This window comes from Natronomonas salinimetallica (genome assembly GCF_013839515.1).
Classification (GTDB): domain Archaea; phylum Halobacteriota; class Halobacteria; order Halobacteriales; family Haloarculaceae; genus Natronomonas.
Window position 1 is genome coordinate 56,417 of sequence record NZ_JACDNQ010000006.1, and the last position, 111,693, is coordinate 168,109.

General features: G+C 66.0%; 113 protein-coding genes, 2 tRNA genes and 2 pseudogenes (2 of these 117 only partly in view). 41 read left to right on the plus strand and 76 right to left on the minus strand.

The features are described from left to right. On the plus strand, positions 1–4 hold the 3' end of the coding sequence (locus HZR14_RS06400; RefSeq protein WP_181692039.1) for a DNA-methyltransferase. Its footprint begins 1,091 nt before the window's first position; 4 of the gene's 1,095 nt are visible here — the last part of the coding sequence; the start codon falls outside the window, past its left edge; its stop codon occupies positions 2–4. A gap of 74 nt (positions 5–78) precedes the next feature. Here HZR14_RS06400 and HZR14_RS06405 read toward each other — a convergent pair whose 3' ends face one another. After that, a complete protein-coding gene (locus tag HZR14_RS06405) occupies positions 79–321 on the minus strand; it encodes a DUF7123 family protein (RefSeq protein ID WP_181692040.1) in 243 nt (80 codons plus the stop codon). Positions 322–507: 186 nt separating this feature from the next. Beyond that, positions 508–981 (minus strand): hypothetical protein, encoded by a 474-nt coding sequence (locus HZR14_RS06410; RefSeq protein ID WP_181692041.1) that lies wholly within the window; start codon positions 979–981, stop codon positions 508–510. A gap of 241 nt (positions 982–1,222) precedes the next feature. Here HZR14_RS06410 and HZR14_RS06415 point away from each other — a divergent pair, with 241 nt between their 5' ends. Then, entirely contained in the window at positions 1,223–2,314 is a 1,092-nt protein-coding gene (locus HZR14_RS06415; protein ID WP_220132462.1) for a helix-turn-helix transcriptional regulator, read from the plus strand. 64 nt (positions 2,315–2,378) lie between these two features. Here HZR14_RS06415 and HZR14_RS14560 read toward each other — a convergent pair. The 4 genes and pseudogenes from HZR14_RS14560 to HZR14_RS06435 form a co-directional block, all read right to left on the minus strand. Next, positions 2,379–2,444: pseudogene (locus HZR14_RS14560) on the minus strand (hypothetical protein); the annotation flags it as partial. Positions 2,445–2,653: 209 nt separating this feature from the next. After that, on the minus strand, positions 2,654–3,379 hold the full coding sequence (locus HZR14_RS06425; RefSeq protein WP_181692042.1) for a hypothetical protein: 726 nt from the start codon (positions 3,377–3,379) through the stop codon (positions 2,654–2,656). A gap of 226 nt (positions 3,380–3,605) precedes the next feature. Next, positions 3,606–3,995 carry a TRAM domain-containing protein gene (locus tag HZR14_RS06430; RefSeq protein WP_181692043.1) on the minus strand — a complete coding sequence of 130 codons (390 nt, stop codon included), beginning with the start codon at positions 3,993–3,995 and terminating at the stop codon, positions 3,606–3,608. A gap of 39 nt (positions 3,996–4,034) precedes the next feature. Then, positions 4,035–4,787, minus strand: coding sequence for a YkgJ family cysteine cluster protein (locus tag HZR14_RS06435; RefSeq protein ID WP_181692044.1), 753 nt, complete (start codon positions 4,785–4,787; stop codon positions 4,035–4,037). A 98-nt stretch (positions 4,788–4,885) separates the two neighbouring features. Here HZR14_RS06435 and HZR14_RS06440 point away from each other — a divergent pair, with 98 nt between their 5' ends. The 4 genes from HZR14_RS06440 to HZR14_RS06455 all read left to right on the plus strand — a co-directional run bounded on the left by HZR14_RS06440 (position 4,886) and on the right by HZR14_RS06455 (position 8,948). Continuing rightward, a complete protein-coding gene (locus tag HZR14_RS06440) occupies positions 4,886–5,506 on the plus strand; it encodes a helix-hairpin-helix domain-containing protein (protein ID WP_220132463.1) in 621 nt (206 codons plus the stop codon). Positions 5,507–5,984: 478 nt separating this feature from the next. Beyond that, positions 5,985–7,496: an anthranilate synthase component I family protein gene (locus HZR14_RS06445; protein ID WP_181692046.1), complete on the plus strand. Its 1,512-nt coding sequence runs from the start codon at positions 5,985–5,987 to the stop codon at positions 7,494–7,496. Further along, a complete protein-coding gene (locus HZR14_RS06450) occupies positions 7,493–8,077 on the plus strand; it encodes an anthranilate synthase component II (protein WP_181692047.1) in 585 nt (194 codons plus the stop codon). Before HZR14_RS06445 ends, HZR14_RS06450 begins: the two co-directional genes overlap by 4 nt. A gap of 1 nt (position 8,078) precedes the next feature. Further along, entirely contained in the window at positions 8,079–8,948 is an 870-nt protein-coding gene (locus tag HZR14_RS06455) for an aminotransferase class IV (RefSeq protein ID WP_181692048.1), read from the plus strand. A gap of 93 nt (positions 8,949–9,041) precedes the next feature. Here HZR14_RS06455 and HZR14_RS06460 read toward each other — a convergent pair whose 3' ends face one another. Both HZR14_RS06460 and HZR14_RS06465 read right to left on the minus strand, forming a co-directional pair. Next, positions 9,042–9,461 (minus strand): Rieske (2Fe-2S) protein, encoded by a 420-nt coding sequence (locus tag HZR14_RS06460; protein ID WP_181692049.1) that lies wholly within the window; start codon positions 9,459–9,461, stop codon positions 9,042–9,044. Between the two features lie 61 nt (positions 9,462–9,522). Further along, positions 9,523–11,115, minus strand: a complete 1,593-nt coding sequence (locus tag HZR14_RS06465) for a PAS domain-containing protein (RefSeq protein WP_181692050.1) — start codon at positions 11,113–11,115, stop codon at positions 9,523–9,525. A gap of 367 nt (positions 11,116–11,482) precedes the next feature. Between HZR14_RS06465 and HZR14_RS06470 the strand changes: the two genes are divergently transcribed. After that, positions 11,483–12,181: an acyl-CoA synthetase family protein gene (locus HZR14_RS06470; RefSeq protein ID WP_181692051.1), complete on the plus strand. Its 699-nt coding sequence runs from the start codon at positions 11,483–11,485 to the stop codon at positions 12,179–12,181. A 133-nt stretch (positions 12,182–12,314) separates the two neighbouring features. Next, complete coding sequence (locus HZR14_RS06475; RefSeq protein ID WP_181692052.1) at positions 12,315–12,941, plus strand: HAD family hydrolase; 627 nt, start codon at positions 12,315–12,317, stop codon at positions 12,939–12,941. Here the strand turns inward: HZR14_RS06475 and HZR14_RS06480 are convergent. Next, positions 12,938–13,156, minus strand: coding sequence for a hypothetical protein (locus HZR14_RS06480; RefSeq protein WP_181692053.1), 219 nt, complete (start codon positions 13,154–13,156; stop codon positions 12,938–12,940). The two genes, HZR14_RS06475 and HZR14_RS06480, sit on opposite strands and share 4 nt — an antisense overlap. 221 nt (positions 13,157–13,377) lie before the next feature. Between HZR14_RS06480 and HZR14_RS06485 the strand changes: the two genes are divergently transcribed. The 5 genes from HZR14_RS06485 to HZR14_RS06505 all read left to right on the plus strand — a co-directional run bounded on the left by HZR14_RS06485 (position 13,378) and on the right by HZR14_RS06505 (position 20,587). Further along, positions 13,378–14,640, plus strand: a complete 1,263-nt coding sequence (locus tag HZR14_RS06485) for an alpha-1 4-glucan-protein synthase (protein ID WP_181692054.1) — start codon at positions 13,378–13,380, stop codon at positions 14,638–14,640. Between the two features lie 39 nt (positions 14,641–14,679). Further along, positions 14,680–15,822: an extracellular solute-binding protein gene (locus tag HZR14_RS06490; protein WP_181692055.1), complete on the plus strand. Its 1,143-nt coding sequence runs from the start codon at positions 14,680–14,682 to the stop codon at positions 15,820–15,822. Positions 15,823–15,918: 96 nt separating this feature from the next. Next, on the plus strand, positions 15,919–18,000 hold the full coding sequence (locus tag HZR14_RS06495) for a DUF7846 domain-containing protein (RefSeq protein WP_370464964.1): 2,082 nt from the start codon (positions 15,919–15,921) through the stop codon (positions 17,998–18,000). A gap of 333 nt (positions 18,001–18,333) precedes the next feature. Continuing rightward, on the plus strand, positions 18,334–20,010 hold the full coding sequence (gene thsB, locus HZR14_RS06500; RefSeq protein WP_181692057.1) for a thermosome subunit beta: 1,677 nt from the start codon (positions 18,334–18,336) through the stop codon (positions 20,008–20,010). Positions 20,011–20,086: 76 nt separating this feature from the next. Next, a complete protein-coding gene (locus tag HZR14_RS06505) occupies positions 20,087–20,587 on the plus strand; it encodes a DUF5797 family protein (protein ID WP_181692058.1) in 501 nt (166 codons plus the stop codon). A gap of 84 nt (positions 20,588–20,671) precedes the next feature. Here HZR14_RS06505 and HZR14_RS06510 read toward each other — a convergent pair whose 3' ends face one another. The 22 genes from HZR14_RS06510 to HZR14_RS06615 all read right to left on the minus strand — a co-directional run bounded on the left by HZR14_RS06510 (position 20,672) and on the right by HZR14_RS06615 (position 40,221). Next, a complete protein-coding gene (locus HZR14_RS06510) occupies positions 20,672–21,706 on the minus strand; it encodes a DUF5787 family protein (protein ID WP_181692059.1) in 1,035 nt (344 codons plus the stop codon). 329 nt (positions 21,707–22,035) lie between these two features. Continuing rightward, positions 22,036–22,842 (minus strand): nitrilase-related carbon-nitrogen hydrolase, encoded by an 807-nt coding sequence (locus tag HZR14_RS06515; RefSeq protein ID WP_181692060.1) that lies wholly within the window; start codon positions 22,840–22,842, stop codon positions 22,036–22,038. Further along, the gene (locus tag HZR14_RS06520) at positions 22,839–23,261 is read right to left on the minus strand and encodes an SRPBCC family protein (RefSeq protein ID WP_181692061.1); all 423 of its coding nucleotides are present in this window, start codon (positions 23,259–23,261) and stop codon (positions 22,839–22,841) included. Before HZR14_RS06520 ends, HZR14_RS06515 begins: the two co-directional genes overlap by 4 nt. 65 nt (positions 23,262–23,326) lie before the next feature. Further along, a complete protein-coding gene (locus HZR14_RS06525; protein ID WP_181692062.1) occupies positions 23,327–23,551 on the minus strand; it encodes a DUF7123 family protein in 225 nt (74 codons plus the stop codon). 56 nt (positions 23,552–23,607) lie between these two features. Continuing rightward, the gene (locus HZR14_RS06530; RefSeq protein WP_181692063.1) at positions 23,608–23,796 is read right to left on the minus strand and encodes a DUF7525 family protein; all 189 of its coding nucleotides are present in this window, start codon (positions 23,794–23,796) and stop codon (positions 23,608–23,610) included. 48 nt (positions 23,797–23,844) lie between these two features. Next, positions 23,845–24,234, minus strand: a complete 390-nt coding sequence (locus HZR14_RS06535) for a DUF6276 family protein (RefSeq protein WP_181692064.1) — start codon at positions 24,232–24,234, stop codon at positions 23,845–23,847. Positions 24,235–24,487: 253 nt separating this feature from the next. Beyond that, on the minus strand, positions 24,488–25,180 hold the full coding sequence (locus HZR14_RS06540; protein WP_181692065.1) for a V-type ATP synthase subunit D: 693 nt from the start codon (positions 25,178–25,180) through the stop codon (positions 24,488–24,490). A 123-nt stretch (positions 25,181–25,303) separates the two neighbouring features. After that, entirely contained in the window at positions 25,304–26,938 is a 1,635-nt protein-coding gene (locus HZR14_RS06545; protein WP_181692066.1) for a potassium channel family protein, read from the minus strand. An 89-nt stretch (positions 26,939–27,027) separates the two neighbouring features. After that, on the minus strand, positions 27,028–28,446 hold the full coding sequence (locus HZR14_RS06550; protein ID WP_181692067.1) for an ATP synthase subunit B: 1,419 nt from the start codon (positions 28,444–28,446) through the stop codon (positions 27,028–27,030). Between the two features lie 2 nt (positions 28,447–28,448). Next, positions 28,449–30,206 carry an ATP synthase subunit A gene (locus tag HZR14_RS06555; RefSeq protein WP_181692068.1) on the minus strand — a complete coding sequence of 586 codons (1,758 nt, stop codon included), beginning with the start codon at positions 30,204–30,206 and terminating at the stop codon, positions 28,449–28,451. A 2-nt stretch (positions 30,207–30,208) separates the two neighbouring features. Next, positions 30,209–30,529: a V-type ATP synthase subunit F gene (locus HZR14_RS06560; RefSeq protein WP_181692069.1), complete on the minus strand. Its 321-nt coding sequence runs from the start codon at positions 30,527–30,529 to the stop codon at positions 30,209–30,211. After that, the gene (locus HZR14_RS06565; RefSeq protein ID WP_181692070.1) at positions 30,526–31,584 is read right to left on the minus strand and encodes a V-type ATP synthase subunit C; all 1,059 of its coding nucleotides are present in this window, start codon (positions 31,582–31,584) and stop codon (positions 30,526–30,528) included. The genes HZR14_RS06560 and HZR14_RS06565 overlap by 4 nt, the downstream gene beginning before the upstream one ends. Continuing rightward, positions 31,581–32,159, minus strand: a complete 579-nt coding sequence (locus HZR14_RS06570) for a V-type ATP synthase subunit E (protein WP_181692071.1) — start codon at positions 32,157–32,159, stop codon at positions 31,581–31,583. Before HZR14_RS06570 ends, HZR14_RS06565 begins: the two co-directional genes overlap by 4 nt. Before the next feature lie 23 nt (positions 32,160–32,182). After that, positions 32,183–32,452, minus strand: a complete 270-nt coding sequence (locus HZR14_RS06575) for a F0F1 ATP synthase subunit C (RefSeq protein ID WP_181692072.1) — start codon at positions 32,450–32,452, stop codon at positions 32,183–32,185. 160 nt (positions 32,453–32,612) lie between these two features. Then, a complete protein-coding gene (locus tag HZR14_RS06580; RefSeq protein ID WP_181692073.1) occupies positions 32,613–34,769 on the minus strand; it encodes a V-type ATP synthase subunit I in 2,157 nt (718 codons plus the stop codon). Between the two features lie 40 nt (positions 34,770–34,809). After that, on the minus strand, positions 34,810–35,148 hold the full coding sequence (gene ahaH / locus HZR14_RS06585) for an ATP synthase archaeal subunit H (protein WP_181692074.1): 339 nt from the start codon (positions 35,146–35,148) through the stop codon (positions 34,810–34,812). Positions 35,149–35,266: 118 nt separating this feature from the next. After that, complete coding sequence (locus HZR14_RS06590) at positions 35,267–35,932, minus strand: translation initiation factor IF-6 (protein WP_181692075.1); 666 nt, start codon at positions 35,930–35,932, stop codon at positions 35,267–35,269. Between the two features lies 1 nt (position 35,933). Further along, the gene (locus HZR14_RS06595) at positions 35,934–36,206 is read right to left on the minus strand and encodes a 50S ribosomal protein L31e (RefSeq protein WP_181692076.1); all 273 of its coding nucleotides are present in this window, start codon (positions 36,204–36,206) and stop codon (positions 35,934–35,936) included. After that, positions 36,203–36,355 carry a 50S ribosomal protein L39e gene (locus HZR14_RS06600; RefSeq protein WP_181692077.1) on the minus strand — a complete coding sequence of 51 codons (153 nt, stop codon included), beginning with the start codon at positions 36,353–36,355 and terminating at the stop codon, positions 36,203–36,205. Before HZR14_RS06600 ends, HZR14_RS06595 begins: the two co-directional genes overlap by 4 nt. 377 nt (positions 36,356–36,732) lie before the next feature. Further along, entirely contained in the window at positions 36,733–37,143 is a 411-nt protein-coding gene (locus HZR14_RS06605; protein WP_181692078.1) for a helix-turn-helix domain-containing protein, read from the minus strand. Between the two features lie 75 nt (positions 37,144–37,218). Continuing rightward, complete coding sequence (locus tag HZR14_RS06610) at positions 37,219–37,809, minus strand: NAD(P)/FAD-dependent oxidoreductase (RefSeq protein WP_181692079.1); 591 nt, start codon at positions 37,807–37,809, stop codon at positions 37,219–37,221. 171 nt (positions 37,810–37,980) lie between these two features. Beyond that, on the minus strand, positions 37,981–40,221 hold the full coding sequence (locus HZR14_RS06615) for a twin-arginine translocase subunit TatC (protein WP_181692080.1): 2,241 nt from the start codon (positions 40,219–40,221) through the stop codon (positions 37,981–37,983). A 135-nt stretch (positions 40,222–40,356) separates the two neighbouring features. On the opposite strand from HZR14_RS06615, the gene tatC reads away from it, so the two are divergent. Further along, positions 40,357–41,130: a twin-arginine translocase subunit TatC gene (gene tatC / locus HZR14_RS06620; protein ID WP_181692081.1), complete on the plus strand. Its 774-nt coding sequence runs from the start codon at positions 40,357–40,359 to the stop codon at positions 41,128–41,130. Between the two features lie 21 nt (positions 41,131–41,151). Here the strand turns inward: tatC and HZR14_RS06625 are convergent, their stop codons facing one another. From HZR14_RS06625 to HZR14_RS06645, 5 genes are all read right to left on the minus strand, one after another. After that, entirely contained in the window at positions 41,152–42,105 is a 954-nt protein-coding gene (locus HZR14_RS06625) for a hypothetical protein (protein ID WP_181692082.1), read from the minus strand. Beyond that, on the minus strand, positions 42,102–43,169 hold the full coding sequence (locus HZR14_RS06630) for a glycosyltransferase family 4 protein (RefSeq protein WP_181692083.1): 1,068 nt from the start codon (positions 43,167–43,169) through the stop codon (positions 42,102–42,104). Before HZR14_RS06630 ends, HZR14_RS06625 begins: the two co-directional genes overlap by 4 nt. Then, positions 43,166–43,543, minus strand: a complete 378-nt coding sequence (locus HZR14_RS06635) for a 6-pyruvoyl trahydropterin synthase family protein (protein WP_181692084.1) — start codon at positions 43,541–43,543, stop codon at positions 43,166–43,168. Before HZR14_RS06635 ends, HZR14_RS06630 begins: the two co-directional genes overlap by 4 nt. A 92-nt stretch (positions 43,544–43,635) precedes the next feature. Continuing rightward, positions 43,636–44,631, minus strand: a complete 996-nt coding sequence (locus HZR14_RS06640; RefSeq protein ID WP_181692085.1) for a zinc-binding dehydrogenase — start codon at positions 44,629–44,631, stop codon at positions 43,636–43,638. A 184-nt stretch (positions 44,632–44,815) separates the two neighbouring features. Beyond that, complete coding sequence (locus HZR14_RS06645) at positions 44,816–45,685, minus strand: alkaline phosphatase family protein (protein ID WP_181692170.1); 870 nt, start codon at positions 45,683–45,685, stop codon at positions 44,816–44,818. 234 nt (positions 45,686–45,919) lie between these two features. On the opposite strand from HZR14_RS06645, the gene HZR14_RS06650 reads away from it, so the two are divergent. From HZR14_RS06650 to HZR14_RS06665, 4 genes are all read left to right on the plus strand, one after another. After that, positions 45,920–47,971, plus strand: a complete 2,052-nt coding sequence (locus HZR14_RS06650) for an aldo/keto reductase (protein ID WP_181692086.1) — start codon at positions 45,920–45,922, stop codon at positions 47,969–47,971. 48 nt (positions 47,972–48,019) lie between these two features. Next, positions 48,020–48,418, plus strand: coding sequence for a DUF7475 family protein (locus tag HZR14_RS06655; RefSeq protein WP_181692087.1), 399 nt, complete (start codon positions 48,020–48,022; stop codon positions 48,416–48,418). A 230-nt stretch (positions 48,419–48,648) separates the two neighbouring features. Further along, positions 48,649–49,419 (plus strand): CDP-alcohol phosphatidyltransferase family protein, encoded by a 771-nt coding sequence (locus HZR14_RS06660; protein ID WP_181692088.1) that lies wholly within the window; start codon positions 48,649–48,651, stop codon positions 49,417–49,419. Positions 49,420–49,557: 138 nt separating this feature from the next. Further along, complete coding sequence (locus HZR14_RS06665; protein ID WP_181692089.1) at positions 49,558–50,001, plus strand: metal-dependent hydrolase; 444 nt, start codon at positions 49,558–49,560, stop codon at positions 49,999–50,001. 160 nt (positions 50,002–50,161) lie between these two features. On the opposite strand, the gene HZR14_RS06670 is transcribed toward HZR14_RS06665, so the two are convergent. Continuing rightward, positions 50,162–51,079: an NAD-dependent epimerase/dehydratase family protein gene (locus HZR14_RS06670; RefSeq protein WP_181692171.1), complete on the minus strand. Its 918-nt coding sequence runs from the start codon at positions 51,077–51,079 to the stop codon at positions 50,162–50,164. 198 nt (positions 51,080–51,277) lie between these two features. Here HZR14_RS06670 and HZR14_RS06675 point away from each other — a divergent pair, with 198 nt between their 5' ends. Together HZR14_RS06675 and HZR14_RS06680 are read left to right on the plus strand one after the other, a co-directional pair. Continuing rightward, positions 51,278–52,297, plus strand: a complete 1,020-nt coding sequence (locus HZR14_RS06675; RefSeq protein ID WP_181692090.1) for a phosphoribosylaminoimidazolesuccinocarboxamide synthase — start codon at positions 51,278–51,280, stop codon at positions 52,295–52,297. Between the two features lie 73 nt (positions 52,298–52,370). Beyond that, the gene (locus HZR14_RS06680; protein WP_181692091.1) at positions 52,371–52,529 is read left to right on the plus strand and encodes a hypothetical protein; all 159 of its coding nucleotides are present in this window, start codon (positions 52,371–52,373) and stop codon (positions 52,527–52,529) included. A 58-nt stretch (positions 52,530–52,587) separates the two neighbouring features. Here HZR14_RS06680 and aglF read toward each other — a convergent pair whose 3' ends face one another. Both aglF and HZR14_RS06690 read right to left on the minus strand, forming a co-directional pair. Beyond that, a complete protein-coding gene (gene aglF / locus HZR14_RS06685; RefSeq protein ID WP_181692092.1) occupies positions 52,588–53,337 on the minus strand; it encodes a UTP--glucose-1-phosphate uridylyltransferase AglF in 750 nt (249 codons plus the stop codon). Positions 53,338–53,389: 52 nt separating this feature from the next. After that, positions 53,390–54,994: an ABC transporter permease gene (locus HZR14_RS06690; protein WP_181692093.1), complete on the minus strand. Its 1,605-nt coding sequence runs from the start codon at positions 54,992–54,994 to the stop codon at positions 53,390–53,392. 96 nt (positions 54,995–55,090) lie between these two features. On the opposite strand from HZR14_RS06690, the gene HZR14_RS06695 reads away from it, so the two are divergent. From HZR14_RS06695 to HZR14_RS06705, 3 genes are read left to right on the plus strand one after another with little or no spacing between them, the layout of a single operon-like run. Next, positions 55,091–55,639, plus strand: a complete 549-nt coding sequence (locus HZR14_RS06695) for a gluconate 2-dehydrogenase subunit 3 family protein (protein ID WP_181692094.1) — start codon at positions 55,091–55,093, stop codon at positions 55,637–55,639. Next, positions 55,636–57,234: a GMC family oxidoreductase gene (locus HZR14_RS06700; RefSeq protein WP_181692095.1), complete on the plus strand. Its 1,599-nt coding sequence runs from the start codon at positions 55,636–55,638 to the stop codon at positions 57,232–57,234. Before HZR14_RS06695 ends, HZR14_RS06700 begins: the two co-directional genes overlap by 4 nt. A gap of 55 nt (positions 57,235–57,289) precedes the next feature. Beyond that, positions 57,290–58,051, plus strand: a complete 762-nt coding sequence (locus tag HZR14_RS06705) for a dolichyl-phosphate hexose transferase (protein ID WP_181692096.1) — start codon at positions 57,290–57,292, stop codon at positions 58,049–58,051. 270 nt (positions 58,052–58,321) lie between these two features. On the opposite strand, the gene HZR14_RS06710 is transcribed toward HZR14_RS06705, so the two are convergent. The 5 genes from HZR14_RS06710 to HZR14_RS06730 all read right to left on the minus strand — a co-directional run bounded on the left by HZR14_RS06710 (position 58,322) and on the right by HZR14_RS06730 (position 62,257). Beyond that, positions 58,322–58,402, minus strand: a tRNA-Ser gene (locus HZR14_RS06710). A gap of 56 nt (positions 58,403–58,458) precedes the next feature. Continuing rightward, positions 58,459–58,686, minus strand: coding sequence for a DUF7981 family protein (locus tag HZR14_RS06715; RefSeq protein ID WP_181692097.1), 228 nt, complete (start codon positions 58,684–58,686; stop codon positions 58,459–58,461). A 25-nt stretch (positions 58,687–58,711) separates the two neighbouring features. Continuing rightward, on the minus strand, positions 58,712–59,095 hold the full coding sequence (locus HZR14_RS06720) for a Rid family detoxifying hydrolase (protein ID WP_181692098.1): 384 nt from the start codon (positions 59,093–59,095) through the stop codon (positions 58,712–58,714). A 310-nt stretch (positions 59,096–59,405) separates the two neighbouring features. Continuing rightward, entirely contained in the window at positions 59,406–61,790 is a 2,385-nt protein-coding gene (locus tag HZR14_RS06725) for a DEAD/DEAH box helicase (RefSeq protein ID WP_181692099.1), read from the minus strand. 59 nt (positions 61,791–61,849) lie between these two features. After that, entirely contained in the window at positions 61,850–62,257 is a 408-nt protein-coding gene (locus HZR14_RS06730; RefSeq protein WP_181692100.1) for a hypothetical protein, read from the minus strand. A 180-nt stretch (positions 62,258–62,437) separates the two neighbouring features. On the opposite strand from HZR14_RS06730, the gene HZR14_RS06735 reads away from it, so the two are divergent. The 4 genes from HZR14_RS06735 to HZR14_RS06750 all read left to right on the plus strand — a co-directional run bounded on the left by HZR14_RS06735 (position 62,438) and on the right by HZR14_RS06750 (position 67,662). Beyond that, positions 62,438–63,622 (plus strand): aspartate kinase, encoded by a 1,185-nt coding sequence (locus HZR14_RS06735; protein ID WP_181692101.1) that lies wholly within the window; start codon positions 62,438–62,440, stop codon positions 63,620–63,622. Positions 63,623–63,660: 38 nt separating this feature from the next. After that, the gene (locus HZR14_RS06740) at positions 63,661–64,119 is read left to right on the plus strand and encodes an SLOG cluster 4 domain-containing protein (RefSeq protein ID WP_181692102.1); all 459 of its coding nucleotides are present in this window, start codon (positions 63,661–63,663) and stop codon (positions 64,117–64,119) included. 174 nt (positions 64,120–64,293) lie between these two features. Further along, positions 64,294–66,207, plus strand: coding sequence for an ABC transporter ATP-binding protein (locus HZR14_RS06745; protein ID WP_181692103.1), 1,914 nt, complete (start codon positions 64,294–64,296; stop codon positions 66,205–66,207). Between the two features lie 180 nt (positions 66,208–66,387). Beyond that, positions 66,388–67,662 (plus strand): adenine nucleotide alpha hydrolase family protein, encoded by a 1,275-nt coding sequence (locus tag HZR14_RS06750; RefSeq protein WP_181692104.1) that lies wholly within the window; start codon positions 66,388–66,390, stop codon positions 67,660–67,662. Between the two features lie 388 nt (positions 67,663–68,050). On the opposite strand, the gene HZR14_RS06755 is transcribed toward HZR14_RS06750, so the two are convergent. The 7 genes and pseudogenes from HZR14_RS06755 to HZR14_RS06780 all read right to left on the minus strand — a co-directional run bounded on the left by HZR14_RS06755 (position 68,051) and on the right by HZR14_RS06780 (position 77,716). After that, the gene (locus tag HZR14_RS06755; RefSeq protein WP_220132483.1) at positions 68,051–71,062 is read right to left on the minus strand and encodes a BGTF surface domain-containing protein; all 3,012 of its coding nucleotides are present in this window, start codon (positions 71,060–71,062) and stop codon (positions 68,051–68,053) included. Positions 71,063–71,671: 609 nt separating this feature from the next. Next, positions 71,672–71,770: pseudogene (locus tag HZR14_RS14565) on the minus strand (surface glycoprotein); the annotation flags it as partial. A 376-nt stretch (positions 71,771–72,146) separates the two neighbouring features. Continuing rightward, the gene (locus HZR14_RS06760; RefSeq protein ID WP_181692106.1) at positions 72,147–72,890 is read right to left on the minus strand and encodes a DNA polymerase sliding clamp; all 744 of its coding nucleotides are present in this window, start codon (positions 72,888–72,890) and stop codon (positions 72,147–72,149) included. Positions 72,891–73,225: 335 nt separating this feature from the next. Next, positions 73,226–74,905 (minus strand): 2-oxo acid dehydrogenase subunit E2, encoded by a 1,680-nt coding sequence (locus tag HZR14_RS06765; RefSeq protein ID WP_181692107.1) that lies wholly within the window; start codon positions 74,903–74,905, stop codon positions 73,226–73,228. Position 74,906: 1 nt separating this feature from the next. Next, positions 74,907–75,905 carry an alpha-ketoacid dehydrogenase subunit beta gene (locus HZR14_RS06770; RefSeq protein WP_181692108.1) on the minus strand — a complete coding sequence of 333 codons (999 nt, stop codon included), beginning with the start codon at positions 75,903–75,905 and terminating at the stop codon, positions 74,907–74,909. Continuing rightward, a complete protein-coding gene (gene pdhA, locus HZR14_RS06775; protein ID WP_181692109.1) occupies positions 75,902–77,023 on the minus strand; it encodes a pyruvate dehydrogenase (acetyl-transferring) E1 component subunit alpha in 1,122 nt (373 codons plus the stop codon). The genes HZR14_RS06770 and pdhA overlap by 4 nt, the downstream gene beginning before the upstream one ends. Positions 77,024–77,113: 90 nt before the next feature. After that, positions 77,114–77,716 (minus strand): DUF7474 family protein, encoded by a 603-nt coding sequence (locus HZR14_RS06780; protein ID WP_181692110.1) that lies wholly within the window; start codon positions 77,714–77,716, stop codon positions 77,114–77,116. 132 nt (positions 77,717–77,848) lie between these two features. Between HZR14_RS06780 and HZR14_RS06785 the strand changes: the two genes are divergently transcribed. Then, a complete protein-coding gene (locus tag HZR14_RS06785) occupies positions 77,849–78,931 on the plus strand; it encodes a DNA primase large subunit PriL (protein WP_181692111.1) in 1,083 nt (360 codons plus the stop codon). A gap of 40 nt (positions 78,932–78,971) precedes the next feature. On the opposite strand, the gene HZR14_RS06790 is transcribed toward HZR14_RS06785, so the two are convergent. The 3 genes from HZR14_RS06790 to HZR14_RS06800 form a co-directional block, all read right to left on the minus strand. Beyond that, positions 78,972–79,169 (minus strand): DUF7472 family protein, encoded by a 198-nt coding sequence (locus tag HZR14_RS06790; protein ID WP_181692112.1) that lies wholly within the window; start codon positions 79,167–79,169, stop codon positions 78,972–78,974. Between the two features lie 82 nt (positions 79,170–79,251). Beyond that, a complete protein-coding gene (locus HZR14_RS06795; RefSeq protein ID WP_181692113.1) occupies positions 79,252–79,791 on the minus strand; it encodes a CDP-2,3-bis-(O-geranylgeranyl)-sn-glycerol synthase in 540 nt (179 codons plus the stop codon). Between the two features lie 137 nt (positions 79,792–79,928). Next, on the minus strand, positions 79,929–80,567 hold the full coding sequence (locus HZR14_RS06800) for a DUF502 domain-containing protein (RefSeq protein ID WP_181692114.1): 639 nt from the start codon (positions 80,565–80,567) through the stop codon (positions 79,929–79,931). 311 nt (positions 80,568–80,878) lie between these two features. Between HZR14_RS06800 and HZR14_RS06805 the strand changes: the two genes are divergently transcribed. The 3 genes from HZR14_RS06805 to HZR14_RS06815 all read left to right on the plus strand — a co-directional run bounded on the left by HZR14_RS06805 (position 80,879) and on the right by HZR14_RS06815 (position 82,825). Further along, complete coding sequence (locus HZR14_RS06805; protein ID WP_181692115.1) at positions 80,879–81,736, plus strand: UbiA family prenyltransferase; 858 nt, start codon at positions 80,879–80,881, stop codon at positions 81,734–81,736. 107 nt (positions 81,737–81,843) lie between these two features. Further along, positions 81,844–82,308, plus strand: coding sequence for a TRAM domain-containing protein (locus HZR14_RS06810; protein WP_181692116.1), 465 nt, complete (start codon positions 81,844–81,846; stop codon positions 82,306–82,308). Positions 82,309–82,369: 61 nt separating this feature from the next. Continuing rightward, positions 82,370–82,825 carry a Tfx family DNA-binding protein gene (locus HZR14_RS06815; RefSeq protein WP_181692117.1) on the plus strand — a complete coding sequence of 152 codons (456 nt, stop codon included), beginning with the start codon at positions 82,370–82,372 and terminating at the stop codon, positions 82,823–82,825. A gap of 20 nt (positions 82,826–82,845) precedes the next feature. Here the strand turns inward: HZR14_RS06815 and HZR14_RS06820 are convergent, their stop codons facing one another. The 9 genes from HZR14_RS06820 to HZR14_RS06860 form a co-directional block, all read right to left on the minus strand. Next, the gene (locus tag HZR14_RS06820; protein WP_181692118.1) at positions 82,846–83,295 is read right to left on the minus strand and encodes a pyridoxamine 5'-phosphate oxidase family protein; all 450 of its coding nucleotides are present in this window, start codon (positions 83,293–83,295) and stop codon (positions 82,846–82,848) included. A 440-nt stretch (positions 83,296–83,735) separates the two neighbouring features. Then, a tRNA-Asp gene (locus HZR14_RS06825) sits at positions 83,736–83,808 on the minus strand. A 106-nt stretch (positions 83,809–83,914) separates the two neighbouring features. Then, positions 83,915–84,952 (minus strand): DNA repair and recombination protein RadA, encoded by a 1,038-nt coding sequence (gene radA, locus HZR14_RS06830; protein WP_181692119.1) that lies wholly within the window; start codon positions 84,950–84,952, stop codon positions 83,915–83,917. A gap of 137 nt (positions 84,953–85,089) precedes the next feature. Then, positions 85,090–85,692, minus strand: a complete 603-nt coding sequence (pspAB, locus tag HZR14_RS06835) for a PspA-associated protein PspAB (RefSeq protein WP_181692120.1) — start codon at positions 85,690–85,692, stop codon at positions 85,090–85,092. 212 nt (positions 85,693–85,904) lie between these two features. Beyond that, the gene (gene ligA, locus HZR14_RS06840; protein ID WP_181692121.1) at positions 85,905–87,977 is read right to left on the minus strand and encodes an NAD-dependent DNA ligase LigA; all 2,073 of its coding nucleotides are present in this window, start codon (positions 87,975–87,977) and stop codon (positions 85,905–85,907) included. Positions 87,978–88,083: 106 nt separating this feature from the next. Then, positions 88,084–89,193 carry a pyridoxal-phosphate-dependent aminotransferase family protein gene (locus HZR14_RS06845; RefSeq protein ID WP_181692122.1) on the minus strand — a complete coding sequence of 370 codons (1,110 nt, stop codon included), beginning with the start codon at positions 89,191–89,193 and terminating at the stop codon, positions 88,084–88,086. Between the two features lie 91 nt (positions 89,194–89,284). Then, entirely contained in the window at positions 89,285–90,454 is a 1,170-nt protein-coding gene (locus HZR14_RS06850; protein WP_181692123.1) for an MFS transporter, read from the minus strand. A 117-nt stretch (positions 90,455–90,571) separates the two neighbouring features. After that, positions 90,572–92,314: a helicase C-terminal domain-containing protein gene (locus tag HZR14_RS06855; protein ID WP_181692124.1), complete on the minus strand. Its 1,743-nt coding sequence runs from the start codon at positions 92,312–92,314 to the stop codon at positions 90,572–90,574. A gap of 126 nt (positions 92,315–92,440) precedes the next feature. Then, on the minus strand, positions 92,441–93,415 hold the full coding sequence (locus tag HZR14_RS06860) for a replication factor C small subunit (protein ID WP_181692125.1): 975 nt from the start codon (positions 93,413–93,415) through the stop codon (positions 92,441–92,443). 126 nt (positions 93,416–93,541) lie between these two features. On the opposite strand from HZR14_RS06860, the gene HZR14_RS06865 reads away from it, so the two are divergent. The 5 genes from HZR14_RS06865 (at position 93,542) to HZR14_RS06885 (ending at position 96,001) form a co-directional block, all read left to right on the plus strand. Beyond that, positions 93,542–94,582, plus strand: a complete 1,041-nt coding sequence (locus HZR14_RS06865) for a bactofilin family protein (RefSeq protein WP_181692126.1) — start codon at positions 93,542–93,544, stop codon at positions 94,580–94,582. Positions 94,583–94,658: 76 nt separating this feature from the next. Next, a complete protein-coding gene (gene samp2 / locus HZR14_RS06870; protein ID WP_181692127.1) occupies positions 94,659–94,859 on the plus strand; it encodes a ubiquitin-like small modifier protein SAMP2 in 201 nt (66 codons plus the stop codon). Beyond that, positions 94,856–95,221, plus strand: coding sequence for a GNAT family N-acetyltransferase (locus HZR14_RS06875; RefSeq protein WP_181692128.1), 366 nt, complete (start codon positions 94,856–94,858; stop codon positions 95,219–95,221). The genes samp2 and HZR14_RS06875 overlap by 4 nt, the downstream gene beginning before the upstream one ends. Before the next feature lie 115 nt (positions 95,222–95,336). Next, positions 95,337–95,516, plus strand: a complete 180-nt coding sequence (locus HZR14_RS06880; protein ID WP_181692129.1) for a DUF7554 family protein — start codon at positions 95,337–95,339, stop codon at positions 95,514–95,516. Beyond that, positions 95,516–96,001, plus strand: a complete 486-nt coding sequence (locus tag HZR14_RS06885; RefSeq protein WP_181692130.1) for a 2'-5' RNA ligase family protein — start codon at positions 95,516–95,518, stop codon at positions 95,999–96,001. Before HZR14_RS06880 ends, HZR14_RS06885 begins: the two co-directional genes overlap by 1 nt. 75 nt (positions 96,002–96,076) lie before the next feature. Here HZR14_RS06885 and HZR14_RS06890 read toward each other — a convergent pair whose 3' ends face one another. The 5 genes from HZR14_RS06890 to HZR14_RS06910 all read right to left on the minus strand — a co-directional run bounded on the left by HZR14_RS06890 (position 96,077) and on the right by HZR14_RS06910 (position 100,389). Beyond that, positions 96,077–96,634, minus strand: a complete 558-nt coding sequence (locus HZR14_RS06890) for a DUF6663 family protein (RefSeq protein ID WP_181692131.1) — start codon at positions 96,632–96,634, stop codon at positions 96,077–96,079. 72 nt (positions 96,635–96,706) lie between these two features. Continuing rightward, a complete protein-coding gene (locus tag HZR14_RS06895; protein WP_181692132.1) occupies positions 96,707–97,792 on the minus strand; it encodes a geranylgeranyl reductase family protein in 1,086 nt (361 codons plus the stop codon). A 675-nt stretch (positions 97,793–98,467) separates the two neighbouring features. Continuing rightward, a complete protein-coding gene (locus tag HZR14_RS06900; RefSeq protein ID WP_181692133.1) occupies positions 98,468–99,130 on the minus strand; it encodes a phosphate ABC transporter permease in 663 nt (220 codons plus the stop codon). A 99-nt stretch (positions 99,131–99,229) separates the two neighbouring features. Beyond that, positions 99,230–99,763: an FxLYD domain-containing protein gene (locus HZR14_RS06905; protein ID WP_181692134.1), complete on the minus strand. Its 534-nt coding sequence runs from the start codon at positions 99,761–99,763 to the stop codon at positions 99,230–99,232. 239 nt (positions 99,764–100,002) lie between these two features. Beyond that, the gene (locus tag HZR14_RS06910) at positions 100,003–100,389 is read right to left on the minus strand and encodes a hypothetical protein (protein ID WP_181692135.1); all 387 of its coding nucleotides are present in this window, start codon (positions 100,387–100,389) and stop codon (positions 100,003–100,005) included. 132 nt (positions 100,390–100,521) lie between these two features. Between HZR14_RS06910 and HZR14_RS06915 the strand changes: the two genes are divergently transcribed. Next, positions 100,522–101,481, plus strand: coding sequence for a S24/S26 family peptidase (locus HZR14_RS06915; RefSeq protein ID WP_181692136.1), 960 nt, complete (start codon positions 100,522–100,524; stop codon positions 101,479–101,481). Here HZR14_RS06915 and phaC read toward each other — a convergent pair. The 4 genes from phaC to HZR14_RS06935 all read right to left on the minus strand — a co-directional run bounded on the left by phaC (position 101,432) and on the right by HZR14_RS06935 (position 104,509). Continuing rightward, positions 101,432–102,904, minus strand: coding sequence for a class III poly(R)-hydroxyalkanoic acid synthase subunit PhaC (phaC, locus tag HZR14_RS06920; protein WP_181692137.1), 1,473 nt, complete (start codon positions 102,902–102,904; stop codon positions 101,432–101,434). The genes HZR14_RS06915 and phaC overlap by 50 nt on opposite strands. After that, the gene (locus tag HZR14_RS06925; protein ID WP_181692138.1) at positions 102,901–103,446 is read right to left on the minus strand and encodes a poly(R)-hydroxyalkanoic acid synthase subunit PhaE; all 546 of its coding nucleotides are present in this window, start codon (positions 103,444–103,446) and stop codon (positions 102,901–102,903) included. Before HZR14_RS06925 ends, phaC begins: the two co-directional genes overlap by 4 nt. Before the next feature lie 69 nt (positions 103,447–103,515). Beyond that, the gene (locus tag HZR14_RS06930) at positions 103,516–104,154 is read right to left on the minus strand and encodes a hypothetical protein (protein ID WP_181692139.1); all 639 of its coding nucleotides are present in this window, start codon (positions 104,152–104,154) and stop codon (positions 103,516–103,518) included. After that, entirely contained in the window at positions 104,147–104,509 is a 363-nt protein-coding gene (locus HZR14_RS06935) for an AbrB/MazE/SpoVT family DNA-binding domain-containing protein (RefSeq protein WP_181692140.1), read from the minus strand. Before HZR14_RS06935 ends, HZR14_RS06930 begins: the two co-directional genes overlap by 8 nt. 134 nt (positions 104,510–104,643) lie before the next feature. On the opposite strand from HZR14_RS06935, the gene HZR14_RS06940 reads away from it, so the two are divergent. Next, entirely contained in the window at positions 104,644–105,279 is a 636-nt protein-coding gene (locus tag HZR14_RS06940) for a MaoC family dehydratase (protein WP_181692141.1), read from the plus strand. Between the two features lie 243 nt (positions 105,280–105,522). Here HZR14_RS06940 and HZR14_RS06945 read toward each other — a convergent pair whose 3' ends face one another. After that, positions 105,523–105,864 (minus strand): hypothetical protein, encoded by a 342-nt coding sequence (locus tag HZR14_RS06945; RefSeq protein ID WP_181692142.1) that lies wholly within the window; start codon positions 105,862–105,864, stop codon positions 105,523–105,525. 391 nt (positions 105,865–106,255) lie between these two features. On the opposite strand from HZR14_RS06945, the gene HZR14_RS14370 reads away from it, so the two are divergent. Next, positions 106,256–106,384: a hypothetical protein gene (locus HZR14_RS14370; RefSeq protein WP_255479189.1), complete on the plus strand. Its 129-nt coding sequence runs from the start codon at positions 106,256–106,258 to the stop codon at positions 106,382–106,384. Position 106,385: 1 nt separating this feature from the next. Here the strand turns inward: HZR14_RS14370 and cgi121 are convergent, their stop codons facing one another. Next, a complete protein-coding gene (cgi121, locus tag HZR14_RS06950; protein WP_181692143.1) occupies positions 106,386–106,892 on the minus strand; it encodes a KEOPS complex subunit Cgi121 in 507 nt (168 codons plus the stop codon). 16 nt (positions 106,893–106,908) lie between these two features. Next, positions 106,909–109,206, minus strand: coding sequence for an ATP-dependent DNA helicase (locus tag HZR14_RS06955; protein ID WP_181692144.1), 2,298 nt, complete (start codon positions 109,204–109,206; stop codon positions 106,909–106,911). A gap of 350 nt (positions 109,207–109,556) precedes the next feature. On the opposite strand from HZR14_RS06955, the gene HZR14_RS06960 reads away from it, so the two are divergent. Then, complete coding sequence (locus HZR14_RS06960) at positions 109,557–109,799, plus strand: ferredoxin (RefSeq protein ID WP_181692145.1); 243 nt, start codon at positions 109,557–109,559, stop codon at positions 109,797–109,799. Positions 109,800–109,836: 37 nt separating this feature from the next. Here the strand turns inward: HZR14_RS06960 and mdh are convergent, their stop codons facing one another. Beyond that, positions 109,837–110,748, minus strand: coding sequence for a malate dehydrogenase (mdh, locus tag HZR14_RS06965; RefSeq protein ID WP_181692146.1), 912 nt, complete (start codon positions 110,746–110,748; stop codon positions 109,837–109,839). Between the two features lie 275 nt (positions 110,749–111,023). Between mdh and uvrA the strand changes: the two genes are divergently transcribed. Beyond that, a protein-coding gene (gene uvrA / locus HZR14_RS06970; protein ID WP_181692147.1) for an excinuclease ABC subunit UvrA crosses the window boundary here: on the plus strand, positions 111,024–111,693 show its 5' end (the start). Its footprint extends 2,324 nt past the window's final position; only the first 670 of its 2,994 coding nucleotides appear in the window; the start codon lies at positions 111,024–111,026; the stop codon falls past the right edge of the window.

The following is a 111,693-nucleotide window of genomic DNA, read 5'->3' on the forward strand; positions in this document are numbered from 1 at the left end:
TTGAGGCGGATCGGTGCTGCCGTGTCCCGGCGAGCACACGCGACGGTGCCCGAGCGGCGGTCGGAGCGCCGCTACGCCCTATACGGTGACCTTCCAGGTCGTCCCCGAGGAGTAGCCCCACTTTTCGACATCGACGTCGAACTCCCCCTCACAGATCGCGGTCATGTTCGAGCCGACCTCCTTGGCCGACAGCCCGAGTTCCTCGCCGATGAGCCGGGATTTGAAGTAGGTCTTCATCCGGCCCCGCTCGCGGAGGTACGCGAGGATGCGTTGTTGTTTGTCCGTGAGTTCCGAAGTCGGCCCGACGGCGGTCGCGCTCATATCTATCCGATGCGTCCACGCCTCAAAAGGTGGTTTGGTACGGTCGGTTAAGACGCCGCACTCAGGTGGTTTTGGGTAATCAGTCCGTGCGGTAAGGCGGGGAAAACAGCGACGGTTGGTACGGGAGAGAAACCGGCGTTGCCCGCCGCCTGGCACATGTCACCCGGCCATCCCATGACCATTCGTCTAGCTGTCCGAACCGTCGTCCACATCGTCGGACTCGCTGTCGTCCACATCGTCGGACTCGCTGTCGTCCACATCGTCGGACTCGCTGTCGTCCACATCGTCGGACTCATCCTCGCCAAGGAGGTCGTCAAGTGAACCGCCGAGGTCGTCGATGGATCCATTCAGGAACGAGTCGATCCGGTCGTGGATCTCACCCACGTGGTCGGGGACCTGTTCCGGCAGACCGTCGCTCGGGCCGACACCGTCAGCGGTGCCGGCGCGGTCGTCGGCAGCGGTGCCGGCGCGGTCGTCAGCAGCGGTGCCGGCGCGGTCGTCGGCAGCGGTACCGGCTACATTCGGTGCGTTCCCGGGCGCATCCACGTCCGGGGCGTTGTCGCTCGCCTGGTCGGCAGGGCTGGCGGCACCGAGCGCCGCCACGCCGCCGACCAGGAGTGTCGATACGACTGCGATCGTGACGAGTCGTTTTGCTCTCATTGCGTCTGATCGATGCCCCGGCAGCTACTTAACGGGGGAACGTCTTGATGCCGAATTTAGCCGGTTAAAGCCCTCTCAGTCCGAATTAATCCGAATAACGTCCGTTTGTACGTCCGAAAGGACTCCGGTAGTGCCGCCTCGAAGCGATCGCGAGAACGATCCCGGCGGGCCGCGGTCCCGGTCCCTCGAACGGCAGTCGTCGGCAACAACCCATTTATATAGCCCGCCCGTCCCGACGGCTGTGAACCGGAGACGTCTCCTCGCGCTGTCGGCGTGTGTCGCCGTCGTCGCTCTCGGGACCGCAGTTTCTCTCGGATCCGTGGCGGGCGCGGCGCCGGGATCCCCGCTCGCCCAGCAGGACATCGATACTGACGACGTGCTGTTGTCCATTACCGTCGAGGACGATGGTGACGCGCGCTGGACGATCGAGTATCGGACACGGCTCGAAACCGACGCGGACGACGCGGCCTTCGAGGAACTCCGACGCGCCATCGAGGCCGACCCCGACCCGTACGCCGATCGGTTTCGAGAGCGGATGGACGGAACCGCGGCGAGCGCCGAGAACGCGACCGGCCGGGAGATGACGATCACCGAGATGTCCGTTTCAGCGGACAAGCGCGAGCTCCCCCAGGAGTACGGCGTGTTGCGGTATGAGTTCCACTGGTCGAACTTCGCCGAGACCGAGGACGATCGGCTGCTCGTCGGTGACGCGATCGATGGCCTGTTTCTCGACGAGGAGACTGCCCTCCTGATATCGTGGACGGAGGGGCGCGAACTCCGCTCCGCATCCCCGTCCCCCTCCGAGACGCGGTCCGGATCCGTGGTCTACGAGGGGCCGAGGGAGTTCGCGGGCGGCGAACCCCGGATCGAGCTCGCTCCATCGGGCACGACGGCCCCCACCGGAACCGGCCCGTCGTCCCCGGTTTCGCTGCCGGTCGCGGTCGCGCTCGTCGGGGTGCTCCTGGCGATCACCGCTGGTGCGATAGTCGCCTATCGGAAGCGATCCGACACGTCCACGCGGGTACCTACTGGTCCGAGCAGCGACGACACTGCGGCGGGCGAAGACGCGACGGCGGCGGATACGGCCTCCGGCGGGCCGACGGATCCCGAACTCCTGAGCAACGAAGAGCGGGTGTTGGAACTCATCGAACGCGAGGGGGGCCGGATGAAACAGCAGGCGATCGCCGAACAGCTCGAATGGACCGACGCCAAGACCAGCCAAGTCACGAAGAAACTCCGCGAGGAGGGCTCTCTGGAGGGGTTCCGCTTGGGCCGCGAGAACGTCCTCTCGTTGCCCGAGGACGATTCGGGTCCGGACGACGATTCACAGTAGGGCGGGCTCCGGCCGCGTGCGATCAGCGTCCTTGTCCCCGGCTCACCGTCCCCTATCACGGCCCCTATCGACGGATCGCCAAGAGCGCCGCTCCGAGGAGCGCGACGGCTGCGGCAGCGACCGCGAATCCGGCGGCGTCATTCTTTCGGGGGTGTCGCCGGTCTCAGGAACAGTTCATATCAGATTCCTGTTCTTTATTCTGCACCAAGTGGTGCGTTCGGTGAACTCGCCGAAGTAGTGGCCTCCCTCGTATGTGTCGTCCTCGTAGACCGTGATCTCGATTGTCTTGCCGCACCCATGCAGTCTCGTTCGATTGTGCGTTTCTCTTTCGGTACCGTATCAGTCGTTGCGTGTGATCTCGATTGTCTTGCCGTCCTCGGTGGTGTCACGGTCACCTGGGCCGCGCTCGTCGCCGGGTCCGGGTCCCGTATCAGGGGCGCGCTCGTCGCCGGGTCCGGGTCCCGTATCGGGACCGCGGTCGCCCCTGGGGCCACGTTCGACCATGCCGCTGCGGTTGCCGGCGATGCTCCGGGCGATCTCGGAGACCTCACCGCCACGCAGTTGGTCGGCATCACGCATTAACGTCCGGATCGCCGTCGTGTTCACGTTGTTTCGTTCGAGCGTCTCCCCAGGGATGTCGGCGGCGGTCGCGTTGCTTTGATTCAGTTGCTGTCTGGCCGTTTCGACCTCCGTCGCCAGCCGCGCCGTCCGCGCGCGGTACTGCCCGTCCGTTATCTCGCCGCGTTCTCGCTGCGCTTGTAGCTCGGCTTTCCGCTCTTCTAACGCCGCCAGACGGGTCTCCGTCTCGTTGAGTTTCTCCGCGATGTGTCTCGCCTTTGTGGCGTTGTCGTCGGCACGTTCGAGCCCGATCCTGAACGCGTTTCGCTCGATTTCGCCGTCGATCTCGGCGCTCTGGACGCCCACGACGCCGGAGAGACGTTCGCCGGGTTTCACGTCCGCACCGTCCGGTTCGTCTTCGGTCTCCTGTGCGAGGACGCCAGCCACCGGGACGACGAGCGTCCCGACGACGACGAACAGCGCTACGAGCAGGCTGGTCCGTTTCATCACGGTTCCTGTTTGGGCGGACAGACCTATATAAATAGACGGCCGTACCCCTGAATCACGTACGATTAGCCAGGATTAAGCCGAATTAACACGGCTCTTGCTGGGCGTCCACACGCCGATGGGTTGCCGACAGGCGGGGCCGAACGACACGTTGTCCCCTCCCGGGCCGGAGCGTCCGATCGCGGCGATCGAAGGTCACCGCTCGACAGACGGATCGAACGGCCGGCTATTCGATGACTTCGCCGACGGCGAAGTTGGATTTGACTTCCGAGATCTCGATTTTAACACGCTCGCCGACCTCTGCGCCGGGAACGATGATGACGTAGCCGCGCTCGACTCGGGCGATCCCGTCGCCTTGCTTGCCCAGATCCTCGATCTCGACGTATCTGATTTCGCCGGGTTCGACGGGCGGTTGGGGTTCGTCCGGCGGCGTCGTCCCCTCCGATGCCTCGGTGCCGGCCTCGCCGCTATCCGAAATGAGCGCGACACGGTAGGTAGTTTCCGGCCCGACGGGGCCGTTCTCGATCTCACGGCGCGGTACCTCGACGACAAACCGGTCCTCGGTCTCCTCGACCTCGGCGCTGAACAGACACAGGAGCTTATCGGAGATTTCCATAGAGCTTCGCTTCCGACATGTGCGGCGCACGTATAGAAGCTATCGCCTGTCCGGACCCGTCCGATCGCTTCCCCGACCGTCGCTCCCTAGGAGTGCCGTCCCATCCGGCCGCTTTTGTCCCTCGGAGTCGTGGACCACCACGCCGTCGACATCAGTCGGCTCGTAGTTGTCGCGGACGCCGATCGCCTCTTCGAGGTCTCTGATCGTCCGTTCTTTGAGCGCCGCCGCGAGCTCTGCCGCGTCCTCGCGCGCGATGTCGCGTCCGAGTCCCTCACACTCGTGGGCACGGACGAGGCCAGCCCGGTCGACGGCCGCTCCCATCGGCTCGGCCGCCCCGCCCAATGCCAGACTAAACGGGTATGTCCGACAAACGAGCGGTCGATCCCCGTGAACGGTACACGCGCCGGTACCGTCGTCGGCTTCGGCATAAAAAACGCAGTCCCCACAGCCGTCGGTCTGAAGCGCCCACTCGAAGGTCTCGCCCTCGGATCCGTCGTCGGCTTCCTCGATCCCATACGGCATCGGACGAGCGACGTCGCGCCAGTCGTAGGGCTCCTCGCCGCTGTCGGCTGCGGCCGCCTGCAGTCGGCGGACCTCGTCGGGGAACACCGTCGCAGTGTGTGGCTCGCTCGCGGCGTCGTCCGCGTTATCGCTACCGCACCCGCCCGACTCGACCGCCGTACAACACCCACCACATCGGGTACACTCGAAGCCGATCGATTCGATAGCGTCGGCCAGCTCCTCGACCGAGACGCCCCGTGCTCGGTCCAATTCGGCTTCGAGGCTTTCCATACCCGGGTAATCGGCCGCTCGATTTATAAACGGCCCGCCGGGCGACCGCCCCCGGCCGGTTATTTTTAACGGTACGCCCCCGTATCGGACGCATGGGTATGTTCGATCTGATCCGGACGGTGTTGGGTCTCGGCGGCTCTGAGGGCTCCGAAGGACCCGAACCGACGGACGCTACAGCCACTCACGATTCGGAGGGGAGAAACGACGTCGAGTCGGCCGAGACGGACGGATCCGGGGCTGAATCCATCGACGTCGACGACGAGCCAGCTGACGTTGAGGACGCCGTGGCCGCGGGAACGGACGCGGCCGCCTCGACCGATTCGATGGTCGAGATGCCGACATCGGATCCCGAGACGGCCGCCGAGCCCGCCGAAGCCGGGGCCGGTGTGACGGAACACAGCGGTACCGACACGCCCGCGGCTGAACCCGCCGAGGCGGCCGGACCAGTGCCCGACGGGGCCGATGCCTCGGGCGAATCCGGAGGGACAGACGGGATGCCGGAGACCGGCGATACGGGTGGCTCCGAGGAGTCGGACGACACCGCAGGTGACCCCGTCGAGACGATCAACGGGATCGGCCCGGCCTATAGCGAACGGCTGGCGAATGCCAACGTCGAGACGGTTCCGGAGCTGCTCGACGCCGATGCCGGGGAACTCGCCGAGGCGACCGGTATCTCCGAAAAGCGAATCAACGGCTGGCGGGAGCGCGCAGCGGAGTGATCGGAGGGCCTTCGCCCCTCCCATGCGGACAGTTGTCGACTGGTAGCGGTCACCGCCGGAGCGGGGCGGGCGGTGGCCGCTCCATCGGTACAACGGCCCGTATCGATCCGGTAGTGTTCGAACACGCTATAGTAAAATCGGTTATATTCTCGCTCGAACGCCCGCTCCGGGCGACGATTTATATACGGAGACGCGACCAGACCGCCCGTGATCTGACGAGCCGCGGTCGGCCCCCAAGGCGGGAGCACGGGGACGGGCCGACCGGAACGATCCCCGTCTGTTCGCTACAGGTCGATGCGGGCACGGCCACGATCCGTATGAACCGCCCCCGACGTGCCTCCTGGGCCGTATGTCTCTCGGTGACGGCCTTCCAGCCGGGCGATTCCGACCCTCGTCTGCGGCCCGAAGCCGCCCTCGGCCGCGCGACGTCGTCTCCCCGACCGCAAAACCGTTATTCTCCGGCCCCCCTCGATACGACATGCGAGTCATCACCGACCGGCAGGCGTTCCGATCCGTCGCCGCCGGGGCTGCCGGGGCGGCACGGGTGCCGGTCGAAATCCGGCTTTCCGCCGCCGATCCGTTCGAGGCCTACCGACGGGCACGCCGCGGCGACGGCGGCGACGTCTTCCTCGAAACGACGGGCGGCCAGTCGGGGTGGGGCTACTTCGCGACGGAGCCGATCGAGCGGCTCACAGTCTCGGCCGAAGCGGAGCCGATCCCCGATGAGGGCTCGGATCGGACGCCGACGTCCCCGTCACTTTCGGCACTCGATACCGAGTTGAGCACCGAGACGCTCGAACGGGGCGACTGCGAGACGCCGTTTCCCTGTGGGCTGATCGGCTGGCTCTCCTATGACATCGCTCGGGAGCTCGAATCGATCCCGAACGGGACCGACGACGATCGGGGCCTGCCGCGTCTCCAGGTCGCGAAGTACGACCGGATAGTCGCCTGGCGGGAACCACACGCCAACGGGGTCGAACTCCGGATCACTGCCTGCCCGCGGCTCGACGAGCACGGGTCGGTCGACGCCGCCTACGAGTGGGCAGTCGCACACGCCCGCTCGCTTCTCGCCCGAACCGTCGCCGGTGACCGATCGGTCGGCCGTGCCCCCGCTGCGGGCGAGCGGGCAACGTTCGAAAGCGAGTGTGGGCAAGCGGCGTTTATAAACCGCGTCCGGTGTGTCCAGGCCGCCATACGGGCGGGTGATACCTTCCAGACGAACGTCTCACAGCGGCTTTCGGCGCCCGCTGCCGTCCATCCGGTCGAGGCCTACGCCGCGCTCCGCCGCGTGAACCCAGCGCCGTACGCCGCGCTCGTGGAGTTCCCGGGTGTCGACCTCGTGAGTGCGAGTCCCGAACTCCTCTTGGACGTTGAGGGCGATCGGCTCCTGACGGAACCGATCGCCGGCACCCGTCCCCGAGGGGAGACGCCCCGGACGGACCGCGAACTCGGAGCCGACCTCCGGTCGGATGCGAAAGAACGCGCCGAACACGCGATGTTGGTCGACTTAGAGCGCAACGACCTCGGGAAGGTGAGCGAGTACGGCAGCGTCGACGTCCGGGAGTACCGCCGGATCGATCGCTATGCCGAGGTGATGCACCTGGTCAGCCTGATCGAGGGCCGACTGCGCCCGGATCGCTCGGTCACCGACGCCGTCTCGGCGACGTTTCCCGGCGGCACGATCACCGGCGCGCCCAAACCGAAGACGATGGGGATCATCGACGACGTCGAACGGACCCGTCGGGGTCCCTACACCGGCAGTATCGGGATCTTCGGCTTCGATGGCCGGGCGACGCTCAACATCGTCATCCGGACGCTCGTGCGACACGCCGACCGGTATCACCTGCGGGTCGGTGCCGGAATCGTCCACGACTCGGATCCTGAGCGCGAGTACGAGGAGACGCTAGATAAGGCCCGTGCGCTCGTCACTGCGATCGATACCGCCCTGGCTGATCGGGCGGCGTTCTCGCTCGAGGTGGCCGATCGATGACCCGACCGACCGTCCTCGTCGTCGACAACTACGACTCGTTCGTCTACAACCTCGTCCAGTACGTCGGAACCCACGCCGACGTCGTCGTCCGTCGCAACGACGAGATCGACGTGGACGGGATCAGGCGGCTCGACCCCGAGGCGATCGTCGTTTCACCGGGGCCGGGGACGCCGAGGGAGGCGGGCGTCTCGGTTCCGGTCTTCGAGTCGCTGTCGTATCCGACGCTCGGCGTCTGTCTGGGCCATCAGGCGTTGTGTGCCGCCAACGGCGTCCCGGTCGGCCACGCACCCGACGTCGTCCACGGGAAGCCGTCCGTCGTCACTCACGACGGATCGGGCGTCTTCGAGGGGCTACCCGACGCCTTCGAGGTGGGTCGGTACCACTCGCTGGCCGCCCAGCCTGGGGCGTTGCCGGCCGAGTTGGTCGAGACGGCCCGAACCGGGGACGACCGCGGCGTTCTCATGGGTGTTCGTCACCGCGAGAAGCCCCACGAGGGCGTTCAGTTTCACCCCGAGAGTATTCTCACGGACGTCGGTGAACGGATGATAGAGACTTTTTGTCGTCGCTGTCGGGTGGCCTGAGGTGACACTCCTGTACCACGTCGACGGTGCGTTGGTCGATCGGGCCGACGCGACCGTCCACGTCGACGACCGGGGGTTTCGCTACGGCGACGCGGCCTTCGAGACCTGTCGGGCCTACGGCGGCGAGGTGTTCCTGTGGGATCGCCACCTCGATCGGCTCGAAGCCACCTGTGCGGTCCTCGGGATGGCCGAGGCCATCCCCGGGGACCTCCGTGCGCGCGTCGACGAGACGCTCGAGGCCAACGGCCTCTCGGAGGCCTACGTCCGGGTTTCCGTGACCCGAGGCATCCAGCCCGGAACCCTCACGCCCGCCGAAGACGTCGACCCGACCGTCGTCGTCTATGTCAAACCGCTCCCGTCGGGTGGGACCGACGGGGATCCGGTCTGGGACGGTCCCGCGACCGTCCAGTCAGTCGAGACCCGGCGGATCCCCGACGACGCTCTCCCCGCCGGGGCGAAGACGCACAACTATCTCAACGGGATCCTCGCCCGACTCGGGTTGCACGGGAGCGGTGCGGCCGACGAATCGCTCATGTGTGACACCGACGGATACGTCGCCGAAGGGGCAACGAGCAACGTCTTTTTCGTCGATCGGGGGACGCTGAAAACCCCCGAGCGCGGGACGATCCTGCCGGGGATTACCCGTGGGGCCGTCCTCGAGGCGGCCGAGCGAATCGGCGTTCCGGCCGAGGTCGGCCGCTACACCATCGACGACGTCCGCGGTTCGACGGAGGCGTTTTTGACGAACACGACATGGGAGATACGACCGATCGGCCGCCTCGACGGGGCCGCGATCGGCGGCGGCCCCGTGACGGACCGGCTCCGGGAGGCGTACGACGAACTCGTCGACCGGCGCTGTTACGAGACGTGATAGGGCCGCAGCGCTACTACGGAACTGCTGCGGCCGGCGGACGGTGCGGCTCGCATCCCGTGGACACTCCTCGGGGGCGTATCGTCGGCGGTATCAGAACTTGTAGTTCGATTTCGATTCGAGATCCGTCCCATCGCCCTCGATCGCCCCCTCACGGACGAATTCGTAGTCCTCGTCGCTCAGGAACACCGTTCCGTTCTCGACGGCGATCTCGATTTCGTTGAGATACGCCCCCTCACAGGGGCCGAACGTACAGAAGCCGCTCTCGGACTCGAAGTACGCACCGTGGTTCTCACAGATGAGCTCCTCCCCTCGCATCTCCGCGCCGGACCCCTTGTCGATCTTGATGTGCGTGTAATGCTGGCAGTAGTTGAGCCACGCGTGGAGTTCGCCGTCGGCCCGGACCAAAATAGCCTCGCGTTCCTCGCCGGACTCCGTCTCCCGGAGTGTGAACAGATACGTCGTCTCGTCAGGCACATCCTCGATCGGGGCGACAGCACGTCGGGTAGCCATCGTACGGCGGTAGCGGCCGATCGAACAAACCGCTTGCGGGATTGGAAGGTCACACGGGGGGTCACCCGTCCCCGGGGTCGTCCCAGATCGCCGATAACAGGTTCCGCTGTGCGGCGCGGACATGCGTCGAGAACGTCGGCTGGGCGATCCCCAGGGAGTCGGCGATTTCCGCGCCGGTCCGCTTTCGGGTCTCGTCGAAGTAGCCGGCGTGATACGCCGTCCGCAACACGTCCCGCTGTCGTGCCGTGAGCACGCCGGCCAGAAGGGTCGGCCACGGCGTCGCTTCGGTCGGGGCTGCGGCCCGCTCGGCTTTCAGTTCCGCGTCGCCGAACAGTTCCTGTGCCTGCCCGATGAGACGGTGTTCGTCGCGCTCGCGGCAAATCGAGACGGCGAGTTCGCAGTCGTGCTCGGAGACCCGGAGTGAGCGGAAACTCGCTCCAAGGGTAGTCACCACCGAGGCGACACACGGTTCCTCCACGAGGACCTCATAGATCGAGGTACCGGTCCCCGGGAGACACTCGACCGATCGAATCTCGGGGGCGGTGTCGGCGGCATCGACGACGCGCTCGGGGGTGACATCGGAGAGCAGACAGTAGAGGAGGAACTCGTCCTCCGTTCGCCTGCTCACGCTCCGGACCTCGACGGTTCTCGACAGCCGGCGGGCAAGCACCCGGAGCGGCTCGTCCTGTTCGATCGCTACCCCGAGGACGAGGTCCCTGCTCCCGTCGGTATGCAGCGCGTTTCGGCGCTCGAGTGCGGTGACAGCGTAGCCGACGAGCGCTCCGAGTTCTGTCAGGATGTCCCGAATCCGGCCGTCGAAGGTATCGACGGTCGTTCCGTAGATTGTCAACACGCCGTGGTGGATACCTTCGTGGTGGATCGGGACCGCGAACACCGACCGGTAGCCCTCCGCCAGCATCGCCGCCCGCCAGGGTCCCTCGGGAAGCCGCTCCGGAACGCGGTGTTCGCCGGTGGTCGGCCGTTCGTCTGCGACCCGGACGGCCGGAACCGGGGACTCGAAACCAAGCGAGAGCGGTATGTCCTCCAGGCGGGAATCGGGGACGTCACACCGCGCGACCGGCACGAGCGCTTCCGCTGAGGGGCCGACGGTGCCGATCCACACCCCGCCAAATCCCTCGAGGTCGGCGATCGAACGACAGACCGCCTGGTGGATGCGTTCGCGGGAGCGGACGTCGATCAGTATCTCGTGTAACGACCGGATCGTCTCGTTCAGCTCGGTGACGTACTCGAGTCGCTTTTTCCGCTCCGTGATATCGACGATGTATCCCATGTAACCGGTGATTTCTCCGTCCTCGCGAACGATCCGGGTATGGTCGAGTACCCAGCGGACCTCCCCGCCCTTCGTCACCATCCGGTATGGCTCGTGATGGAACCGCTCGGTCGTCCCGTTACTGTGGTCTTTGACCTCTTGGGTGACCCGCTCTCGGTCGTCCTCGTGAACCAAATCGATATACGCGGGGTCGCCGTCGCACAACTCGGTCGGCGAGTATCCGAAGAGCCGATCGACGTTCGGTGAGACGTACTCGACCGGCCACCCCGACTCGTTGTGCCACGTAAACACGACGACTGGGCCCTCCGCGAATAAATCGAACTCCGTACTCCCCGACGTGTTCGCATCGATCCGCTCTGTCATGCATACTCCCCCGTATCCCGGAGTCGGGCCGAATTATTATAAATCCGGGTCTGGAGCCGGCCGTTTCGGTCCGACCGTCTCGTTTCGCTGCCTCCCAACGATGCTATTATAATAGTGCCTTGATTTTTATACAACCGGATATTACCTCCAGGTGGAGATCCGGTGAACAGGGGTAGGTTCCTGGTGGCGCTTCGATAGCGTGGGGATGCACCCGGGCTTTCGTTCGGCGGACGGCCCTCTATCGCCGCGGATATTTTTATCGGCACTAGTGCCGTTCGGACCCTCGGATTTTCTGTAATCGGGGGACCGAACCCGTCGGGCGGAATACGAGGACGAATATAAACCATCGGGACGCATACCCCTCCGCATGGACGTAATCGGCGACGTGATCGCCCGCGATCGTCGCTCCGATCGGCCCGCGCTCTCCGTGCCGGCCGTCGGCCGCCGCTACGACTACCGCCGGTTCTGTACGAGCGCCTGGAAGGCCGGGAACTTCCTCAGACTGCTTGGCGTACGCGAGGGGGTCGGCGTCGATCTCGCCGACGATCCGACCGCGGAACCGGTGTTGACCCTCTATGGGGCGGCCTCGCTCGGGGCGGTCGTCCGCTTCGACCCGCCTCGGGAGGTCGGTGACGACACGCGTGCGCTCGTCGTCCCCGCGGCCGATCTCGAGGAGTACGCCGTGGGACCGGCGACGAAGCGGGTCGTCTACGGCGATCCGCCGTCCGATCCGTCGGTGTCGTACTTCGAACGGGACGTCTGGAGTGAGAACCCGACCGAACCGCCGGATCACGTCGATCCCGGGGATCCGCTGCTCCGGGCCGACGGGGCGGAGTACAGCCACGGCGACGTCTTGCGGACAGCGGGGACGATCGTCGAGGAATACGAGATCGGCCCCGACAGCGTCGTGGCCGTCCGCGGCTCGTTTTCGACTCCGACCGTCGCCGTCGCCGGACTCGTCGCCCCCATCCTCGCCGGCGCACACCTCGCCGTCGGTCCCGAAAGCGAGGGTGACGTCGTCGTTGGAGGGGCCGAAAGCGACGTTCGGACGGTCGAGATCGGGTGAACGCTGTCGGTCCGGCCCGCCCGACGTCACCCGCTCCCCGCGCGACGTCGCCGTTGCGCCGACGCACAGCGTACGATACCGCCACGGACCGGCCCACAACGCATTTGACCACGAGTCACGTAGGCGGACATCGATGAGCCGCGCCGCGTACGACCGGTGGGTCTTCGACCTCGACGGGACGCTGGTCGACGTCGAACCCGACTACGTCCACGAGGTGATGGGCCGGATCGGTGACCGACTGGGCTATGGTTTCACCGATCGACAGGCCGAGACCCTCTGGCACGGCTTCGGTGGGGAACGGGGCGATCACCTCCGCGCGTGGGGAATCGATCCCGAACGGTTCTGGACGGTCTTCCACGACGAGGAGGACGCGGCCGCGCGTGCCGGGGCCACCTTCTTATACGATGACGCCGCCGTCGTCGGCGAACTCGACGCGCCGACCGTACTCGTCACCCACTGTCAGCGATACCTGACGGATCCGGTGTTGGCGTCGTTGGACATCGGCGATTGGTTCGATTCGATCGTCTGCTGTAGCGCCGAAACGGGCTGGAAACCCGACCCCGAACCGGTCCGGACGGCGCTGTCGGCGGCAGGAGCCGAGTCTGGCCGTGGGGTCCTCGTTGGCGACACGCCGGGGGACGTCGGTGCGGCGTGGAACGCGGGCCTCGAGGCCGCCCACGTCGAGCGCCACGGCCACGGACGCCGGGGGTGTTGTGTCGTCGGCGACCACCGAGTTGGCCGGATCGACGAGTTGGCCTAGTCGTAATACTCGTCGTCCAGCGGCAACTCGAAGTCGGCCTCCTCGATCGATTCGACGACGGCCTCGAGGACGAGTCCATCGCCGGTTTCGGGGTCAGGAACGACAAACCGCACACGGATCTCCCCGTCGTCGTTCGAGATATCGAGGACGTCCGCGTCGGATGGGTAGAGGTACTCGGCGTCGAGGCTGTCTGTCGACTCGTCGTCTCGTGACATACTCGGCGTTTTTTCAACCAGTTGATTTGGATCTTTCGGGAGTGGGGGTCCCGAAAGAAGAGCGAGAACGTAGGCGATCGACCGTCCCGGGAGCGGTGGTTTTAGGTATGCCTAAATCAGAGCATCACCAGGGAAGTGCCTCGCGGACGGGGCCAAACCGCGGCCGTGTCGCCCCTCACCGGACCGGTAGATTTTTTAGGTTCACCTAAAACAGTGTAGCAATGGACGAGTATACCGACCGATCCGGGACGACGAGCGGCTCTGGAGGTACGGACAAGCCACAGAGCGCGGACAAAGACTGCGATATCTGCGTCATCGTCCCCACAATCCGGGAATACGACTGCGTTCGCGCGTACATCGAGAACGCCCGAGCGCACGACTTTGACACCGATCGACTACACTTCGTCCTCGTCACCGAGGACTTCTGTGATACCGACGAGATGCGAGCGATGCTCGATGATCTCGGCGTCGACGGTGCGGTCTTCGACGGAAGCGACCGCGAGGAGTGGTACGAGCGTCACGGGATCACCGAGTACGCACACCTCGTACCGGCGGCGAGTCACGCCGAAACGAGCTTCGGACTCCTCTACATGTGGGCCAACGATACGTTCGAGTACGGCGTCTTCATCGACGACGACACGCTCCCACACAATGGGGACTTTTTCGGTCGACACATGCGGAATCTCGCCTTTGGGGGAGACATCGAGCGAGTTCGTTCGGACGAACAGTGGGTCAACGTGCTGTATCAACGGGCCGACGAACACGGTCTCTATCCGCGAGGCTACCCCTACTCGGCGATGGACGAAACCGTCGAGACGGATACTGTCGAAGTCGGATCCGGCGAAATAGTCGCCTCGCAGGGGCTGTGGACAAACGTCCCGGATCTCGATGCCGTCCGGATCCTGATGGACGGTGACCTGGAGGGGCAGGCCCAAACCCGGACGACGCTCGAGGATTTCGATCGGGACTTCGTCGCCGCGGACGGAAACTATCTCACGGTCTGTTCGATGAATCTCGCGTTCCGGCGGGAAATCATTCCCGCGTTCTATCAGCTCCCGATGGACGACAACGAGTGGGACGTCGGGCGCTTCGACGACATCTGGAGCGGCGTCTTCCTCAAGCGGGCCTGCGATTTCCTCGGCGCGCGGATCTACAACGGCCGGCCGCTGTGTGAACACAACAAGGCCCCGCGGTCGACGTTCGACGACCTCCACAACGAGGTCGCGGGCTTGGAGCTCAACGAACACCTCTGGGAGCTCGTCGACGAGGTCGAACCGGGACCGCTGCGCTCCAGCGACGCGGCCGACGGCTACGCGGCGGTCTTCGAGGCGATGGCACGGCGACTCGCCGAGGGCGAGTTCGACGAGTACCGCAACGGCGCGTTCCTCACTCACGTCGGCGAGCACATGCTCGGGTGGCTCGAGTGTCTCGACGAACTCGGAGCGGCCGGGGCGGTCGAAACGCCCGTCGCGGCGGACGACTGAAGCGACGAATATATATGTATTTAGGTGGACCTAAAAACCATGACTGACGAACGAATCCACGGACGAACGACAGACCGCCGGCGCTTTCTCGCGGCCGCGGGCGCGGCCGGGGCGGCCGGACTCGCCGGCTGTTCGGGGATGCTCGGCGGGAACGGATCGGACGACGGCACCGATGGCTCGGACTCGCCGGTCGGCCAGATCGGATCGGGGCGGGAGGGCCGCGATGCTCCCGGTGGGACCCCGATGAGCGAGATGCCGGATCTACAGGGCGAACTCACAGTCTACTCGGGCCGCGGTGAGTTCCTCGTCGGCGAGCTCGTCGGCTTCATCGACGATCAATACGAGGACTTCGAGTTGACCGTCCGGTACGGCGGGTCGACCGATCTCGTCAACCAGATCGTCAACGAGGGCGACGGCTCGCCCGCCGACGTGTTCTACTCGGTGAACGCCGGGTCCCTCGGGGCGTTGGCCGACGAGGGACGAGCGGGATCGATCGACGAGTCGGTCCTCGAGATGGTCCGCTCGGAGTTCCGTACCGACGCCTGGATGGGGACGTCCGGCCGGGCGCGGACGATCCCGTACAACACCGACGCGTACGCGGCCGACGACATGCCGAACGATATCATGGCCTATCCCGAGGCGTTCGACGGCGATCTCGGATGGGCACCCTCCTACGGCTCCTGTCAGGCGTTCGTCACCGCCATGCGGCTCATCGAGGGCGAGGAAGCGACCCGCGAGTGGCTCAACGCCGTCATTGAGAGCGGTATCACCGACTATCCGGACGAGTTCGCCGCCTGTGAGGCGGTCGCCGACGGCGAGATCGACGCCGCGTTCACGAATCACTACTACGTCCAGCGCGTACTCGACGGGAACCCGGAGGCCTCGATCGCGACCGCCTTCACGCAGGGTGACGCCGGTGCCGTCTTCAACGTCGCCGGCGCGGCGGTCGTCGATACGGCCGACGACGAGTCCCTCGCGAGCAACTTCATCCGACACCTGCTGTCGGCGGAGGCACAAAACTACTTCGCTACGTCGACGTTCGAGTACCCGCTCGTCCCGGACGTCGACCCGGTCGGCGACCTCCCCTCGATCGACGAACTCGACGTTCCCGATATCGATCTCGCGCGGCTCTCCGAACTCGAGCCGACGGTCGATCTCATGCGTGACGTCGGCGCGCTCTGAACGGTTCCCACCGACGTGACATCTCCTCGAGACCGGCTCCGACGGCGGGTATCGAAGGCCGTCAGTGAAGCGTTTCGCCGCCTCGACGCCCCACGGGTGGCGGCCATCGCGACCGCCGCCGGGGCCGCTATCGCGGTCTTCGTCGTCTCCAGTACGGTCTTTGCGTACCACTCGAGCAACCACGACGAGGGGGTATATCTGCTCCAGGCGGCGCTGCTTCTCGACGGTCAACTCGAACTCCGGGCCGGGGAGTTGGCCGGCGCGTTCCGGCCGTGGTTCTTCGTCGAGGACGGGGGGCGGCTCTACCCGAAATACACCCCCGTTCCGGCGGCGATGTTCGCGGCCTCGATGGCGCTTTTCGGCGAGCCGCGGATGACGCTCGCCGCCGTCGCCGCGGCGAACGCCGCGCTCGTGTACGTGTTGGGGTCGATGCTCTTCGATCGCCGGGTCGGCGTCGTCGCGGCGGCGCTGTTCGCCGCGTCGCCGCTCGCGGTCGTGACGACGTCCGCGTTCCTCCCCTATGCGCCGACGACGGCGCTGAATCTGTTGTTCGCCGTCGCGTATCTGCGGGGCGTCCGGGACGGCTCGATCCCCGCCGCCGCGGTCGCCGGGATCGCGATCGGGGTCGCCTTCTTCGCCCGCCCCTACACGGCGGTGCTGTTCGCGATCCCGTTTATGTGTCACGCGCTCGTTTCGGTCGTCAACTCGGTGTCGGACGGCGGTATTTCGACCGCCGAACCGGTCCGTAGACAGGGCGTGACGGCGGTGTTTGGCCTCGCGTTCGTCGGCGTGACGCTCGCGTACAACGCCCGGATGACCGGTTCGCCACTCGTGTTCCCCTACGAGGCGTTCGCCCCCGCGGACGGTCCCGGGTTCGGCACCCGGCGGATCCTCGACCACTCGGTCACGTACACCCCCGCGTTGGCGCTGGAGGCCAACGGGTACGCCATCCGGTATCTCCTCACGCGGTGGTTCGTCGCGGGACCGATCGGGACGGCGGCCGCGGTCGCGGGCCTCGCGCTCGCCGTCCGCCGATGGATCGGTGAGCGGACTGCCGCCGACGGTTCGGCGGCCTTCGAGCGACGGGCGGGCCTCGTGCTCGCCGGGCTCTTCGTGACCGTTACGGCCGGCAACGTCGCCTTCTGGGGCAACTACAACGTCCTCGCGACGCTGTCGGATCCGACCGACGGCCTCGTCTCGCAGTTCGGCCCGTTCTATCACTTCGACCTGCTGGTTCCCCTTTCGGTGTTCGCAGCCCTCGCCGTCGTCGTCGGCTGGGACCGGGGGGTTCCGGCCGTCCGGTCGGTGATCGAACGCCGCCGCTCCCGGCGGGCCGCGCGGGTCGCGGTCGCGCTCCTCCTCGTTGCGAGCCTCGTCGGCGCGTCGGCCGCCGCGGTCGCGGCCGTCTCGGGTCCGCTCGACCGGAACGCGGCTCACACGGAGAAATACGAGGTCGCCTACGGGCCGATCGAGACGGCCGACCCCGAAAGCGCGGTGGTATTTTTGCCGACGCCGTACGGCGACTGGCAGAACCACCCGTTCCAGTATCTCCGCAACGACGGCGGGCTGGACGGCCCCGTCGTCTACGCGCTCGATCGCGGCCCGGGTGACGACTTCGCGGTCCTCGATGCCTACCCGAACCGGACGCACTACCGGTATGCCTATCGGGGCGAGTGGACGCCGAGTGCGGATCGACACGTCACCCCGAAGCTCGAGCCGCTGGACGTCCGTCGCGGCGCGACGCTCGATGGAGAGGCCGTCGTCGGCGTCCCGTCCCGCGTCGCCCACGCCAGGGTCCGACTCGAAAGCGAGACGGGCGGTACCGCCGAGTACGCGGTGGCCGATCCCGACGGCTCGATCACCGTGCCGTGGTCGATCGATCGCGACGCCGCGCGGTTGTTGGCGGCCGACTCAGCGCCGTCGGTTCGGGTGGGTGGGGCCGACACCGTCGTCCTGACGGTCACGCTCACACAGCCCGACGGCGGAACGCTCACGTACCGCCAGGAAGCGACCGTCAGAACCGGCATCGACGGCGTCGAGGTAGTCTGGCCGCCGGAGCGCTCCGTCTGTCCGCTCGTCACCGACTGCGGTAACGAGGGGACGTACCTCCCCGACGATTCGGACGCCCACCGGGCGGGCGTCTCCTTCGAGACGCGTCTGGAGCCGCGAGAGCCGTGAACGGAACCGAGCGCGTCTGCGGCGATGAACGGAACCGAGCGCGTCTGCGGCGATGAACGGAACCGAGCGCGTCGGCGGCGATTGAACGTCGCGGGCACGTACGGGAGACACCGCATCGTACCGGACGGCCTCGCGTTCCGTTTCGCTTGATAAACCCCTGCCAGAATCCTCGAAATTGATCCATAGTCCGTCGGCGTCTCTTATCGAGACAACCGTTAGCACAGCGCCGCAGTCTGTGTGTTTCACCCAGAGCACCGGTCGAAATCCGGCCTGCGCCGCCCGTCCGATATCAGGTACATTTATATAGAACCACAGACAATCATTCGGACGACTATGAGCCAACAGCAACAGATGGGAGGACAGCCGATGATCATTCTCGGTGAGGATTCCCAGCGGATGAAAGACCGTGACGCCCAATCGCACAACATCGCGGCGGCGAAAGCGGTCGCCGAATCGGTACGCTCGACGCTCGGCCCCAAGGGGATGGACAAGATGCTCGTCTCCTCGATGGGTGACATCACCGTCACGAACGACGGCGTCACCATCCTCCAGGAGATGGACATCGACAACCCGACCGCCGAGATGATCGTCCAGGTCGCGGAGACACAGGAGGACGAAGCGGGCGACGGCACGACGACCGCCGTCTCCGTCGCCGGGGAACTGCTAAAGAACGCCGAGGACCTCCTCGAGCAGGACATCCACCCGACGGCGATGATCAAGGGCTTCCACCTCGCGAGCGATCGCGCCCGCGAGGAGATCGACAACGTCGCCTACGACGTCGATTCCGAGGACACCGAACTCCTCAAGCAGGTCGCCGAGACGTCGATGACCGGCAAGGGCGCGGAACTCGAAAAGGACGTCCTCGCCCAACTCGTCGTCGACGCGGTCCAAGCGGTCACCGTCGACGCCGAGTCGGGCGAGACGATCGTCGACCTCGAGTACGTCAACACCGAGACCCAGACCGGCCGCTCTGCGGGCGAGTCCGAACTGCTCAACGGCGCGGTCGTCGACAAGAGCCCCGCCCACGAGGAGATGCCCCGAGCGGTCGAGGACGCGAACGTACTCCTCATCAACGAGGCGATCGAGATCGAGGATACCGACGCCGACGCCAGCCTCCAACTCGACAGCCCCGATCAGCTCCAGACGTTCATCGACAAGGAAGAAGAACAGCTCAAAGAGAAGGTCGATGCCATCGCCGAGGCCGGCGCGGACGTCGTTCTCTGTCAGAAGGGCATCGACGACCTCGCCGAGCACTTCCTCGCCAAGGAGGGCATCCTCGCGGCCTCCCGGGTGAAAAAGAGCGATCTCTCCTTCCTGCGTGAGGTCACGGGCGGCGACGTCGTCTCCGATATCGACGCCATCGAGGAGGCGACGCTCGGTTCCGCGAACGTCGAGTACGACGACGCGGACGAACTGTTCTACGTCGAGGGGCTCGACGACCACACCCACGGCGTGACGCTCTTGCTCCGCGGGTCGACAGAACACGTCGTCGACGAACTCGAACGCGGTATCGGCGACGCCCTCGACGTCGTCGCCCAGACCGTCTCCGACGGCCGCGTGCTGGCCGGCGGCGGCGCGGTCGAAGTCGAAGTCGCCCGCCGCGTCCGGGAGTACGCCGACAGCGTCTCCGGCCGCGAGCAACTCGCCGTCGAGGCCTTCGCCGACGCACTGGAACTCGTCCCCCGCGTCCTCGCCGAGAACGCCGGCCTCGACTCGATCGATACCCTCGTCGACCTGCGTGCGGCTCACGACGACGGTGACGAGACGGCCGGACTCAACGTCTTCAGCGGCGACGTCGTCGATACCTTCGAGGCCGGCGTCGTCGAGCCGGCCCACGCCAAACAGCAGGGCATCTCCTCGGCCACCGAGGCCGCGAACCTCGTACTCAAGATCGACGACATCATCGCCGCCGGTGATCTCTCGACGGAGGGCGAGGAACCCGAAGGCGGCCCCGGCGGTGCCCCCGGCGGCATGGGTGGCATGGGCGGCGGCATGGGCGGCATGATGTAACACGGCCGGGAACCACCCGTTTCGAGCCGTCGCGGAGACGACCCTTTTTGTATCCGACCGCGCGTATCGGCACGTAATGACGCTCTCCGAGGAAGCGAGATCCCGCCTGGCGGACGTCGTCACGCTCCAGCCGACGAAAAACAGCGAACTGCAGGACCGATGGGGGCTCGAAAGCGGTAGCGACGTACACACCTACCTCGAATCGGAGCTAAAACAGTACTACTACCGCGACGAGAACAGTCTGATCCGGGCGACGCCCGAGGCGGCCGATCTCGTCGGGATCGAACTCGACGACGACGTCGTCCAGGTGCCGCCGCTGCAGGGCGAGATCGTCGACACGCTCGCCGGTCCCGACGAGGACCCACAGAGCGTCGTGTCGACGTTACACGACCTCCGAGAGCGTGGCGTCGAGGCGGACGTCGATTCGGTCCGCTCGGCGCTCCGCAGCCTGGCCGACAAGGGTATCGTCGAGATCGTCCGAAAGACCGTGCCGACGTTTCGGCTCGCTCTCGATCGGGCGTCCATCGAGGTCGAGGTCCTCGAGGGACCGGGGGAGGAGACGTCCCGGAGCCAGTAGGGCGGTTTGGCCGCCCCCTGGCGGGGACGGCCAGCAGCAAGCCGCCGATCGTCGGTCCCTCGAACCACTTGACCCCGAGGCGGTTCACGGGTCCCTGCCGCGTCGGCGACGACGTTTCCGATCGAGGAGCCGTTTCGTCGCCCGTCCCGGGCCGCCCTCGATCGGCCAGCCGCCGGTACGCCAGGCCGGGGGCTCCGGCTCGAAGGACGGACACGATCCCGAACACTCCGCGGCGGTCTGTGGGCGGCCTTTCGCCGCGCACCGCGGAAACGGCCCGCTCGGATCCTCGAGGTCGAAGTATCGGCAGTCGGGCCGCATCGTCCCCGCGTAGGAGCGCCAGCCGCGCTCGTACGCCCGTTCGGCTATCTCGGTGCGTTTTCGGCGTTTCCACTCGGGATCGGCGTACTCGAAACGGGCGGCCGAAGCGTCCTCGGACCCGCCCGAGGGCCGATCGAGGATCCGGGTCCCCGGATCGGTGACGGTCAGCGTTCGGGGCTGCCAGACCGGCTCACACGAGTACGCTCCCGACGCCGTCGAAACCGCCAGAATGCCGACTTCGACCGGCATCGCCTCCAACAGCGCGGGTTCGACGCCGCCGTCCGACGCCTCCGTCGCCAGCCATACTTCGTCCGCGAGCCCGAGCGCTACGTCGTGTTCCAGTTGCTCGCCGAGCCGTCTCGCCGCCGCCGCGTTCAGGTCCGGTTTGTTCTCGATCGCGACGACCCGATCGACCCACGCCGGGTAGCGGTATCGCCGTCTGATCTCGATGCGGTTTCCGTCCCGGCGCGTCTCGATGATTCCCCGGTCGTCGGCCTCGTGGATCGCCTCCCGGACGTATCGCCAGGGATAGCCGGGGTCCGGGAGACACTCGCGGTAGTACGTCCACGACGCCGGCGCGTGCCGGACGAGAGACAACAGATCCGACCCCAGACGCGTCTCGCCGAACGGTGCCCGCTCCGTGAGCCCGCCCGACGTGGGCTCGATGACGATCGTATCCCAGCGCCGGCGTGTGGTTCCGAGCTGTCTGGCGACGACGGGATCCGTTCCGCCGGCCACGCCGGGTGGCCAGTTTCTCTCGGCCCACGCACACACCCGTAACTCGAAGCCGAACTCCTTCACGGTCGACGTCGGTGGGCGTTGGACCTAAACGGTTCGCTCGCGAGGCGTAGAACCGAAGACGGAACGGGACGGGAGTGGATGCGTCGGGCACCGGGCGGACCCGACGCGGGCGGACGTGCGAGGCGGGCGTCGGAGCGTTCTTGCCGTCACGACGAGAAAAGCGTCGTTCGGGCATTCACGGGTACGCCGCGATCACGTATAAACCCTCGTGTACCGGGGCGGACCGTGCCCACGCCGGAGGACGCCCTCATACGAATCGCCGTACCGATGGAGCGGTCACCGCCGGAACGGTAGGGCGGTGGCCGCCACCCAGACGACAACGGTCCGTATCACCGGCGGTCGTCGAGCGCCGGGAACTCCTCGCGGACCTCGGTGACGCGTTCGGGCGGGCAGTTGGCCTGGACGACCGTCGCCCCCTCGTCGGAGGCGGCGACCGGGGTTCCCCACGGATCGTAGACCGTCGAGCGACCCACGAGGTCGGCCGTCTCGAACGACCCGGACCCGTTGACCGCGCCGACGTACAGCAGGTTCTCGACGGCCCGTGCGCGCGGCAGGAGCCGCCAGTGTTCGACACGGGGGTAAGGCCAGGCGCTCGGGACGAGCACCATCGTCGTCCCCGACTCGACCAGCCGACGGTACAGCTCCGGAAACCGGAGGTCATAACAGGTGGTGACGGCAACGGTGTGTCCCCCCAGTTCGGCCGTCGGGAGCCGCTCACCGGGGACGAGCAGTTCGGCCTCCGCGGAGTCGTAGCCGAACAGGTGACGTTTCCGGTATACCAGCCGCCGGTCACCGTCGCTATCGAACAGCACGGCGGTATTCGAGAGGCCCGCCGTCGCCGGAACGGACTCGCCCGCGGCGGCGGAGGCGGCGAGGTCCTCGACGACCGTCCCGGCGAGGACCGCGACGTCGTGTTCGACCGCGGCCGCCCGGATCCGTCGGTGGGTCTCACCGCCGATCGGCTCCGCGAGGCGTTCGTAGGCGTCGAACGCGAAGTACCCGGCGTTGAAGATCTCCGGCAACGCAACGCAGTCTGCCCCCTCGGCCGCGGCCGACTCGATCGCCCCGACCGCCCGCCGGACGTTTCGGTCCCGCTTGGCCGGTTCGATCCCGACCTGTGCGAGCGCGAGGTTCATGTGTCGGTTCGCTCGCGGACGGTCGTCTCGAGGCTGGTCAGTTCGTCGTCGAGCTTCCGCTTGAAGTAGGTCTCGACCCCCGGAAGCCGGCCCTCGACCCGAAACCGGTTCGTGACTCTGGTCCCGGCCTCTGTCGGCTCCAGGACGTGTTCGCCCTGGACGTTCATCGCCCTCGATCGCCCGACGAACCGGACGTAGGCCGGTTCGTCCACCTCGACGTCCTCGGTTTCGACCTCGATCGTCCGATTAATCCTCGGGATCGGAAGCGAGACGTGCCAGATCGCGGTCCGGTCGCCGGTCGTCTCGAAGTCGGTAACGACGCTTATCGATCGGGCCCGGGTCTCGGGATCCGAGATGACGTCCCACACGGTTTCGGGGGACGCCGGGATGTCGAATACGCGTTCAATGCGGGCGGTCATACGTTTCGATTGGGAGGTACGAACATAATAACAGGCGTTCCGGTCGCGGCCGGCCGACCGATAGCTTATTCCGGGGTGACACGCCACGTGGTCGAGCGGGCCCGGGACCACTTTTCGATGTCGACGTCCTCGGAGTGCTCGGCCAGCCGCGGAAGCCGAGTACCGACCTGCTTGGCCGTCAGATCGATCGCATCGGCGATGTGCTTCGAACGGAGGTACTGTTCGCCGCTCTTGGCGCGCTCTCGGAGGTACGCGAGGATGCGCTCGTCTTCGTCGCTCAGTTCGCCCATACCTGAGGCTATGGCGGCGAACGATTTAAGACCGTTCCTTCCGGATCCCCCGTCGGCTACGCGTACGCCTGGTAGGCGGCGACCGAGAGCCCTCCGGCGGCCATCGCCAGGGCGAAGGCCCCGCCTGCGGCGAGTTGGTTCCCGGTGAACCCGAACACTGCGAGTCCGACCGCGCCGAGCATAGCGACGATGGCGAAAAGCACCGGAAAGCCGACACCTTTGTCAGTCGAATCAGCGGTCTCCATATCGAACCGTACGGCAGGACGATTATAAATCCCGCCGATCCGGGCGGCTCACCCGAGCAACTGTTCGAGTTGGTGGCGACGCCGGTCGATGTCGAAGGAGGGATCGACGCCGCCTTGGACGTGAAGCCGATCGAGGAGCAACAGGGGGTCCGCGCCCGCGGCCTCCGCCGCCGGGATCAACTCCTGCAACGCGCGCCGGTGTAACGCCAGCGAATCGAGGAGTCCGATCGCGATGGCGAGAGGAACCGCCGCCTCGGCGTCGGTCGGGAAGGCACTGGAGATCAGATCGAAGCGCGGTTCCGGGGGCGCGTCGGTCCCGGAAAGCGTGAGACACTCCGGACACAGCGCCGCGCGCTCGGACTCCTCGGGGACGTGAGGGCGATACTCGGGGGAAACCTCGAAGACGACTGCTCGGGCACCGCAGTTCGGACACTCCATACGGGACCTAACCGGTCCGGAACGTATGAACGGGACGAAACGCCGACGAGAACGGAATCAAACGCCGACGGAAACAAAAACGAAACGCCGACGAGAACGGAATCAAACGCCGACGGAAACAAAAACGAAACGCCGACGAGAACGGAATCAAACGCCGACGAGAACGGGACGGCCGGGACCGCGTTCAGCCGTCGGCCGGGACCGCGTTCAGCCGTCGGCCGGGACCGCGTTCAGCCGTCGGCCGGGACCGCGTTCAGCCGTCGGCCGGGACCGTCTCGACCTCGGCCTCGGCGGCCTCTTGGGCGTTCTCGGCCGCTTCGTCTTCTTCTTTTTTCGCTTTGATTTTCTTCATCCGGAAGATCTCCTCACGCTCTTGCTCTTCGAGTTTCTGTTCGATGTACTCTTGGGCTCCGTGTAGTTCGGGAAGGAGTTTGAACTCGAGGGCATTGACCCGGCGTTTCGTCTTCTCGATCTCGTCGAGCATCTTTTTCATCGCCGTCTCGACCTCGGCGGCGAGGATGATCGTCTCGAGCAACTGCTCGTAGGCGTCGGCGGCCTCGTCGATGCGTGCCGACGTGCCGACGAGTCCGTAGCCGCGTTGATCCAGCGACTTTTTGACCTTCGTCGATTCGATCTGGGGGACGACCACGCCCATGATGTTCTTCGATTGACTCGTGATCTCGGGATGTTCTTTCAGCGCGGCGGCGGCCCCGCGGACGGCGACGTCACCCTCCATCGCCCGCGCCATGTTGATGTTTCGCTGGGCACGCTCGTAGTTGTCGTCCAGATCCGACCGGACGTCCTGGGCCTGATCGAGGATGTCCATGAACTCCATGATGAGGCCGTCGCGCTTCTTTTCGAGGGTATCGTGGCCCCGCTCGGAGAGCTCGATGCGGTCCTCGATCGCCATCAGGTTCTTCCGAGTCGGTTTGACGTCCTTGCTCATTCTTGGCGGGGATTACACCTCTATCGGGTTAATGTTTTCCAACGAACGCCCCTCCGGGAGGCATACGACGTTCGTACTTCCGTCGGTCCCCTCCGCTTTCGCCACTGTGGGCTGTCTCCCCGGTCACGTGAACTGCCGTTCGAACGCGCGGACGTCGTCGTCGGTACCGACGATCACGAGTTCGTCGTCGTCGTCGATCACCGTCTCCGGGTGGACGTTCGTGATGACGTCGGAGTCCCGACGGATGGCGATGACGGTACAGCCCGTCTCCTCCCGGATGTTCGCCTCGCGGATGGTTTGTCCGACCGCACCCGGCGCGCTCGTCCGCATGACCTCCACTTGCTGATTCACCGAGAGTACGTCGCGATCCTCCAGGAGGTACGACGCGGACATCCGCCCGGCGACCGTCGCCAGCGACAACACGTAGTCGGCACCGGCGCGGTACGTCTTCGAGACGTTCGAGTTCTCCTCGACCCGGGTGATGATCTCCGTGTCGGGAGCCAGATCCCGGATCACGAGGGTGGCGAACTCCGTCGTGGTGTCGTCGGGCAACGCGAGGACGACCGTCCGCGCGTCCTCTATGCCGGCCGCGACGAGCGTCTCCGTCTGGGTCGCATCGCCGACGAGGTCGACACCGTCGATGTCGACCTGGTCGACGACCGTATACGGGATGTCGGCGTCCGCGAGTTCGGTCGCGACGGTCCGTCCGACCGCCCCATATCCGACGACCACGGTCTCGCCGGCTCCGAACTGCCGGACCGGGGAGTGGCTCATCTCGACGAGCCGTTCGAGTTGGGCCGGACGGCCCGAGACGAGCAGCACGGTCCCGCCCGTGAGTGTCGCGTCGGGGGCGGGGGAGGCGTCGAAGCGGCCGGCGAACCAGACGCCGATGACGTTGACGCCCGAGCGCTGGCGGATCTCGCTGTCGGCCAGCGTCGTCCCGGCCAACGTGCTTCCGTGGCGGATCGACACCTCCGCGAGTTCTAAGTCCTCGTCGATCTCGACGGCCTCCCCGATCTCCGAGCGCAGCGCCGTCGTGACCTTCTGGGCGAGGCTCTCGCCGAGCAGCTGTCGCGGCGAGAGGGCGTAGTCGGCACCGGCCAACCGGTGGTACTTCGCCCGATCCGGATCCTCGACGACGCTGACGACCGGCACGTCCTCGGCGAGTTCCTTCGCGGCGAGGACGATGCTCGCATCGACCTGATCGGAGACGTCCGCGAACAACGCCCGTGCGGCCGACAGCCGGGCGGCATCCAGCCCGTCCATCGATTCGGGGTCCGCACAGATCACCCGGTGGTCCGCCTCGTACAGCGTGTCCGCCCGCTCGCGGTCGGGTTCGACGATCACGTACGGGACGCCGTTGGAGTCGAGTTCCTCGATCAGGGCTTCGGCCCGCGTCGTGTACGAACAGATCACGACGTGGTCGTCGAGTGCCGCCTCCAGTCGCGACGGTGCCGTCGTCGAGAGCGCGTTCTCCAAAAGCGGCCCCACGAACACCGGGAGCGCGCCGACGAGCACCGCCATCCCGAGCAGGTCCGTTATCGTGATGAACGCCTGCATCTCGGCGCTCTCCCAGGGCGCGTCCCCGCCGAAGCCGGTCGTCGTGAACATCTCGACGGCGAACTGCAACGAATCGAGAAACGTCTGGGGCCGCCCCTCGTGTACCCGCATTCCCCACTGGTACCCGACCGCGGTCACGACGAGCGCCACGACCACGAAGAACAGGTATCCGGCGGCGCGGCGTTTCCATCCGTCCATACTCGAAGGAAACGTCTGCTCTGAATAAAACGTTCGTCACGCCGCCGTGTGCGGTCGAGAAAAATACCGGATCGGCCGCCCGAGCGGGATCAGTCCGCGGTCTGGGCGACTTCTTCGCTCTCGTCTTCGACGTAGTACTCCTCGATGAGGTCCTCGTCGATCCGGTTGAGTGCCTCCTTGGGCAGCCCGCTCAGCAGTTCCCACCCGATATCGAGCGTCTCGTCGACGCTCCGGTTCGTGTCGTGGCCCTGCTGGACGAACTCCTCCTCGAAGGCGTCCGCGAAGTCGAGATACTTGTTGTCGAGTTCGGAGAGCGCCTCGCGGCCGACGATGTTCACCAGGTCACGGAGGTCCTCGCCCTCCGCGTAGGCCGCGTACGCCTGATCGGACACGTCGGCGTGGTCCTCGCGGGTAAAGCCCTCGCCGATCCCGTCGTCCATCAGCCGCGAGAGGCTCGGCAGGACGTTGACCGGCGGCTCGATGCCCTGGCTGTTGAGGTCCCGATCGATGTAGATCTGGCCCTCCGTGATGTAGCCCGTCAGGTCCGGGATCGGGTGCGTATCGTCGTCGCCCGGCATTGTGAGGATCGGGATCTGCGTGACGGATCCCTCCCGGCCCTCGATCCGGCCGGCACGCTCGTACAGCTGTGCGAGGTCGGTGTACATGTAACCGGGATAGCCACGCCGACCCGGAACCTCCTCTCGGGCGGCACCGATCTCACGCAGCGCCTCGCAGTAGTTGGTCATGTCGGTGAGGATGACCAGCACGTGGTAATCCTCCTCGAAGGCGAGGTACTCGGCGGTCGTCAGCGCCATCCGCGGCGTGACCGTCCGCTCGACGGCGGGATCGTCCGCGAGGTTCATGAAGACGACCGAGCGTTCGAGCGCGCCGGTGCGCTCGAAGTCGTCCATGAACTCGTTGGCCTCCTCTTGAGTAATGCCCATCGCGCCGAAGATGACGGCGAACTCGGAGCCCTCCTCGCCCTCTTGTTCTTCCTCGGGCACCGAGGCCTGTCGGGCGATCTGGAGCGCCAGATCGTTGTGCGGAAGCCCCGATCCCGAGAAGATCGGGAGCTTCTGACCGCGGATCAGGGTGTTCATGCCATCGATGGCGGAGACGCCGGTCTGGATGAACTCCTGGGGATACTCGCGGGCGGTCGGGTTGATCGCCGCGCCGACGATCTCGCGTTCCTCGTCGGGTTCGATCTCGGGGCCGCCGTCGATCGGCTCGCCCGATCCCGAGAGGACGCGTCCGAGCAACTCCTCCGTCAGCGGCATCTGCAGCGTCTCGCCGAGGAACCGGACCGACGAGTCGCGGTCGATGCCAGAGGTTCCCTCGAACACCTGGATCGCGACGAACTCCGAGGTCGATTCGAGCACCTGTCCGCGGCGAACGTCGCCGTTCGGTGTCTCGATTTCGACCATCTCGTCGTAGCCGACCGGCTCGTCGATGTCGGCGAACACCAGCGGGCCGCTGATCTCCGTTATAGTTTTGTATTCTTTTTGCATGATCAGTAGCGCTCCCGGAGCTGTTCTGCGACGTCGTCTTTCAGCTCCTCAATATACGCTTCGTAGTCCTCCTGCGTGTTCATCCGGTTGAGCCGCGGGATGGCCTCGACGTCGACGATCTCCTCGACGGGGACGCCGGCTTCGAGCGCCTCGAAGGCCTCCTCGTTGAAGTGCTGGATGGCCGTCAGCATCAGGTAGGTCTTTTCGGGCTCACAGTAGGTATCCACGTCGTGGAAGGCGTTCTGCTGGAGCCATCCCTCGCGGATGTAGCGGGCGACCTCGAGGGTCAACTGCTGGTCGTCCGGCAGGGCGTCCTTGCCGACGAGCTGGACGATCTCTTGGAGTTCGCTCTCCTCGTCGAGGACGTCGACGGCCCACTGTCGTACCTCGGGGTACTCCTCGTCGACGTTCTCGCGCCACCACGGGTCGAGTTGCTCCGTGTACAGCGAGTAGGACTCGTTCCAGTTGATCGACGGGAAGTGCCGCCGTTCGGCCAGGTCCGCATCGAGCGCCCAGAAGCATTTGACGATACGCAGCGTGTTCTGGGTCACCGGCTCCGAGAAGTCCCCGCCGGGCGGCGAGACGGCCCCGATCGCCGAGATCGAGCCCTCGCTGCCGTTGAGGTTCTGGAACTTGCCGGCACGCTCGTAGAACTCCGAGAGGCGGGCCGCCAGGTACGCCGGGTAGCCCTCCTCGCCGGGCATCTCCTCGAGCCGCGAGGAGATCTCGCGCATGGCCTCGGCCCACCGCGAGGTGGAGTCGGCCATGAGCGCCACGTCGTAGCCCATATCGCGGTAGTACTCGGCGATCGTGATCCCCGTGTACACGCAGGATTCACGCGCCGCGACCGGCATGTTGGACGTATTCGCGATGAGACACGTCCGGGACATGAGCGGCTTACCGGTCTTGGGGTCCTCCAGTTCGGGGAAGTCCTCGATGACCTCGGTCATCTCGTTGCCGCGCTCGCCACAGCCGACGTAGACGACGATGTCCGCGTCGGCCCACTTGGCGAGTTGGTGTTGGGTGACCGTCTTCCCGGAGCCGAACGGGCCCGGAATGGCGGCCGTCCCGCCCTTCGCGATCGGGAAGAGGCCGTCGAGAATACGCTGCCCGGAGATCAGCGGCGTCGTCGGCGTCTCTTTTTCCACCGTCGGACGCGGCTCGCGGACGGGCCACTCCTGGCGCATCGCGATCTCCTCGCCGTTTTCGAGTTCGACGACCGCTTCGTCGACGGTGAACGACCCCGACTCGACGGCGGCGACCGCGCCGCCCTCGTAGCCCGGCGGCACCAACACCTTGTGGTCGATGCTCTCGGTTTCGGGGACGATCCCGACGACGTCGCCGGGCGTGACCTCGTCTCCGACCTCGACGTCGGGGTTGAACTCCCAGGTCTTCTCCAGGTCGATGCCGGGGGCGTCGACCCCGCGATCGAGGAACGCACCCATCTTTTCTTCGAGGACGTCCAGCGGCCGCTGGACGCCGTCGTAGATACTGTCCAACATGCCCGGGCCGAGATCGACCGAGAGCGGCTCGCCCGTGTTCTCGACGGGTTCGCCGGGGGCGACGTCGGAGGTCTCCTCGTACACCTGGATGGTGGTTATGTTTCCTTCTATCTCGATGACCTCGCCCATCAGCCCTTCCTCGCCGACGTAGACGACGTCGTTCATCCGGGCACCGAGATCGGTCGCGGTCACGACCGGACCGCTGACGCTCTCGATCACGCCCTCGTCTGTGGTTTCGCTTGCAGTTGCTTGACTCATGATTACTCCTCCATCAGGTCGATGCCGATGGCGCGTTTGATCTGCTCGCGCAGATTGCCCGAACCGGTCCCGCCACCCAGCGTGACGACGACTGGTTCGACACTCGTTTCGACTCGCTGTCGAACTGTACGTGAGAGGTACTCGATGTCCTCGTCGTGCATGACGACGATTCCGACACCCGCATCATCCAACACCGACGTGACGGCGTCGTCGAGTCGCTCCGCTCGTTCGCCGTCCTGGACGTTCTCGAACCGTCGAACGCCCGCGAGACGGAAGCCGGCCGTGAAATCGGGACTGCCGACGACGGCGATTTCTTGGCTCATTGTATCAACTCCTCTTCGATCTCTTCGACGGAGAGACCCGCCTCCCGACCCCGGGCGATCGCCCGGATGTTCTCGATTTCGCGTTCCTTCGCGAGGATATACGAGAGCACCGGACAGATCGACAGCGGATGCCGGTTCGAGAGTTTCTCGGAGTACTCGAGCAACGCCGTATTCAGCGCGTGCTCGAAGCCGATGAGGCTCTCCGCGGACTCGAGTTCGTCCAGCGCCTCCGAGAGGTCACCGCCGTAGGTGCTCTCTCTGATCGCGGTCACCAGCTCGTCGGTGTTCGAGGCGAGCTGTCGAAGCTCCTCGCCGTCGAAGAGCCGGCCGCCCTCGATGAAGTACTCCTCCGGGCTGATTTCCGCGCCGCTTCGGGCGATCCGCAGCCCGTTTCGGAGGTTCCGGAAGTCGATCTCCGCCTCGAGGAACTCCCGGTACAGCGCGGTCGGCGCGTCCGGTTCCGGCTGCCCGATGTCGTCGAGCAGGTGACCGAAGAACGCCCGGTCGACCGCGTTTTCGAGCGGTACGAGCACGTCGGAGCTCTCGAAGTCCTCGTAGGCGTCCTCGAGCGGCTCGCCGAAGATCGTCCCCGACAGCGTCTCGACCGCGTCCTCGACGCTCGTCGCGTCGACCAGCCGATCGAGCGTCCGCTCGGAGAACTCCCCCGTCCGGATCAGGTCGTCTTCGATCTCCTCGCGGCCGGCGTCCGTGTAGATGCCGCGGATAACCGTCTTGACGTTCCAGGCGTCGAACTTCCGGAGGTAGTTCGCGACGTACTCATAGAGCGATCCGTCAGCCCACGTCAACAGGTCATCGAAGTGTTTCGAGAGGTTCCGGTTCAGCGCGTACTCGACGAGGTCGACGCCCGTGTGCCGGCTCCCGAGGGCGTTCATCTCGGTTTCGTACTCCGAGTCCTCCATGAAACGGGCGATTTCGCCCGGACCCATCCGGACCATCTTCCGGTAGTCGTCGGCATCGAACAGCTTCGCCCGCCGAGATCGAACCCTCGCCGTGACGTATTCGTAGTTCGAACTCCCTTCGGTGTTGACGCTCATTCTTCGAAGAGGCGCGCGCTGATTTCGCGCAGGTTCTCCTCCCAGACGTCGCCGAGGACGGAGTCGAACGTGTTGTTCACTCGGACGCGGGAGTCGTCGGACTCGACGACCACGCCTCCGAGACAGTCGATCGGCTCGCCGACCTCGAAGCCGTCGTAGTCGGCGACGATCGATGCCAACAGCTCCCCGTCGTCCTCGTTGCCGCGGACGCGGACCGATTCCGCGTCGAACTCCTCGCTTGCGGCGTCCAGAAGCGACCGGGTCAGCGTCTCACGCTCCTCGCCGCTGATGTCGGCGATCTGTGCTTCGACGTCGTCGCGGACCTCCTCGAGAACCTCACGACGCGCTTCGAGACGGGCCTGTTTCGCCTCGAGTTTCGCGCTCGAAAGCTTCTGTTCGCGTTCCTGTTCGATCGTCCGCTCGACCTCACGCTCGGCCTCGGAACGGATATCCTCGGCCTCGTGTTCGGCCTCGGAGACGATCTCATCGGCACGCTCTTCCCCCGTCTCGCGTATCTCTTCTGCACGCGCGCGGGCTTCGTCTCGGATGTCCTCTACGACCGTATCAAGGCTCATTGTTTGGAAAAATCCCGTGTGGTTTAGACCACGAAGACGACGACCAGCGCCAGGATAACGAGCGTCTCCGGCAGGACTGTCAGGATCAGCCCTCGACCGAAGAGGTCTTCGTTTTCGGCCATCGCGCCGACGGCCGCGGCGCCGATGCCACGTTCCGCATATCCCGCACCGAACGCGGCGAGGCCGACCGCAAGCGCCGCGGCAGCGGCGGGCTCGATAGCGGGGCCACCCGCTTCGACGCCGTTCTGGAGTACCGGTGCAACACTGCTGGCGACAGTAGCAAGTTCAAACATGGTTTGTGTTCCGTTGGTGTGGATTAACTGCTATCCGAACAGTCGGTTATGTTCGTACAGAGTTCATAAAACTTCCCAAACGCCGTCAGTAGCAGCCTCGGGGAGGGGTCGTGGGTCGCAAGGCTCTGTGGGGGCGAAAAAAACGCGACCGCGGTCGAGATCAGTCCTCGGTGGTGAAGCGCCGCTCGTGGCCGAACGGCTCGTAGGGCTTTCCGCCGCCCTCGTAGAACTTCCCGAAGAACTCCACGTACTCGAGACGGATTCCCTGAAGCCCGGCGCTCGTGACGCCAAGCGCGAGCACGAGCAGGTGGCCGATCACGAGGACGAGCACGCCGACGAGCGCGGCGGCGACGCCGCCGTGGACCAGTCCGGGGGACATGATCTCGACGACCTCGTGGCCGTGGAACATCACGCCGGATTCGGCGGGCATTTCGGTGATACCGAAGTGCCAGGCGTCGACCGTCTCGCCGCCGTGGCTCTCCTCGGTGACGTAGACGCCGAAGACGAGCAGGTTGACCACGAACGCCATCCCCGCCTTCGCGAGCAACACGGCCGCGAGTCGGGTATACGAGAGCACGTTCACGAGGACGTTGAGGAACTCGACCCCCTCGACGGGATCACCGACGACGAGCAAGACGAGTCCGACGGCGAAGAGCCCGAGGCCGACGAGACCGACCGTAGTGGGGAGTCCCGCGAAGCCGAGCGAGAACGGATGGCCGGCGAAGACCGCGCTGTCGGCCGAGACGAGCAGGTCGGGTGCGGCTCCGCTCGGCGGCGCGTCCGCGAACACCCATGCCCAGAAGCCGAACAGCATCAACAGCCACGATCCGCTTTCGGTCATCGCGTCGCCGATGCCGTGTGAGAGGTTCTGATAGAAGTCGATGGCCCACCCGATCGCGAGGTGGATCACACCGACGAACAGGCTCACGACGAGCCATCCGAGCGCGTACGCGCCGTGTTCGGGCGTGAGCCCCTTGTGGATCGGCGGGGAGCCGCCCCAGACGATCTCGCCGAGCTGGTGGAGACCGAACACCTCACCGTACAGGACCCCGAAGATCGCGGTGAAGATCCCCGCGGCGATGCCGACGCCGCCGAGCGACCGGATGCCCGGCGAGTCGAAACGCCGCATCAGGACGTATCCGAGCGCGACGTACAGGATCCCGTAGCCCAGATCCCCGATCATGAACCCGAAGAAGGCCGGGAAGGTCAAAAACAGGATGAGCGTCGGGTCGATTTCCGTGTACTTCGGCCGGTTGATGACGCCGACGAGCATCTCGAATGGTTTCGCGATCGCCGGGCTGTTCTGTACGACCGGGGGTTTTCCGCCGCTCATCGCGTGGCCGCCGTCGGCGACCACTTCGTCCTCGGCGTGTCCGTCGGAGCCGTGCCCCCGGTCGGGGTCGTCGAGTTCCGCGGGCTCGTGTGCGTGCCCCTCCTCGTAGGAGGCCCGTTCGAGTTCCTCGACTTCGACGTGATCGCCGACGCGCTCTTCGAGGGCGGCGGCGAGTTCCTCGACCCGTTCGGTCGGGATCCACCCCTCGGAGACGAAGGCGTTCTCGGTCGTCGCGAACGTCAGCGGCGCTTCCCGCTTTTGCACCTCGACCGAGAGCTTCTCCTCCGCGGCGAGCAGAAAGCCCGAGACCTCGTGTCTGAGGTCTTCGAGTTGGCTTTCGACCGTCCCGAGGTTCGATTCGAGCTGCCCGCGGCGGTGGCTCAGATCCTCGATGTACCCCTCCGGGCTCGTGGCGTCGCCGCCGTCGCCGAGGTCCGGGATCTCGTACTCGGTGAACGCCGACCCGACGAGGGCGTCCTCGAGGTCGACGTCGGGGTAGACGAAGACGGCGAGGTAGTCGCCGTCCGCGTACAGTTCGTACCCCTCGACCGCGTCGGCATCCTCGAGCGCCGATTCGATCTCCACGCTGTCGCCCTCGCCGACCGCCACGGTCAGCGAATCGTAGCCCGAAAGCAAATCGAGATCGATCCCCAGGGCGGCGAACGGGCGTGCGGCGTCGACTTTCTCGTCGATCTCCCGTATTTCGGCTCGAAGCTCCGAGCGCTGGTCGTCGAGTTCGTTGACGCGTGTCCGGACGTCTTCGAGTTCGGATTCGAGTTCCTCGTCGTCGATGATCCGGGCCCGGCCCGCGTCCTCCTCGGTGACGCCGAGGGTGCTTTCGAGCGCGCGGACGGTAACGAGTTTGCTCGCGGCGTCCTCTGCGCCCTCGATCGGGTCGCCAGGGGAGAACCCCTCCCAGGTGCCGTCGTAGTCGGTGACGTGGACCAGGTTCAACTCGTGGACGGCCTCGATGGCGTCGTCCATCACGCGTTTGGATCCCGTTACCGAGACCCGGCTCATCCGTTTAGGTCTGAGACTGGACATTCACCGCCTCCGTGAACAGATCGACCGTGTACTCGACGGCTTTCTCGCGGTTCTCCGCGGCGTGCGCCTCGAGGCGTTCGCGCTCCGATTCGCCCTCGGCGAGGATCTCTTCGCGTTCCTCGTCGATCTCTTCGTGTGCTTCCTCGAGGCGCTCTTCTTTGAGCGCTTTCGCCTCCTCTCGGGCATTTTCCCGGATGCGGTCGGCCTCCTCTCGTGCCTCGGCAATGCGCTCTTCGCGCTCGGCTTCAGCCTCGGCGACGATGTCGTCGGCCTCATCCTCGGCCCCCTTGATTCGGTCAAGAACCTCTGGCCTGGCCATAATTATATCAAATGTCGCTTCGGAAAGCGGCTATTTGGTAGTTGCGGAACGGATCCGGTGGCTTCGAGAACAAAATGCCGACAAACGCAGCCGACGACCCGTCGGCGTTCCTGGACGCCTACTCGATGTATCCGAGCGCGTCCTCGATGCGGCCCAGTTCGGGGCCGGTCGTCTCATCGCCCGCGACGTAGCCGTTGGCGTTGGCGATTAGCCCCGAGCCGACGAGGGGGCCGCCGTAATTTATCGTCCCGATGTCGGCGTAGACGCCGAAGAGGTCCTCCAAGAAATCGAGCGTCTCGTCGGTCGTCTTCGGGTGACAGAGGACACCGTCGTCCGTCACGACGGCCGCGGTTCCGACCGTTCGAACGTCCGCGATCGCCCCGCGCTCGACCGGAACGTCGAGGGTATCGGCCACCGCGCGCACGGCGTTTCGGGGGAGATCGGGGTGGACGTACGCCCCGTGGTCGTTCGCGAGAACGACGTTGCCGGCGGCGTTGATCCGGCCGGGGAGTTCCCCGACCGGGAGCCCCGTCTCGCCCTCGATCCGGTCGCGTTCGCGGTCGGTGACGCGTTCGCTGACGAGCAGTCCGTTCCCGTTGCCGACCGCCAACGCGCCGACGGTACCCGAGCCGGCGACGGTCGTCGGTACGGCCGGCACGTCGAGTTCGGCCTCGAACTCGGAGCGAAGCGACTCCTCGATGTCCGGACGGACGAGCAAACACTCGTCGGTCGCACGCCCGAAGACGCCAACGTAGGCGGATCCGGAGATCGCCGCGCGGAGCACGTTATGCGGTCTCTGCTTCGACGACGGCCTCGCCCTCTTCCTCGAAGCGGGCCGCCCGAACACGAAGCTTTCGCGGCGGTTTCGATCGGCCGCGCTCCCAGACGGTCTCGTTGATCGAGGGGTCCAGCCGAACCGACTCCTCCTCGACGTTGAAGTGCTGTGCGAGGTGTGAGCGGACGAGACTCATCGCTTTGTCCGCGCGGTCGGTGTTCGAGCCGGCGAGGACATCCCGGAGCGGGATGGTCATGACGCGCTCGTCGAATTCAGCGCTCATTCGTCCGTGTCACTCCGACGCCAGTTTCGGCGCTTGTGGTTGCGCAGCGTGTCGCGGTCGGTCTTCATAATGACCCACGCGGGGACGCGGCTGTTCTGTCGCTCCAGTTTCGCCAGCCGCTTTTTTTTGGCCTTCGACTTCTTGCTCATAGTAGAGGTCCCTTCCGTCGCAGTGTTTAAATTCTTGTTCCTTTGGGTACGAAACGCCGAGCGATAGCGAGGGGACTCGAAGCGACGAGGGCCACCGGCGGAACGACCGCCCGACCGCCTCCGAGGGACGCCGACCGGGCGAAAACGTCCGTTTGAGCCGATTCCACAGCCGGTTTGAGCCGATTCCACAGCCGGTTTGGGTGGCCGGGTGTATCGTGGCGGATATAGTATATTGTACTTGGAACACAATATAAGCGGCCGGCGTGGCTATCGAATCCCCGCGATAGCGGCTGTGAGTACGGTCCGGCGGGGCCACAGCGGTCGACCCGTACATCCGAATCCTCGCGATAGCGGGTCTATGACGGCCCACGACGGCATCAGTTCTCGGCCGATTCGGCCTGCGGCCCCTCGAGCGTCTCCTCGTACTTCTCGCGGAACTCCCCGATCAGTTGGCCCATCTTGGCGTACCAGTCGTTGAGCATCCGTTGCATGTCGTCGGCGATCTCGTCGGGGTCGGTCGGCCGGAAAACGTGGTAGTAGCCGCCCTGGTCGTAGTTGACCTGATCCTTTTGTACGAACCCGCTCTGGAGGAGTCGCTGCACCGATCGGTAGGCGGTCGACCGTTCGCGATCGACCTCCTCGGCGATCTGGTCGACGGTGAGCGGCTCCGAGCGCTCTGTCAACACCCGGAAGATCTCCTTGTCGAGCCCCTTCAGCCCGTGGATGCACTCGAGGAGGCCCTCACACTGCATGTCCTGTTTGAGATATTCGCTCATTGCGTCCGCCATATCTACCGTCGATAGCCGCCGGACACTGATAAATGTTTGTGCAGCTGGCACAATATTGCCGGAGTCTGTGACACGCTACTCCTCGGACATCGACGCAAAGACCGCGTCGGCGTCGGCGGGCACATCGAAGTCGTGGAAGTGTTCGCCCTTCTCCTTCGAGAGGACGTTCAACGCGGCCGCGGCACCGTCGCCGGCCGAGATAATCGCCTGCCACTCCTCGTTTCGTACCATCGCGCCCGTCGCATAGGCGTCCTCGACGCTCGTCTCCATCGTGACGTCGACGTCGACGAGGTCGCCGTCGAACGCGCAGCCGAGTGACTCGGCGAGATCCCGGTTCGCCCCCGTTGCCAACACGACGTAGCGCCCGGCGTACGGTCCGTCCTCGGTCTCGGCGAGAAACCCCTCATCGGTCCGGCTCACGTCGGTTACGTCCGCCCCGACGCGGTCGACGCCGAAGCTATCGGTCTGTGATCTGGCGGTCTCCATGAACGCCGACCCATCGACCGATCCGACGCCGAGGTAATTGAAGAGATGCGCTTTGTGCATCCAGGTCTCGTCGGTATCGAAACAGACGGTCTCCAGACCGTTTTTTTGGGCGAAGAGCGCGGCGCTCAGGCCGGCGGGCCCGCCGCCCACGACGAGTACGTCCGTGTCAGTTTCTTTCATACCATCCGGGGTTCACGTCCGATCGACAAAAGTACCCGGTTACCCCGGTGTCACCCCGTTACCGCCCGACCCCCTCCGTCACCCCGTTACCGCCCGACCCCCTCCGTCAGCGCCGTCGGCCCGGACCGGCCACTCGATAACGTGGGGGGCACCCGACCGTACGATCCCCGCTCAGTCGGCCGGTTCGGGGGCATCGGCCACCCGTCGGCCGCCGAGCGTGTAGAGCCAAAGCGAGCCGAGACCGAGTCCGTAGGCGGCGATGACCGGCAGCCCGAGCAAGAACATCGTGAAGATGCCGCGCGGCGAGAAAAACGCCCCCACGGCGAGGACGGCGATGGCGAACTCCCGCCACCGCGACCGGAAGATTCGATACGGGATGATCCGACCGCGGTGAAACAGTATCATCGTGACGGGCACCATCACCAGGATACCGATGCCGACGGTGAGGAAGAAGATCATCCAGCCGTAGTTGCTGATCCGGTAGGCGATCACCATCTCGGCGCGGAGGACGTCCGAGGCCAGCCACGAGATGGCCGCCGGCGCGACGTATATGAATCCGAGCAGGCTTCCGACCGCCATCGTGGTCACCAGGCTGCCGCCCCACACGAGGAGGACGCGCCGATCACCGCGGGCGATACCACGCTGTTTCAGCGCCGGCCACGCGTAGTACAGAAGCAACGGCAGGGTCGCGACGGCCCCGAAAATCACGGACACCTTGATCATGAAAATGAGCGCCTCGACCGGGTGCAGCGTGACGATCGAGACCTGCTCGGCCGCGAACTGGGAGGGCATCCCGCTGACGAACTGCTCGTGAAGCATCCCGATCCCGCCCCGATACAGCGCGAAGAAGGTGCCGGCCATCACGACCGCGAACAGCCCGACGAGCCGGAACGACTTCGACGTGATGCTGTCGAGAACGAACGTGATGTCGTAGGCGTAGCCGCCGATGTCGTCCTCGTCGACGTCGTCCTCGCTGAAGACGTCGAGCGCGTCCGCGCTCCGGGCGGTGAGGGTTCGACCGCCTCCGGCGTCGCGTTCGGCCGTTCCGGTGGATTCAGCCGTTCCGGCGGGTTCGGCCGTTCCGGCGGCGGTCCCCGCCCCCGCGGCACGCTCGATCCCGTCGGGCCGTTTGGCTTCCGTCCCGGCCGCCGCCTCGGCCTCGGCCTCGGCCGCGTCGAACCGATCGAGGATCGCCTGTGCGCGGTCGGGATCGTCCTCTTCCATCGCGGCTCCCGCGAGGCTGACCGCCCGCTCTTCGTCCATTCCGGCGAAGACCGCCTCGGGAGCCGCCCGGATGCCCTCGAGATCGAGGGCGGCGACGTCGATCTCGTCGGGATCAGCGCCGACGAAGTCGGGCTCCGGTTCCTCGAGGCCGTCGTAGACGAAGTAGGCGAACCCGACCAGGGCGAACGCGAGCCCGTAGACCGATCCGATCGCCGCGATATACGCCGTCCCGGCGATCCCGTAGCCCGCTCCGGGGGCCAAAAACCGGTACCGCGAATCGATAGCGACGAGCACGTCGTTGACGGCGACGTACCCGCCGTACGTATAGAAGGCGTAGATCAGGCCGAGGCCGACGGCGAAAAGTCCCAACAGGACGTTCCAGCGCTCGCGCGCCGTCCCCCGGGCGTCGATCGAACCCCGGGAGCGCTTGGTGGTGACGACGATCTTCGAGAGATACAGCGACACGCCGTAGAGCACCACGAGGGGCACGGCCCACATGATCTGCGTGAAGGGATCCGGCGGCGAAAACAGCGCACCGAACCCGAAGATGGCGACGACGGCGTGCTTCCATTTGTCACGGAACGTCTCGTAGGGGAGGATCTCGGTGTACGAGAGCGTGCTCATAAACAGCGGAAGCTGCGCCGCCAGCCCAAACGACAGCGACAAGAGGAAGATGAACTGCGCCCACATCGAGATGGAGTAGGTGGGCTGAAAGCCCGCGCCGACGGCGTTGTCGGCGAGGAAGGCGAACATGATCGGGAAGAAGAGGTGGTATGCGTACGCGATGCCGCCGAGGAAAAGTCCCGCGCTGACGAGGCCGAACCCGGCCCCCTTCCAGCGCGGCAGGTTCCTCGGCCATCGGCCGCGCTTTTTCAGCGAGTCGCGAGCGAAGTAAGCGAGCGCCGGCAGCATGATGATGACCCCCGAGATCAGCCCGATCTTCGCCTGCAGGAGGATGACCTCGAAGGGGGTGATGGCGACGACGACGATGTCGGGATGGGCGTTCAGATCCTGTTTGAGGATGTCCCAGACGTAGAGCCGCAGTACGGTGAATATCCCGAGAAAGCCGACCAAGAAGACGATGAACACCTTCTGGAGATGTTTCTGGGCGGCTCGAAGCAAGACACCGAGCTGTGCGCGGCCCTGCGAAACCGTCCGGGCGACATCGTCGTCTACGGCGCTAGACACGGTAGAAGGTATTTGGCTCGCGGTTATCAACCTTTTCCGTTCAGTCGGCACGCGAGGCCGCGTCCGTCACCTCGTGAACACCCTCCGGTCGGCCGAGAGAGAAAGCTTACAAACGCCGAGACCCGAACGACGCCAATGGCAGAGACCGCCGACGGGAGCTACGATGCCGACGACGGGATCGTCGGTGAGGGACCCGAAAGCGACGAAGAAATGCCGCTCGCGGACCACATCGAGGAGATGGTCTATCGGCTCGGGGTCGTCCTCGTCGTCATCGCGATCGTTTCCGGTGTCGTCTTTCCCTTCGGCGAACGCATCATCAACTTCCTGTGGTACTCCGTGCTGCCGGGTGGCGACATCGCTCGCCCGCGGGTGTATCACCCCCTCGGGCTCATCCTCTCGCGGCTGAAGGTCGCGACGCTTGCGGGGTTCGTCATCGGACTCCCGGTTTTCGTCTACCAGACGTATCTGTTCATGCGTCCGGGACTTTTCCCACAGGAGCGCCGGTACTACCTCGCGTCCGTGCCGGCGAGTCTCGTGTTGGGCGTCTTCGGCGTGCTCTTTGCGTACTTTCTCATCCTGCCCGCGATCTTCACGTACTTCTTGACGTACTCACAGGACGCCGCGGTCATCGCCTTCGGCCTGATCGAGACGTTCGATCTCATCGTGTTGATGATGGGGCTTTTCGCCGCGGTCTTCCAGATCCCGCTTTTCGTCATGCTCGCGATCATGATGGGGCTGACTACCCGTGCGTGGCTGGCCGCGAAGCGGCTGTACTTTTGGGGTGCGTTCCTCGGGATCGCGTTCCTCTTCAGCCCGGATCCGACCGGGATGGCCCCGATACTGGTCGCCGGGACGATGATCGGGCTCTTCGAGGCGACGCTCTTGGTGTTGCGGTGGGTCCGCCGGTAGCCGTATCGAAGCCGACCCCGTCTACGCCGGCTCCTCGGCACCGACGCGGCCCAGCACGTCGAGTTGGTGGGTCATATACACCAGCACGCGGTCGTCGAGCTGTTCGCGGCGTTGACGCATCCACCCGCCGAGGTCGTCCGCGAACGCGTCGTCCGTCACCTCGTCGACGGCCGACCCGACGGTATCGAGGATACATCGGAGGAAGTAGGCCTCGTCGGCGGGGTAGGTGCCGTCGACCGGGCGGACGATCCAGTCCGAACCGGCCACACCGAGCAGGCGCACGTCGCCCCGCCGCCGGAGTCGGTCAAGGACGGCACCGCCGGCCCGACTGTTGCCCCCCGGCTTGGCGTCCATGTGGTCGTGGTAGCGACGTTCGACCGCCCGGTCCATCGGGTGGTTCGGCCGGAACCGGGTCGCCCCATCGAAGACGATCGGGAAATAACAGAGTCCGCCGGGGGCGAGCGCGCCGAGCAGCGGCTCCAGCCCGTCCAACCCGAGGACGTCGAGCAGCGCCGCGCCGACGAGGAGGTCGAACCCCCCCGCCGTCCGGTCCGCGTAGGAGACGGCTTCCGCGGCGACCGGATCGACCTCGAGACGCCGTTCCGCGGATTCGAGCGTGATCGTCGCGGCGTCGAGATCCGGATCTGACGTGGGGGCGACGGACGCCGATCCGGACAGCGAAACGGGCCGGTCCGCCGCCCACGTCCGAAGATACGGCGCCACGCCGGCGACGGTGTCGGCGTCGACGTCGACGGCGGTATATTCGATCTCGCCCGGGGGGAGCACGTTCCAGCCGAGACAACGAGTGAGCATCGTTCCGATGCCCGCACCGACCTCGAGGACGCGGAGGGGCCCGTCCGTAGCCTCGGCCCGATCAGCCAGCCGCCCGCGGAGCGTTTCGAGGAGGCGTCGATCGAGCGCCCGGTCGTCGACGGTGCGTTTCGCCCGGAGGTACCGCTGGAACGCCCCCTTCATGCCGTCACCCCGTCCTCGGAAACGGTCGCGCCGAGGAGCCGGCGGACGCGCGCCGTCGTCTCCGTCCAGTCCGGGTGGCGCTCGTATCGCCGCCTGGCCGCCCGCCCCATCTCGGCGATCCGGCCGGGATCCGCCGCAAACCGCGTTATCGCCGCCGCGATCGCCCCGGGATCGTCCGGATCCACGAGCACGCCGTTCTCGCCGTCGGTGACGGTCTCTCTCGCCCCGCCGGCCCGGGAGGCGAGTGCCGGGAGGCCGAAACTCATCCCCTCCAGGTACGCGATGCCGAACCCCTCATACCGGGACGGAACCGCGAGGAGGTGGGCCGATCGGAGCGTCGCCGCCAGTTCCGTATCGGATAGTTCGCCGGCCATCCGGACCCGTTTTTCGAGGCCGTTCCGCCGGACGCAACGCCGGACGGCAGCGACGTACCCATCGTCGACCGGCCGGCCGACGACGATCAGCTCGGCCTCGGATTCGGCGGCGGCCAGCCCCTCGACGAGCGTCCGTAACCCCTTCCGTGGCGTGACGTTCCCGACGAAGACGACCCGTAAGGGTCGTTTCCGTGCTCGCCGATCGATGGCCTCCGCTCCGATCGTGGGATCGAAGCGGTCTCCGGCCGGCGGCGCGACGGCGGTCCGCTCCGGATCGACACCGAGATCGGTGACGACGTCGCGGGTGACTGCACTGTTACATACCACGCCGTCGACGGTGTCCAGATACCGGCGCTCGATGGCCCGATACAGCGGCGAGAGCCGGCGTGATTCGCTCGCACGCAGGTGGTGAACGATACTGACGATCGGGTACGGCAGGTGTCGGTTCGTCCGGACCAACGACGGATGGGCGAGTTCGTCCTGCAGCATGACGTCGACGTCGATCCGGAGCCGGTCCCGGAGCCGACGGGAGGCGTTGTCGAGCAGCCCCCGACCGTAGTCCCGCCAGGGGAGTTCGACGAGGTCGACGGTGTCGCCGGCCCGCCGGAGTCCCTCCACGAGCTTTCGGTCGTACCGGAACCCCCCCGAACGCCCGTCGATGTCGCCGTACAGCGTCAGTCCGATCTTCATACGGAGGCATCGTAGGTAGCGGCGGCGACGTCGTCCTCCCAGACGGTCACGGCCAGTTCGGTCACGGTATCGTCGGTCACGGTATCGGTCACGCGCTCGAAGACGATGCGTGCGAACCGTTCGATACTCGGGTTCCGTCCCTCGAACCCGGGCATGTCGTTGAGCAGCACATCGCGGTAGCGGTCGGCCAAGGCGGCGAGCGCCGCGTCGGCGTCGTCGATATCTACGAGATAGTCGTACTCGTTCAACGCCGGCCCGCGAAAGGTCAACTCCACCTCGAAATGGTGAGAGTGTGGCTCCCCCTCGGGTCCCGGATTCGGGACGGTGAGATAATGCTGTGCGACGAAGTCCGTCAGCACCGTCGTCGAATACATGTCCCCGACAACGAGCGGGAGGCACCTAAATCCGGAGGCCGGTAGCGGAGCCGAGGTGACAGACTGCCGCGGGAGCCGGATCCGCCCCCGTCTCAATCGGCTCCGTATCTGAACGCGATCTGTACGGCTTCGTTCTGTCGCTCGTCGAGCAACCGATAGGCGTCGGGCGCGCGTTCGACGTCGAACTCGTGGGTGAGAAGCGCCGAGAGGTCGTTATCGTGCAACCACGAGCGGACGACGTCCAGCCGCCGGTCCTTGTCCCACCGGTCGGCGTGGTCCGGGTCGACACGGCTCACCTGGCTGCTTCGGATCCGGACGTGGCTTCGGTGGTAGGTCTCGCCGAGATCGAGCGTCACGTCCTTCGTACCGTACCACGATCCGACGACGACCTCTCCCGCGTAGCCGGTGGCGTCGATGGCCTCCGAGAGCGCCTCCGGGTTTCCCGAGAGCTCGAACGTGACGTCGGCACCCGCCCCGAGCGCCGCGTCGAGTTCGTCGGGAGCGACCGACCGGTCCGCGCCGAGCGACTCCGAGAGCGCCCGCCGGGATCCGTGATAATCGACCGTGATGAGTTCCCCGAGCGGGAACTCCGCGAGCAGGGCCGTCGTCAACAGGCCGACCGGTCCCTGGCCGAACACGACGACGCGGGCGCCGATCCGCGGCCGCGCGTCCATGACGAAGTTGACCGCCGTCTCCACGTTCGGAATGAAAAGCGCCTGCTCGGGCGTGAGCGTCGTCGGGATGAGCGCCTCCGGATCGGCTCTGAAGTGGCTCTCGTGGGGGTTAAACGCGAACACCCGGCGGTCGAGCCACGCCTCGTCGACCGCGTCGCCGACGGCTCTCACGCGGCCGACCGCGGCGTAGCCGTACTGCAAGGGGTACGAAAACGTGCCGTCGAGCGCTTGTATCGTCTCGTCGGTCGCCAGCTCCGAGGACACCTCGTCGCGATAGACGAGCATCTCGGTGCCCGGACTGACGCCGGAGCGCTCCGTCAGAACCAAGACCTCGTTCGGCTCCGGGTCGGACACCGGTTCCGTACGAACCTCGACCGACCTCGGGCCGGTAAAATACACCGCCCGGCCGGTCATCGCCCGTCACGCCGCCTCGGGGCCGTCTGTGGAGCGGTCGGCGCGACGGGGGCGTGCGAACGGTCTCCTCGGCGCTTCGCCTGGTTATTCACGCGCTCTATATAGGGATTACCGGACTAAAAACTACGCGTACCGGCCCCGTGGGCACCGACCACGACCAGCCGGGGATCGCTCGCCACCCGAATCACAGATATCCGAGCGCGTCCAGTCGCTCCCGGTCCGTGTCGGCCCCGTATACGTGCGTTACCGGGAGCGGCTCCGGCGGCTCGAGTGTCGGGGTGTGACGCTCTGTCCCCTCGCCGTCCGTCTCCGCCCACGGGACCGCGAGCAGGGCCCGAAGCGGGGTGTGCATCGGGTGGCCGTAGAGTCCCCACTCCCCGAGAAGGTTACCGTGGTCGGCGGTGACCGCGACGCGGCCGGAGACGTTCTCGACGAGCGTCGCCACCTCGGGGAGGACGTACCGAAGGTTCGCCTCGTAGGCCGCCTCGACGCGCTCGATCGACACGTCGCCGCGGCGGAGCAACACCCACGGGTTCGACGCGCTGCTGTGGCGGCTCGTCCGGGCCATCCCGTCGTCGCCCGCGAGCGGATCCGTGACGAAGGGGTGATGCGGCTGCATGTAGTGGACGACCAGTCGGTCGGGGTCGTGATCGCGGGCGAGCGCGACCGCACGGTCCGTGACCGCCGCCGCGGGGACGGTGCCGAGGTCGTCGTCCCAGGCGTACTTCCAGACCTCGTCGAGGGCGGCGAAGGCGTCGGCGTCGAGATACCGATCCGTCCAGGTGTTGGCGGTGACCATCGCCGTCCGTGCGGTCTCTTCGCGGCCGCCGAAGGTGTTCTCGAGCCACTCGGAGGAGGAACTGCCGACCGACCGGACGGTCCGTACGTCGCCGAGGAACCCGACGTCGGGGGCGACCGCGCTCAACAGGTCCGCCCGACAGGCGTCGAGGACGACGAGGACGTCCCAGGAGCGCTCGAAGACGTTTTCCCCGTAGCTCAATCGCCGTCCCACCGCCTGAATGCTCCGCAAGTAGGCGGTTCCGAGTCGGCTCATCCCCGGTTCTGTCACACCGATGGTTCGGCTTCGAATACCTATAGTAGCTGTTGATACGGATCGGCGTACGGGGTTCCCGACGAGCGCCGGACCGGATCGTCGCTTGCCGACGAGCACCGGACCGAATCGTCGCTTGCCGACGACCGACGACACCAATGAAACGGTCCACACGTCGGCGGGAAGGGACACGACACCGCCGGGACGCATATATATCCCCGCACCGCCGATACGACCGTGAACTGTCTGTTCGTCGGGGCCGGCGCGATCGCCCCCGAGTATGCGGCTGGCCTCGAAGCGAACACGCTGTCGGTGGCCGGCGTCTGCGATCTCGACGGCGAGCGCGCGGTAGCCCTCGCCGAGGAGTGCGGCTGTCCGGCGTTTACCGACCTGGAGACGGCGCTCGACGTGGTCGACGCGGCGCTCGTAGTGAACCTGACGAGCCACGCCGCCCACGCGCCGGTGACGGAGGCGGCGCTATCGGCGGGCCGCCACGTCTACTCCCAAAAGCCGCTGGCGCTCGACGCCGAAGCCGCCGAGAAACTGCTGGAGATTGCGCGACGACGCGACCTGGCGCTCGGCTGTGCCCCCGGAACCCCGCGGGCTCCCGCACAGCGGCGGGCGGGGCGACTGCTGGCCGACGGACGGCTCGGTCCCGTCCGGCTGGGCTATGCCCACGCCCACGTCGGCCGCGTCACGGACTGGCACGACCATCCCGGATCGTTTCTCGATGTCGGCCCGTTGTACGACGGCGGCGTCTACCCGCTGGCGTTGCTCGTTTCGTGGTTCGGCCCCGTCTCGCACGTCCGCGTCGCCGACGCGCTCGACGTCTGGCCCGATCGCGAGACGAAACGACCGACGGCACCGAGCCACGTCGAGGCGACGCTCGCTTTCGCCTCGGGACCCACGGTGCGGCTCACCGCCAGCCTCTATGCGCCACACCGCAGCCGGGAGTTCTACGGGCTGGAACTCCACGGCGACGACGGATCGCTGTATCTGCGGGGGAGCGGCGCGATGGGGACCGACCCCGACGACGTCCGGTTCGGCCGCGTGGGCCGCGGGTACACGAACGCACCGCCGCAGTCGCCGCCCACGCCCTACGCGTACGCCGACGCCTTGGAGCGCCTCGCTGCGAGCGTCGCTGCCGGGACGCCGTCGCGATCGGGCGGTCGCCGGGGGGCCCACGTCGTCGCCGTCTGCAACGCGATCGAGGCGGCCGCGGAGACCGGCGGGCCGATCGAAGTCCTCGACTGCGGGGCGATGTGTGAGCCCGTTCCCGAACCGGTCGTCGGTCCGCCGGACCGGGGCTGGCACCCGACGGAGACACCGGTACGGCCGGATTCGGGGCCGGATGTGGAACCGAGGACGACTCTGCACCCGAGAACGGATCCGAAGCCCGGGACGCGTTCGCTTCGGCTCCCGCCGATCGGGTTCGGCTGCTCGCGCTACCGGGACGGCGAGTACGTCGACCGATCCGACTCCATCGCGACCGCCCTCGACGCCGGCTACCGTCTCCTCGACAGCGCGGAACTGTACGGCAACGAACACCGGATCGGCGACCTCCTCGCAGCGCCCGGCGCGCCGGGCCGCGAGAGCGTCTTCGTCCTCGGCAAGGTCTGGCGGACGAACCACCGCCGAGAGCACCTGCTCGAGGCGTGCGCCGGCAGCCGATCCGAACTCGGTATCGACGCCTTCGACTGTTATACGCTGCACTGGCCGTCGGCGTTCGCCCACCGGGGGGAACTGTCCCGACTGGCCGAAACGCCGGTCGATCGCCGGGAGGCGCTCACCTTTCCCGAGGCCGACGACGGGAGTATCGAAACCGCGGAGATACCGCTGTCGAGGGCCTGGCAAAACCTCGAGGCGGCGTACGAGCGCGGGTGGGCGCGGAGCCTCGGCGTTTGTAACGTCTCCGAGGCGCAACTGGAGACCGTCCTCGACGCCGGGACCGTCCCACCGGCGCTCGTCCAGATCGAGCGCCACCCCTACCGGCCACGACAGGGCCTGGTCTCGTTCTGTCACGACCGCGGCATCCGGGTCGTCGCCCACTCGCCGCTGTCGGCTCCCGGCCTGCTCGAGGAGCCCGTTCTCGCGGAGATCGGGGCCGACCACGGGCTCTCCCCCGCTGGGGTCGTCCTCGCGTGGAACGTCACGAGCGGCGTCGTCCCGATCCCATCCAGTACCACGCCCGAACACGTCGTCGCGAACCTGGCCGCGGCCGCGACCCGGTTGACCGCCGAGGAGTGCGCCCGGATCGGATCCCTTCGGCGGCCGGACTTCGAGCGATAGCGCGTCCGGGAGCAGTACAACTATGAGACCGAGTACCATACAGTCGGTATGGCAACGAGTGAACCCGGACTGCTCGAACTCCGCACGGACTCCCTGCGCCGCCTCCACTGGATCGGTATCCTCGCCGCGCTCGTCTCGGCCGCCGTCCATCTCCTCCTCGGGGGCAGAATGCTTCCCTCGGGGATGGGAATCAGCTTCGTCCTCGCCGGGATGGGATTTCTGGGGGCGATCGGCCTCGTGTTGATCGACTACCGCCGACGGGCGGTCTACGCCGTCGGTATTCCGTTTACCATCGTCCAGGTCGTCCTGTGGTACTACGTCAACTTCGCCGCCGGATCGAAGTCGTTCCCGGCCGACGTGGGGACGCTCGGCGCTATCGATAAGGCCGCACAGGTCGTCCTCATCGCCGTCCTCGTCGTCTTGCTCCGTCGACGTTCTCGCCCTTGAGGCGTGACTGCAGCCTCCGAAGTCGATGGCTGCCGCGTCCGCCGGATCGGTGTCTTGCCGCCTCGCTCGCGTTTTATTATCCGTCCGACCGTGTCTCGGGTACCCCAGTATGAACGCTCCGTGTAGAACCGACGCGTCGGGGGCGGTACCGATGCCCCGGCCCCCGTCCGCTCCCGCGTTCACGGGAGGACGACGGCCGCGAAACAGAGACCACGAGCAGGGGGGCGTCAATGGCCGAACTCCGGCGTGATCGGCCGGTATCTTTCGGTCTCGGGGTCGGACTGCCGCTGCTCGCCGCGCTCGCGCTCGCGTCCGTCCTCCAGCACCTGCTTCCGGTCGAGTCGGCGGGTCGGTCGGCGTTCTCCCCGGCGGTCGTCGCCGGACTCTGTTGGGCCGGGCAACTCTGGTACGTCGGCTACAGCCTCGATCCCGCGCCGGTGGGCGACGGCCCCTGGCGACGACTCCTCGGCCTGGCGAACGCGTTGACGCTGCTCCGGGGGGCGCTCTACGCGGTCGTGGCCGGCTTCGTCGTCGTCCCCTCGGGGACCGATCTCGCGTGGGTGCCGGCGTTGTGTTACGGCGTCGGGGCCGTCCTCGACAAACTCGACGGCACCGTGGCCCGGAGCGTGGGGCGAGAGACCGATCTCGGCGAGCATCTGGATACGGCCTTCGACACCTTCGGGTTCGTCGCCGCCCCCCTCGTAGCGGTGCTGTGGGGGCTGTTGCCGGCCTGGTATCTCTCGATCTCGGCCGCTCGGTACGTCTTTCTCGCCGGCATCCGGTGGCGACGCACTCGCGGCCTGCCGGTGTTCGATCGGCCCGACAGCGACCTCGGAAAGTACCTCGCGGGCGTCCAGATGGCGTTCGTGACCGTCGCGCTCGTCCCCGCGGCTCCGACCGGCCTCGTCCGGACTGTCGCGCCCGTCGTCCTCGCGCCGTCGCTGGCCGTGTTCGGCCGCGATTACCTCGCCGTCAGCGGTCGGATCCCCGGCCAAGACTGATACTGGTGGACGAAATCAAATGAAACCGACTCACGAGTGATCCGCCGTTCGCTCCGTCGAACGGCGTGATCCTCGTGCGTCGTGTGTACATTCTTTTGTTCGTCAGTATGACATACCAGCGAGACCGTACCGACACGCATGCTCTTTTTCACCCACCTCGCCGCGGCCGCGCTCCTCGCCAGGACATCGCGGCTGTCGACGGTGTGGTTAGTCGTCGGCGCGGCGGGTCCCGACGCCGTCGATAAACCCCTCGCGATGGCGGGCGTCTTCGAGTTGTACCACTCGGTCGGCCACAGCGCGCTTTCGCTCCTGGTGTTCGTCCCGGTCGCGCTGTACGGCCGGGTCGGGGTGGCGGCCGGGGTCGGGTGGGCGTCGCATCTCCTCCTCGACACCGTACACGTCGTGGTCAACGGACGACCAGGCCACGCGTTTTCGCTCCTGTGGCCGCTGCTCGAATCGACGGATCCGCTTGCGATCCCGCCCGGTGAGTTCGTCCGGTACTACGTCGGAACGCCGTCGTTCTACCTCGAGGCCGTCGTGTGGATCGCGCTGATCGCGGTGCTTCTCACACGACGGCGATAATCGAGCCCCCGGACTGCGGGGAGCGAGACGGCCGCGTACGGGTCACCGGAGGGCACATCGATCGCGTCGGCCCGGACGTCGGCACGGAAGCGCCCGCTGTGAACCGCCACACGTCCCGTAGCTGTGCCGTAGCTGCGGACCGCTCCCGGTGGGGCGATGCTCACCGGTACGCCGAACAGACGCGCTCGATTCCCGCCTCGAACCCGACGTCCGGTTCCCATCCGGTTTCGGCCCGCAGTTTCGAGGGATCCGCGCAGGTGTCGTGGACGTATATCGCCTCCGGGATCGGGTTCTCGACGTACTCGGGGGCGACGTCCACCCCGAGCGTCTCGGCGATCGATTCGACGACAGTATTGAACGAGTGTCGATCGCCGGTTCCGACGTTGTAGACGCCGTCGAGCCGATGTTCGGCGGCGAGTACCGCGCCGTCGACGACGTCCGAAACGTGGGTGAAATCCCGTGTCTGGGTCCCGTCGCCGTACAGCACCGGGGACGCCCCGCGTGCGATGTCGTCGGCGAACTGCGCGATGACGTTCGCGTATTCCTCCTTGTGTCGCTCGGCACCGCCGTAGCCCTGATACACCGAGAACAGCCGTAACCCGGCCACCGACATCCCGTGATGGGCCCGAAAGTACTCCGCGTACCGCTCGCGGGCCAGCTTCGAGGCCTCGTATCCGGTGTTCGCCGTCACGTCCGCCACCTCGGGGGACGGCTCCGTCCGATCGCCGTAGACGGACGACGTCGAGGCGTAGACGACGGTCTCACAGCCGTCCCGGCGGGCCTGTTCGACGACGTTGACGAACCCCTCGACGTTCACCCGGACGCCACGCTGTGGATCGGCCTCGTGCATCGCGTAGGAGGACAGCGCTGCCAGGTGAAAAACCACGTCCACGTCCGTCGGCAGGTCGGACTCCAGGACGGACCGATTCCGGAACTGGACCGCCGTATCGAGGTTCTCGGGCGTCCCCAGCGAGCAGTCGTCGACGGCGATCACGTCGTTGGCCGCGGCGAGGTGGTTTGCGATGTTCGCGCCGATGAACCCCGCACCGCCCGTGACGAGCACGCGTCGGTTCTTCATATCGCTACGATCCCTCATATCGCTACGATCACCGCTGCGATTTTGAAGCTGTCGACGCCCGAAGGGGCTCTTTCTCCCTCGCTTGCGCCGATGGAACCTCACTTCCGCCGATGGAACCGCTCCCGCTTGCGCCGATGGAACCGCTCCCGCTTGCGCCGATAGAAACGCCTTTCCGGCTTCACGGATTCCCCTCCGGTAATGACCAGCGTCAAAGGGTTCCGGGTCGAGGAGCCGGCGACGGCCGATTCGCTCGGAACCGGTGCGTTCGTCTTCACCGACGACTACTCGGTGTTCGACTGGGGCAAGATGCCCGATGCGATCCCGAACAAGGGGGCCTCCCTCTGTGCGATGGGTGCGGCGAACTTCGAACGGCTCGAGTCCGAGGGGATCACGACGCATTACCGTGGCGTCGTGAGCGGCGGCGAGGTCGTCGACCTCGACTCGGTCGCCGCCCCGCCCCGGGAGATGGCGATCGAGTTGACCCGGGTGCCGGACCTCCCCCACGAGGGGCGGGAGTACAACTACAGCGCCTACCACGAGGCGGGGGGTGAGAACTACCTGATCCCGCTGGAGATCGTCTTCAGAAACACCGTTCCGGTGGGGTCGTCGCTTCGCTCGCGTGCCGAGCCGGGCGAGTTCGACCTCGGGTACGAGGCGTGGCCCGACGAACCGGTCGACCTGCCCGCTCCCGTCGTCGAGTTCTCGACGAAATACGAGGAGTCGGATCGGTATCTCTCGCGGGAGAACGCCGACTACATCGCGGGCGAGGCCGACGTCGACGACCTCGAAGCCATCGCCCGCGAGGTCAACCGGATCGTCACGGAGACGGCTGCGGACGCCGGGCTGACGCACGAGGACGGCAAGATCGAGTGTCTCTACTACGACGGCGAGATCCGGGTCGCCGACGTGGTCGGTACCTTCGACGAGAACCGTTTTTCCTACGACGGCCAACAGCTCTCGAAGGAGGTCCTCAGGCAGTATCACAAGCGAACCCAACCCGAGTGGGTCGAAGCGGTCTCCGAGGCGAAAGCGGAAGCGAAAGCCGAGGACGTCGCCGACTGGCGCGAACTCTGTGCCGTCGACCCCGACCCGCTCGCGGACCACGTCGTCGATGCCGCCCGCGAGATGTACACGGCGGGAACGAACGCCTATCTCGGGCGCGATCTCTTCGACGCACCACCGATCGAGGACGCGGTCGCAGCGATCGAGAACCTGTAGCCGCCGCGTTGTCGGTCGAACGCGTCGCCCGGAACCATCGGTATTTTTATACGATGATATAGAACCGCCGGATATGATCCCCCTACAGACGATTTCGAATCCGACGATGGCCGTCGTCGTCGTCGGCGTCGTGATGACGCTCGTCGTCATGATCGCGTTTATCTGGGCGTTCGGGAAGATACGCGAACCGCCGGAGATCGAGGAGGGCGAAGGCAACGGTCAAGGCGTCTGACGCCGACGCCTGTCGCCCCCTTCGGGCTCGTCTTTCGTTCGGATCTCCTTTGTGTCGATCACTCCGTCGTCGCGCTCGTCACGTCGTCGGCCTCGTATCCCTCCTGAAGCCGCCGTTCGGCCTCCTCGCGGTCCTCGGGATACCCCACGTCGATCCGCCAGCCCTCGAGCCCGATCGCGTCGATGGTGCGACCCGACTGGATCAACAGGTCGATCGCATCGGAGATCTCGTACTCGCCGCGGTCGGAGGGCTGGACCAGATGACAGGCGTGAAAAATCGCGGGCGAAAACGTATAAAAACCGGTCATCACCAGGTTCGACGGCGGGTCGTCGGGCTTTTCGACGACGTCCGTTATCTCGCCGTACTTGTTGGTGTCACAGACCCCATAGCGGGAAGCCTCCTCCCAGGGCACCTCCTCGACCAGAAAGGCGGCGTCGGCGCGCGCCTCCCGCTGACGGTTGACGACGTCGGCGAGGTTCGCCTCGAAGACGTTGTCCCCGAGCATCAACATGAAATCGTCGTCGATATGCTCTTCGACGCACAACAGCGCGTGGGCGAGCCCACGCTGCTCGCGCTGGTGAGTGTAGGTGATCGGAACGCCCTCGTAGGCGTCACCGTAGTGGTCGATGATCCGCTCTTTTTTGTACCCGACGACGACGAGCAGTTCCTCGGCGTCCAGTTCGATGAGTCGGTCGAAGCAGTGACTCAGGATGGGTTGGCCATCGACGTCGACGAGTGCCTTCGGTTTGTCCTCGGTCAGCGGGCGGAGACGGGTTCCCTCTCCCGCGGCGAGTACGACTGCGCGCATACCTCCACGGACGGGCCGCCGGGACAAATCTTTTCGGCTCCTCGCGCTCGAATCACAGCCCGCTGCCCTCGCCCTCCTGAGAGAGCATCACGACCATCGAAAGGCCCGAAATGAGGATCAAAATGAGCGCGGGCACCGCGGCGTACTGATAGAGCGCGGACTCTTGGGCCCGCCAGATCTGGGTGACGATCGTCTCGAAGCCGGACGGTCGGAGGATGAGCGTCACCGGCAGCTCCTTCATCGTCGTCAAGAAGACGAGCGCGGCCCCCGCGACGAGCCCAGAGCGGATGTGTGGCAGCGTGATTCGCCGGAACGCGCCGATCGGAGACTCCCCGAGGGTCCGGCCGGCCTCGACGAGTTTCGAGTCGACCTGTAGGATCGAGGTCCGGGTCGTCCCGACCGCCTGCGGCACGAAGCGAACGACGTACGCGAAGATCAAAAGCGGCAGCGTCTGATAGAGCCAGGGGACGTAGCCCGAGCCGAAAAAGACCAACGCGAGCCCCAACACGACGCCCGGGACGGCGAAGCCGACGTACGTCGCCCGCTCGAACAGCGTCGCCAGCCGTGAGTCGCTCGTCCCGGCGAGATACGCTACCGGGAGCGCGACCAGCGTGGCGACGGCGGCGGCGGCGGCGGCGACGGTCACGGAGTTAACCGCCTGCGTCCACTCGAACGCCATCGACGGCCGTCGGCTCACGTCCGTTCGCCACAGCCACAACAGCAGGATCCAGACCGGGACGGCGAGCGTCGTCGCGGTGACGCCGGCGGGGAGCAGCGTCGCGGGCCAGCGCCACCGTCCCAGCCGGACCTGGCTTCCGACGCGGTCGGCGTCGTCGCCGCGGACGGTCTGGTCGGGGCGGATCGCCCATTCGAGGGTCAACACGACGAGAACGAGCAACAGGAGCTGAATCGAGAGCAACGCGGCGTACTCGCGGCCGAAGGTGTTGTACTCGACGTAGATCTGTCTGGTGAACACCGACAGGCGCATGATCGCCGGTGTGCCGAAGTCCGAGATCGCATATAGCGCAGTCAAGAGCCCGCCGGCGGCGATCGCGGGCCGGATCTGCGGCAGCGTCACCCGGCGGAAGGCACCCCAGGAGCCGTAGTTGAGCGTCCGGGCGGCGTCGATCAACCGCGTGTCGAAGGAGACGAGAGCGGCCCGGGTCGTCAGGTAGACGTAGGGGTACGTATAGAGGGTAATGACGAATATCGACCCGGGGAGCCCGTAGATCTCCGGCAGGCGTCCGACACCGAGCGGGGCCAAAAGCGAGTGGAACTCCCCTTGGGGGCCGAACGCGGAGACGAACGCGAACGCGCCGACGTAACTCGGTACGACGAGGGGGAGCGCAACCGCGATCGACCAAAAGCGCCGGAACGGGAGGTCGGTCCGGACGGTCAGATACGCCAGCGGAACCCCGAGGAGGATCGAACAGAGGGTCACGCCGATCATCAACAGAAGGCTGTTGAGGAGGACGTCCGCGGTCCCGGCGCTGAAGACGAGTTCACGGGCGCGGACGGGATCCACGGTCACGACTTCGAGCAGCAGCCACGCCAGTGGGAGAATCAACGCCACCGCGATCGCGCCACAGAGCGCCGTCAGTCCGGGCGACAGTGGGAGGTTCACCGATCGTTCGGCGGGATCGTTCTCTCGTTCCATGGCGTGTTGGTATCGTCTGGCGGGACGTCCCTCTCGCCCTTATGTCGATCGAATCGGACCAACGGATATAAGACTTTAGGTTTGCCTAAAACGTATATGGAACTGACGAGGCGGGACGCGGCGGCCGCCCTGGCGGCGGTCGGGGCCGGCGGAGCGGTCGCGTTCGGGGTCGACCGGCTTCGGGGGGATGGTTCGGACGGCCCGGACGCCTCCGGGCAGGATCCGCCGGCCGAGGCGCGGCTCCGGGAGACGTTCGTCGCGGCCGCGGAAGTCCTCTATCCGAGCGAGGTATCGGGGATCGGGGGCTTCGTCGAGGGGTTTCTCGAGGGACGGCTCGGACGCCGCGACCACGCCGACGGGATCCGGGCCGCGGTCGGAGCCCTCGACGACCGGGCCGTCTCGTGGTACGGCGAACGCTTCGCCGCGCTCGCCGTCGAGGACCGCGACCGGCTCCTCCGGGAGATCGGGGCCGATACCGCCGAGGAGGACCCCGAGGGAACGACCGCCGAACGGGTCCGATACTACGTGGTCAACGAGCTCCTGCTCGCGTTGTACGCCTCCCCGACCGGCGGCGAACTCGTCGGCCTCGAAAACCCCCAGGGCCACCCCGGCGGGACCGAGAGCTACCGGCGGGGGCCGAAATGAGCGGTTCGGCCCCGAACGGCCGGAGACCGGTATCGGGGGCGGACGTCTGTGTCGTCGGCGCGGGGCCGGCCGGTGCGCTCGTCGCCGACCGCCTCGCGGCCGAGCACGAGGTCGTCGTCTTGGACGCCGGCCCCCGGTTCGATCCGGCCGACCGCCTCGAACGCCAAGAGCGGGCGATCCGGCCCGCCTACGACCGCCCGGACGTGTGGGACGGCGACGACGAACGCGACGCCCACTCGGCCTCCGGCGACCGGTTTTATCCCCTGAACCACGCCCGTGTAAAGGGGATCGGCGGCTCGACGCTACACTGGCAGGGGATGGTGATGCGGCTCCACGAGGACGACTTCGCCTCGGGGAGCGAACGCGGGGTCGGCCCCGACTGGCCGATCGACTACGGGGAGGTACGGCCCTACTACGCCGCCGCCGAGCGCGAACTCGGGGTCGCCGGATCGGACGACAACCCCTACGCACCGCCGCGCGAGGAGCCGTACCCGATGCCCGCGTTCGCACCCTCCTACAGCGACGGCCTCTTCGCCGACGCCTGCGAGGCGCTCGAAATCGACATGCACTCGGTACCGAACGCCCGGAACTCCGAGCGCTACGACGGCCGGTCGGCCTGTGTCGGCTACGGGACCTGCCAGCCGGTCTGTCCCGCGGGGGCGAAATACGACGCCACCGTCCATATCGAGCGGGCCGAATCGAAGGGCGCAACGGTGATCGACCGCGCGCCGGTCCAGCGGCTCGAACACGGTGTAGACCGGGTTCGTGCGGCCGTCTACGCGACCCCCGACGGCACCGAGTACAGACAGACGGCCGAGGCCTTCGTCGTCGCCTGCGGTGGCGTCGAGACGCCGCGGCTGTTGTTGCTCTCGGACTCCGAACACTACCCCGACGGGCTTGCGAACGAAAGCGGCCTCGTCGGCAGGTACTTCATGGATCACCTCTTCGCCGGCACCGGCGGCGTCCTCGAGGAGCCCACGCGACAGAACCACGTCGGCTTTCTCACGAGCGAGAGCCACCAGTTCTACGACGACGCCGACGGAGAGATCGGGCCGTTCAAGCTCGAATTTTTCAATTACGGCGGCCCCTCGCCGGTCGAGACGGCGCTGTCGGCCGACACCTGGGGTGAGGACCTGCTGGATCGGCTCAGACAGGACTACGGGACCCACGTCGGCATGGGTGCGCTCGTCGAGCAACTGCCCCGCGAGGACAGCTACGTCGGCCTCGATCCCGACCGGACCGACGACCACGGCAACCCCGTGCCCGACGTCCACTGGACCGTCGGCGACCGGGCTCTGCGAACGATCGAGCGGGCCAACGAGGTCCAGGAGGCGATCCTCTCGGAACTCGGCGCGGAGATCACCTGGCAGGTCGGCCCCGACGATACCGGCCCGGCGTATCACCACATGGGAACCACCCGGATGGGTACCGACCCCGAGGAGAGCGTCGTCGATCCCCGTCTCCGAACCCACGACCTCGGGAACTGCTGGCTCGTCACCAGCGGCGCGTTCCCGACCGGCGGCGCGGTGAACCCGACGCTTACGATCGCCGCGCTCGCGCTGCGGGCGGCCAAGGACGTCCGAACGTCGCTTTGAGCCGTCTTTTAGGTCAACCTAAAAACTTAAGCACCCACGGGAGAGAAACGTGGTAATGAGTTCGATACAGCCGCCGACGAACGGGATCGAGGCCGAAACGGCCGACTCGACTGGGGTCGATTCGGCCAGTGACGCGAGCGAGTACACCTTCGAGGACGTCAGCGTCGTGATGGGGACCTACAACGAGGCGGCGGCGATCGGAACGGTCCTCGACGACATCGAGGCCATCACCGACGGGAAGGCCGAGGTCGTCTGTGTCGACGGCTCCTCGGATCGGACCCCCGAGATCGCCCGCGAGCACGGTGCCCGCGTCATCGAACAGGCTCCGCAGGGCTACGGGGTCGCGGTCCGGGAGGCGATCCTCGCCCCCGACCGGCCCGTCGTCGTCACTACCGACTGCGACGACACCTACCCGATGGAACAGCTGCCGGAGTTCCTCGAAGCCATCAACGCCGGCCACGACGTCGTCAGCGGCGATCGGCTCTATCACGGGGCCGAGGCGATGCCGGCGTTCAACCGGCTCGGGAACCACCTCTTCGCGCTGTTGGCGAGCGCCCTGATGGGCGAGCGCGTCCACGACACCACGACCGGAATGCGCGCCTACCGCCGGGAGGTCGTCGAATCGATCGAGTGGACCGAGAACACCGGGCTTTCGGCGGAGCTTCTGATCCGGCCGCTGATGCGCGGCTACGACGTCCGTGAGCATCCGATCGCCTACCGCGAGCGCGCCGGCGAGACGAAACTCGATCCCATCGAGGGCGGCCTCGCGATTGCGAAGTCGATCGTGAAAGTCTCCCTCGAGGAACGCCTTCCGTAGCCCCCCTCCCGTTTCATCGCTCGCCACACAAACGCATCGCTCGCCGATGGCTCATACTGGTGGACGAAATCAAATGAAACCGACTCACGAGTGATCCGCCGTTTGCTCCGTCGAACGGCGTGTCATGCGTCGTGTGTACATTCTTTTGTCCGTCAGTATCATACTGCCGGACGTCCGTTCGTGAACAGCTGAATCGGTACACGTCCAAACCGCCGGTAGAGTGCGTATCGAGTGGCCCGCGATTCAACTATAGCAGTCTCACCACAGAAACGCCGGGACGGGGATTTGAACCCCGGATCCCTGAGGGAACACGCTTTCCAGGCGTGCGCCTTACCACTCGGCCATCCCGGCTCACCAGAACGTACCGGAGTCGGCGGTTTAAAGGCTTCGCGTTCGGCGGGAGCGTGTCACTCGCCCGCATCGATCGGCCGGCCCGCGACACCGAGGCACCGCTCGGCGTAGCCGCTGCTCGCGGCCGCCCCGAGAAAGACCGCGAGGGTCACGGCCGCTATCGGGGCGACGCCCAGGAACGTCCCGCCGAGGAGGAGGTACGCCCCGTGGGCGACGAGAAACGAGAACGCGCCGACGAGGCCCCAAAGCAGCGCCGAGCGACGGCGAGGCGTCACGAACGGCATCGGATCGGGTCAGCGCCCCGCCGGCTCACGGCCGCGTCGCGACCGCCTCGATTTCGACGGCCATCCCGAGCGGGAGCGCGCCCGCCTGGAGGGCCGACCGGGCCGGCGGCTCCCCATCGAAGTAGTCGGCGTATACCTCGTTCATCGCCTCGAAGTCATCGATGTCGGCGAGGTAGACGGTAGTCTTGAGTACGTGCTCGAGGTCCGTTCCGGCCGCCGCCAGGACGGCGGCGAGGTTGTCGAGCGCCCGTTCGGTCTGGACCGCGATCGACTCCTCCGACAGGGAGTCGCCGTCGGGGGTCAACGCGATCTGTCCGGCGGTAAAGACGAGGTCACCGTCGGTCGTCGCCTGGCTGTACGCCCCGGCGGCGGGCGGGGCGTCGTTGGTCTCGATCGTCTCCGTTCCCATGTCGGGACCTGTGTCGCGCGAGTATATAAATCGCCGCCCACCCGGCGTCAGTTGAACCCCCGCCCACCCGGCGTCGATCAGGCACGTGCCGGCACCCAAAACCCCCGTTTCGGGTGGAAACGTCGGACACAGCCGTTCGTTCCGTATCCGGCATAGTTCGGCTGAAACAGCTGCTAACGCCCGTTTTAGGGGAAGTAGTCGTGTGGGAAAGATCCACACGAGTCCGCTCGACCGGAAGCGAAGGGGTTACATATCGTTTGGGGCCGCCTCCCGGCAGGCTCCACCGATGCCGCCACCGTCGCCGACGGCGTCACTCGACGTCGACGACGCGGCTGTCGCTCACGGGCCGAAGCGGCAACTCGGAGAAGCTGACCGTTACCTCGTAGGTGAGTTCCTCGGCGTCGCCGCCGAAGACGCCGACGGGGACCGTCGTCTCGCCGAGATACCGGGTCGTCTCCGACATCTCGATTCCGTTCACCGTCACGCGGATCCCGACCGGGGTCCCGTCCCCCTCGTTTCTGACGGTCACCTCGGCCATCGCGTTCTCGCCGGAGGCGATGGACTCGGGGATCCCCTCCCACTCGACTGTGACGTCGGGGAGGTCCATCGCTTGCTCGACGACCCGCTCTGCGACCCCCGCCGAGAGCCCGGCGTCGACGAGCCCCTCGACGCCGACGCGTCTGACGTCGGTCGGATCGACGAGCCCCGCCGCCGCGAGTTTGCTCGCCCGGCCCGAGCCGACGCCGCCGATCGCGACGAGGCCGACCGCCTCGGCGCTGATACCGTGTTCGACGCGGGCCTCGATCCGACGTACGAGGTTCGCATCCTGGGGGGATCCGAAGCGTTCACAGAAGGCCCGAAGCGCCGCTAGAAACCGCAGGCCGTTCTGTCTGATGACCCACGCGTCGCTCTGGAGTTCGGCGGGCGTCGTCCCCGACATCCCGGCCCGGAGAATGGCGAGCACCTTCCGGTTACCGGGCTCTAGCTCGTCGCCCTCGGCTCCGAGGACCGCGCCGAACGTCTCGCGTTCGTCCCGCCGCGCCGAGACGCTATCGAACGCCGCGGCGTCGGCGACGGTCCGGAGGATCGCCGACTCGTCGATGGCGGGGGCGTCGTCGGCGGCGGCGCGCTCACACAGCGCGTGAAACGACGCCGCCGTGTCGAGGCGGAGATAGAACTGCGAGGTGAGACGGCCGAGTTGGGTCGGCTCGATATCGAACCCCGACTGGTCGACGAACCCGCCGTCGACGAGCCGTTCGAGGGTGGCCGAGACCCGCTCCCTGAGCGACTCCGCGTCGTCGTACTGCTCGGGGGCGCTCGCCGCGCGTGCATAATAGAACGTCGTCTCGAGCCATCCCATCACGTCCTCGATGTCGTCGACCACGCCGAGGGCGATCTCGGCGTTCAGATGCGAGTCGAGTTCCCCGGCCAGCCGCGATTCGATCGGCTTGCCGTCCGCGAGCAGTTGGCGGTAGCGATCGGCGTCCGCCCCGTCGCAGACGACGTGGGCGTATCCGGCGTCGTCGTAGCCCGGCCGCCCCGCCCGGCCGAGCATCTGGAGGATATCGAGGGGGCTCATATCGACCTCGCCCTCCAACGGATCGTGAAGTTTGGTATCCCGAATGACGACACATCGCGCCGGGAGGTTGACGCCCCACGCCAGCGTCGACGTCGAAAACAGCAGCTGTATCTCGCCGGATTTAAACCAGTCCTCGACACGGTCTTTGTCCTCCTTGGAGAGCCCGGCGTGGTGAAAGCCGACGCCGTCGACGACTGACTGGCGGAGCGTGTCGTTTTTCAGTTCCTGGGCGTCGGTGTGAAAGTCGTACTCCCCCCGTGATCCGATCTCGACGTCGCGTTCGGCGATCACGTCCCTGGCCTTCTCGGCGGCCCGTACCGTGTCCTGTCGCGAGGCGACGAACACGAGCGCCTGCCCGCCGTCCTCGACGTGCGGCTGGGCGAGATCCAGGGCCCGATAGAGCCGGCGGTACTTGTCGGCGAAGGCGTTGTCACCGTGGGTATAGGTTTCGACCGTCGCCGACAGCGGGACGGGTCGGTACTCCTCGCCGAACCGGAAGGTGCACGCCTCGGGGGCGTCGAGCCACCCGGCCACGTCGCCGACGTTCCGCATCGTCGCCGAGAGCGCGACGATACGGGGGCCACAGAGCCGCCTGAGCCGCGAGATCGTCACTTCCAGAACCGCCCCCCGGCGATCGGAGTCGAGCAAGTGGACCTCGTCGATGACACAGCAGTCGACGTCGGTGACGAAGGCGTACCGCGGCGAATCGTGCTTTCGCGTCGCCGAGTCGGCTTTCTCGGGCGTCATCACGAGGATATCGGCCCCCTCGGCACGCCGGGGATTGAGATCCCGCTCGCCGGTGACGACGTAGACGGAGTATCCCAACGCCTCGAAGCGGTCCCACTCGGCCTCCTTCTCGTTGGTCAGCGCCCGAAGCGGTGCCAAAAACAGCGCGGTACCGCCGGCATCGAGCGTTCGGGAGATGGCCGCTTCCGCGAGCGCCGTCTTTCCGCTCGCGGTCGGCGCACTGATGACGACGTTGTCGTCGCGTTCGACGATCGCGGGCAACGCCTCCGCTTGCATCCGGTTGAACGACTCGAAGGGGAACGCGTCAGCGAACGCCGGCAGCACGTCCGCGACGGCGACCCCCGCCTCGTATTCCGTGCGACCTGCCACGGGCGAACGGGAGAGTGCCGACCGTATAGGCGTTTCCGTCGCCGCAAGCCGCGATCGGATCAGGCCCTCGTCCCCGGTTCGGACCCCGGTTTCCACCGATACCGGATCGTCGGCGTTCCGTCGAACCGCGGCCCCGGACCACAGCGCTCGAACGCCGCGCGTTCGGCGGCCGCCTGCGTCACGTCGTCGGCCTCCATCGCCAACAGTTCGACGTTCATGTCCTCGCGGGCGGCGAACCGCGTCGGCTCCGAGAGCAGCGTCTCACACAGCTCGGCGTCGCCCTCCAGTTGTGTCACGTGAACCGTCGAGCTCTCGGCGTCATAGCTGACGAACCCCTCGACCGCCCCGTCGTCGTCGGCGACGCGGACGGTCCGGTCGTGGATGAGATTCCGCATTACGTCCGTCGGCGACCCGGTCAGCGCCGCCAGCCGCTCGGCGTCGGCCTCGACGGCGTCCCGTACGTTCATGCGACATCGTAACGCGCTCGGGACAATTAACGTTTGGTGAGAGACGGACTCGAACCGGTTTCGGTCCCGAGAAACTCAGGGAGGGAACGATGATCCGTCCTGCGGGGGATATGAACACCGTTATTTCCCACGACCGGCAACGGGGGGTATGAGCTACCACACGGGTCAGCAGGTGAGAGAATGCGCGTAGTCGCCAAGTTCGGTGGAACGAGCCTCGGGAACGGCGACCGGGTCAACCGGGCCGCCGACTCGATCGCGGCCGCGGTCAACGAGGGCCACGAGGTCGCCGTCGTCGCGAGCGCGATGGGATCGACGACCGACTTCCTGCTCGATGCGATCACCTTCGAAGCCGACGAGGCCGACGAGGCGGAGATCGTCTCGATGGGCGAGCGGACCTCCGTCCGGATGCTGAAAGCCGCCCTCGGGGCCCGCGGGATCGACGCGAAGTTCCTCGAACCCGGTACCGAGGAGTGGCCCGTCATCACCGACGAACACGGTCAAGTCGACGTCGAGGAGACCCAACGGCGCGCGAAACAACTCGCCGCGGACATGGCCGCCGAGGGGTACGTCCCCGTTCTCACCGGCTTTCTCGCACAGGATCACGCGGGCAACGTGACGACGCTCGGCCGTGGCGGATCCGATACGACGGCCGTCATGCTCGGCAACTACATGAGCGCCGACGAGGTCGTCATCATCACCGACGTCGAGGGCGTCATGACCGGCGACCCACGGGTCGTCGAGGGTGCGCGCAACGTCGGTGAGATCACCGTCGACGAACTCCGGAACCTCTCGTTCCGCGGAGCGGAGGTCGTCGCGCCGTCGGCGCTCTCCTACAAGACCGGAGAGATGACCGTCCGGGTCGCCCACTACCAACACGGCGACTTGCTGCACGGCGGCACCACGATAGAGGGACAGTTCGAGAACCTCATCGACATGCGCGAGGAGCCGCTGGCGTGTCTGACCGCCGCCGGACGGGCGATCAGGAACTCCCCCGGCGTCCTCTCGGATCTCTCCGCCGTCCTCGCCGACGCCGATATCAACGTCGACGCCGTCGCAAGCGGGATGGACTCGGTGTCGTTTTACGTCGACTCGGACGTCGCCGAGCGCGCCGAGACCGTCCTCCACCAGGCGGTCATCGACCTCGACGAACTTTCGAGCGTGACCGTCGACGACGACATCGCCGTCATCCGGATCACCGGCGGCGAACTCCCCAACCAGTCCGGGATCCTCCAGGAGATCATCGCCCCGCTCGCGGACAAGCACATCAACGTCCAGGATTTGATCACGAGCGCGACGTCGATCGCGGTGTTCCTCGAGTGGGACGAGCGCGAGGAGGCCCTCGGAATCATCCAGGATGCGGTGTGAACGGCCGTTTTATCTTTCGGCGGGCGTGATCTCCGGCCATGCGAGTCGCCGTCATCGGCGGATCGAGCGTCGGTACACGGACGCACGAACACGCACACCGGGTCGGTCGTCTGCTCGGCGAGCGCGGCCATACCGTCGTCTGCGGCGGATTGGGTGGCGTCATGGCGGCGGCCTGTGAGGGCGCGGCGGCGTCCGGCGCGGAGACGATCGGGATCCTTCCGGGCGGGGACCCCGAGGCGGCCAACGAGTGGGTGACGACGCCGATAGCCACCGGCCTCGGCAACGCTCGAAACGTCCTCGTGGTCCGCAACGGTGAGGCCGCGATCGCGATCGACGGTGCGGCCGGGACCCTCTCGGAGATCGGCCACGCGCTGGATTTCGGCCGGCCGGTCGCGGGCCTGAAAGCGGGCGATCCCGGCCTCGACGGGTTCGAGCGCGTCTCGACGCCGGCGGAAGCCGTCGCACACGTCGAAGACGCGGTGTCGGGTCGGGACTGATGCTGCCGGCTATCCGCTCGTGACGCGATCGCAACACCGGCGTGCGAATCGCTCGACGTCGGTATCGCCGGGTGCATGGAGGCGAAGACGGCCTCGGGCGGCATCCAGACGCCGAGACTCGACAGCACCGGCCGCGAACAGGGAACATTTGTGGGCGCGCCGATAACGATCGGTATGTCCGACGACCAGGGGGGCTTCGAGGACATCCGCGAGAGCCTCGATGGACACCCGATCCGGAGCCTTCTGGCCTACGCGCGGCCCTACTGGCTGCGATTGAGCGTCGGCGTGTGTACCTCCTTTCTGACGCGGTTCGCCCGCCTCGTGCCGCCCATCATCGTCGCAACGGCGATCGACCGGGTCGTGTTACAGTCCGGTGAGCCGGGGCTCCTGGCCAACGCGGGGATCGTCCCCGGCGGAGAGATCGCCGGCGAGGCCGCCCGGATCGCGCTTTTAGAGCGGCTCGTCGTCATCGCGGTGGTGGCGTATCTCCTCCGCTCTGTGACCCGGTTTGCCTCCCGATACCTCCTCCAGTCCACCGCCCAGAAGGTTCAACGGGACCTCCGCAACGACACCTACGACCACCTCCAGCACCTCTCGATGGACTTTTTCGTCTCACATCAGACCGGCGGGATGATGTCGATCCTCAACAGCGACATCAACCGCCTGGAGCAGTTTCTCAACACCGAATTCCGTCAGTTGATCCGTGTCATCGCGACCGTCGGCGGGATCTCCGTCGTCCTCTGGACGTACTCGCCGAAACTCGCGCTCGTCGCGCTCGCGCCGGTCCCGATCATCGGCCTCGCGAGCGGGCTCTTTCTCAGGTGGATCGAACCGCGATACAAATCCATCCGGGAGACGGTGGCTCGGCTGAACACGCGCCTCGAAAACAACCTCGGCGGCACCGCGGTCATCAAGGCGTTCAACCGCCACGCCTTCGAGCGCGACCGGGTCGCAGAACACAGCCAGACCTACCACGACGAGAAGGTGGCGGCGCTGCGCATCCGGCGGGCGTTCTTTGCGTCCCTGCGGCTGACGACCGGGATCGTCTTCGTGCTCGCGCTCTTCATCGGCGGGACGGACATCATCCTCGGCGATCCCGGTGCCCTGTCGGCCGGCGCGTTCGCGCTGTTTTTTTTGTATCTCCGCCGGCTGTACTCGCCGATGCGCCGGGTCGGAAAGTCGGCGAACAAATACCAGCTCGCGAAATCGAGCGCCGAGCGCGTCTTCGGGCTGCTCGGCGAGGAGCCGACGGTGACCGAACTGGCGGACCCACACGCTCCAGAGCGCGTACGCGGCGACGTCGCCTTCGAGGACGTGACCTTCGGCTACGGCGACCGCGAGCCCGTAATCCGGGACGTCTCACTCGACGTGCCCGCGGGGACGACGGTCGGGCTGGCGGGGCCGACCGGCGCGGGGAAATCGACGCTGTTGAAACTGTTGGCCCGGTTTCACGACGTCGACTCGGGAGCCGTTCGCGTCGACGGCGTCGACGTCCGCGAATACAGCCTCCGGGCGCTCAGAGAGGGGATCGCGATCGTCGAACAGAACCCCTATCTGTTCTCGGGGACCGTCGCCGAGAACATCGCCTACGGCGACCACGAGGTACTGGAGGCCGAGTGGAAGGGCGAACGCGTCCCCGACGGGGACGCCCGCGATCGGATCGTCAGGGCCGCACAGGCGGCCGAAGCCCACGAGTTCATCGACGAACTGCCGGAGGGCTACGACACGCTCGTCGGCGAGCGCGGCGTGAAACTCTCCGGCGGCCAGCGTCAGCGGCTCGCCATCGCCCGCGCGCTGCTCAATGACCCCTCGATCATCGTCTTCGACGAGGCGACCTCCGACGTGGACACCGAGACGGAGGAACTCATCCAAACGAGCCTGGATCGGCTCATCGCCGACCGGACCGCCTTCGTCATCGCCCACCGGCTCTCGACGATCAGGGACGCCGATAGGATCGTCGTCATGGACGACGGCGAGATCGTCGAGTCGGGGACCCACGGGGAGTTGCTCGACGCCGACGGCGAGTACGCGGCGCTGTGGCGGGCACAGGCGGACTCGGAGGCGTCCGTTCGGCCCCCGACGAAGTGACGCCAACGCTCGGGAGTCCTCCGCGTTCACCTCACGTCTCGAAGCCCGCCGCCTCGAGTGCCCCAAGCAGCGGCTGCGCCGGAGCGATCGGAGAGAGCCGCTCGGCGTGTACTGGGTGAAGCTGGCTCGAATGGCCGGATTAGACAACGCATTAGTGGCCCCACGCCGGAGCGTCGCACAATGGATTCCGCTGACCGGTGGTACACCGACGACACCAAACGCAACTCGTTTCTGGGCTATCGGTACGTCATCGACGGGGTCGACATCCCGGAGTGGATCTACGCGGTCACGGGCGATTCTATCGACGTCGCGTCCACAGCGGCGCTGCTCTCGCGGGGAAAACAAGCACTGGAGACGGCGTTCGACCGCTCGCTCGCCGATGTCGAACCCGATGCGGTTCACGTCGTCCCGCTATCCGCCGGCTACGACTCCAGAACGATCCTCGCGGAGTTGATAGAGCGCGTCGACCCCGCAGACATCCGGTGTGTCACCTATGGAACGCCAGGTGGATTCAATTACGAGATCGCTCCACGGGTCGCCAAGGCCGCGGGCGTCGACCACCACCGGATCGATCTCACGCCGGGGGAGTACGACTGGACCGTCGACGGGCTGATCCGAGAGGCTCGAACGCAGGCCACCCCGTCGTCACTGTTCGGCGACAACGGCGTCCTCCAGTCGTTCTTCGAGGAGGTCGACGCCGCCACCGAGACGCCCTGCTATCTCTGGAGTGGCTACCTCGGTGGCGAAAGCGGTGGCGCACACCTCGACCCCTCGGTCGAGTCGTGGGCCGACGCCATCGACTCGTTTCTCGAATTGAACTACCAACACGACAACCTCACCGCCCCCGAGTTCGACCCCCGATCCGTCCTCCCCGACGAGCCGCTGTGTGACCCCGCGACGCTCCGCTACGAGGAGCAACTCGATTACGGCATCCGACAACAACACTACATCGATACCCACACCGACCCCCACGAGAAGACGCCCTTCACCGATCCAGCGTGGCTACACTTCGCGTTCAACATCCCCGACGAAATGCGGGTCGGCCAGGACGTCTACGAGCGTCTCCTCCTCGAGAGGCATCCATCGCTGTTCGAGTTGCCGACGGCGCGGACCAACGGCCTGCCGATCACCGCCCCGGCGTGGCGACAGAAACTCCAGTGGCTCAGGAAGGTCGTCCTTCCCTATGGCATCCAACAGCTCAGCGTCGACCTCCGGCACCCGGCACTGATGCACTTCGATAAGAACAACGCACTCCGGCACAACCCCCAGCTCCGGTCGTTAGTCGAGGAGTTACTCGCGTCGTTGGATCGGCGCGGACTCGTCAAGTGGGTCGACATCGACCGGCTGCTGCCCCGACATCGACGCCCGCTCAATTTCAAAAACTACGGCTGGGAACTGCTCGTACTCGCGTCGCTTGAGATACACATCCGATCGATCGAGCGTCAGACGGACTGATCGGGCGGGCTGTGGATTCGCTGGAGAAGCCCTTCTAATACTGTCGGACGTAATTTCGTGAATACCTGAATCGTTTAGATAGACGAAACCGTACTGTAACACGACGCTCAGAGATTTTCGATTCAAGTAGTTACGTCCGACAGTATAAAGAGACGTCGGGAGCGGAGCGCGCTGGCACTGGTGACGTGGTGAGGTATGTTTCCGGGCCATCAAGCGCCGGCGCTGGCGCTCTCGGGACGTCGCGTCGTGAAAAATGAAAGCCGCACCGCGAAACCGCACAGCACAGCACAGCACAGCACCGCACAGCACCGCACAGCACCGCACCGCAAAGGGGACTGAAATCGGGCGTGTGCCCGGATTCAGTTAGTTGTCAGACGCGGTGTCCGAGTTATGCGTTCCGTCGGGCTGCCAGCAGTGCAGCGCCGAGGAGCGCAACGAGCGCGATGACAGCGCCGAAGCCGGGCTGACCTTCGGGTTCCTCGGTCGGCTCGGGCGTCGGCTCTTCAGTCGGCTCGGGCGTCGGTTCCGGCGTCGGTTCCGGCGTCGGTTCCGGCGTCGGTTCCGGCGTCGCCGTCGGTTCCGGCGTTTCCTCGGCCATCTCGCCGAAGACACCGTCGGCGGACTGGATCGAGCTTCCGCTGACTCGGAAGTCGACCTCTGCGAGGTCGCCCTCTTCGCGGTCACTGAAGTCCATCGTGGCCTCGAAGGTGCCGTCCTCACTGATGTCGACGTCCTGCGTGTTCAGGAAGCTCTCGGTCTCGCCGCGCTGGCGGACGCGAACCGTCGCGTCGGAGCCGGGGGCGACGTTCGTCGTTCCCGTGATCGTCGTCTCGTTAGCCGCCGAGATGACGACTTCGTCGTCCTCGTTCAGGTTGTCGAACGTAGCCGAGCGTGCCTCGAAGTTGAAGGAAGCGCTCGTGATGGCGCCGCCATCAGCTGCGAAGTACGGGTAGGCTTCGTCGCCGTCGGTCAGAGTCCCGTCAGCGGCGGAGCCGAACGGACCGAACTGGGTGTCAGTGTTGCTGTTGACACCGCCACTGTCACCGGCGAACTCGAAGCGATCCTCGCCGTCAGTCTCGTATTCGAGGCTGACTTCGTAGGTGTCGCCCGCGTTCAGGTCACCGGTGAACGGCTCGGAGTCCGTATCAGCGATGATGTAGAGCTCGCCGTTCTCGTTGTCGACGAGCACGTTCACGTCACTCGAGCTCTGCGTGAGGTCGATCTCGTTTGCGCCTTGGTTGCCGATGTCGTCCTCGTTCTCGAAGGTCAGCGTGATACCCTCGCCAGCCTGTCCGCCCTCAGCGTTGAGCGCGAGCTGGTCGAGAATGTCGCCATCGAAGTTCTCCTCTTCGTCCGGGATGACCGGATCGAAGTCGCCGTCGTTGAGGGCCACCATGTGGCCGTAGAGGCCGGAGGCCTCGATCTGGACGACGAGTTTGTCGTCAAGGGCGACCTCCTCGCTCTGCGTGAGCGGGGACTCCTCGACGAGCTCTTGGATCGTGTCGTATTCGTCAGCGTTCTCCTCGGGACCAACCCAGACGTTGGTCTCGCCGAGGGTCGGCTGCTCGAGGTTGAGCGTCGAGAAGCCGTCCTCGTCCTCCACGCTGGATTCGCCGCTGTCAGCGTAGAAGTAATCGTTCGTCGTCGCGGTCATGTCGTAGTCCGTCGGCTGGATCGGACGGATCAGCTGATCCTTCGGATCGTCACTGGCCTGATCCAGCGTGTCGAGCTCCTCCAGGTAGGCCTGGAAGCGCTCTTTGTCGGTCGGATTCTGGTTCGGACTGAACAGACTATCGCTCGTGCTGTCGCCGTCAGTGAACCGCGGCGCGTCGAGTTCCTCACTACCATCGAACGGACCGGTGAAGCCACCGGTGTTGTCGAAGCCGCTGGTGATGAGACTCTCGGCGATGTCGTCCTCGGAGTACAGCACCTGTTCGGTCGGCGCGTCGGTGCCGATCGTCCGAGTGTTGAGATAGAACTCGACGTTGTTGTCGTCGTCGTCATCCTCGAGGTAGAGGATGTCGACGAAGTCGGAGCTCTCACTGCCGAACTGGACGTAGGTTCCGTCAGTATCCTCCAGATCGGCGGAGACGCGAACGACGTCACCGGCGGTCTGGGTGAGTGTGCTGTCGCCGAAGTCGACGGAGGCATCCTGCTCGTTGACTTGGATGGTCGTCGAGTCGGTCGCTTCCGTGTCGTCACCGTCAACGGTGACGTTGTACTCGGCGTCGTCGATGTCAGCGAAGCTCACATCGTGTTCGGGGTTGCTGATCTGTCGCAGGACAATCTTCTCGCCGGCGTCTTCCTCGTCGGAGTCGTAGACAAGGGCGTTGAACGGATTCAGCGCACTACCGAGCAGGTTTCCGACCGACACCTGCCGGTTGGTTCCGCTGTTGTCGGAGACAGTAACCAGCGTTCCGGTGCTGACTTGGAGATTGTCGTCGCGGTTGGTTGTGACCGCGCTGGTGGCGTTGTTGACGATCGCGTCAGTAACGGCAGCAGCGGTGAAGTCTTGGTTACCAGCGCTGTCAGTCGCGATGCTGTCAACGTTGGAGTTTTGGATGTTTGCCGACGTGATGAAGACCTGTGCGAGTTCGCCCTCGTCGAGATCGCCATCAGCCGAAATGTTGGCGTCGTAGTTGTTCCGGTTGGAGTCGATCTCGAGTTCTGCGATGGCGTCGTCACCCTCGTCAGTGACGGGGGTGTCGTCCTCGTTGAACTCGATCGAGAGGTCCTGCAGGACGACTTCGAAGGTGTCGCCCTCGTCAGGGTTGGTCGGGAGGTTGCCGCCACGGACGAAGTAGTCGCCTTCGTCAAGGTCGTCCGTGTCAGCGACGAGGAAGTACTCGTTGCTGTTGAGCGTCCCGTCCGCGAAGGCCGGAAGCTCAGCGCTGCTGCCAGTACCGTCAGCCTGGTAGAGGGTCAGATCTTCGACCTGTGAGCTGGATTCGACCGTCCCAGTGTCGAAGGAGTCGACCTCGCGAAGGACATAGTCGTTACCGCTGGAGATGTCGCTGCCAGTGATGACGACGTCCTGTCCTTGGTAGATGGACGAGCTCGGGCCGTTATCGAAGTTGACGTTAGCGCCGGTAGTGGTGCCGGTCGTCGTCAGGTCAGCAGTGTCTTCGTCAACATTGCCGTTCGAGTCTGCGAGATCGATGTCTGCAGTATAGGTAGCCGCATCAGGATTAACTGCGGGCGAAACAGTCACCGAAACTTGATCGCCTGCAGTAAGTGCCTGTGCGGCACCGTTATCCGTGATTTCGATCTCATTTTGTGATTGAGTGATGGCGACACCGGAGGTGATGTCCGTAGTGCCAACCTCCACAGTGTCGACCGTTGCGCCGCTGAGGTCACCGTTTGCGTTCGGGAAATTAACGCTGTCGAACGTAACGGTCATCCGCTGGAAGTTGCCACCCTGCTGGGCGATCGATGAGCCAGGGATGCTATCGACAGTTGCCGTAGCAGTGAACTCAGAGTTCTGACCTTCTGTGTCAGGGTTCACGCTGACGGATGAGCCGTCAAGAGTGCCAGGCGAGGCGGTCTGAACATTGATCACATCGGCGAACGTATCTGATGCCTGGGTCGTCCCAGTTCCGGTCGTTGTGATAGTAACATCAGCGTTAACATCAGCCACTGTGTTTGCGGCAGTGTCAATTTCAGCCCCGGTGACAGTCACTGTCCCTGGGTCAACATCATTCTGGGACCCGTCCGCGGTGAGGGTGATTTCGATGTTGTTGTTACTATTTATCGCTACTTGACCATTGTTCGCGAACGGTGCGTTGTTCCCAAGAGAAACGGCAATATTGCCATCACCGTCAGCAAAGTTCACGCTATCACTTGCTTCAATAACAATCGTAGCCGTATCTATGTCCGTAGCGCCTTGATCGAAGACGCCAGTCTGCTCAAAGGATATTGACGGTTCTCCAGCGTCAGCTGTGTCGCGCGGTACATCTATACTGTTTGCCCCATCAATCTGGAAGTTAGATGGAGCACTTGCTGCCGCCGCGCCTCCAGCAAACGCTACTGTCCCTGCGAAGACCCACAGGAACATGAGCGCTGCCAGGAAGACGGCGCGCAGTTTCTTGTTGTTATAGTTTCGTGTCATGTGTTGTTTCGTACTGCATCGCACTGCATCGCATCGCAGTCGCCTACGTGGCCCGATTCCGCCGGGGTGTCTCCATCCACCCGGGATGGATAATCGACCGGATTCACGCCGACGCCACGAGCGCCGCGGTGTGTCGTGTCGTCCATCGTGGATCACCGTCGAACCCCACGTGCGTACTAGGCCGACTGCTCGTAGACCTGGGTAGGGGTACGGTCAGTTGTCGCATCGGAGGGTATAAATGCTTTCTGTAACGGAGCAGCCCCTCGTATGCGGGTTTTTCACATAGACCACGGCGCGAGAATGTCGTCTGTGAGGATCGTCGAACGGCGCTTTGCGTGAATCGACTCGGGGGCAAGCCCCGAAGCCCCGAGGCGATTTACTCGCTCTGGATCCGGGGGGCGAGCATGAACGTGACGTGGCCGTCGCCCTCGGCGAAGCCGAAGTGCATCTTGATCGGGAACTCCTCGCCGAGTTCCATCGTCACCTCGGCGTCCGTATCGATCGCTTTGTTCATGTCCTTGAGATAGTCCAGGGAGAAAAGCGAGCGCGCCTCGCCGGGCGTCAGATCGATGAGATCCTCGCGGCCGAGTTCGAGGTGGACGTCGTCGGTGTCGCCCTCGGCGTCGACGTAGAACTGCTCCGCGTCGGGGTCGACGCCCAACGCGATGTGATCGGAGACCATGTCGGCGGCCGTGACCGATCGGTCGATGTCCGCGCCCTCGATGACGACCTCCGAGGCGAGATCGAGATCGGGGAGATCGGGTTCTTGTCTGATCGAGTCGGGATCGATGAGCGCGAGCGTGTACTCCAGTCCGTCCAGCGAGATGTGGAGTTTACGGGTCTCCTCGTCGAGTTCGAGGTGGACGAGTTGGCCCGAGTCGGCCATCCCGACGATGTCGTCGAGCCGATCGAGGTTGACCCCGATGACACCGCCGTCGGTCTCGTAGGACTCGAAGGCGTTCGCCGATAGCTCCAGATCGACCATGCCGACGTTCGCCGGATCGACCGCACGGATCGTGAGGGCCTCGTCCTCGAGGCGAATCTTGCACTCATCGACCAGCACGCCAACGGAGTCGAGCGCCGCCCCGAGCGTGTCCGCGCTCACGATAGCCTTGAACATATACGCCCTCTACTGCCCGACCCCTAAAAAATCGTCCCATTGATTGGCCGCCGTGCGCGACCGGAATCCGGTCGCTCCGGGGCGATACAGACGGCGGCGGAAGCGGAGACGGAGACGGCGGCGGAAGCGGAGACGGCGACGGCGGCGGAAGCGGAGACGGAGACGGCGGCGGAAGCGGAGACGGAGACGGAGACGGAGACGGCGACGGCGGCGGGAGCGGAGACGGCGACGGCGGCGGGAGCGGAGACGGCGACGGCGGCGGGAGCGGAGACGGCGACGGCGGCGGGAGCGGAGACGGCGACGGCGGCGGAGACGGAGACAGAGGCGGGGCGTCGTCACTCCAAGAGGAGCAACTCCGGCGACTCCAGATACTCGATGACGGTGTTCGTAAACCGTGCGGCCTCGGCTCCGTCGACGACGCGATGGTCGATCGAGAGCGAGAGCGTCATCACCTTTCGGGGGACGACCTCGCCCGAAACCACGCGCGGTTTCTCCTTGATCGCACCCAGCCCGAGGATCGCCGTCTCCGGGTAGTTGATGATCGGTGTGGCGTACTCGCCGCCGATCGCCCCGAAGTTCGTGACGGAGAAGGTGCCGCCCCGCATCTCCTCGGGGGCGATCGAGCGGTCCCGCGCCCGCTCGACGAGGTCGTTCATCTCGTCTGCGATCCCCAGGAGTCCCTTCCGATCGACGTCTCTTAACACCGGGACCATCAGCCCCGCGTCGGTCGCCGTTGCGATCCCGACGTGGTACTCGCCGCGGAGGACGATCTCCTCGGCCTCCTCGTCGAGTCGGGAGTTGAGGGTCGGATACTCCTCGAGTCCGGCGACGACGGCTTTGATCACGAACGGGAGATACGACAGCCGGCTCCCGCGTTCGGCGGCGCGCTCACCGAGTCGGTCCCGAGTCTCGACCAACTCGGTCACGTCGGCCTCGTCGTGGTGGGTGACGTGTGGGGCGGTGTACTTCGAGCGTTCCATCTGCTCGCCGATCGTCCGGCGGACCCCCCGGTAGGGGATGCGTTCGTCCGCCCCGGTCGCCTGACCGTCGGCGGCGGACGGCCGTTCGTCGGCCTCCCCCGCCGGGACGGTCTCGGCGTCGGCCCGCTGTGCGCGCCGTTGGGCCTCGGCGTAGGCGTCGACCTCCGCCGGCGTGAGGAACGCCTCGCCGTCTCTCGTCCGATCCGTCGGGACCGCGTCGACGTCGACGCCGGCCTCCGCCGCGTGCCGTCGGGTCGCGGGGGCCGCGAGCGTCCGGTCGCGGTCGGCGGCCGCCGGTGCGTCCGTCACGGCATCGCCACGCTCGCCGTCGCCGCCCGAAGCGGTGTCGGCGGCGCGGGACGCCCCGTCATCGACCCGGCGCGTCGCCGACGTCGGACCGGCGTCGCTCGGGGTCCCCTCCGTGCCGCCGGGCGATTCCGCTGTCGTTGCTTTCTCCGTTGTCGACGCTGCCTCCGCTGTCGCCGTTTCTCCGGTCGACTCGGCCTCGGCCGCCGCGCGCACGTCGGCGTCGGTGATCCGGCCGCCGGGGCCGCTTCCCTCGACGGTCCCGATGTCGACGCCGAGTTCGCGGGCACGCCGCCGGGTCGTCGGCGAGGCGAACGTCCGGTCCCCCGTCCCGGCGGCGTCCGCGTCCGCCTCGGTGTCGGCCCGCCCCGGTGACGACGCCTCGGTGTCGGCCCGCCCCGGTGACGACGCCTCGGTGTCGGCCCGCCCCGGTGACGACGCCTCGGTATCGGCCCGCCCCGGTGACGACGCCTCGGTATCGGCCCCGTCCGCGTCGTCATCGAAGGTGATGATGACCGTCCCCACGGGCACCATTTCGCCCGCCTCGACGAGGATCTCCCGGACCGTCCCGTTCACCGGCGAGGGGACCTCGACGACCGCCTTGTCCGTTTCGACCTCGGCGACCGGCTGATCCTCCGAGACGGACTCGCCCGGTTCGACGAGCCACGCGACGATCTCGGCCTCGGTCAGTCCTTCGCCGACGTCGGGGAGTTCGAACTCGCGGACCATTTTAGGCCCCGTAGGTCTCCCTGATCGCGTCCTCGATTCGCGTGTCCTCGGGCATATAATAGTCCTCCAGGGCGTACAGCGGATACGGCACATCGAAGCCCGTCACGCGGGCGATCGGTGCCTCCTGGTAGTACAGCGCCTCCGTTTGGATCGTCGCCGTGATCTCCCCGGCGAGACCGCCCGTCTTCGGTGCCTCGTGGACGACGACGGCCCGACCGGTCTTTTTGAACGACTCGACGATCGCGTCGGTATCCATCGGTGATAGCGTCCGCAGGTCGATGACTTCGGCGTCGATGCCGTCCTCGGCGGCCGATTCGGCGGCTTCCAACGTCGGCCGAGTCATCGCGCCCCAGGTGAACACCGAGAGGTCCTCGCCCTCGCGTCGGACGGCGGCCTCGCCGAGTTCGACCGTGTACGGCTCCTCGGGTACGTCCTCTCGAAACGCCCGGTAGATGAGCTTCGGCTCGAGGAACACGACCGGATCGGGATCGCGGATCGCCGCCGCGAGCAATCCCTTCGTGTCGTACGGTGTCGAGGGGACGACGACCTTCAGGCCGGCCTCGTGGGTATAGATGGCTTCCTTCGACTCGGAGTGGTGTTCAGGGGCTCGGATGCCGCCGCCGTAGGGGGCACGGACGACCATCGGGCAGGTGAACCGTCCCCGCGACCGGGTCCGGAGGCGCGCGGCGTGGGAGACGAGCTGGTCGAACGCGGGGTACATGAACCCGGAAAACTGCATCTCCGGCACCGGCCGGAGACCGTAGGCGGCCATCCCGATCGACGTACCGATGATCCCCGATTCCGCCAGCGGCGTATCGATGACCCGATCCCCGCCGAACGCGTCGTAGAGCCCCTCCGTCGCGCGGAAGACGCCGCCGTTCTTGCCGACGTCCTCGCCGAGGACGATCACGTCGTCGTCGCGCTCCATCTCGCTTTTCAGTCCGTCGCGGACGGCCTGTACCAGCGTCAGGTTCTGGGTGTTCGATTCCTGTGTACTCATTCCAGTAGCTCCTCGTCCCCGTAGCGTTCGCGCAACCGTTCGAGGTGTGCCGCCTGTTCGTCGAGCCGTTCGGTCCGTTCGGCGTGGACGTGGTCGAACATCTCCGCCGGGGCGGGACGCTCGGTGCGCTCGGCGGCGTCGATCGCCGACGCGACCTCGGATTCGACCGACTCCCCGATCGCATCGACGGATTCGTCGTCGAGGATCCCCCGCTCGCGGAGGTACGCCTCGAGCCGCGGGATCGGGTCCTTGCGCTTCCAGCGCTCGACCTCGTCGTCGTCGCGGTAGACGGAGGGATCGTCCGCGGTCGTGTGGGCCCCGAAGCGGTATTGGATCGCTTCGATGAGCGTCGGCCGCGTGGCCCGACCGGGGGCGTCGTCGCCCGCCGGACCGGGGTCTTTCGCCTTCGAGACCGCATCGCTCGTGACCTGATATACCGCCAGCGGGTCCATCCCGTCCACGAGGACCCCCTCGAAGCCGTAGGCGTGGGCCTTCTGTGCCAGGGTCGCCGAGGCCGACTGCCGCTCGCGGGGGACCGAAATCGCCCACTGGTTGTTGTTACAAAAGAAGACGGCGGGCACGTCGAAGACGCCCGCGAAGTTGAGCCCCTCGTGGAAATCACCCTCACTCGTCGCGCCGTCACCGAAATAACAGAGGAACGCCGCGTCGTCCCCGGTCAGGTCGGCGGCCCACGCCGCCCCCGTCGCATGTAGGATCTGCGTCGCGATCGGGACGGCGACCGGGAAGACGTTCGCGTCGTCGGGATCGTTGCCCCGCTCGTCGCCCATCCAGTAGCGGAGCGTCGAATCGAGGCCGACGCCACGGACGTGGGCGGCCGCGTGTTCGCGGTAACTCGGGAAGATCCAATCCTCGTCCGCGAGCGCCATTGCGCTCCCCACCTGTGCGGCCTCCTGACCCGACAGCGGCGGGTACGTCCCCATCCGGCCCTGCCGTTGGAGGCTGACTGCGCGCCGATCGAAGTGGCGGGCCAATCGCATCTCGCGGTACATCTCGGTGAGGGAGTCCTCGTCGATATCGGGCACCGTTGCCCCCTCACGAACCCCTCCGTCCTCGTCGAGCACCTGAACTCGGTCCCGCGGATCACGATGTGTGCTCATGGGTGCCTCCCTCGCATACGCTAACCGTTCGGTGCCGTCGGCATAGTGTTTGCGTCGATTCCCCACGGCGTCCGTCGGCCGGGAGGGCGATCACGGCTCGGTGGCCGAGACCCGCCGATCGATGACCGCCTTCGCCTCGGTCGCGGCCTGTTTCCAGCCGTAGCCCTGCTCGTAGACGTGGCGCTTCGAGTCGACGAGTTCCTCGGGCGAGGACTCGTCGAACCCGCCGCGGGCCCACGTTCCGGACTCCCGAAGCCACTCGATCGTGTTTTCGCGGGTTTCCGCCCAGGAGAGACCGACCATCTCGTAGAACGCGACCATAGCGAACACCGAGTGGTCGTGAGCCCCCGAAACGCTCCCCTTCTCGTAGATCGTCTGCAGCGGCTCGAACGTCGGTCGGGAGACGCGGTCTTTGTACTCCGCCGGCGGCAACAGACGGATCGTCCCGTCCTCCTCTACGACCCGCTGGTCGCTCCGGAGGCGGCCGAAGACGGCTGCGTGGAGGCCGCTCCACCGGTCTGAGACGTCCTCGCGAAGCGCGTCCTCGTCGGGGTACGCACGGGCCGACAGCGGGCCGAGGAGATCGGTGTAGGCCTTCTCGATGTGGTGTCGGTCGGTCCCCTCGAACGCACAGCCCGGGTCGTGGAGGTTGCTCGTCGTCCGACAGCCGGGACAGCGGTACCTGAGACGCACGGTTGTTCGTTGGTTGGAGCGGGCACTCAAAGGCGTATCGCTCCCCACGCTCCGGGGAATCACGTCCGTGTCCGCCCGAGGACGGCCGGACAGGTCGGTGCGTTTATCGGCGCTGCGACGATACCCGAGGGCATGGAGCGGCTCCACGCCCGATACCCGTTTTTGGACGCCTCACGGGCGGCCGTCGAGGCCGCGGGCATCGACCTCGCCTCGCTGGTCGCGGAGGGCGGCCCGGCCGTCGAGCGCGGCCACGAGCGCGTCCAGCGGGCTCTCCTCGACGGGACGACCGACCCCGAGGAGCCGCGGATCTGGAGCACCCGCGCGGAGCTGCTGTCGTATCCGATCGCCCGCGTACTCGTGTCTCTCCTCGACGTACCCGGAGCGACCGAGAAGTACGCCGCCGCGGAGGCGGCGACGGCCCGCGAGCGGTTCGTCGAGGACTTCGAGGCCGACCTCGAATTGAAGAGCGCCGAGGGAGGTCGGCTGACGCTCGATCGGCTGCTCGCCGACTTCGAGTTGGCCGGCGGCGTCGAACCGGTCGGCGACGGCCGCTTCGAACTCGACGTGACCGCGTACCTCGGACTCACGGCGGAGCTAGACGATCACCGCTGGCATCTCGCGCGCCGCCCCCTCTCGGAGGGGACGGTCCCCATCGACCGCCCGGAGTTGTACACGCTGCTCCGGGAGGCGGTCGGACGCCGGGTCCGAGAGGGGCTCCCGCTGTCGGTCCCCGAGGCCATCGAGGCACCGCTGTCGGCGGAGTTGGCATCGATCCGGCGCTCGATTGCGGACCTCGATCCGCCGACCGACTTCGAGGTGGTCTCGCCGGAACTGTTCCCACCCTGTATGCGCTCGCTTCTGTCCCGGGCACGGAGTGAGGAGGGCCTTCGGGGGCTCCCCGATCACTCGCGGTTCTCGCTCGTCTCGTTTCTGTTGGCGAGCGGACTCGACGCGGACGGCGTCATCGACCTGTGTGACGTCCCCGAGGCCTCGACCGAGGCGATACGGACCCAGATCGAACGCCTCGCCGACGAGGACGGGCCGGTCGCCGCGCCCCCGTCGTGTGCCGTGATGGACGAGTACGGCGACTGCGTCGACAAGGACGGAACGTGTGAGAGCATCAGACATCCGCTGTCGTACTACGAGACGAAGCTACGACAGACGCCGGACGACCGGATCACTGACTGGCGACGCGGCGGTTCGGAGGCGTCGTAACCGCCGGTCCCGGCCCAGTTCTATCGGGATCGGCACCGAATCAGTACCGCCGCGAAAGGCTCACGCCGATCGCGGACATGAAGACGACGAAAAACGCGATCGCGCCGACGAGCGCGAGGCCGCCTTCACCCGTCAGCATGCCGTCGCCGTAGGTAGAACCGATCCATATGACAATCGTGGCGAGCGTCCCGACGCCGGCGAGCGCGAGGATGGCTTCGACGGCGGCGTCCCGATCCATACCCACGGATGGGACGGTATGGGAGAAAAACGCTTCGAAGGCGGGGCGAGGCGAGAGCAGCGCCCCCGGGGGACGGCGAGGGTCACCACGGCTCGTCTTTCAGCCCGACAGCGTACGCGAGCGCGTTCGTCAGAACGTGTAACAGCGGCGTCAACACGACGATCGCGACGACGACGGGGAGGGTGAACGTATCGAGAAACCACCCGGTCGCGACGACGGCGGTCGAAAGCAATGCCCCGGCGACGAAATCGAGTTGGTCGATGCCGGGGAAAGCCGCGCCACGCTCCAGACCGGTTCGGCGCTTCAGAAACGACGCCGCGATGTCGCCGAGCATCGCACCGAACGCCAGGGAGACGGCGGCGGCGATCGGAAACGGGTCGGCGACGACGACGCCGCTGACGAACGGGTGGAGTCGGTTGAGAACGAGCGCGACGGCGACGCCGGCCGCGGTGCCGACGGCCGTTCCACGCCAGGTTTTGCCGTCTCCGAGGACCCGTCGCCCGTCGTCGAGGGTCCGGCCGTCGTCGATGGGGCGGCCGCCGCCGGCGAGCACGGCGACGTTGTTCGGGATATAGGCGGGGAGCATGGCCCATATCGCCACCACGACGGTTTCGACTACCATACCGCGTCTGCGAGCGGCCGTAGTATAAAAAGCGTGGTTCGGGGGACGGAGGCCGCTCGCCGGGAGGCGACGTCGGTTCGTCCCGCACTGTCGGCTACCGTCGTCCCGATCCCTCCGTGGTCTGTCCGGTCACGGGATCACTGCTCTCCGTCCTCCGACCCATCGTCGGCCAGCAGCGACTCCTGGCTAACGTCGATGTCGATCCCCCGGTCGTCGTTCTCGCCGAACCCGGCGCTCAGGATCCGGGTCAGGGAGTCCTCGACGGTCTCGTCGATCTCGCGGTAGGCGTCCGGATCCACTTCGACGACGAAGCCGGTCGTGATGTTCGGCGCGGTCGGCAAAAAGAGTACGTCCCGGCCGTCGTCGGTCGATTTTCCGGTTTTGAAGGCCGTCATCCGCATCCCGTTCCACGTTTCGAGTTTGACGGGCGTCTGGAGTTCGTCGGGACCGCTAACGGCGGTCTCGACGGCCATCTTCGAGGCGTTGTAGACGACCCGGAGTCCGGGAAGTCGGTTCATGATCCCGTCGAGCGCTTCCTCGAGGATATCGCCGACCGTCGTCCGCATCAGGTAACCGACAGCGAGCACGAGCAGGCCGAAGAGGAGGAGCGTGATGAACACGCGAACGACCACCGGGAGCCCTTCGAGCGTCGTCTCCAAAAGCGGGAAATTGGCGATAGCTTGATAAATAAACGCGACGACGTAAGCGGTGACGAGTAGCGGAACGAGAACGATGAGGCCGCTTGCGATGTCACGTTTCCACGAGGGCGACAGCATTCGGTCGTATCTCGGGCGGCCGTGTAATCAGCGCTTCGACTGGTTGTCGTGACACATCGCCGACGGACACACCACCGGGGTCGGCCCCCGTCGGGATACGATCGCTGTTCATACTGACGGACAAAAGAATGTACACACGACGCACGAGGATCACGCCGTTCGACGGAGCGAACGGCGGATCACTCGTGAGTCGGTTTCATTCGATTTCGTCCACCAGTATCATTTGATGCGGGCCACTGTCGTCGTTTCGGACCCGGGCGACACGAAGAGTCAACGGGCTCGACCACGTACCCCCGGACGTTAGACATCGAATGCGAGGGGTCAGTACCGACGGCCACCCGGTGACAGCGGCAATCGGAGCCGTGCTCGCGCTTCTCGTCCACAGCAACCTCTTTATTTCCGCCGCCGCCACGGGCGTCGCCCTCTCGACGATGCTGCTCGCCGAACTCGACCCGGATCCGCTCGCGCTGTTCATCGTCTTCGCCGCGACGCTTTTCGTGTACAGCCTCAACCGGATCACCGACATCGAGGAGGACCGCGAGAACGTCCCCGGACGTGCAGCTTTCACGGACCGATACGGACGCGTACTCTTCGCCGCGGGCGTGACGCTGTACCTCGTTGCGATCGCCGGCGCGATCGCCTTCGGACTCCCCGGCGCTCCGTTTCTCGTCCTGCCCGCAGCCGTGGCCGCCCTGTACTCGCTGTTTCGGGTCAAACAGCTCCTCCTCGTAAAGAACCTGATCGTCGGCGTCTCGTGGGGGATCATCCCCCTCGGAGTCGGCGTCTACTACGGGACCGGTCCGCGGGCCGATATCCTCGTTTTATCGGCGTTTTTCACCGTTATGTTGACCGTCGCGGCGGCGATCTTCGACATCAAGGACATCGAGGGGGACAGAGCGGAGGGGATCCGAACCGCGCCGATCGTCTTCGGCGTCCACGCGACACGGCTCGGGGCACTGGTGACGACCGCCGCCGTCGCCGTCGGTGTCGTCGCGGCCGTCACCGTCGGTATCGTCCCGCGGCGGTTTCTCGTCCTGCTCGGGTTTCTCGCCTACGTTGCCGCCTACATCCCGTTTGCGACCCGCGGTCGGGGGGCGCTGTTCTATGGGTTCGTCATCGACGGCGAACACGTCTTTCTCGCCGTTTTGGTGGTCGCCATGGAGCTCTGAGTCGGGGGAGATCGTCACCCGAGCCGGCGAACCCCCCGTCTCGGTCACCGATTCGGTACCGTCACCCGACCCACAAGCGTTTAATCGGCCGCGGGGCAAAACACGGTATGCCCGAATGCCCACTCGCGGACGAGTGCCCAAGTTTCTCCGAACGCATCGAAGGCATGGGCTGTCAACACTACGGCGACCGAGGCGGTGCCGAGTGGTGCTCCCACTATAGCCAGCCGATCCGGGATCTCAAACAGCAGCCGGTCAAACTCGGCGAGGAGGTCGTCGTCGACGTCGAGGACATCCACGAGTCCGGAGCGGGGGTCGGCAGAACCGAGGACGGCTTCATCGTCATGGTCGACGGCGTGTTGCCGGACGCGCGAGCGAAAGTCAAGATCACCGAGGTCCGATCGAACCACGCCCGGGCCGACGAGATCGAACGGCTCCCGATGGAGGACGAGGCCGACGAGGCCGACGCCGAGGCTGACGACGACGGCGACGAGACGGCGGACGACCGCAGCGACCGCGAGAAGGCACTCGACCGTGGACGGCTGGGCAGCCGTGAAAACTTCTGGGGCAACTAGTGAGACATCCACTCCCCGAGAGCCGCCGTGGCCGAACGACCCATACACGACACGTACACGGATGACACTCCCAGACGCCGACGAACTGCTCGAACGGGCGGGCTTCGACGCGGAGACGAACGTACTGACCCGTCGACAGGCCGAAGTGCTCGCGCTCCGCGAACGGGACGTCCCGCAGGCCGAAATCGCCGACTCCCTCGGGACGTCGCGGGCGAACGTCTCGAGCATCGAATCGAGCGCACGCGAGAACATCTCGAAGGCGAACGAGACCGTCGCGTTCGCCGACGCGCTGACGGCTCCGGTTCGGTTGACCATAGCGGAGGGATCGGACCTCTACGACGTCCCGAACCGGGTGTACTCGGCCTGTGATGACGCCGACGTGAAGGTGAGCCGGACGGCCCCGGAACTCATGAAGCTCATCGGTGATGCGGCCGGCGATGCGGTACAGGGGCGGGCGGTACAACGCGACATCACGGTGACCGTTACCAACGACGGTAGAGTAACCGTCAGACGGTAGATCGCCTCGTTTGCCCGCCCCTACTCGATATCGGACATTCGGTCGCTAAAGTCCCACGTATAGAGCTTCGTCGGCTCGATCCGGATCCGGACCTCCTCGCGGTCGGCGTCGAGGAGTCCGTCGGCCAGTTCGTTGTCCGTCCCACCGAGATACCGTTTCAGCAGGTCCCTGAGCTGTTCTTTGTCGTCGTCGTGGTCGATCGTGGCCGTCCCCGCCCCCCGAACACCCTTATACGGCGGTTCGTTGTCCGAGATTTCGAAGGTGACGGCGGGATCGGCGTCGAGATACTGGACGACGTCGGCGTCCGCCCCCGTCGCGCAATGAAACGCGCCGTCGCGGTATCGATACCAAAGCGACAGCATCCAAAGCCCGCCGGCGGGCGTCCGACAGGCGAGTCGGATCGGGATCGTCCGATCCCGGAGATAGGATTCGGCCTCACTCGCCGACCACACGCCGGTCCACGTGGACATACGCACAGTAGGCGTCCGCCGGTTAACTAATTGGCGACGGGGGATAGCGTCGGTAGCGCGGCGTCGACGGGGGACCCCTCCGTCCTCCGTCGTCTCCGATCCTGGCTTGAACCGGAGACCACCGTCCTCGGTTCCCGCGTTTCGATCCGTGCCCGGTAGCGTCCGTCCACGCTGTCGACGACGGGATCGGACGGACCGCTATCTCCGAACGGTATCGAGACCGTGTCTCCCCGTTTGACTGCTCCGTGTGGACGGCCGGGGCTCACGACACAGTTCACAAAAGCGCCCGAGGCGGGATTTGAACCCGTTCACAGACGTTCCGGGCGTGCGGTCTCACTGCGTTCGACCGTTCCGGGGCTGCGACTGTTCGTGTTCAAATCCCGTTTTTTCGCTTGCTGACGCCAGGGCTCGCTTCGCTCGCCGTTGGCATCGACAGAAAACGCCCGAGGCGGGATTTGAACCCGCGTCACGACCGTGACAGGGTCGTATGATGGGCCACTACACCACCCGGGCTTCCTACACGCATCTATAGCCGGCTTTGCATCTTAAGGCTTTCCAAAGGCCGACGCCCCGGCGTGGTTTCACATGCACACCGACAGCCGGTCCCCGGCCGAACTCACTATTCGGGTTTGAGCCCCTCGCCTTCGACCCGCATTACCGCTTCGCCGTCCGGGAGATTCGGCGCGTCGACGAGCTTGACGATCCGTTTGTTGCCTTTGGACTTCTTCAGATACATCCGGAAGGTGGATTTGTGTCCGAGGATGTTCCCGCCGATCGGCTTCGTCGGATCGCCGAAAAAGGCGTCGGGGTTCGACTGGACCTGGTTCGTGACGACCGTCGCGGCGTTATAGAGGTTGCCGACCCGTTCGATGTCGTGGAGGTGTTTGTTGAGTTTCTGTTGGCGGTTGGCGAGTTCCCCCCGGCCGACGTATTCGGCGCGGAAGTGCGCAGTCAACGAGTCGATACAGACCAGCCGTACGGGGAACTCGTCGTCCTCGTACTCGGCGGCGATCTCTTTTGCCTTCTCCGCGAGGAGGATCTGGTGGTTCGAGTTGAACGCCTTGGCGACGTGGATCTTGTCGAGAAATGCCTGGATGAGTTCCCCCATCGCGTCCTCGTCGGCGGGAGTACCGTCGATCTCTTGGTCCTCCATCGCCGCCTCGAGGACGTCCTCGGAGAGCCCGCGCACCATCTCTTCGATCCGTTCGGGGCGGAACGTGTCCTCGCTGTCGACGAAGATACAGCGGCCGCCGAGGCCGCCGGCCTCGCTCGGAAGCTGGACGTTGACCGCGAGTTGGTGGGTGATCTGTGACTTCCCGGCCCCGAACTCGCCATACACTTCGGTGATCGATTGGGTCTCGACGCCGCCGCCGAGCATGTCGTCGACCTCCGGGATGAGCCACTCCAGCTTTCCGATCTGTTCGCGCCGTTCGAGCACGTCCGCGCCCGTCTCGAAGCCGCCGATGTCGGCGGCGTTTCTAGCCGCCTGAATGATATCGTTGGCGTTCGATTCGCCGACGTCGGCGGTGTTCGAAAGCTCCGCCGGCCCGGCGACGGCGATGCTCTGATAGGAGTCGTAGCCGCTCTCGCGGAGTTTATCAGCTGTCGCGGGACCGACTCCCGGAAGTTCCTCTAGGTCTTCGCCGCTTGCTGCCATATCCGTTTTTCCGGCCGCCCGATACATAAAGCCTCGTCAACAGCTAAGTGAAAGTAAAAATGAGGGACAGAAGGCGGATCGGTCTCGGTCCAAGCCGAAGGTTTAGGTGCGATAGTGGCGGGACCACACGTCGTCGGTCACCCCCACGGGTGGGCGTCGCCCTCGGGCCACATGGGATACCAATACGAGGTGTCGTCCTCGATTTCGAGTTCCCCATCGAAGTTGCTTTCCAGTTTGAACTCGAGCGTTCCGTCGCGCTCGCGGCCGCCAGTGGGAACGAACGGGTAGTACGCCCCACGGCGGAACGAGTACACCCAGTAGGCCGTCGTCCCTGCCCGTTCGAAAGAAAACAGCGACGCCAACAGCCGCGAACCGAACCCCTCTTCGATGAGCGTGTCAGCAGCGAAATGGATGCTCGTCACGAGGTTCTCGAAGTCCGAATCCTGCAGGACAACCCAACTGTAGCCGTGGCTATCCTCAATGAACGACGCCGACGTCCCCGTCTCTGCCTCGCCGAGTTCCAGCACGGCTTCGACCTCCTCGCGTGCGTCCCGAAAGTCGGTACTGTCGACGTTCGCAAAACAGAGCGCTGCATCCCCGGTAGGGACGAACCCGAGGTCGGCCTCCATCGTCAGATGCGCCGTCGACATCCCGAAGAGGTCCTCGGGATCCGCCTCGCGGGTCGCATCAGCCTCCGCACTGAGCCCGAGCGCTTGCCGAATCGAATCGAGAACACCCATGTATCCCTATGCGGGGGCGCGACGGCCATAGGCGTTGTTATCGTCCGTATTCCCGCGTTCCCAGATCGGCGTTTCGCCGGCCCGGTTATTTATATACGAGGACGCGGCCACCGCCGGTATGTCCTGAGCGATCACCGGTGGTCCGCCGAGGCGATAGCGCGCCCGCGTGGCCGCGGAACACGGATCACCGACCGACCCGTTCCGCCTGTTCGCTACAGCTCGATACCGTGATCGACGAGCAGCGACTCGAACTCGGACCGGTCGAGCATCGGGACCCCGTGCTCCTCGGCCGCCTCGCGCTTGCTCTGACCGGGATCCTCGCCTACGACGAGATAGTCCGTGTTACCCGATACGCTCGACGTCGCCGATCCGCCGTGTTTCTCGATCAGTGCCCGTAGCTCGCTGCGGGTTAGCCCCTCGATCGAACCGGTGAAAACGAAGGTAAGCCCCTCGAGGGACTCCTCGGCGGTTTTTGCGGGTTGTGGACCGACGCCCGCGGCGCGGAGGTCCTCGATGATCTCCAGGTTCCGTTCGCTGTCGAAGAACGCGGAGATCTCGCTTGCGACGGTCGGGCCGACCCCATCGACGGCGCGTAACTCGGCCTCATCGGCAGCCACGACCGCATCGAGCGTTCCGAAGTGGCGGGCGATATCAGCGGCGGTCGTCCGCCCCACGTTCGGAACGCCGAGCGCGGAGAGAAACGCCCCGAGCTCCGGCTCCCGACTCTCGTCGATCGCCGCGAGCAGGTTCTCTGCGCTCGTCTCACCCCATCCGTCGAGGTCGACGAGGGCGTCGGCCGAAAGCTCATACAGATCGGGCAGTCGTTCGACGAGCCCCGCGTCGATCAGCTGATCGACCGCTTTCTCGCCGAGGCCCTCGATGTCGAGACCGGATCGGGAGGCGTAATGTTGGATGGCCCGGCGAAGCTGTGCCGGACAGCCGACCCCGCCGGTACAGAACGCGATCGGCCCGTCACGCTCGATCGGACTCTCACAGACCGGACACGAGTCAGGAAACTCGAAGGATCCCTCGCCGCCGTCGAGTACCGACTCGACGTACGGGATCACGTCACCGGCCCGTTTGACCCGAACGGTATCACCAACGTCGACGCCGAGTTCAGCGATCTGCTGTGGGTTGTGCAGCGTCGCCCGTGACACCTCGACGCCGGAGACGTCGATCGGATCCAACAGTGCGACCGGTGTTAGCCGACCGGTTCGTCCGACCTGGACGACGATGTCCCGAACGGTCGTCACCTCCGATCGGGCCGGGAACTTGTAGGCGAACGCCCACCGGGGGGCCCGAGCGGTCGCCCCAAGCAGCTCGCAGGCATCGATCCGATCGAGTTTGATCACGGTACCGTCGATCTCGTAATCGAGGTCGTTGCGGCGATCGAGCATCTCCTCACGGAACGCGATGGCTCCGTTGATGTCTTCGACGAGCCGCGTGTGCTCGTCGGTCGAAAAGCCCCATTCCTCGATGGCCGCCCGGTGTTCCCGGCGCGTATCGAAGTCCCGGGCCCCATCGTCGAGGATATCAAAGACGAAACATTCGAGCGGTCGTTCGGCGGTAACGGAGGGGTCAAGCTGTCTGAGCGTCCCAGCGGCGGCGTTTCGCGGATTCGCAAAGGCATCCTCACCGCGTTCGAGCCGCTCGCGGTTGTACGTCTGGAACGCCTCCTTCGGCATATAGACCTCGCCCCTGGCTGCGAGGAACTCCGGAGGGTCGCCCTGGAGTTCGAGAGGGACCGACCGGATGGTACGGACGTTCGCCGTCACGTCGTCGCCTTCGAAGCCGTCACCGCGGGTGACCGCCCGCTCCAGCCGACCGTTCTCGTAGACCAACTCGACGGAGAGGCCGTCGAACTTCGGTTCGCAGAGATACTCGATCGGACCCCCGTAGTCGGATTCGGTCAGCCGGGCACGGACCCGCTCGTCGAACGTCCGGAGGTCGGCTTCCTCGACCGAGGAGTCGATCGAGCGCATCGGGGCGACGTGCTCTGCGGTGTCGAGTTCCTCGAGCGGCTGCCCGCCGACTCGACGCGTCGGGCTCGTCTCCGAGCGCAGGTCGAACGTCTCCTCGAGTTCGAGTAGCCGATCGAAGAGCACGTCGTAGGCCCGGTCGGAGACCACCGGATCCGCGAGATCGTAGTACCGGTGGTCGTGATACCGGATCGCTTCCCGGAGTTGCTCGGCTTGCCGTTCGGCTGTCTCGGGATCGAGATCCGATACCGTCTCGAAGGAGAGCGGCGGGTCCCGGACGTAGGGGTTGTCCTCTGGTTCGTCCATTACCTCGGGTTCGGCGTCGGTGATAAAAAACGGTCAACCATCGGATCGTCGACGGCCACCCGGTCGGTGGCGGTGGCGATCACCCCGCGTTCGGGACGGCCGGCCGTTACAGCCCGGCGACGTCCTCGATCGCGTCGGTCAGGGCCTCGATGCTCTCGACCGTGTGTTCGCCCATGTGACCGATCCGGAACGTCTCTTCGCCGATGTCGCCGTAGCCGTTCGAAAAGACCATGTCGTACTCCTCGCTCACGGCCTCGATCGTTTCGGCGACGTCGATCCCTTGCGTGTTCTCGATGCAGGTCACAGTCTGGGATTCATACCCCACCTCGGGATAGAGACCGAAGTGCTCGCGGGCCCACTCGCGGGTATACTCGGCCATCTCGCGGTGACGCTCGTCGCGTCCCTCGTGTGTCTCTTCGAGCATGTGTTTCATCTGCTTTCGGTAGGCGAGCATGATCGGGATCGCCGGCGTCGAGTGGGTCTGTCCCTTCCGGTCGTAGTAATCGAGACACCGCTGGAAGCCACCGTACCACGACGTTTCGTCTTTCTCCAGTTCGCGGTCGTAGGCCGCCTCGCTGACGACACAGACCGCCAGCCCAGGCGGCATGGCGAACGCCTTCTGTGTGGAGGCGAAGATCACGTCGATGCCGTGTTCGTCGATGTCGACGAGGTCACCGCCGAGCGACGAGACCGCGTCGACGACGAAGTAGGTGTCCGGGTACTCGTCGACGACGTCGCCGATCTCCTCGATCGGGTTCCGGACGCCAGTCGAGCTCTCGTTCATCACGCAGGCGACGACGTCGTAGTGTTTGTCGCTCGATTCGATCGCCCCGCGAACGTCCTCGGGTTTGACTGCCTCGCCCCACTCGTACTCCAATCGATCCACGTCCTTACCGAGCCGTTCGGCGACGTTGGCGTGTCGCTCGCTGAAACTTCCACAGGTCGGTACGAGGATGTTCTCGTCGACGAGGTTGAGCGTCGAGGCCTCCCAGAACTCGGTCCCGGAGGCTGTGAGGATGATGACGTCGTTGTCGGTTCCGAGGAACGTCTTGGTGTCCTCGACGATAGTCGTATAGAGGTCGGTCATCCGGTCCATGCGGTGGCCGAACATCGGTTCGGCCATCGCGTCGATGACGTCGTCGGGGACCTCGGTCGGGCCGGGGATGTACAGCGTCTTGTCCGGGTAGTCGCCGGTGTACTCGCGTTTCTTGCTCACGGGGATCACCTGATACGTGGCGTATCGGGGTGGGTGTGCATGGTAGTTTTGATACGGTCATGGACGGATGGGACTGATTCGTTTGATACGGTCACGGACGGATGGGACTAATCCTGAAAAGCACCGGGAGCGTGAGTATCGCGATGGTGATCTCGAGGCCGCCCGCGACGGCGAAAGCACCGAAATAGCCGTAGCGGGTTGCGAGCCAGCCACCGACGAGGATCCCGCCGAGGAAGCCGAGACTGCCGAAGATGTTGAACCCACCCATGGCGGCACCGCGTTCGTGCGGGGCGACCAGATCGGTCACGAGCGCCATCGTCGCGGGTGCGACGAGCGCCCCGAGTATCCCGACGAGCACCATCCCGAGTGCCGCCGCCGGAACGGTCGAGGCCAGGCTGACGGCGAGGATTGCCGTGCCGAACCCGGCCGACCCGGCGGCGATGGGGATCACACGCCCGATCCGGTCGGACAGCGTCCCGAAGGGATACTGCAACAGCGCAAACGGGACGAAAAAACACGCGAGCAACAGTCCGATCCCGGATGGGGCGAGTCCGAACGCGTCCCTGAAGTAGAACGTCCCGACGAGCCCGAAGAACCCGGCGGCGAACCGGTCGGCGAACCCGAACGCGAACGGGACGAGCAGTTCCGGCGTTCCCCGGAAGCTTCCGAGTGCGTCTCCGAGGCTTCGACGCTGTCCCGTAGCCCGATCCGGAACCGTCGACAGCACGACCGCGACGGCCGAAAGCAGGGCCGCCGAGGTGAGGATCGGTGCCAGCGGGCCGAACGTATATAGCTGTCCGCCGACCGGGGCACCGAGTGCTGCTCCCCCGCCGATCGCGATGCCCGCCGCGCCCATGTTCTTGCCGTGGCCCCCGTCGAGATCCATGAGCATCGTGATGGCGAGCGAAAAGGCACCGATGGTGAACGCCCCCTCGAAGAACCGGAGTACGAGCGCGATCCCGAAGTCGCCGCCGCCGGAGAGAACGAGCGCGGCGAGGGCGAGATAGGCGACCGTCCCGCCGAGCGCGCCGACGACCACGAACGGGATTCGCCGACCGGCCCGGTCCGAAATCGCCCCCCAGACGGCCGAAAACAGGACGAACGCGAGGAGTTGAACGGCCAAAAAGGCGGTTCCGGCGTCGATCGTCGGGGTGCCACCGAGCGAGGCGACGAGTCGGTCGACGCCCGGATACACCAGCAGTTGGGTAAAGAGGACGACGAACACGACAGCCGACAGACGGGCTCGCTCGGATCGACTCACAGGACCGGTTAGGACTGCCCGCTACTTGGCTCATAGGGAACGACGATCGAAGTGAATCACCTCGGGGTATTCTCCTCGAATTCCTATAAAACCACAACGCGGCGGAACGCGACCGTGTCATCCGTCGCCCCACACGTCCGAGAGCGGGTGGTCGTCGATGCTCCCCGCGGGGTTCGATCGGCGGCCGGCGGGTCGGTCGGCGGTATCGACGGCGCTGGCGGGGTCGAACGGCGGTAGTTCGGGACGCGAAACCCGATCGACCTGCGCGTCGAACCACGGCGGCATGTCGCTGCGTGCCCGCTCGAACAGGTCGAGAAGCGAGCTATCGGCGAGATACGTCGCCCCGTAGTCGTCCGGCGCGCGGACGACCCGACCGCAGGCCTGAATCACCGTCCGCAGCGCCGTGCGGTAATACCACGCCCACTGACCGTCTTCGAGACGACGGGCGACGCGGGAGTCGTTGGTGTTCGGGTAGGGGGCCTTACACAACACCTGCCACCGGCAGAGGTCGCCCCGGAGGTTCAGCGCCTCCTCCATCTTCACCGAGACGAACACGTCCGGATCGTCGCTCCGTTTCCACCCCGAGAGGGCGGCGTCGCGGGTTCCGGAGTCGTGGCTGCGGACCCGGCTTCCGACGCCGAACTCCCGGAGCAGCTCCGTGAGCCGCTCGGCGATGGCATAAGAGTGTGCGTGGATCAACCCCTTCTCGTCGTCGTGGGCCGCCATCAGGCGGACGACGACACGGGCCACCTCCGGCAGCGTCTCCTCGCGGTGCTCGTAGGTCATCTTCCCCTGGGTCACGTCGTATAGCGGGCGGTTCTCGACCGGGAACGTGTGGGGGACGTCCACCATCGCAACGGTGCCCGGATCGAGGCCGGCACTCCGACAGAACGCGTCCTTGTCGAGCATCGTCGCCGACAACAGCGCAAACGTGTGGCCGCGGTTCCAGACGGTGTGGTGGAGATACCGGGCCGGATCGAGCGGCTTGATCGAAATCGCGCCGCCGCGGGGGTCCTCACGGGTTCCCCGGTCGGACTGGTCGGCTACCCAGACGGTCGGACTGTCGTGATCACGGAGGTCTTCGAGGAACCATCCCAGATCCCGGACCAACTCCGCGAGGGCGTCGCGCTCTTCGACTTGGGCTTCGCTCAACTCGACGAACCCACGAAGCTCCTCCTGTCGCCGGCCGCACACGTCGAGCAGCCGTTCGGCGTAGGGTTCGACGTCGGAGAGCGCCTCGATATCGGGCGGCCGACAGCTCTCCCAGACCGGAACCGTGGCCGGCGACAGCTCGATCGTCGCGTACATCTCGGCCCACTCGGCCAGCCCGTGGGCCTCGTCGATCACGACGACGTCGCGCTCGCCGAACACCTCGCTGCCCGCGGTCTGCATGAAGTACGCGAGCGTCATCGCCGCGATCGGACTGTCCGAGGCGTTCGCCCGGTCGGCGAAGTACGGACAGCGGTGTTGGACCGGACAATCGAAACCGCGTTCGCGCGCACAAGGTGCCCGATCGACCGGCGTCGAGGTCTCGCCCGGCAGAATACACGAGTAGTTCGACTTACCGCGGATGATCGAGAGGTCCGACAGCAACTCATCGCCCGCGACGTCGTCGAGTTGGGAGACCTGCGGCGTCGTGTAGTACGCCCCCGTGGGGAGGCTGGGCGCGTCCTCGCCGTCACGCCTGGCACACCCCGCAATGGCACGGGCCAGAAGGGATTTACCGCTCCCGGTCGGTGCCCGCACGAGGACGACGTCGTTGCCGGCCGCGAACGCGTCGCGGATATCGCGGAGGGCCTGCCGTTGGGTGCCACGGAACGACGGTGCCGGAAACTCCGAGACGATGCGCGAGGGATCCACGGCCGATCGAGGGGCGGCACAGTCCTAAATGGCTCGATCCTCCGAACGGACGTCCTCGATCCTCCGAACGGACGTCCTCGGTCATCAGGCCCGATCGGCGTCGTGGGGGCCGAACCGGTGGCGACGCTACTCCGCCTCGAGCGCCAGCGACGCCAGAAGCGCTTCCAGTTGGATCTGCTCGTTCGCGCCGGCCGTGATCCGGTAGTCGGCCTCGCCGACCCGCTCCATCAGCCGGACGGCCTCGCGTTCCCCGAGGTCGAACTCCCAGACCGAGCGGTGCATCTGGTCGATGATGTCCCCGCCGGCGATCCCGACGTCAGTCAATAACGTATCGAGCTGGGCGCGTGCGGCCGTAAAGTCGCCGTCCATTGCCTCGGTGACCATCTCCTCGATCTCCTCGGGGCGGGCCGTCGAGGTGATCGTGTAGACGGCCTCCTCGTCGACGACGCCGCCCATGACGGCGGCGGCCTGCAGCCCGTTTATCGCCTTCCGCATGTCGCCGGCGGCGGCGTACACCAGCGCGTCCATCCCCCCGTCGGTGATCTCGATGTCCTCGGCCTCGGCGATGGCGTCGATCTGTGCTTCGATCGCCTCGTCGCCGAGCGGCGAGAACCGAAACACCGCACACCGCGATTGGATCGGATCGATGATCTGCGAGGAGTAGTTACACGAGAGGATAAATCGGGTATTGTCGGAGAACTGCTCCATCGTCCGCCGGAGCGCGGACTGGGCCGCAGAAGTCAGCGCGTCCGCTTCGTCGAGGAAGATGATGCGATGGTCGTAGCCGCCGAAGGAGGCCCGTGCGAAGCTCTTGATCCGGTCGCGAACCACGTCGATCCCGCGCTGGTCCGAGGCGTTGAGTTCGAGGAAGTTCTCCCGCCAGTCGTCGCCGTAGAGCTCCTTGGCGACGGCGATGGCCGAGGTCGTCTTGCCGACGCCGGCCGGGCCGGCCATGAGAATATGCGGCAGATCCCGTTGGTCGATGTACTGCTTGAGCCGTTCTGTGATGCCCTCGTGGCCGACGATCTCGTCGAGCGCCTGCGGACGATACTTCTCGATCCAGATCTCCCGCCCGCGGTCCTCGGCAGCGGCCTCGATCATATCCAGACGTCGTCCCCGTCGGCCATAAAGTCCCCGAGACGAGGGGAGCAGACGTCGCCGGGACGGCCGGAGGCGACCCCGACGAAACGCGGAAAAAATATACGCGGCGGCGATCAGAACAGGGCCATGCGCCGCCAATCGGCCCTCCTGTTGGGACTCAGTTTCGTGGTCGCGGTCGCCCTCGTACCGGGGATCGCCGCCGCCGAGACGCTCGTCGGTGGATCGGTCGTCGTCGACGCCGACGAAACCGTTGGGGACACGTCCGCGACCGGCGGCACCGTCGTCGTCGAGGGGACCGTCGACGGGGATCTGAAGGCGTACGGCGGATCCGTCCACGTCGCGGAGGGGGGCGAGGTGACGGGGATCGTCCGCGCCTACGGCGGTACTGTCACGGTCGACGGCTCCGTCGGCGGCAACGTCCTCGCCTACGGCGGATCGGTCCGGGTCGGCGAGACGGCCGAGATCGACCGATCCTTCGGCGCGGTCGCCGGGGACGTGACGCTCGAGGGACGGATCGGCGGCGACGTGGCCGCGGTCGCCGGGGAGATAACGCTCGCCGAGACCGCGCTCGTCGAGGGGAGTCTCAATCACTTCGGCGACCTGCGTGAGGAGGGCGGCACCGTCGAGGGCGTTGTTCAGGACGGCAGCGACCTCGCGCTCGGTCCGCCGACGGAGATCGTGACCGCCCTCCTCGCCGTCGCCGCCGTGGTCGGGGATCTGCTCCTCGGAGCCGTTCTCGTACGGGTCTCGCCGCGGTTCGCCGATTCGGCGACCGATACCGTTCGGACGGAGCCGGTCTATACTCTCGCCGTCGGCCTGGCGGCGACGGTCGGGACCCTCGCCGTGATCGCCGTCCTCGCGGTGACGATCGTCGGCCTCCCGCTCGCCGTCGGCGCGCTCGCGTCGTCGCTCCTGTTGGCGTGGGTCGCCCGCGTCTACGGACAGTACGTCGTCGGGGCGATCGTGCTCTCGTTGACCGCCTACGGGAACCGGTATCTCGCCCTTCTCGTCGGCGTCCTCGGGGTAACGGTCCTCGGGATCGTCCCGTATCTCGGGGCGGCCGTCTCGGTCGTCGTCTTCGGCCTCGGTGCGGGCGTCGTCGCGCTCGGGGGACACTCGCTGTGGCGGCTCGTGACCGACCGGCCGGGCGGACTCGCGGACATATGATCGACGCGGCGCATGCTGGGAGCACGCCGACACCCGAAACAGCACAGTAAAACCGCTCGACGCCGTACAGCGGCGCATGGACGTGACGTGTGAAGTCCTCGGTGGGGGGAGCCACGAACTCGAACTCGACGCCGATGCGACCTACGGCGACGTCCTCGAAGCCGTCGGGCTCTCGACCCAGGAGGCATCGGTACTCGTCGACGACAGCCCCGTTCCGGAGGATCGCCCGGTCGAGACCGACTCGGTTCGGGTGCTCCGGCTTATAAAAGGCGGATGAGCGGTTCCGGGGCGTCCCCCGACGTTCGGGCGGCCACACCGGCGGAGTACGTGAGCGTCCGCTCGATCCTCGAAGGGGCGCTGTTGAGGGTCGAAGCAGGCCTGCTCGCCCGGTCGGCCGTGCTCGTCGCCGCCGAGGAGGGACGTATTCTCGGGGCGCTCGTCCTCCGGGGAACGGAGGTCGAGGCGGTCGCCGTCCGTCCGAACCGCCGCGGGCAGGGGATCGGGACGGCGCTGATCGAGGCGGCCGCCGCCCGCCGCCCCTCGATTTCGGCCGGCTTCGAGCCGCCGGTTCGGCCCTTCTACTCGTCGCTCGGCTTCGACGTTCGCTGTTCGGACGGCCGCTGCCGCGGACGTCTGTGATACTGCCGGCGGTATGACTCCCGGTGGCGACACACGCCGTCGGATTCCCCGCTACGCCCGGAGACCACCGCGGTCGGCCGTAGTCCTTTTCACCCGGCCGGCCGCAGTTCCACGCATGCTCGATAGGGGCGCGCTCGACGTGGAGGACCTGCTCAAGATCGTCCTCCTGCTCGTGATCGCGCTGCTCGTTCTCGAGATCGTCGGCCTGTTCGTCGAGATGCTCGCATCGATCGGTCCCATCGTCGCGGTCGTCATCGTCGTACTCATTATCGCGTACTTCCTCGACTACGTATAGTGTACAGCTGTAACGTCACGGTGCCGCCCGACCTCTCACGGCTGGCTCGCGGGCTGGCAAGCGACTGTTTCGAGGCGACGCCACGGGATCGACACAGCCTGCTGGTCAAACGGCTCGGCGACGGCCGTCCGTCCACGCTCGCGCGGCGGGTCCGCGAGGCGTTGTCCGGAACCGAGCCCTTCGAGGCGCGGATTTCGAGGATCGAACTCTTCAGGGATCCGCCGGTCGGTCGCGGTCCGGTGGCGTATCTCCGGGTCGACTCCGAGCCGCTTCTCGAGATACACCGCAAGCTCTGTGCGGTGTCCGATCCCGTCGAGGGCCTAGAGGGCGATGAGTACGACCCACACGTCACGATCGCCCGCGGCGGCGACGCCGGCCGGCTGGCGGGCCGAACCGTCGATCGCCGGACCTGGCGGATCGAGTCGCTCTCGCTTTGGTCGGCCGAATACAACGAGGTAATCGAACGGATTTCGCTGCCGGTATAAGCGGATCGCGGCGACGCGAGCGCTCGGGCCGCGTCGTGTCCGGCGCTCGCCGGGATCCGACGGCAACCGTCCGTATCACTCGTAGGTATCCCGCATCGTCCGCTCCAACAGGCCGTCGGGATCGAGGACGAGGTAGACGACGACGAACGGCTCGTCGCTGTCGAGTACCCACACCGAAAACGGCGGATCGGTCCCCTCCGCAGCACGGGCACAAAGCGGGTCGAGCGGCTTGGTCCCGTCGCGGAACTCGGTGAACAGATCGCGGCGACCGGGCTGCTCGGCGAAGGTGTAGACGATCCCGTTCGGGTTGCGGTCGGTGTCGTAGGTCACTCGCGAGTTCATCGCCTCGTTGCCGGCGCGGGCGGTCTCGAAACAGGTCTGTGCGGCCTCGAAGATCGGTTCGTCGGTGCGGCGGAAACGAAACCGGGTCTCGGTCTCGACTGTCGCATCGGAGAGCGTCGGGACGTCGCCGTCCCACTGGAGGTCGCCGTTTATCCGGTTGCCGGCCACGGCGTCGGGCAACGACGACCGGGGGACGTACACCGGGTCCGCGGAGTTGACATCGAGGAGGAGCCACTCGTCGTCGTGCCGGCCCGCAAGCACCCGAAACGGCCCCTCGGTGTAGCGCGTCATGGTCGGGGTAGGCGGTCCGGGCAGGTCATACTGGCGACTCGACGTCCGTGTAGACCCCAGACCGGCGGCGGATCACTTCCACGGCAGCATCGCCCGGAGTTGCGCCCGCGAAAAGAGCGAACTCGGCCGGTCCATGTGGACGCCGATCTCGCCCGACAGCGCGCGCAGGCCGGCACGCTGGATCGGGCGCGGCAGCGAGTAGCCCGCCCGGATGGCTCTCCCGAGCGTCTGGTCGCCGCCCAGCGCCGATCGCCAGGCGTGCTCGTACTCGTGGACGGTCGCGGGATGATCAGGGTCGATCTCGCGGGCGGCGATGTCGGCCGCGCGCATGCCGTAGAGGATGCCGCCGCCGGTGAAGGGCTTCGTCTGGCCGGCCGCGTCGCCGACCAGAAAGCTCCGAGTTCCGACCGTCCGGGGCGGTGGGCCGATCGGGATCGCCCCCGAACACCGCCGATCGATCTCGACGCCGTAGTCGTCGACGAAGGCCTCGAAGCGCCCCGGGGCGTCGTCGCCCGGCGCGACCGCGAGACCGTACTCGACGCCCGCCGCCTGGCGCGGGATGCGCCAGGCGAAAAAGCGGGGCACGGTCAGGTGGACGTCGACGAAGTCGTCGTCGTCGGCCTCCCCGGAGAAGCCCAATACGCCGTGTAACAGCTCCTCGGGTTCGGGCAGTCCGACCTCGGTTCGGACCTTCGATCGGGGGCCATCGGCCCCACAGACCAGCCGGGTCTCGAACGTCTCGACCCCGTCGGGGCCGCTGGCGTCGACCTCGACGCGGTCGGGGCGTTCTCGTACCCGCGTGACCTGGTGGTCTGTCCGGATCTCGGCACCGAAATCACGGGCGCGGTCGGCCAGCGTCCGATCGAGGCCGACGCGGTCGATCGCGTTCGAGACGACGCCTTGTTTATAAAACGTGTGGGCGGGGCTGTCGGCCCCCCCGAGGTGAAAACGCGCGCCGTGGATCTCGTTTTGGCGGAGTTCCTCGCGGGCGGAGTCGGGGACGAACTCCCAGACGTCGAGGCTGACGTGGCCCGAACAGGCGAGCGGGCGACCGATCTCGCCGGCCTCGAGGACCAACACGTCCCAGCCCCGCTCGGCGGCCGAGCGCGCGAAACGCGAGCCGGCGGGACCCGCACCGACGACGACGGCGTCGTACATACCACCGTTTCGGCGGTCGACGGGCAAATATCCACCGTCACAGACGTCCAGGACGAATCACTCCACCGCTGTCGGGATACGCTTGAACGGCTCCACGCGTCACCGGCGAAGACGAACTCCACGCGTCACTGACAAAGACGAACTCCACGCGTCACTGACAAAGATGACGTGGTTCGGTCGCCTGCTGTGGCGCGCGCTTGCGGCCGTGCCCGACGCGCGCGAACGGCGAGCACCGCGAGCCGTGAGAAAGCGCGGGCCGGCCACGAACCTGCGTGCGAGGGATGAGCAGCACAGCGCCGCGACCGCAGGGAGCAAGCGAGCAGCGCAATCGGTTGGGGAGGCGTGTGGCCTGCGGAGGCGGTCTCGGGGCGGTGCTGTACGGTACGGTGCTGTACGGTACGGTGCTGTACGGTACGGTGCTGTACGGTACGGTGCTGTACGGTACGGTGCCGCGTGGTGCTGTGTGTTCGGGTGGGACTGCAAGGGGCCGCCTGCTCGGGGACGGCGGGCGACGCAAGAACCGCAGGAGTGACCGACGGGAGCGACGAGGATCACAGCGAGCCCCCCGAACCGAGCAGGCGGGGGCTTGCGAGACGGATGAAAAAGCGTCTCGTCCGACGGATCGGGACCGAACCAAAACGTACGAACCGGAGATCCCTGTGGAGCCGAACGCCGTTACTCGCCGTTCCCGAGTACCCGACCGATTCCGGGGACGACGGCCGCGAGCCGCGTGACCCACCCCAGACGGAACAGCCCGATCTGGGTGAGGAGGCCGAGGACGAACAGCGCGCCGAAGGCCGGGAGTTCGACTCCGGCGACCGGCGTCGTCGCAAGGGGATCGAAGAGGATCGGATCCGGCGAGAAGCCGTCGCGGACGGCAGTGAGATCCGCGGCGGCGATCGATCCGGAGGCGAACGCCGCCCCGACGAAGGCGGTGACGAACATCAGCGCGAACTTCGTGAGCGTGAAGCCGACGAACGCGCCGACGACGCCGGCGACGATCATCACGAGATACCGGACGAGGCCGCCCTCGGTGAAGATCGGCGTGATGACGTAGAGGCCGATGTAGGCTCCGACCACGAACGACGGGATCGCCGTCGCGACCGAGAGAGCAACGTAAGCGAGGGCAGCCCCCAACGCGCCCCCGACGACGACGGCGACGGCGAGGCCGACCACGCCGCCGGTGCCGAGAGCGCCGAAAAGCTGCGGCGCGAGGACATACCCGCCGCCGGCACCGATCAGAAAGCCCAACAGCGCGGCCGCATACACCGACAGCGCCGCGCCAAAGAAGACGAGCACGAACCCAGCCAACAGCAGGCCGACGTCTACGAGTTCCATACCGGCCTCTCATCGGCCACCGGAATAAGTGTGGAGGCCACCGGAATAAGTGTGGAGGCCACCGGGGACGACACACCGGACGCGGAGCCGGGTCGGCCCCTACGGATCGACGCTCACGTCGACCTCGGACGCCGCAAACGCCGATAGCGCCTCGTCGGGGCCGAACCGGACGAAGAACTGCTGTCGCGTGCCGGGACGGACGGCCCGGAGGCGAACCGTCTCGTCGGCCAGCGTGTCGCCGTCGGCGTCATAGAGCGTTACGGACACCGAGACGGCCTCCGCCGGCCCGTCACCGACGTTTCGGACCGTTCCCGTGAGGACGACGGTCGCGCTGTCGGTCCCGGCGTCGTGCAGCGTCGCCTCCGCGTCGTGGTCGATTTCGGGCGAATCGAAGACCCCGAAGCCGACGAGAAAGCCCGCGGTGCCGACCGAACAGAGGACGAAAAAGGCGAGCAGGACCGCCGGACCGGCGGCCGGCAGCCGTGCCCGAAGCGGGGCGATCGACAGCGCGAGCGCTCCGGCGACGAGGAACGCGATCCCGCCCCACGCCGAGTATGCGAGGACGAACCCCGAAACGACGACGGCGACGGCACCGAGCGCCATCGCCAGCGCGTCGGTGTTCGTGATCGCCATAGAGGTATCCCCCGCCGGCGGAACAAAAAACGATCGTCCCAGTTGTGACTGGAATGGGGTCGTCGAGGGCTGGGCGGAGCGGGGCTGGGCTGGGCGGTGTGGGGCTGGGCTGGGCGGTGTGGGGCTGGGCTGGGCGGTGTGGGGCTGGGCTGGGCGGTGTGGGGCTGGGCTGGGCGGAGCGGATACGGGACCCGAACGTCGGCCCACACCACGACGTCGATACCGAACCCCATCCCGCGTCACACCACGACAAACGCCGCGGCACCGGCCGCAAAGAGCACCGCGGTGGCCGCCGCCGTCGGACGGGCCCCGATCGATCGCCCGAGGCGGGACTCTATCAGACCCTGTACCGGCGGGAGGACGAAGACCCCCGCGAGGAAAAAAAACGGCCCCGCGCCGGCGGTCAGCGTCGCCAATCCGGCAACGATGCCGAGATAGCCGAGGGCGTACTGCGCTCGGGACCGGAGTGGGCCTCCTTCAACGGCCCCGCTGCCGGCCGCTCGCGCTCTCCCCTCGATGTAGTCTTCGAGCCGTCTGGCGGCCTCGTCGGTCTGCGGGGTGGCACACGTCGGACAGAAGTTACAGGACCCATCGAGGTCCCGGCCGCAGTTTCGACACGACGGCATTGGTGATCGTCCCCGGATAGCGGCCGGGTGTACGTCAAACCGCGGTCGGACTCAGCGTTCGATACCCCCGTACCCCGGATGTTCGGCGGGAACCCAGAACGTTCACGTTTGTCGCCCCGCTACGGAGGGGCAATGACCGACAGGACGGACGACCGTCGTCACAACGGCTCGTCCGATACGTCGCCCGAGACCCTGTCAGACGCATCGTCCGAAGGTCCCTCGGAGGCGTCGTCTCAGACCCCTCACGGTACGTCATCCGGGGGGAGATCCACCGAACACACCGGGGACGGCGACGAATCGCCGGAGGGGGTGGTCGGCTGGCTCCGGTGGTTCTGGACCGGCGAGGCGGGGTCGTTGGTCTATCTCCGCGACGTCCTGACGAGTGTCCTGATCGTCGTCGCCATCGGGATACTCCTGTTCGCCATCAGCGGCGTTTGGCCGCCGATGGTGGCCGTCGAGTCCGGGAGTATGGAGCCCAACATGGAGCGTGGGGATCTGGTATTCATCGTGGACAACGGGCGGTTCGTCCCCGACGGGGCAGTCGAGTCCACGGGGGGATCGACGGGCGTCGTCCCGGCCAGCGTCGCCGAGGAGCGCGGCCGAACCACGTTTGGCCGCCACGGTGACGTCATCGTTTTTCGACCCAACGGTAACGCCGGACAGACCCCGATCATCCACCGGGCGATGCTGTGGGTCGAAGGGGGCGAAAACTGGTACGATCGGGCCGACCCCGACGCGGTCGGCGGGGCGGACAACTGCGAGACGTTGGAGCACTGTCCGGCACCACACGCCGGCTTCATCACGAAAGGCGACAACGAACTGACGAACGCGAACTACGATCAGGCCTCCCGGCTGTCAGCGCCGGTCCGCCCGGCATGGATTGTCGGCACCGCAGAGCTCCGGGTTCCGTATCTCGGACACGTCCGGCTTCTGTTTTCGGGCGCGACGGTGATGCCGACCGATACTGCGGTGGGTTCGGAACCCGGACAACAACGGACGGGTACGTCGGTGGACGGGGCGAGTGAAAGGGCCGTTCGGGACGCTACGCCGTCCGCGAGCGTATCTGGTCGAGCCAGTCTTCAGCCTGCGTGAGACCGACGTCTGCGACCTCGGCGATCGTCTCCGCGTCGGCGTCGAGCAAGGCATCGACGCTTCCGAGGTCCGCATCCCGAAGCCGTTCGGCGTACGTCGGGCCGACACCGTCGATCACCGCCTCGACGTCTGTCTCGGCGTCCGCGTCGGCCTCGGCGTCGACATCCGCCTCAGCGTCAGCGTCGGCATCAGCATCGACGTCCGCTTCGGCGTCGGCGTCCGCTTCGGCGTCCGCTTCGACATCGTCCGCGTCGGTATCGGATCCACGCTCGTCGATCTCGATCTCGACGGCCGCCTCGGAGGGCTCCGCGGAATCCTCGTCGGTCGGCTCGTCGGATGATTTCTCGAAGTACCACTCGGCCACCTCGGGCCAGACGTCGCTGTGGCTCGAACCCGAGACCGCAAGCCCGATGTGACCGGTCGGATACTCGATGGTCTCGACGTCGTCGCTGCCAACGACGTCGTTGAACGGCTTGCTCGTCTCCGGCGGGATGAGGTGGTCGTACTCGCCGATGATCTGCAAGATCGGGACATCGATCGACGTGACGTCGACGTGTTCGCCGCCGACGTACATTTCGTTGTTGTAGAGTTTGTTGTCCTGGTAGATGTCCTCCAGGAACTGGATGTACGTCTCGCCGGCGAGGTCGATTCCCTCGTCGAGCCACCGTTCCATCCGGGCGAAGTTCTCGACGAACTCGTCGTTGTCGAGGTTCTCGAAGAGACGGATGTACTTCGAGACGTAGTTTGCGACCGGATCCATGAGCGCGAAGCCGACATCGAGCATGTCCGCCGGGACGTTGCCGAACACGTCGACGACGTCCTGTGGATCGTAGTACTCCTCGTCGCCCCACAACTCGAGTACGCCGCCGGTTCCCTCGAAACACAGCCCCGCAGCCATGAGGCCGAGCGCGTTGACTTTCTCCTGGTGGAGGGCGGTATAAATCGACGTCATCGTCCCGCCCATGCAGTACCCGAGGATGTTGGTCTTCTCGGCTCCGGAGCGTTCGCGGACGACATCGACGCAGTTGTCGATGTATCGGTTGACGTAGTCGTCCAGTGTGAGGTGTTGATCCAGCCGCGAGGGTTCGTTCCAGTCGATGAGATAGACGTCGTGGCCCGCCTCGAGCAGGCGGCGGACGACGCTCCGATCCGGCTGGAGGTCGAGAATGAACGGCTTGTTGATCAACGCGTAGACGACGAGGATCGGCGTCCCGTGGGGGTCTTCGACCTCCGGTTCGTAGTGGAGAAGTTCGAGTTTGTTCTCCTCGTAAACGACCTCGCTCGGGGTCTGTCCGACCTCGACGCTCTCGATCCGTTCGGCCTGTTCGTCGGCTATCGACGCGCTCTCGACCGATTCGACGGTCGTATCGAGCAGTTCGCGCTGGACGTTTAGCGCGATCGAGAACGGATTGTTGGCGCTCATTCGAGTTCCTCGAGGATTCGATCGAGTTTCTTTTCGACGTTGTGTTGGCGTCGCTCCAGTTCGATGAGCCGTTCGCCGACTTCGTCTATGTCCGACTGGGTCGGCATACCGAACTGTTCGAGGGTGTCCTCGCCCATCGCGTCGACCTCCTCGCGCATGTCCATCATCGCGTTGACGAGTTGGCCGTTTGCGGCCGCGAAGGCCGACGTACCCATGACCTCTTTGAACGCCTCGTTGGCGCTCTGGAGCCAGATGTCGCGGAACTCGGCGATCTCGACGTCCTCGCCCTCGGCGGCCGCGGTGGTCCGTCCGAACATCTCCTCGGCGGCGTCCATCCATACCTCGTAGGCGTCGTTGTACCCCTCGACGCCGTTCTGTACGTCCTGTTCGGCCGGCATCGAATCCTCCATGGCGTCGGCCCACGACTCCATGAACGCCGCGCTGGCCTCCATGTTCTGCTCCATCGACTGGGCGACTGCGTTGTTCATGTTTTCGACTAGTTCGTTCCACTCGGCTTGCATCTGTTTGTTAGTATCACTCATTGTGTGTATGTCCGCGGTTCGACCACAAAAGTCCGGTGCATTGCGTTCGTCATCTCGATCGGTCCTCCATCACTCGTCCGTGCCGTCGGGTCGTGTCGACTCGAAGCGATCGAGCGTCTCCTCGAGTCGGGTCCTGAACTGTTCGAGTTGGGTCTCGAACTGCTCGGAAAACGCCTCGGTCTGTGCTTCGAGGTCGGAAAAGTCGGCATCGCCGGCCTCCAGTTGGGCCTGCAGTTCCTCGAAGTGTGTCTCGGCCTCCTCGAAGGCCTCGAGCGTCTGCGATTCGATCTCGCTGTGTGCGTCGAGGACCGCATCGAGCTGTTCGTTGAGCGCCTCGAGCGAGTCGGCGGTCAGCTCTTCGTATGCGTCGGCGCTGTCCGCCGCCTCCTCGCTGACAGATTCGAAAGCGTCTGCGTGGCTGGCTTCGAGGTCCTCGAACTGTTCGTCGACGGTCGAGCGGATCTCCTCGACCGCCTCGTCGGCACCCGGGATCGTCGACTCGACCGCGTCGAGGTAGCTGTGAAGCCCCTCTTTCGTCAGCTCGACGCCGCGTTGTTGGGTGTCTTCGGTCGCGTCGACGCCCTCGAGGAGCGCCTCGCTCATTCGCTGTTGGAGCTCGATGCCGTCCTCCATCGCCCGCCGACTCTGTTCGATGCTCGTTCGCTGGAGTTCGAAGGCGGCCTCGATCGGGTTCGGACGCTCACTCATCGTCCTCACCTCGGTTGCGTTTGACGGGCACGACGACCGTCTGGACGATGTCACCCTCGCCGATATCGAGCGCCTCGCGTTCAGCGTCCGGAATCGAGATCCGGCCGCCGCTCTGGATCCGGGTTTTGAACGTCGCCATCTGCGTCATCGTCCCGAGCTGCTCGGAGATGTCGCCGAGGTCCGGTGCCCCGGTCCCAGCCCCCGCTCCCGCTCCCGTTCCCGTTCCAGCCCCCAAAAAGAGGTTCTGGAGGGCTTCCTGCTGTTTTCGCGTGGCCTGCTCGGACGTTTCCTGTATCGCTTTTATCACGTTCGGTGGCCACATCGCGCCGTTTTGGCTTTCGCTTCCATCGGTCATTATGTACTATACGTGTTCTCAGCGGGATAAAGCTTCCGGTGGATGGCTTTGAAAACCATTCAAAACCATTGAATGTAATTCATCTCCTGGTAGAGCACCAGATTTTAGTAGTGCAGGCCCGTATGTCTTAAAACATGGGCAACAACTCGTATCCGACGCCGTTCAACGCGTGGGCTGAGACGTCCTCACACGTACTTAATACGTTTCTCGAGGCCAATCGTGCGGCCAACAAGGCTGCCTTCTCCGCGTTCGGTTCCAACTCGATCCGAAACGGGGACAGCGAACCCGCTGGCGCCGATCGATCGGAAGAACAGCTGCTCGAACCGGGCGAGGATCTGGTCGAGTGGGAGACGGAGCGGCTGATCGAGGGAGAGCTCTCGGTGGGCGATTCTGTTCGGTTCACGAAGACGATCGCACAGGACGACATCAGGCGGTTCGCGGCCGCCTCGGGCGACACGAACCCGATCCACCTCGACGACGAGTTCGCCGAGGGAACCCGATTCAACGGGCGCATCGCACACGGTATTTTGGTTTCGGGGCTGATAAGCGCCGCACTGGCCCGCCTGCCGGGAAGCGTCGTCTATCTCTCACAGGACCTCGAGTTCCGTGCCCCGGTCCGAATCGGGGATGAGGTCACCGCCACGGTCGAGATCGTCGAGGACCTCGGCGGCGACCAATACCGGATCCAGACGACCGTGATGAAAGACGAGGACGCGGTCATCGAGGGCGAGGCCGTCGTCCTCATCGACGAACCGCCGGCGGACGAGTGATGTCGTCCGCTGTCTCCGCGTAGCTATATTCTGGGGCGGGGGCTTCAGAGGATACAGCCGAAGGTCTCGTGTGTGTCCCGTTCTACTCGACGTTCGTCCCGTGCTGAAACGCGAGGCTCTCTCCTCTACGTCCGGGTAAGCCGATGGCCGCCACGGGAGCGGGATCCGGATCCGATATCAGCGACGAAAGCGAGTACTGGACGAGTCGGCGAAAGGGTCAGGTCCCGACGATGACGGTCCGTATCAGCCCAGTACGGAGCCGAGGTCGTCGTCGTCCTTCAGCGTCTCCCGAAGCCGAGAACCCTCGATCTCGAGTGCGTACTGTGGACGGCCCTTTCCGACCGGCGATCGGTCCTCGGGACGCCGTTCGTCGACCAGGTCCGTATCGGCCAGCGCGTTGAGCGCCCGGATCACGTCGGCATCCGAGAGGCTTCTGACCGGCTGTCCCTCCGCGTCCTCCAGACGTTGCTTCGCTTCGGACTTGATTTCGGCTGCGTGAGCCGGTGTGCGGTCCGAATCGGCCATATCAACCAGACAGCAGAGGGCGATTCGCTGTGTGAACGTCATCGAGTCGAGATCATACATATCGTGATAGATGCCGGCAGAGGAAATAAATCCTGTCCAAGCCGGAACGTATATTTCGACCGGAAAGGGTGGCGGGAGAAGGGAGCAAACGTGCGTCAGTACGGAAGGAAGGCCGAAGGAGACGACGCGAAAATCAAAAATGAAGAACGAAGAATGGAGAATAAAAATGAAAATCGAACGTTGAACCCGGGAAACGGCGCGAAAACGGATCGTCGGACGGCACGACATGATGACGGATCGTCGGACGGTACGACACGAAAGGCGGAGCCGACGCCGATAACGGGCGAGAAAGCCGACGCCGATAGCAGGCGAGAAAGCCCGATCCAGGCGGACGTTGCGGCGGGGCGGCCCCCACGAAAGAGCTATGTGATGGCGTCGCGCATGGAGGCGTATGTCAGGACGAGCCGGATCGGACTGTCCGGAGTGTGGCGGTCGACTACGATCGAACGACGGTGGGATGAACTACCAGTGTCGGAACTGCTCCCGCGAGTTCGATTCCGCCGACGTCTTTTTGTTGTGACCTATCGCTCGACCACGAGGAGCGCCACCCGCTCCGCGACGAGCGCCTCGAGCCCCGCATCGGTCGCGCCGAGTTCGGCCGCGCCGATGTCGTAAAACGTCCGAACCCGGTCCGTATCGTAGTTACCGAGCGTCTCGGCCGGGGAGAGGAGAGCCTGGATGGCCTCGGTGGCGGCCGGTTCGTCCCCAGGGCCGTCGACGAGGACGACGGCCGGGGTCTCGCCCGCCGAAACGCCCATCTCGAAAGCCCGGTCGATCTGTCGTCGGCCGGCCGCATACAGCGCGATCTCGACACCTCGGTCGCGAGCGATCGCCTGTCCGCGCGCGCGAGCCCTGTCGGCGAACTCGACGGCGCGTTCGAGATGGCGACGGGAGAGGACGTAGCGGGCGTCGAAGGCCTGCACTGTCACCCCGTGGGTCGCTGCGATCTCACCCGTTCGTTCGAGGAAGGCCTCGAGGCTTCCGAATCGGTCGCCACCGATATCGACGATTCCCTCGGCGACCCGCATCAGCGGACACCGCCCATCAAAAATCACCCAGGTTGGATTGGTCCTGGCCGTCGAGGGCCGCCTCGCCGCCGCTCCCTCCGCTTTCGGTGCTTTCGGTGCTTTCGCCGTCCGCTCCCGTATCGGGGACGGCCGTCGCGTCCGGAGTGACATCGTCCATATCCGGGTCCCGGTGGCCAGCGGCTTCGAGGACGTTCTCGGCGGTCTTGGCGCGCCCGCGGAGCGCGCCCAGAACGACCGCCTTGTCGGCCTCCCGGAGATCCGCCCGGGTCTCGACGCCGGCATCGTAGAGCCGCCGGGCCCGCTTGCGGCCGACGCCACGGACCCCCGCGAGATCGATCAACTCCTCGCCGACGCCGTGTTGGACCCGCTTGCGTGCGTTGCGTATCGCGCCCACGCTCTCGAGGCCGAGTTCGCCCGCCAGCGACTCGGCCGCCCCGAGCAGCCACTCGGCGGTGTCGACCTTGCCACGGATGTCGCCCGGGCCGACGCCGTAGCGTTCGGCGATCTCGTCCTCATCGAGTTCGCTCGCCCAGTCTTCGAGCATCCGGGCAGTCTTCATCGCCGAGAGCCAGTCCTCGAAGCGCTCCTCCTCGAACTCGCTGGGCATCGAGCCGAGAAACTCCGATTCGCGCTCGTAGGCCAACATCGTGTACTCCTCGCGGTCGCCCGAGCGGAGGTACAGTTCGTACATATCCGGGGTACGGGAAACGAGGTGATACAGCCCCAGTACGGTCGGTGTCGTCGCGTCCTCGAAGCCGTCGATGATCTCCGCGGCGCTCATCGGATCGAGATACAGCCGCGAGACGGTGTGTCCGAGGTTCGTCGCCTCGACCGTCTCCCCGCGATCGATGAAGTCGTTCGTCTCCAGGTAAGCGAGCGTCGCGTCCACGACCCGTTCGAGGTTGTCCTCGCCGCCGTCCGGGCCGTGTCGGTACTGGCTCGCGTACAGCGTCTGATCGAGGAACTCGAGGAGCGCCGCCCGCGAATCCGCGAAGCCGGAGGCGACCGTCGCGAGCAGGTGGGTCCGCATCGAGGGCTCCCGCGCGAGTTTCGATTCGACCGGTTCGGGGTCAGCCCAGACGTAGCGGTCGAGCAACTCGTCGAGTTCGTCGTGGCTCTTCGCGAGCAATAGCGCCTCCCCGTATGGATCCCGCCCCGGGCGGCCGGCCCGGCCCATCATCTGGTGGACCTCCAGTACGGAGAGCGGTTTCATCCCGCCGGCGTCCCCGGAGTAGCGACGCCAGTCCCGGACGACGACGCGTCTCGAGGGGGTATTCACGCCCGCGGCGAGCGTCGGCGTCGCGGCGACGACCTTTATCAGCCGATCCCGGAAGGCGTCCTCGATGATCGAGCGGTGGTCACTCGAACATCCCGCGTGGTGGAAGGCAGCACCCTTGTGTACACACGCCGCGAGGTCCTCGCTCGTCTCGGTATCGGAGACGCCGCGGATCTCCTCGGCGAGATCTGCCAGTTGCCGGCGCTCGTCGTCGTCCAGTCCGTCGCGGCTCGTATTCGCCAACCGCTTTGCCGCCCCCTCGGCGTTCCGCCGGGAATTGACGAACACGAGCGTCGAACCGTCCTCGGCGAGCGTATCGCGGACGATCGCCTCGGTCGGCTTCTCGTTCGACCCGACGCGGAGTTCGCGTTGGGAGCCATCGCCGAAGTGCAACGCTTGTCCGTACTGTACGCCCGTCTTGAGTTCGATCGGCCGCCACGAGGAATCGACTAACTCGGCGTCGAGCCACCCGGCCATCTCCCCGGCGTTGCCGACGGTCGCCGACAGCGCGACGACCTGGAGGTTCGGGTTGATTCGCCGGAGTTTCGCGATCGTCACCTCCAGGGTCGGCCCCCGGTTTGGGTCGTCGACGAGGTGTACCTCGTCGCTCACGACACAGTCGAGGTCGTCGACCCACGGCGCGCCGTTTCGCACGAGCGAGTCGACCTTCTCGCTGGTGGCGACGATAACGTCCTTCCCGGCGAGCCACTCGCCGGAATCCTCGTAGTTGCCGGTGGCGACGCCGACCGAGACGTCGTACGCCTCGAAGGCAGCGAACTCCTCGCGCTTTTCGCTCGCGAGCGCCCGTAGCGGAACGATATACAGCGCCTTCCCACCCCGATCGACCGCCGACAGCATCGCGAGTTGCGCGATGAGGGTCTTACCGCTTGCGGTCGGGATCGACGCGACTATGCTGTCCCCGTCGGCGACCCCCGCCTCGACGGCGGCGGCCTGCGGCGGATACAGCGACTCGATGCCCTCCTCCCGGAGGTGCTCTGTGACCCACAGCGGCACCCCGGAAACGTCGGCGACGTCCATTGGGTTCCGATTGTGCGTCACCGAATGTAAAGTGTCGTATCGCCGCTGAACGTCGGACGTCGAACGGATCGTGGCCGTCGTCCGGGAGCCGTCGTCCGGGAGCCGTCGTCCGGGAGCCGTCGTCCGGCGATGTGTGCCCACAAGTCGGATCGGCACCCGGCGGTGTCCACGGGTCGGGACGCTATCCGACGGCGTGCGTCCACGAGTCGGGTTGTCGTCCGACGACGTGCGTCCACGAGTCGGGTTGTCGTCCGACGACGTGCGTCCACGAGTCGGGTTGTCGTCCGATGGCGTGCGTCCACGAGTCGGGACGCCGTCACGCCTTTGTTCCCATCGGCCGAACCGATGGTATGAAGGTCAGATTCGACCGTGAGACCTGTATCGGGATGTTCCAGTGCGTCGCGGAGTGGGACGCATTCGAGAAAGACGAGGACGAGGGGAAAGCCGACCTCGACAGCGCCGATGAGATCGAACCGGATATCTTCGAGCGCGAGGTCCCCGATGACGCCGAACTCGACGCCAAGTTCGCCGCGCGGGTCTGCCCCGTCGACGCCATCGAGGTCTACGACGACGACGGCGAGCAGATCGTATAGGGCACCAGTTGCGACCGTGATATGAATACCGCGGCGATCAGGTGATCTTGTCGTACTGCTCCTGGAGTTTCTCGGCCGCCTCGTCCATCAGTTCGGCCTCGTACGCCTCGAGGTCCCACTCGACGACTTCCTCGACGCCGTTCGATCCGAGTTTGACCGGGACGCCGAACGCGGTGTCCTCGTAGCCGTACTCGCCGTCGAGGACGATCGAACCCGGTAGCACCTCGCCGGTGTCGTTGATTATGGCCTCGACCATGTGTGCGACGCCCGTCGCCGGACCCCACTGGGTCGCGCCCTTGCGTTCGATGACATCCATCGCGGACTCCTGGAGGTCGCCGAGGATCTCCTCGCGCTCGCCCTCGAAGTCGGGATCGGTACCGTCGACGCGGACCTTCGAGAAGACGGGAACCTGTGCGTCACCGTGCTCGCCGAGGATCGTCGCTTCGACGTTTTTCACCGGCACGTCGAAGCGCTCCGAGAGAACGTACCGGAAGCGCGCGGAGTCGAGGCGGCCACCGAAACCGACGACCGCGTGTCGGTCCCGATCGCCCGACTCGTAGAGGTGACGGTTCAGGAGGTCGACGGGGTTCGACGTCGTGACCGAGACGTACTCGTCGTTGTACTCGTCGATAGAGGAGCCGATGTCTTCCATGATCGGCGCGTTGTCGCCGGCGAGGTCGATCCGGGTCTGTCCCGGCTGGCGGGGGATCCCGGCGGTGATGACGACGACGTCCGAGCCGGCGGTGTCCTCGTATTCTCCCTGTACGACCGTCGTGTTGGAGTCGTAGGCGACACCGTGGTTCGTGTCGGCCGCCTGTCCGATAGTCGTCTCACGCTGGTCCGGGATGTCGACGAAGACGAGTTCGTCAGCGACGTCGCGTAGTGCGATGTTGTACCCCGCTGCGGCACCAACGGTGCCCGCGGCACCGATAATGCTAACTTTAGTCATGATCGTTCACAAACGAGCGTGGAAGCCGATTAACTCTTGTCTTTTTTCTCCGTGAGCCGTTCGCCTGTACACGCCCTACAGCGGCCGTCTACCCGAATTTTCAACGTTCCGTCGAAGTTGTCGACGTCAACTCACGTACCGTATCGGGCCATCCTCGCTACCCCGTAACCCCACCGGCGGACTGCCCCGTAACCCCACCGGCGGACTGCCCCGTGGCGTCCCCCGCTGTCGCCGCAACCGACAGGATTTCACGCCGCCGGACCCTTCTGTCGATAATGACTGACGACATCGTCGTCCGCGGTGCCGCCGAACACAACTTAAAGGACGTCGACGTGTCCATCCCGCGCGAGGAGTTTACCGTGGTTACGGGGCTCTCGGGGTCCGGCAAATCGTCGCTCGCGTTCCAGACGGTCTACGCCGAGGGTCAGCGCCGCTACATCGAGTCGCTCAGTGCCTACGCCCGCAACTTCCTCGGGCAGATGGACAAACCCCAAGTCGAGAACGTCGAGGGGCTGTCGCCGGCGATCTCCATCGATCAGAAGAACGCCGCCAACAATCCCCGATCGACGGTCGGAACGGTGACAGAGCTTCACGACTACCTCCGGCTGTTGTACGCCCGCGTCGGTACGCCACACTGTCCCGAGTGCGAGCGGGAGGTCGGCGAGCAGAGCGCCCAACGGATGGTCAGACGGCTACTCGAACTTCCGGAGGGGACACGGGCGAAGGTCTGTGCGCCCGTGATCCGCGATCAGAAAGGGGCCTTCGAGGACCGCTTCGACGGATTCGTGAGCGAGGGCTACACCAGAGTCGAGGTCGACGGCGAGGAGTACGACCTCTCGCTCGACCGTCCCGACCTCGACGAGAACTACGACCACACCGTCGACGTCGTCGTCGACCGGGTGAAGCTGGCCGACGACGCCCGCTCGCGGATCACCGACTCCGTCG

Excerpts from the sequence above, each read along its gene's own strand:
- HZR14_RS06405 (WP_181692040.1), bottom strand. The coding sequence starts at position 321 with ATGAGCGCGACCGCCGTCGGGCCGACTTCGGAACTCACGGACAAACAA.
- HZR14_RS06410 (WP_181692041.1), bottom strand. The coding sequence starts at position 981 with ATGAGAGCAAAACGACTCGTCACGATCGCAGTCGTATCGACACTCCTG.
- HZR14_RS06425 (WP_181692042.1), bottom strand. The coding sequence starts at position 3,379 with ATGAAACGGACCAGCCTGCTCGTAGCGCTGTTCGTCGTCGTCGGGACG.
- HZR14_RS06430 (WP_181692043.1), bottom strand. The coding sequence starts at position 3,995 with ATGGAAATCTCCGATAAGCTCCTGTGTCTGTTCAGCGCCGAGGTCGAG.
- HZR14_RS06435 (WP_181692044.1), bottom strand. The coding sequence starts at position 4,787 with ATGGAAAGCCTCGAAGCCGAATTGGACCGAGCACGGGGCGTCTCGGTC.
- HZR14_RS06440 (WP_220132463.1), top strand. The coding sequence starts at position 4,886 with ATGTTCGATCTGATCCGGACGGTGTTGGGTCTCGGCGGCTCTGAGGGC.
- HZR14_RS06445 (WP_181692046.1), top strand. The coding sequence starts at position 5,985 with ATGCGAGTCATCACCGACCGGCAGGCGTTCCGATCCGTCGCCGCCGGG.
- HZR14_RS06450 (WP_181692047.1), top strand. The coding sequence starts at position 7,493 with ATGACCCGACCGACCGTCCTCGTCGTCGACAACTACGACTCGTTCGTC.
- HZR14_RS06460 (WP_181692049.1), bottom strand. The coding sequence starts at position 9,461 with ATGGCTACCCGACGTGCTGTCGCCCCGATCGAGGATGTGCCTGACGAG.
- HZR14_RS06465 (WP_181692050.1), bottom strand. The coding sequence starts at position 11,115 with ATGACAGAGCGGATCGATGCGAACACGTCGGGGAGTACGGAGTTCGAT.
- HZR14_RS06470 (WP_181692051.1), top strand. The coding sequence starts at position 11,483 with ATGGACGTAATCGGCGACGTGATCGCCCGCGATCGTCGCTCCGATCGG.
- HZR14_RS06475 (WP_181692052.1), top strand. The coding sequence starts at position 12,315 with ATGAGCCGCGCCGCGTACGACCGGTGGGTCTTCGACCTCGACGGGACG.
- HZR14_RS06480 (WP_181692053.1), bottom strand. The coding sequence starts at position 13,156 with ATGTCACGAGACGACGAGTCGACAGACAGCCTCGACGCCGAGTACCTC.
- HZR14_RS06485 (WP_181692054.1), top strand. The coding sequence starts at position 13,378 with ATGGACGAGTATACCGACCGATCCGGGACGACGAGCGGCTCTGGAGGT.
- HZR14_RS06490 (WP_181692055.1), top strand. The coding sequence starts at position 14,680 with ATGACTGACGAACGAATCCACGGACGAACGACAGACCGCCGGCGCTTT.
- thsB (WP_181692057.1), top strand. The coding sequence starts at position 18,334 with ATGAGCCAACAGCAACAGATGGGAGGACAGCCGATGATCATTCTCGGT.
- HZR14_RS06505 (WP_181692058.1), top strand. The coding sequence starts at position 20,087 with ATGACGCTCTCCGAGGAAGCGAGATCCCGCCTGGCGGACGTCGTCACG.
- HZR14_RS06515 (WP_181692060.1), bottom strand. The coding sequence starts at position 22,842 with ATGAACCTCGCGCTCGCACAGGTCGGGATCGAACCGGCCAAGCGGGAC.
- HZR14_RS06520 (WP_181692061.1), bottom strand. The coding sequence starts at position 23,261 with ATGACCGCCCGCATTGAACGCGTATTCGACATCCCGGCGTCCCCCGAA.
- HZR14_RS06525 (WP_181692062.1), bottom strand. The coding sequence starts at position 23,551 with ATGGGCGAACTGAGCGACGAAGACGAGCGCATCCTCGCGTACCTCCGA.
- HZR14_RS06530 (WP_181692063.1), bottom strand. The coding sequence starts at position 23,796 with ATGGAGACCGCTGATTCGACTGACAAAGGTGTCGGCTTTCCGGTGCTT.
- HZR14_RS06535 (WP_181692064.1), bottom strand. The coding sequence starts at position 24,234 with ATGGAGTGTCCGAACTGCGGTGCCCGAGCAGTCGTCTTCGAGGTTTCC.
- HZR14_RS06540 (WP_181692065.1), bottom strand. The coding sequence starts at position 25,180 with ATGAGCAAGGACGTCAAACCGACTCGGAAGAACCTGATGGCGATCGAG.
- HZR14_RS06545 (WP_181692066.1), bottom strand. The coding sequence starts at position 26,938 with ATGGACGGATGGAAACGCCGCGCCGCCGGATACCTGTTCTTCGTGGTC.
- HZR14_RS06550 (WP_181692067.1), bottom strand. The coding sequence starts at position 28,446 with ATGCAAAAAGAATACAAAACTATAACGGAGATCAGCGGCCCGCTGGTG.
- HZR14_RS06555 (WP_181692068.1), bottom strand. The coding sequence starts at position 30,206 with ATGAGTCAAGCAACTGCAAGCGAAACCACAGACGAGGGCGTGATCGAG.
- HZR14_RS06560 (WP_181692069.1), bottom strand. The coding sequence starts at position 30,529 with ATGAGCCAAGAAATCGCCGTCGTCGGCAGTCCCGATTTCACGGCCGGC.
- HZR14_RS06565 (WP_181692070.1), bottom strand. The coding sequence starts at position 31,584 with ATGAGCGTCAACACCGAAGGGAGTTCGAACTACGAATACGTCACGGCG.
- HZR14_RS06570 (WP_181692071.1), bottom strand. The coding sequence starts at position 32,159 with ATGAGCCTTGATACGGTCGTAGAGGACATCCGAGACGAAGCCCGCGCG.
- HZR14_RS06575 (WP_181692072.1), bottom strand. The coding sequence starts at position 32,452 with ATGTTTGAACTTGCTACTGTCGCCAGCAGTGTTGCACCGGTACTCCAG.
- HZR14_RS06580 (WP_181692073.1), bottom strand. The coding sequence starts at position 34,769 with ATGGACGACGCCATCGAGGCCGTCCACGAGTTGAACCTGGTCCACGTC.
- ahaH (WP_181692074.1), bottom strand. The coding sequence starts at position 35,148 with ATGGCCAGGCCAGAGGTTCTTGACCGAATCAAGGGGGCCGAGGATGAG.
- HZR14_RS06595 (WP_181692076.1), bottom strand. The coding sequence starts at position 36,206 with ATGAGCGCTGAATTCGACGAGCGCGTCATGACCATCCCGCTCCGGGAT.
- HZR14_RS06600 (WP_181692077.1), bottom strand. The coding sequence starts at position 36,355 with ATGAGCAAGAAGTCGAAGGCCAAAAAAAAGCGGCTGGCGAAACTGGAG.
- HZR14_RS06605 (WP_181692078.1), bottom strand. The coding sequence starts at position 37,143 with ATGGCGGACGCAATGAGCGAATATCTCAAACAGGACATGCAGTGTGAG.
- HZR14_RS06610 (WP_181692079.1), bottom strand. The coding sequence starts at position 37,809 with ATGAAAGAAACTGACACGGACGTACTCGTCGTGGGCGGCGGGCCCGCC.
- tatC (WP_181692081.1), top strand. The coding sequence starts at position 40,357 with ATGGCAGAGACCGCCGACGGGAGCTACGATGCCGACGACGGGATCGTC.
- HZR14_RS06625 (WP_181692082.1), bottom strand. The coding sequence starts at position 42,105 with ATGAAGGGGGCGTTCCAGCGGTACCTCCGGGCGAAACGCACCGTCGAC.
- HZR14_RS06630 (WP_181692083.1), bottom strand. The coding sequence starts at position 43,169 with ATGAAGATCGGACTGACGCTGTACGGCGACATCGACGGGCGTTCGGGG.
- HZR14_RS06635 (WP_181692084.1), bottom strand. The coding sequence starts at position 43,543 with ATGTATTCGACGACGGTGCTGACGGACTTCGTCGCACAGCATTATCTC.
- HZR14_RS06640 (WP_181692085.1), bottom strand. The coding sequence starts at position 44,631 with ATGACCGGCCGGGCGGTGTATTTTACCGGCCCGAGGTCGGTCGAGGTT.
- HZR14_RS06645 (WP_181692170.1), bottom strand. The coding sequence starts at position 45,685 with ATGAGCCGACTCGGAACCGCCTACTTGCGGAGCATTCAGGCGGTGGGA.
- HZR14_RS06655 (WP_181692087.1), top strand. The coding sequence starts at position 48,020 with ATGGCAACGAGTGAACCCGGACTGCTCGAACTCCGCACGGACTCCCTG.
- HZR14_RS06660 (WP_181692088.1), top strand. The coding sequence starts at position 48,649 with ATGGCCGAACTCCGGCGTGATCGGCCGGTATCTTTCGGTCTCGGGGTC.
- HZR14_RS06665 (WP_181692089.1), top strand. The coding sequence starts at position 49,558 with ATGCTCTTTTTCACCCACCTCGCCGCGGCCGCGCTCCTCGCCAGGACA.
- HZR14_RS06670 (WP_181692171.1), bottom strand. The coding sequence starts at position 51,079 with ATGAAGAACCGACGCGTGCTCGTCACGGGCGGTGCGGGGTTCATCGGC.
- HZR14_RS06675 (WP_181692090.1), top strand. The coding sequence starts at position 51,278 with ATGACCAGCGTCAAAGGGTTCCGGGTCGAGGAGCCGGCGACGGCCGAT.
- HZR14_RS06680 (WP_181692091.1), top strand. The coding sequence starts at position 52,371 with ATGATCCCCCTACAGACGATTTCGAATCCGACGATGGCCGTCGTCGTC.
- aglF (WP_181692092.1), bottom strand. The coding sequence starts at position 53,337 with ATGCGCGCAGTCGTACTCGCCGCGGGAGAGGGAACCCGTCTCCGCCCG.
- HZR14_RS06690 (WP_181692093.1), bottom strand. The coding sequence starts at position 54,994 with ATGGAACGAGAGAACGATCCCGCCGAACGATCGGTGAACCTCCCACTG.
- HZR14_RS06695 (WP_181692094.1), top strand. The coding sequence starts at position 55,091 with ATGGAACTGACGAGGCGGGACGCGGCGGCCGCCCTGGCGGCGGTCGGG.
- HZR14_RS06700 (WP_181692095.1), top strand. The coding sequence starts at position 55,636 with ATGAGCGGTTCGGCCCCGAACGGCCGGAGACCGGTATCGGGGGCGGAC.
- HZR14_RS06705 (WP_181692096.1), top strand. The coding sequence starts at position 57,290 with ATGAGTTCGATACAGCCGCCGACGAACGGGATCGAGGCCGAAACGGCC.
- HZR14_RS06715 (WP_181692097.1), bottom strand. The coding sequence starts at position 58,686 with ATGCCGTTCGTGACGCCTCGCCGTCGCTCGGCGCTGCTTTGGGGCCTC.
- HZR14_RS06720 (WP_181692098.1), bottom strand. The coding sequence starts at position 59,095 with ATGGGAACGGAGACGATCGAGACCAACGACGCCCCGCCCGCCGCCGGG.
- HZR14_RS06730 (WP_181692100.1), bottom strand. The coding sequence starts at position 62,257 with ATGAACGTACGGGACGCCGTCGAGGCCGACGCCGAGCGGCTGGCGGCG.
- HZR14_RS06735 (WP_181692101.1), top strand. The coding sequence starts at position 62,438 with ATGCGCGTAGTCGCCAAGTTCGGTGGAACGAGCCTCGGGAACGGCGAC.
- HZR14_RS06740 (WP_181692102.1), top strand. The coding sequence starts at position 63,661 with ATGCGAGTCGCCGTCATCGGCGGATCGAGCGTCGGTACACGGACGCAC.
- HZR14_RS06745 (WP_181692103.1), top strand. The coding sequence starts at position 64,294 with ATGTCCGACGACCAGGGGGGCTTCGAGGACATCCGCGAGAGCCTCGAT.
- HZR14_RS06750 (WP_181692104.1), top strand. The coding sequence starts at position 66,388 with ATGGATTCCGCTGACCGGTGGTACACCGACGACACCAAACGCAACTCG.
- HZR14_RS06755 (WP_220132483.1), bottom strand. The coding sequence starts at position 71,062 with ATGACCGTTACGTTCGACAGCGTTAATTTCCCGAACGCAAACGGTGAC.
- HZR14_RS06760 (WP_181692106.1), bottom strand. The coding sequence starts at position 72,890 with ATGTTCAAGGCTATCGTGAGCGCGGACACGCTCGGGGCGGCGCTCGAC.
- HZR14_RS06765 (WP_181692107.1), bottom strand. The coding sequence starts at position 74,905 with ATGGTCCGCGAGTTCGAACTCCCCGACGTCGGCGAAGGACTGACCGAG.
- HZR14_RS06770 (WP_181692108.1), bottom strand. The coding sequence starts at position 75,905 with ATGAGTACACAGGAATCGAACACCCAGAACCTGACGCTGGTACAGGCC.
- pdhA (WP_181692109.1), bottom strand. The coding sequence starts at position 77,023 with ATGAGCACACATCGTGATCCGCGGGACCGAGTTCAGGTGCTCGACGAG.
- HZR14_RS06785 (WP_181692111.1), top strand. The coding sequence starts at position 77,849 with ATGGAGCGGCTCCACGCCCGATACCCGTTTTTGGACGCCTCACGGGCG.
- HZR14_RS06790 (WP_181692112.1), bottom strand. The coding sequence starts at position 79,169 with ATGGATCGGGACGCCGCCGTCGAAGCCATCCTCGCGCTCGCCGGCGTC.
- HZR14_RS06795 (WP_181692113.1), bottom strand. The coding sequence starts at position 79,791 with ATGGTAGTCGAAACCGTCGTGGTGGCGATATGGGCCATGCTCCCCGCC.
- HZR14_RS06800 (WP_181692114.1), bottom strand. The coding sequence starts at position 80,567 with ATGCTGTCGCCCTCGTGGAAACGTGACATCGCAAGCGGCCTCATCGTT.
- HZR14_RS06805 (WP_181692115.1), top strand. The coding sequence starts at position 80,879 with ATGCGAGGGGTCAGTACCGACGGCCACCCGGTGACAGCGGCAATCGGA.
- HZR14_RS06810 (WP_181692116.1), top strand. The coding sequence starts at position 81,844 with ATGCCCGAATGCCCACTCGCGGACGAGTGCCCAAGTTTCTCCGAACGC.
- HZR14_RS06815 (WP_181692117.1), top strand. The coding sequence starts at position 82,370 with ATGACACTCCCAGACGCCGACGAACTGCTCGAACGGGCGGGCTTCGAC.
- HZR14_RS06820 (WP_181692118.1), bottom strand. The coding sequence starts at position 83,295 with ATGTCCACGTGGACCGGCGTGTGGTCGGCGAGTGAGGCCGAATCCTAT.
- radA (WP_181692119.1), bottom strand. The coding sequence starts at position 84,952 with ATGGCAGCAAGCGGCGAAGACCTAGAGGAACTTCCGGGAGTCGGTCCC.
- pspAB (WP_181692120.1), bottom strand. The coding sequence starts at position 85,692 with ATGGGTGTTCTCGATTCGATTCGGCAAGCGCTCGGGCTCAGTGCGGAG.
- ligA (WP_181692121.1), bottom strand. The coding sequence starts at position 87,977 with ATGGACGAACCAGAGGACAACCCCTACGTCCGGGACCCGCCGCTCTCC.
- HZR14_RS06860 (WP_181692125.1), bottom strand. The coding sequence starts at position 93,415 with ATGATCGAGGCCGCTGCCGAGGACCGCGGGCGGGAGATCTGGATCGAG.
- HZR14_RS06865 (WP_181692126.1), top strand. The coding sequence starts at position 93,542 with ATGCGCCGCCAATCGGCCCTCCTGTTGGGACTCAGTTTCGTGGTCGCG.
- samp2 (WP_181692127.1), top strand. The coding sequence starts at position 94,659 with ATGGACGTGACGTGTGAAGTCCTCGGTGGGGGGAGCCACGAACTCGAA.
- HZR14_RS06875 (WP_181692128.1), top strand. The coding sequence starts at position 94,856 with ATGAGCGGTTCCGGGGCGTCCCCCGACGTTCGGGCGGCCACACCGGCG.
- HZR14_RS06880 (WP_181692129.1), top strand. The coding sequence starts at position 95,337 with ATGCTCGATAGGGGCGCGCTCGACGTGGAGGACCTGCTCAAGATCGTC.
- HZR14_RS06890 (WP_181692131.1), bottom strand. The coding sequence starts at position 96,634 with ATGACGCGCTACACCGAGGGGCCGTTTCGGGTGCTTGCGGGCCGGCAC.
- HZR14_RS06895 (WP_181692132.1), bottom strand. The coding sequence starts at position 97,792 with ATGTACGACGCCGTCGTCGTCGGTGCGGGTCCCGCCGGCTCGCGTTTC.
- HZR14_RS06900 (WP_181692133.1), bottom strand. The coding sequence starts at position 99,130 with ATGGAACTCGTAGACGTCGGCCTGCTGTTGGCTGGGTTCGTGCTCGTC.
- HZR14_RS06905 (WP_181692134.1), bottom strand. The coding sequence starts at position 99,763 with ATGGCGATCACGAACACCGACGCGCTGGCGATGGCGCTCGGTGCCGTC.
- HZR14_RS06910 (WP_181692135.1), bottom strand. The coding sequence starts at position 100,389 with ATGCCGTCGTGTCGAAACTGCGGCCGGGACCTCGATGGGTCCTGTAAC.
- HZR14_RS06915 (WP_181692136.1), top strand. The coding sequence starts at position 100,522 with ATGACCGACAGGACGGACGACCGTCGTCACAACGGCTCGTCCGATACG.
- phaC (WP_181692137.1), bottom strand. The coding sequence starts at position 102,904 with ATGAGCGCCAACAATCCGTTCTCGATCGCGCTAAACGTCCAGCGCGAA.
- HZR14_RS06925 (WP_181692138.1), bottom strand. The coding sequence starts at position 103,446 with ATGAGTGATACTAACAAACAGATGCAAGCCGAGTGGAACGAACTAGTC.
- HZR14_RS06930 (WP_181692139.1), bottom strand. The coding sequence starts at position 104,154 with ATGAGTGAGCGTCCGAACCCGATCGAGGCCGCCTTCGAACTCCAGCGA.
- HZR14_RS06935 (WP_181692140.1), bottom strand. The coding sequence starts at position 104,509 with ATGACCGATGGAAGCGAAAGCCAAAACGGCGCGATGTGGCCACCGAAC.
- HZR14_RS06940 (WP_181692141.1), top strand. The coding sequence starts at position 104,644 with ATGGGCAACAACTCGTATCCGACGCCGTTCAACGCGTGGGCTGAGACG.
- HZR14_RS06945 (WP_181692142.1), bottom strand. The coding sequence starts at position 105,864 with ATGTATGATCTCGACTCGATGACGTTCACACAGCGAATCGCCCTCTGC.
- HZR14_RS14370 (WP_255479189.1), top strand. The coding sequence starts at position 106,256 with ATGTCAGGACGAGCCGGATCGGACTGTCCGGAGTGTGGCGGTCGACTA.
- cgi121 (WP_181692143.1), bottom strand. The coding sequence starts at position 106,892 with ATGCGGGTCGCCGAGGGAATCGTCGATATCGGTGGCGACCGATTCGGA.
- HZR14_RS06955 (WP_181692144.1), bottom strand. The coding sequence starts at position 109,206 with ATGGACGTCGCCGACGTTTCCGGGGTGCCGCTGTGGGTCACAGAGCAC.
- HZR14_RS06960 (WP_181692145.1), top strand. The coding sequence starts at position 109,557 with ATGAAGGTCAGATTCGACCGTGAGACCTGTATCGGGATGTTCCAGTGC.
- mdh (WP_181692146.1), bottom strand. The coding sequence starts at position 110,748 with ATGACTAAAGTTAGCATTATCGGTGCCGCGGGCACCGTTGGTGCCGCA.